At 48.7% G+C, this 115,343-nt stretch carries 109 protein-coding genes, 5 tRNA genes and 2 pseudogenes (2 of these 116 cut by a window edge); 65 read left to right on the top strand and 51 right to left on the bottom strand.

Annotation, left to right across the window (positions count from 1 at the left end; translation table 11 throughout):
• The 3 genes from metG to O3276_RS22980 all read left to right on the top strand — a co-directional run.
• Nucleotides 1-887: the 3' portion of a methionine--tRNA ligase gene (gene metG / locus O3276_RS22990; protein ID WP_442876548.1), read on the top strand. The gene continues 1,180 nt to the left of window position 1, outside the view; the window shows 887 of its 2,067 coding nt (coding positions 1,181-2,067); its start codon lies beyond the left edge, outside the window; its stop codon occupies nt 885-887.
• A gap of 560 nt (nt 888-1,447) precedes the next feature.
• Entirely contained in the window at nt 1,448-1,798 is a 351-nt protein-coding gene (locus tag O3276_RS22985) for a hypothetical protein (RefSeq protein WP_269673387.1), read from the top strand.
• A gap of 2 nt (nt 1,799-1,800) precedes the next feature.
• Nucleotides 1,801-3,897 (top strand): F-box/WD repeat-containing protein, encoded by a 2,097-nt coding sequence (locus tag O3276_RS22980; RefSeq protein ID WP_269673386.1) that lies wholly within the window; start codon nt 1,801-1,803, stop codon nt 3,895-3,897.
• Between the two features lie 78 nt (nt 3,898-3,975).
• On the opposite strand, the gene rsuA is transcribed toward O3276_RS22980, so the two are convergent.
• On the bottom strand, nt 3,976-4,677 hold the full coding sequence (rsuA, locus tag O3276_RS22975) for a 16S rRNA pseudouridine(516) synthase RsuA (protein ID WP_269673385.1): 702 nt from the start codon (nt 4,675-4,677) through the stop codon (nt 3,976-3,978).
• Nucleotides 4,678-4,860: 183 nt separating this feature from the next.
• Between rsuA and O3276_RS22970 the strand changes: the two genes are divergently transcribed.
• From O3276_RS22970 to O3276_RS22950, 5 genes are all read left to right on the top strand, one after another.
• Nucleotides 4,861-6,273 (top strand): hypothetical protein, encoded by a 1,413-nt coding sequence (locus tag O3276_RS22970; protein ID WP_269673384.1) that lies wholly within the window; start codon nt 4,861-4,863, stop codon nt 6,271-6,273.
• 163 nt (nt 6,274-6,436) lie between these two features.
• Nucleotides 6,437-7,789 (top strand): DEAD/DEAH box helicase, encoded by a 1,353-nt coding sequence (locus O3276_RS22965; protein WP_269673383.1) that lies wholly within the window; start codon nt 6,437-6,439, stop codon nt 7,787-7,789.
• Nucleotides 7,790-7,794: 5 nt separating this feature from the next.
• On the top strand, nt 7,795-9,123 hold the full coding sequence (locus tag O3276_RS22960; RefSeq protein WP_269673382.1) for a DEAD/DEAH box helicase: 1,329 nt from the start codon (nt 7,795-7,797) through the stop codon (nt 9,121-9,123).
• A gap of 103 nt (nt 9,124-9,226) precedes the next feature.
• Nucleotides 9,227-9,628, top strand: a complete 402-nt coding sequence (locus tag O3276_RS22955; RefSeq protein WP_163370593.1) for an SMI1/KNR4 family protein — start codon at nt 9,227-9,229, stop codon at nt 9,626-9,628.
• Nucleotides 9,628-10,335, top strand: a complete 708-nt coding sequence (locus O3276_RS22950) for a phosphorylase family protein (RefSeq protein ID WP_269673381.1) — start codon at nt 9,628-9,630, stop codon at nt 10,333-10,335. Before O3276_RS22955 ends, O3276_RS22950 begins: the two co-directional genes overlap by 1 nt.
• Before the next feature lie 91 nt (nt 10,336-10,426).
• On the opposite strand, the gene nfsA is transcribed toward O3276_RS22950, so the two are convergent.
• Nucleotides 10,427-11,164 (bottom strand): oxygen-insensitive NADPH nitroreductase, encoded by a 738-nt coding sequence (gene nfsA, locus O3276_RS22945; RefSeq protein WP_269673380.1) that lies wholly within the window; start codon nt 11,162-11,164, stop codon nt 10,427-10,429.
• Nucleotides 11,165-11,311: 147 nt separating this feature from the next.
• On the opposite strand from nfsA, the gene trhO reads away from it, so the two are divergent.
• On the top strand, nt 11,312-12,343 hold the full coding sequence (gene trhO / locus O3276_RS22940; RefSeq protein WP_269673379.1) for an oxygen-dependent tRNA uridine(34) hydroxylase TrhO: 1,032 nt from the start codon (nt 11,312-11,314) through the stop codon (nt 12,341-12,343).
• Between the two features lie 227 nt (nt 12,344-12,570).
• Nucleotides 12,571-12,765 carry a DUF4250 domain-containing protein gene (locus O3276_RS22935; RefSeq protein WP_269673378.1) on the top strand — a complete coding sequence of 65 codons (195 nt, stop codon included), beginning with the start codon at nt 12,571-12,573 and terminating at the stop codon, nt 12,763-12,765.
• Nucleotides 12,766-12,804: 39 nt separating this feature from the next.
• Here O3276_RS22935 and O3276_RS22930 read toward each other — a convergent pair whose 3' ends face one another.
• A complete protein-coding gene (locus O3276_RS22930; RefSeq protein ID WP_269673377.1) occupies nt 12,805-13,416 on the bottom strand; it encodes a hypothetical protein in 612 nt (203 codons plus the stop codon).
• A gap of 248 nt (nt 13,417-13,664) precedes the next feature.
• Between O3276_RS22930 and O3276_RS22925 the strand changes: the two genes are divergently transcribed.
• Complete coding sequence (locus O3276_RS22925; protein ID WP_269673376.1) at nt 13,665-14,057, top strand: DUF2750 domain-containing protein; 393 nt, start codon at nt 13,665-13,667, stop codon at nt 14,055-14,057.
• A 110-nt stretch (nt 14,058-14,167) separates the two neighbouring features.
• Here O3276_RS22925 and O3276_RS22920 read toward each other — a convergent pair whose 3' ends face one another.
• Together O3276_RS22920 and O3276_RS22915 are read right to left on the bottom strand one after the other, a co-directional pair.
• A complete protein-coding gene (locus O3276_RS22920; protein WP_269673375.1) occupies nt 14,168-14,707 on the bottom strand; it encodes a copper chaperone PCu(A)C in 540 nt (179 codons plus the stop codon).
• A 28-nt stretch (nt 14,708-14,735) separates the two neighbouring features.
• On the bottom strand, nt 14,736-15,170 hold the full coding sequence (locus O3276_RS22915) for a hypothetical protein (protein ID WP_269673374.1): 435 nt from the start codon (nt 15,168-15,170) through the stop codon (nt 14,736-14,738).
• 196 nt (nt 15,171-15,366) lie between these two features.
• Here O3276_RS22915 and O3276_RS22910 point away from each other — a divergent pair, with 196 nt between their 5' ends.
• On the top strand, nt 15,367-16,182 hold the full coding sequence (locus tag O3276_RS22910) for a TatD family hydrolase (protein WP_269673373.1): 816 nt from the start codon (nt 15,367-15,369) through the stop codon (nt 16,180-16,182).
• A gap of 3 nt (nt 16,183-16,185) precedes the next feature.
• Here the strand turns inward: O3276_RS22910 and O3276_RS22905 are convergent, their stop codons facing one another.
• Both O3276_RS22905 and O3276_RS22900 read right to left on the bottom strand, forming a co-directional pair.
• Nucleotides 16,186-16,659: an Hsp20 family protein gene (locus O3276_RS22905; protein ID WP_269673372.1), complete on the bottom strand. Its 474-nt coding sequence runs from the start codon at nt 16,657-16,659 to the stop codon at nt 16,186-16,188.
• Between the two features lie 143 nt (nt 16,660-16,802).
• Nucleotides 16,803-17,291, bottom strand: coding sequence for an 8-oxo-dGTP diphosphatase (locus O3276_RS22900; protein ID WP_269673371.1), 489 nt, complete (start codon nt 17,289-17,291; stop codon nt 16,803-16,805).
• Between the two features lie 231 nt (nt 17,292-17,522).
• On the opposite strand from O3276_RS22900, the gene O3276_RS22895 reads away from it, so the two are divergent.
• Together O3276_RS22895 and O3276_RS22890 are read left to right on the top strand one after the other, a co-directional pair.
• Entirely contained in the window at nt 17,523-19,202 is a 1,680-nt protein-coding gene (locus O3276_RS22895) for an ankyrin repeat domain-containing protein (protein WP_269673370.1), read from the top strand.
• 106 nt (nt 19,203-19,308) lie between these two features.
• The gene (locus O3276_RS22890; protein WP_269673369.1) at nt 19,309-19,977 is read left to right on the top strand and encodes an NAD(P)H-dependent oxidoreductase; all 669 of its coding nucleotides are present in this window, start codon (nt 19,309-19,311) and stop codon (nt 19,975-19,977) included.
• Between the two features lie 7 nt (nt 19,978-19,984).
• Here the strand turns inward: O3276_RS22890 and O3276_RS22885 are convergent, their stop codons facing one another.
• Both O3276_RS22885 and O3276_RS22880 read right to left on the bottom strand, forming a co-directional pair.
• Entirely contained in the window at nt 19,985-20,650 is a 666-nt protein-coding gene (locus O3276_RS22885) for a metallophosphoesterase (RefSeq protein WP_269673368.1), read from the bottom strand.
• Nucleotides 20,651-20,698: 48 nt separating this feature from the next.
• Nucleotides 20,699-22,072, bottom strand: a complete 1,374-nt coding sequence (locus O3276_RS22880; protein ID WP_269673367.1) for a hypothetical protein — start codon at nt 22,070-22,072, stop codon at nt 20,699-20,701.
• 361 nt (nt 22,073-22,433) lie between these two features.
• Here O3276_RS22880 and O3276_RS22875 point away from each other — a divergent pair, with 361 nt between their 5' ends.
• The 3 genes from O3276_RS22875 to O3276_RS22865 all read left to right on the top strand — a co-directional run bounded on the left by O3276_RS22875 (nt 22,434) and on the right by O3276_RS22865 (nt 25,226).
• Nucleotides 22,434-22,868 carry a YybH family protein gene (locus O3276_RS22875; RefSeq protein ID WP_269673366.1) on the top strand — a complete coding sequence of 145 codons (435 nt, stop codon included), beginning with the start codon at nt 22,434-22,436 and terminating at the stop codon, nt 22,866-22,868.
• Nucleotides 22,868-24,154 carry an MFS transporter gene (locus O3276_RS22870; protein ID WP_269673365.1) on the top strand — a complete coding sequence of 429 codons (1,287 nt, stop codon included), beginning with the start codon at nt 22,868-22,870 and terminating at the stop codon, nt 24,152-24,154. The genes O3276_RS22875 and O3276_RS22870 overlap by 1 nt, the downstream gene beginning before the upstream one ends.
• Nucleotides 24,155-24,221: 67 nt before the next feature.
• Entirely contained in the window at nt 24,222-25,226 is a 1,005-nt protein-coding gene (locus O3276_RS22865) for a phospholipase A (RefSeq protein ID WP_269673364.1), read from the top strand.
• A gap of 49 nt (nt 25,227-25,275) precedes the next feature.
• Here O3276_RS22865 and nhaC read toward each other — a convergent pair whose 3' ends face one another.
• The gene (gene nhaC, locus O3276_RS22860) at nt 25,276-26,703 is read right to left on the bottom strand and encodes a Na+/H+ antiporter NhaC (protein ID WP_269673363.1); all 1,428 of its coding nucleotides are present in this window, start codon (nt 26,701-26,703) and stop codon (nt 25,276-25,278) included.
• Between the two features lie 620 nt (nt 26,704-27,323).
• Between nhaC and O3276_RS22855 the strand changes: the two genes are divergently transcribed.
• The 4 genes from O3276_RS22855 to O3276_RS22840 all read left to right on the top strand — a co-directional run bounded on the left by O3276_RS22855 (nt 27,324) and on the right by O3276_RS22840 (nt 29,046).
• Nucleotides 27,324-27,689, top strand: a complete 366-nt coding sequence (locus tag O3276_RS22855) for a hypothetical protein (protein ID WP_269673362.1) — start codon at nt 27,324-27,326, stop codon at nt 27,687-27,689.
• Between the two features lie 7 nt (nt 27,690-27,696).
• Nucleotides 27,697-28,146, top strand: a complete 450-nt coding sequence (locus tag O3276_RS22850) for a hypothetical protein (RefSeq protein WP_269673361.1) — start codon at nt 27,697-27,699, stop codon at nt 28,144-28,146.
• Between the two features lie 9 nt (nt 28,147-28,155).
• Nucleotides 28,156-28,515 carry a hypothetical protein gene (locus tag O3276_RS22845; protein ID WP_269673360.1) on the top strand — a complete coding sequence of 120 codons (360 nt, stop codon included), beginning with the start codon at nt 28,156-28,158 and terminating at the stop codon, nt 28,513-28,515.
• A gap of 186 nt (nt 28,516-28,701) precedes the next feature.
• On the top strand, nt 28,702-29,046 hold the full coding sequence (locus tag O3276_RS22840) for an STAS domain-containing protein (RefSeq protein ID WP_269673359.1): 345 nt from the start codon (nt 28,702-28,704) through the stop codon (nt 29,044-29,046).
• Nucleotides 29,047-29,304: 258 nt separating this feature from the next.
• On the opposite strand, the gene O3276_RS22835 is transcribed toward O3276_RS22840, so the two are convergent.
• Together O3276_RS22835 and upp are read right to left on the bottom strand one after the other, a co-directional pair.
• Nucleotides 29,305-30,516 carry a uracil-xanthine permease family protein gene (locus O3276_RS22835; protein WP_332328153.1) on the bottom strand — a complete coding sequence of 404 codons (1,212 nt, stop codon included), beginning with the start codon at nt 30,514-30,516 and terminating at the stop codon, nt 29,305-29,307.
• A 102-nt stretch (nt 30,517-30,618) separates the two neighbouring features.
• On the bottom strand, nt 30,619-31,245 hold the full coding sequence (gene upp / locus O3276_RS22830) for a uracil phosphoribosyltransferase (RefSeq protein ID WP_101744823.1): 627 nt from the start codon (nt 31,243-31,245) through the stop codon (nt 30,619-30,621).
• Nucleotides 31,246-31,644: 399 nt separating this feature from the next.
• On the opposite strand from upp, the gene O3276_RS22825 reads away from it, so the two are divergent.
• The gene (locus tag O3276_RS22825; RefSeq protein ID WP_101744821.1) at nt 31,645-32,202 is read left to right on the top strand and encodes a hypoxanthine-guanine phosphoribosyltransferase; all 558 of its coding nucleotides are present in this window, start codon (nt 31,645-31,647) and stop codon (nt 32,200-32,202) included.
• Nucleotides 32,203-32,276: 74 nt separating this feature from the next.
• Here the strand turns inward: O3276_RS22825 and O3276_RS22820 are convergent, their stop codons facing one another.
• Nucleotides 32,277-33,755 (bottom strand): hypothetical protein, encoded by a 1,479-nt coding sequence (locus O3276_RS22820; RefSeq protein ID WP_269673358.1) that lies wholly within the window; start codon nt 33,753-33,755, stop codon nt 32,277-32,279.
• Nucleotides 33,756-33,806: 51 nt separating this feature from the next.
• The gene (locus O3276_RS22815; protein WP_269673357.1) at nt 33,807-35,162 is read right to left on the bottom strand and encodes a coiled-coil domain-containing protein; all 1,356 of its coding nucleotides are present in this window, start codon (nt 35,160-35,162) and stop codon (nt 33,807-33,809) included.
• A 354-nt stretch (nt 35,163-35,516) separates the two neighbouring features.
• On the opposite strand from O3276_RS22815, the gene O3276_RS22810 reads away from it, so the two are divergent.
• The 3 genes and pseudogenes from O3276_RS22810 to O3276_RS22800 all read left to right on the top strand — a co-directional run bounded on the left by O3276_RS22810 (nt 35,517) and on the right by O3276_RS22800 (nt 36,776).
• A complete protein-coding gene (locus O3276_RS22810) occupies nt 35,517-35,807 on the top strand; it encodes a PA4642 family protein (protein WP_269673356.1) in 291 nt (96 codons plus the stop codon).
• A gap of 154 nt (nt 35,808-35,961) precedes the next feature.
• Nucleotides 35,962-36,207 (top strand): annotated as a pseudogene (locus O3276_RS22805) (PA4642 family protein); the annotation flags it as partial.
• A 170-nt stretch (nt 36,208-36,377) separates the two neighbouring features.
• The gene (locus O3276_RS22800; protein ID WP_269673355.1) at nt 36,378-36,776 is read left to right on the top strand and encodes a hypothetical protein; all 399 of its coding nucleotides are present in this window, start codon (nt 36,378-36,380) and stop codon (nt 36,774-36,776) included.
• 87 nt (nt 36,777-36,863) lie between these two features.
• On the opposite strand, the gene O3276_RS22795 is transcribed toward O3276_RS22800, so the two are convergent.
• From O3276_RS22795 to O3276_RS22785, 3 genes are all read right to left on the bottom strand, one after another.
• Nucleotides 36,864-37,571 carry a branched-chain amino acid transport system II carrier protein gene (locus tag O3276_RS22795; RefSeq protein WP_269673354.1) on the bottom strand — a complete coding sequence of 236 codons (708 nt, stop codon included), beginning with the start codon at nt 37,569-37,571 and terminating at the stop codon, nt 36,864-36,866.
• A gap of 521 nt (nt 37,572-38,092) precedes the next feature.
• Complete coding sequence (gene cls / locus O3276_RS22790) at nt 38,093-39,559, bottom strand: cardiolipin synthase (protein ID WP_269673353.1); 1,467 nt, start codon at nt 39,557-39,559, stop codon at nt 38,093-38,095.
• A 239-nt stretch (nt 39,560-39,798) separates the two neighbouring features.
• Nucleotides 39,799-40,575, bottom strand: a complete 777-nt coding sequence (locus tag O3276_RS22785; RefSeq protein ID WP_269673352.1) for a TSUP family transporter — start codon at nt 40,573-40,575, stop codon at nt 39,799-39,801.
• Between the two features lie 470 nt (nt 40,576-41,045).
• Between O3276_RS22785 and O3276_RS22780 the strand changes: the two genes are divergently transcribed.
• Entirely contained in the window at nt 41,046-41,522 is a 477-nt protein-coding gene (locus O3276_RS22780) for an Lrp/AsnC family transcriptional regulator (protein ID WP_442876547.1), read from the top strand.
• A gap of 60 nt (nt 41,523-41,582) precedes the next feature.
• Here O3276_RS22780 and O3276_RS22775 read toward each other — a convergent pair.
• The 7 genes from O3276_RS22775 to trpR all read right to left on the bottom strand — a co-directional run bounded on the left by O3276_RS22775 (nt 41,583) and on the right by trpR (nt 45,218).
• Nucleotides 41,583-41,657: transfer RNA gene (locus tag O3276_RS22775), tRNA-Gln, on the bottom strand.
• Between the two features lie 31 nt (nt 41,658-41,688).
• Nucleotides 41,689-41,765: transfer RNA gene (locus O3276_RS22770), tRNA-Met, on the bottom strand.
• Nucleotides 41,766-41,882: 117 nt separating this feature from the next.
• Nucleotides 41,883-41,957 (bottom strand) — tRNA-Gln (locus O3276_RS22765).
• A 103-nt stretch (nt 41,958-42,060) separates the two neighbouring features.
• A tRNA-Met gene (locus tag O3276_RS22760) sits at nt 42,061-42,137 on the bottom strand.
• 168 nt (nt 42,138-42,305) lie between these two features.
• Complete coding sequence (gene ychF / locus O3276_RS22755; protein WP_269673351.1) at nt 42,306-43,397, bottom strand: redox-regulated ATPase YchF; 1,092 nt, start codon at nt 43,395-43,397, stop codon at nt 42,306-42,308.
• Between the two features lie 146 nt (nt 43,398-43,543).
• Nucleotides 43,544-44,806 carry an amino acid permease gene (locus O3276_RS22750; protein WP_269673350.1) on the bottom strand — a complete coding sequence of 421 codons (1,263 nt, stop codon included), beginning with the start codon at nt 44,804-44,806 and terminating at the stop codon, nt 43,544-43,546.
• Nucleotides 44,807-44,945: 139 nt separating this feature from the next.
• On the bottom strand, nt 44,946-45,218 hold the full coding sequence (gene trpR / locus O3276_RS22745; RefSeq protein WP_269673349.1) for a trp operon repressor: 273 nt from the start codon (nt 45,216-45,218) through the stop codon (nt 44,946-44,948).
• 132 nt (nt 45,219-45,350) lie between these two features.
• Here trpR and O3276_RS22740 point away from each other — a divergent pair, with 132 nt between their 5' ends.
• From O3276_RS22740 to O3276_RS22730, 3 genes are all read left to right on the top strand, one after another.
• A complete protein-coding gene (locus tag O3276_RS22740) occupies nt 45,351-45,827 on the top strand; it encodes a hypothetical protein (protein ID WP_269673348.1) in 477 nt (158 codons plus the stop codon).
• On the top strand, nt 45,718-46,713 hold the full coding sequence (locus tag O3276_RS22735; RefSeq protein ID WP_269673347.1) for a hypothetical protein: 996 nt from the start codon (nt 45,718-45,720) through the stop codon (nt 46,711-46,713). The genes O3276_RS22740 and O3276_RS22735 overlap by 110 nt, the downstream gene beginning before the upstream one ends.
• Nucleotides 46,714-46,783: 70 nt before the next feature.
• Nucleotides 46,784-47,785: a D-alanine--D-alanine ligase family protein gene (locus O3276_RS22730; RefSeq protein ID WP_269673346.1), complete on the top strand. Its 1,002-nt coding sequence runs from the start codon at nt 46,784-46,786 to the stop codon at nt 47,783-47,785.
• A gap of 20 nt (nt 47,786-47,805) precedes the next feature.
• Here O3276_RS22730 and pth read toward each other — a convergent pair whose 3' ends face one another.
• Together pth and O3276_RS22720 are read right to left on the bottom strand one after the other, a co-directional pair.
• Nucleotides 47,806-48,420 carry an aminoacyl-tRNA hydrolase gene (gene pth, locus O3276_RS22725; RefSeq protein ID WP_269673345.1) on the bottom strand — a complete coding sequence of 205 codons (615 nt, stop codon included), beginning with the start codon at nt 48,418-48,420 and terminating at the stop codon, nt 47,806-47,808.
• Nucleotides 48,421-48,435: 15 nt separating this feature from the next.
• Nucleotides 48,436-49,047 carry a 50S ribosomal protein L25/general stress protein Ctc gene (locus O3276_RS22720; RefSeq protein WP_269673344.1) on the bottom strand — a complete coding sequence of 204 codons (612 nt, stop codon included), beginning with the start codon at nt 49,045-49,047 and terminating at the stop codon, nt 48,436-48,438.
• A 389-nt stretch (nt 49,048-49,436) separates the two neighbouring features.
• On the opposite strand from O3276_RS22720, the gene O3276_RS22715 reads away from it, so the two are divergent.
• Complete coding sequence (locus tag O3276_RS22715) at nt 49,437-49,898, top strand: hypothetical protein (protein ID WP_269673343.1); 462 nt, start codon at nt 49,437-49,439, stop codon at nt 49,896-49,898.
• 112 nt (nt 49,899-50,010) lie between these two features.
• Here the strand turns inward: O3276_RS22715 and O3276_RS22710 are convergent, their stop codons facing one another.
• From O3276_RS22710 to O3276_RS22690, 5 genes are all read right to left on the bottom strand, one after another.
• The gene (locus tag O3276_RS22710; protein ID WP_101744808.1) at nt 50,011-50,952 is read right to left on the bottom strand and encodes a ribose-phosphate pyrophosphokinase; all 942 of its coding nucleotides are present in this window, start codon (nt 50,950-50,952) and stop codon (nt 50,011-50,013) included.
• 144 nt (nt 50,953-51,096) lie between these two features.
• Nucleotides 51,097-51,171: transfer RNA gene (locus O3276_RS22705), tRNA-Gln, on the bottom strand.
• Between the two features lie 85 nt (nt 51,172-51,256).
• Nucleotides 51,257-52,225: a 4-(cytidine 5'-diphospho)-2-C-methyl-D-erythritol kinase gene (gene ispE, locus O3276_RS22700; RefSeq protein WP_269673342.1), complete on the bottom strand. Its 969-nt coding sequence runs from the start codon at nt 52,223-52,225 to the stop codon at nt 51,257-51,259.
• Between the two features lie 92 nt (nt 52,226-52,317).
• Nucleotides 52,318-52,941: a lipoprotein insertase outer membrane protein LolB gene (gene lolB, locus O3276_RS22695; protein ID WP_269673341.1), complete on the bottom strand. Its 624-nt coding sequence runs from the start codon at nt 52,939-52,941 to the stop codon at nt 52,318-52,320.
• Between the two features lie 86 nt (nt 52,942-53,027).
• Nucleotides 53,028-54,857 carry a tetratricopeptide repeat protein gene (locus O3276_RS22690; protein ID WP_269673340.1) on the bottom strand — a complete coding sequence of 610 codons (1,830 nt, stop codon included), beginning with the start codon at nt 54,855-54,857 and terminating at the stop codon, nt 53,028-53,030.
• 414 nt (nt 54,858-55,271) lie between these two features.
• Here O3276_RS22690 and hemA point away from each other — a divergent pair, with 414 nt between their 5' ends.
• From hemA to rimI, 8 genes are all read left to right on the top strand, one after another.
• Nucleotides 55,272-56,576, top strand: coding sequence for a glutamyl-tRNA reductase (hemA, locus tag O3276_RS22685; protein ID WP_269673339.1), 1,305 nt, complete (start codon nt 55,272-55,274; stop codon nt 56,574-56,576).
• 45 nt (nt 56,577-56,621) lie between these two features.
• The gene (gene prfA / locus O3276_RS22680) at nt 56,622-57,707 is read left to right on the top strand and encodes a peptide chain release factor 1 (RefSeq protein ID WP_269673338.1); all 1,086 of its coding nucleotides are present in this window, start codon (nt 56,622-56,624) and stop codon (nt 57,705-57,707) included.
• A gap of 3 nt (nt 57,708-57,710) precedes the next feature.
• Nucleotides 57,711-58,574 carry a peptide chain release factor N(5)-glutamine methyltransferase gene (gene prmC / locus O3276_RS22675; RefSeq protein WP_269673337.1) on the top strand — a complete coding sequence of 288 codons (864 nt, stop codon included), beginning with the start codon at nt 57,711-57,713 and terminating at the stop codon, nt 58,572-58,574.
• 209 nt (nt 58,575-58,783) lie between these two features.
• Complete coding sequence (gene nhaA, locus O3276_RS22670) at nt 58,784-59,959, top strand: Na+/H+ antiporter NhaA (RefSeq protein ID WP_269673336.1); 1,176 nt, start codon at nt 58,784-58,786, stop codon at nt 59,957-59,959.
• 197 nt (nt 59,960-60,156) lie between these two features.
• Complete coding sequence (gene hemH / locus O3276_RS22665; protein WP_269673335.1) at nt 60,157-61,179, top strand: ferrochelatase; 1,023 nt, start codon at nt 60,157-60,159, stop codon at nt 61,177-61,179.
• Nucleotides 61,180-61,610: 431 nt separating this feature from the next.
• Complete coding sequence (locus tag O3276_RS22660; protein ID WP_269673334.1) at nt 61,611-63,164, top strand: 2-isopropylmalate synthase; 1,554 nt, start codon at nt 61,611-61,613, stop codon at nt 63,162-63,164.
• A gap of 123 nt (nt 63,165-63,287) precedes the next feature.
• Complete coding sequence (locus tag O3276_RS22655) at nt 63,288-64,220, top strand: uracil-DNA glycosylase family protein (RefSeq protein ID WP_269673333.1); 933 nt, start codon at nt 63,288-63,290, stop codon at nt 64,218-64,220.
• 60 nt (nt 64,221-64,280) lie between these two features.
• The gene (gene rimI / locus O3276_RS22650; protein ID WP_269673332.1) at nt 64,281-64,712 is read left to right on the top strand and encodes a ribosomal protein S18-alanine N-acetyltransferase; all 432 of its coding nucleotides are present in this window, start codon (nt 64,281-64,283) and stop codon (nt 64,710-64,712) included.
• A 9-nt stretch (nt 64,713-64,721) separates the two neighbouring features.
• Here the strand turns inward: rimI and O3276_RS22645 are convergent, their stop codons facing one another.
• From O3276_RS22645 to O3276_RS22630, 4 genes are read right to left on the bottom strand one after another with little or no spacing between them, the layout of a single operon-like run.
• Nucleotides 64,722-65,648: a hypothetical protein gene (locus O3276_RS22645; RefSeq protein ID WP_269673331.1), complete on the bottom strand. Its 927-nt coding sequence runs from the start codon at nt 65,646-65,648 to the stop codon at nt 64,722-64,724.
• A 36-nt stretch (nt 65,649-65,684) separates the two neighbouring features.
• Nucleotides 65,685-65,930 carry an acyl carrier protein gene (locus tag O3276_RS22640; RefSeq protein WP_269673330.1) on the bottom strand — a complete coding sequence of 82 codons (246 nt, stop codon included), beginning with the start codon at nt 65,928-65,930 and terminating at the stop codon, nt 65,685-65,687.
• Nucleotides 65,931-65,950: 20 nt separating this feature from the next.
• Nucleotides 65,951-67,756 (bottom strand): HAD-IIIC family phosphatase, encoded by a 1,806-nt coding sequence (locus O3276_RS22635; protein ID WP_269673329.1) that lies wholly within the window; start codon nt 67,754-67,756, stop codon nt 65,951-65,953.
• 20 nt (nt 67,757-67,776) lie between these two features.
• Nucleotides 67,777-68,787 (bottom strand): polysaccharide deacetylase family protein, encoded by a 1,011-nt coding sequence (locus tag O3276_RS22630; RefSeq protein WP_269673328.1) that lies wholly within the window; start codon nt 68,785-68,787, stop codon nt 67,777-67,779.
• A 391-nt stretch (nt 68,788-69,178) separates the two neighbouring features.
• Between O3276_RS22630 and O3276_RS22625 the strand changes: the two genes are divergently transcribed.
• The 7 genes from O3276_RS22625 to O3276_RS22595 all read left to right on the top strand — a co-directional run bounded on the left by O3276_RS22625 (nt 69,179) and on the right by O3276_RS22595 (nt 76,895).
• Nucleotides 69,179-70,597 carry an SDR family NAD(P)-dependent oxidoreductase gene (locus tag O3276_RS22625; protein WP_269673327.1) on the top strand — a complete coding sequence of 473 codons (1,419 nt, stop codon included), beginning with the start codon at nt 69,179-69,181 and terminating at the stop codon, nt 70,595-70,597.
• A gap of 165 nt (nt 70,598-70,762) precedes the next feature.
• Nucleotides 70,763-71,734, top strand: coding sequence for a GIY-YIG nuclease family protein (locus O3276_RS22620; protein ID WP_269673326.1), 972 nt, complete (start codon nt 70,763-70,765; stop codon nt 71,732-71,734).
• Between the two features lie 159 nt (nt 71,735-71,893).
• Nucleotides 71,894-72,094, top strand: a complete 201-nt coding sequence (locus tag O3276_RS22615) for a hypothetical protein (RefSeq protein ID WP_269673325.1) — start codon at nt 71,894-71,896, stop codon at nt 72,092-72,094.
• Between the two features lie 283 nt (nt 72,095-72,377).
• Entirely contained in the window at nt 72,378-73,685 is a 1,308-nt protein-coding gene (locus tag O3276_RS22610) for an NCS2 family permease (protein WP_269673324.1), read from the top strand.
• A 93-nt stretch (nt 73,686-73,778) separates the two neighbouring features.
• On the top strand, nt 73,779-74,876 hold the full coding sequence (gene trmA, locus O3276_RS22605; protein WP_269673323.1) for a tRNA (uridine(54)-C5)-methyltransferase TrmA: 1,098 nt from the start codon (nt 73,779-73,781) through the stop codon (nt 74,874-74,876).
• Nucleotides 74,877-74,959: 83 nt separating this feature from the next.
• Nucleotides 74,960-76,138 (top strand): glycosyltransferase family protein, encoded by a 1,179-nt coding sequence (locus O3276_RS22600; protein WP_269673322.1) that lies wholly within the window; start codon nt 74,960-74,962, stop codon nt 76,136-76,138.
• An 88-nt stretch (nt 76,139-76,226) separates the two neighbouring features.
• Nucleotides 76,227-76,895 (top strand): SanA/YdcF family protein, encoded by a 669-nt coding sequence (locus tag O3276_RS22595; RefSeq protein WP_269673321.1) that lies wholly within the window; start codon nt 76,227-76,229, stop codon nt 76,893-76,895.
• Between the two features lie 89 nt (nt 76,896-76,984).
• Here O3276_RS22595 and O3276_RS22590 read toward each other — a convergent pair whose 3' ends face one another.
• The 5 genes from O3276_RS22590 to O3276_RS22570 are packed head-to-tail and all read right to left on the bottom strand — an operon-like array spanning nt 76,985 to nt 81,406.
• Nucleotides 76,985-77,692, bottom strand: coding sequence for a CpsD/CapB family tyrosine-protein kinase (locus tag O3276_RS22590; protein WP_269673320.1), 708 nt, complete (start codon nt 77,690-77,692; stop codon nt 76,985-76,987).
• On the bottom strand, nt 77,689-78,573 hold the full coding sequence (locus O3276_RS22585) for a polysaccharide biosynthesis/export family protein (RefSeq protein WP_269673319.1): 885 nt from the start codon (nt 78,571-78,573) through the stop codon (nt 77,689-77,691). Before O3276_RS22585 ends, O3276_RS22590 begins: the two co-directional genes overlap by 4 nt.
• On the bottom strand, nt 78,557-80,539 hold the full coding sequence (locus tag O3276_RS22580) for an SLBB domain-containing protein (RefSeq protein ID WP_269673318.1): 1,983 nt from the start codon (nt 80,537-80,539) through the stop codon (nt 78,557-78,559). The genes O3276_RS22585 and O3276_RS22580 overlap by 17 nt, the downstream gene beginning before the upstream one ends.
• The gene (locus O3276_RS22575) at nt 80,536-81,108 is read right to left on the bottom strand and encodes a hypothetical protein (protein ID WP_269673317.1); all 573 of its coding nucleotides are present in this window, start codon (nt 81,106-81,108) and stop codon (nt 80,536-80,538) included. Before O3276_RS22575 ends, O3276_RS22580 begins: the two co-directional genes overlap by 4 nt.
• Nucleotides 81,074-81,406, bottom strand: coding sequence for an STAS domain-containing protein (locus O3276_RS22570; RefSeq protein WP_209199922.1), 333 nt, complete (start codon nt 81,404-81,406; stop codon nt 81,074-81,076). The genes O3276_RS22575 and O3276_RS22570 overlap by 35 nt, the downstream gene beginning before the upstream one ends.
• A gap of 338 nt (nt 81,407-81,744) precedes the next feature.
• Between O3276_RS22570 and O3276_RS25575 the strand changes: the two are divergent.
• The 11 genes and pseudogenes from O3276_RS25575 (at nt 81,745) to O3276_RS22515 (ending at nt 95,118) form a co-directional block, all read left to right on the top strand.
• Nucleotides 81,745-83,840, top strand: a pseudogene (locus O3276_RS25575) (putative bifunctional diguanylate cyclase/phosphodiesterase).
• Nucleotides 83,833-84,933 (top strand): glycosyltransferase family 4 protein, encoded by a 1,101-nt coding sequence (locus O3276_RS22560; protein WP_269673316.1) that lies wholly within the window; start codon nt 83,833-83,835, stop codon nt 84,931-84,933. Before O3276_RS25575 ends, O3276_RS22560 begins: the two are co-directional and overlap by 8 nt.
• Nucleotides 84,934-84,938: 5 nt before the next feature.
• Entirely contained in the window at nt 84,939-86,369 is a 1,431-nt protein-coding gene (locus tag O3276_RS22555; protein ID WP_269673315.1) for a lipopolysaccharide biosynthesis protein, read from the top strand.
• A gap of 11 nt (nt 86,370-86,380) precedes the next feature.
• Entirely contained in the window at nt 86,381-87,757 is a 1,377-nt protein-coding gene (locus O3276_RS22550; protein WP_269673314.1) for an O-antigen ligase family protein, read from the top strand.
• A 318-nt stretch (nt 87,758-88,075) separates the two neighbouring features.
• Nucleotides 88,076-88,801 (top strand): acyltransferase, encoded by a 726-nt coding sequence (locus O3276_RS22545; RefSeq protein WP_269673313.1) that lies wholly within the window; start codon nt 88,076-88,078, stop codon nt 88,799-88,801.
• On the top strand, nt 88,794-89,924 hold the full coding sequence (locus O3276_RS22540; protein ID WP_269673312.1) for a glycosyltransferase: 1,131 nt from the start codon (nt 88,794-88,796) through the stop codon (nt 89,922-89,924). The genes O3276_RS22545 and O3276_RS22540 overlap by 8 nt, the downstream gene beginning before the upstream one ends.
• Nucleotides 89,925-90,153: 229 nt before the next feature.
• Nucleotides 90,154-90,666, top strand: coding sequence for a hypothetical protein (locus O3276_RS22535; protein ID WP_269673311.1), 513 nt, complete (start codon nt 90,154-90,156; stop codon nt 90,664-90,666).
• Entirely contained in the window at nt 90,656-92,161 is a 1,506-nt protein-coding gene (locus O3276_RS22530; protein ID WP_269673310.1) for a GumC family protein, read from the top strand. Before O3276_RS22535 ends, O3276_RS22530 begins: the two co-directional genes overlap by 11 nt.
• Nucleotides 92,158-93,252 (top strand): glycosyltransferase, encoded by a 1,095-nt coding sequence (locus O3276_RS22525; RefSeq protein WP_269673309.1) that lies wholly within the window; start codon nt 92,158-92,160, stop codon nt 93,250-93,252. Before O3276_RS22530 ends, O3276_RS22525 begins: the two co-directional genes overlap by 4 nt.
• Nucleotides 93,249-94,445, top strand: a complete 1,197-nt coding sequence (locus O3276_RS22520) for a glycosyltransferase (protein WP_269673308.1) — start codon at nt 93,249-93,251, stop codon at nt 94,443-94,445. The genes O3276_RS22525 and O3276_RS22520 overlap by 4 nt, the downstream gene beginning before the upstream one ends.
• Nucleotides 94,446-94,476: 31 nt before the next feature.
• Nucleotides 94,477-95,118, top strand: coding sequence for a sugar transferase (locus O3276_RS22515; RefSeq protein ID WP_269673307.1), 642 nt, complete (start codon nt 94,477-94,479; stop codon nt 95,116-95,118).
• A 218-nt stretch (nt 95,119-95,336) separates the two neighbouring features.
• On the opposite strand, the gene yvcK is transcribed toward O3276_RS22515, so the two are convergent.
• Both yvcK and sctC read right to left on the bottom strand, forming a co-directional pair.
• Nucleotides 95,337-96,251: a uridine diphosphate-N-acetylglucosamine-binding protein YvcK gene (yvcK, locus tag O3276_RS22510; protein ID WP_269673306.1), complete on the bottom strand. Its 915-nt coding sequence runs from the start codon at nt 96,249-96,251 to the stop codon at nt 95,337-95,339.
• A gap of 92 nt (nt 96,252-96,343) precedes the next feature.
• The gene (gene sctC / locus O3276_RS22505; RefSeq protein ID WP_269673305.1) at nt 96,344-98,542 is read right to left on the bottom strand and encodes a type III secretion system outer membrane ring subunit SctC; all 2,199 of its coding nucleotides are present in this window, start codon (nt 98,540-98,542) and stop codon (nt 96,344-96,346) included.
• Nucleotides 98,543-98,777: 235 nt separating this feature from the next.
• On the opposite strand from sctC, the gene O3276_RS22500 reads away from it, so the two are divergent.
• From O3276_RS22500 to sctV, 3 genes are read left to right on the top strand one after another with little or no spacing between them, the layout of a single operon-like run.
• Entirely contained in the window at nt 98,778-99,176 is a 399-nt protein-coding gene (locus tag O3276_RS22500; RefSeq protein WP_269673304.1) for a hypothetical protein, read from the top strand.
• A 12-nt stretch (nt 99,177-99,188) separates the two neighbouring features.
• Nucleotides 99,189-99,482, top strand: coding sequence for a tetratricopeptide repeat protein (locus O3276_RS22495; RefSeq protein WP_269673303.1), 294 nt, complete (start codon nt 99,189-99,191; stop codon nt 99,480-99,482).
• Between the two features lie 43 nt (nt 99,483-99,525).
• The gene (gene sctV / locus O3276_RS22490; protein WP_269673302.1) at nt 99,526-101,607 is read left to right on the top strand and encodes a type III secretion system export apparatus subunit SctV; all 2,082 of its coding nucleotides are present in this window, start codon (nt 99,526-99,528) and stop codon (nt 101,605-101,607) included.
• 398 nt (nt 101,608-102,005) lie between these two features.
• On the opposite strand, the gene O3276_RS22485 is transcribed toward sctV, so the two are convergent.
• Nucleotides 102,006-102,521: a GNAT family N-acetyltransferase gene (locus tag O3276_RS22485; RefSeq protein WP_269673301.1), complete on the bottom strand. Its 516-nt coding sequence runs from the start codon at nt 102,519-102,521 to the stop codon at nt 102,006-102,008.
• Between the two features lie 723 nt (nt 102,522-103,244).
• Between O3276_RS22485 and O3276_RS22480 the strand changes: the two genes are divergently transcribed.
• Nucleotides 103,245-104,948, top strand: a complete 1,704-nt coding sequence (locus O3276_RS22480) for a serpin family protein (RefSeq protein ID WP_269673300.1) — start codon at nt 103,245-103,247, stop codon at nt 104,946-104,948.
• Between the two features lie 460 nt (nt 104,949-105,408).
• On the opposite strand, the gene O3276_RS22475 is transcribed toward O3276_RS22480, so the two are convergent.
• Both O3276_RS22475 and O3276_RS22470 read right to left on the bottom strand, forming a co-directional pair.
• Nucleotides 105,409-106,296, bottom strand: a complete 888-nt coding sequence (locus O3276_RS22475; protein ID WP_269673299.1) for a tRNA modification radical SAM protein MnmL/YtqA — start codon at nt 106,294-106,296, stop codon at nt 105,409-105,411.
• Between the two features lie 111 nt (nt 106,297-106,407).
• Nucleotides 106,408-106,713, bottom strand: coding sequence for a hypothetical protein (locus O3276_RS22470; protein ID WP_163369420.1), 306 nt, complete (start codon nt 106,711-106,713; stop codon nt 106,408-106,410).
• 261 nt (nt 106,714-106,974) lie between these two features.
• On the opposite strand from O3276_RS22470, the gene O3276_RS22465 reads away from it, so the two are divergent.
• The 3 genes from O3276_RS22465 (at nt 106,975) to O3276_RS22455 (ending at nt 109,841) form a co-directional block, all read left to right on the top strand.
• Nucleotides 106,975-107,259 (top strand): hypothetical protein, encoded by a 285-nt coding sequence (locus O3276_RS22465; RefSeq protein WP_101744768.1) that lies wholly within the window; start codon nt 106,975-106,977, stop codon nt 107,257-107,259.
• Between the two features lie 176 nt (nt 107,260-107,435).
• Nucleotides 107,436-109,352, top strand: a complete 1,917-nt coding sequence (locus O3276_RS22460) for a DUF1631 family protein (protein ID WP_269673298.1) — start codon at nt 107,436-107,438, stop codon at nt 109,350-109,352.
• Between the two features lie 165 nt (nt 109,353-109,517).
• Nucleotides 109,518-109,841: an Hpt domain-containing protein gene (locus tag O3276_RS22455; RefSeq protein ID WP_269673297.1), complete on the top strand. Its 324-nt coding sequence runs from the start codon at nt 109,518-109,520 to the stop codon at nt 109,839-109,841.
• On the opposite strand, the gene O3276_RS22450 is transcribed toward O3276_RS22455, so the two are convergent.
• Both O3276_RS22450 and O3276_RS22445 read right to left on the bottom strand, forming a co-directional pair.
• Nucleotides 109,836-110,495: a hypothetical protein gene (locus O3276_RS22450; protein WP_269673296.1), complete on the bottom strand. Its 660-nt coding sequence runs from the start codon at nt 110,493-110,495 to the stop codon at nt 109,836-109,838. The two genes, O3276_RS22455 and O3276_RS22450, sit on opposite strands and share 6 nt — an antisense overlap.
• 23 nt (nt 110,496-110,518) lie before the next feature.
• Nucleotides 110,519-111,214: an SDR family oxidoreductase gene (locus O3276_RS22445; protein ID WP_269673295.1), complete on the bottom strand. Its 696-nt coding sequence runs from the start codon at nt 111,212-111,214 to the stop codon at nt 110,519-110,521.
• A 130-nt stretch (nt 111,215-111,344) separates the two neighbouring features.
• On the opposite strand from O3276_RS22445, the gene O3276_RS22440 reads away from it, so the two are divergent.
• Complete coding sequence (locus tag O3276_RS22440; protein WP_269673294.1) at nt 111,345-111,764, top strand: hypothetical protein; 420 nt, start codon at nt 111,345-111,347, stop codon at nt 111,762-111,764.
• Entirely contained in the window at nt 111,761-112,081 is a 321-nt protein-coding gene (locus tag O3276_RS22435; RefSeq protein WP_269673293.1) for a hypothetical protein, read from the top strand. Before O3276_RS22440 ends, O3276_RS22435 begins: the two co-directional genes overlap by 4 nt.
• A gap of 48 nt (nt 112,082-112,129) precedes the next feature.
• Here the strand turns inward: O3276_RS22435 and frdD are convergent, their stop codons facing one another.
• The 4 genes in view from frdD to frdA are tightly spaced (at most 19 nt apart) and all read right to left on the bottom strand, a layout consistent with a single transcriptional unit that may run on beyond the window.
• Nucleotides 112,130-112,483, bottom strand: coding sequence for a fumarate reductase subunit FrdD (gene frdD, locus O3276_RS22430; protein ID WP_269673292.1), 354 nt, complete (start codon nt 112,481-112,483; stop codon nt 112,130-112,132).
• Nucleotides 112,484-112,502: 19 nt separating this feature from the next.
• Entirely contained in the window at nt 112,503-112,892 is a 390-nt protein-coding gene (locus tag O3276_RS22425; protein ID WP_269673291.1) for a fumarate reductase subunit C, read from the bottom strand.
• A complete protein-coding gene (locus tag O3276_RS22420; RefSeq protein ID WP_163369413.1) occupies nt 112,892-113,641 on the bottom strand; it encodes a succinate dehydrogenase/fumarate reductase iron-sulfur subunit in 750 nt (249 codons plus the stop codon). Before O3276_RS22420 ends, O3276_RS22425 begins: the two co-directional genes overlap by 1 nt.
• A 9-nt stretch (nt 113,642-113,650) precedes the next feature.
• Nucleotides 113,651-115,343, bottom strand: partial view of a fumarate reductase (quinol) flavoprotein subunit gene (gene frdA / locus O3276_RS22415; RefSeq protein ID WP_269673290.1) — the 3' portion only. It continues 83 nt past the right edge of the window; only the last 1,693 of its 1,776 coding nucleotides appear in the window; its start codon lies beyond the right edge, outside the window; its stop codon occupies nt 113,651-113,653.

Below are 115,343 nucleotides of genomic sequence, written 5' to 3'. Positions count from 1 at the left end.
ATGCCGGTTTTATCAATAAGCGTTTTGGCGGCAGGCTTTCTTCTGATAACAGTGCACCGGAACTCACCGCCGACTTCCAGGAAGCGGCACAGCGTATTGCCGGGCACTATGAAGGCCGCGAATTTGGCAAGGCGATGCGTGAGATCATGGCCCTGGCAGACAAAGCCAATGCCTGGATTGACGAAGTGAAGCCATGGGTAGTTGCCAAAGAACAGGGCAACTCTCTTGAGAAAAGACAGGTACTTCATGACATCTGCAGCACCGGCATCAACCTGTTCCGACTGCTGATGATCTACCTGAAGCCGGTACTGCCAGCCATGACGGTGAAAGCGGAGGCCTTCCTCAATGTTGCCCCTCTCACCTGGCAAGACAGCCAGACCCTGCTCCTGGATCACAACGTCAATAAATTTGAACCATTGATGACCCGTGTCGAAGCCGATAAAGTAGCGTCCATGATCGCAGCCAGTAAGGAGGTCCTGGCCCAGATGGAATCATCCAATAAGCCAGCTGAAACGTCTGCTGTTTCTTCTGAATGGTTAGAGAAAGACCCTGTTGCTGACGAAATCATCTTTGATGACTTCGCCAGGGTCGATCTTCGTATCGCCAGAATTATCAACGCCGAACTGGTGGAAGGGGCGGGCAAACTGCTGCGTCTGACCCTGGATATTGGCGAACCCGAACCTCGCAATGTCTTTGCCGGCATCAAGTCTGCCTATGCACCAGAAGCCCTGGTGGGCAAACATACGGTTATGGTGGCCAATCTGGCGCCACGTAAAATGAAGTTTGGTGTGAGTGAAGGCATGGTATTGGCCGCAGGCCCCGGCGGTAAGGATCTGTGGATTCTTGAGCCTCACGAAGGTGCCCAGCCTGGCATGCGGGTGATGTAATCGTCCTCAGCCATGGAAACAGAGCGTAGCCCGAGAGCTGCGCTCTTACGTCCATATCACCGGGCTGATTACCACGATATCCGCTTGATCTCCTTCTCTTATCCGCCCGGCGTCGATACCAAACCACTGAGCCTGATCCCCGGTAAAACTCCAGTCTTTTTGTCCAGCCAGCACGCTGACCGAAAACAGATCGGTTGGTTCTCAAACATCAGCGCATTGCAAGCCAGTCGTTTTCCCGGTTGCATCAGATAATACCAATTCCGCTTTCTAAATATGAGATCGAGCAAGTCATTTTGGACAGCTGGGCAAGGCGGAATGACGAGTAATAGCAGGGCTATTGCGAGGAATTCCAACGAAGATCCAGCTGTTCAAAATGGCTGCGCAGTTCATATTTAGAAAGTGGAATTGGTATAAGGCGATCTCAGCAAATGAAACTGAACCCGATCCTACCAACACGGTCACACTTCTTCCCATGAACTTTTTCTTCAGAAACCTGTCTTATAACGGTGGCTGTTTGACACTCAACAACATACCAATCACAAGCTTAAAGGAATAAGAGTATGCAGAGCCCCAAAATAACAGCGAACAATGTCGGTGCAGCTTTCCAATTGCAGACTTACGGTAGCAATTCCGGCAACACTTACCTCCTGTTACATGTCTTCCAGGTCCAGGAAGACCGTTACCGATTTTTTGCTGGCAAGTCAATCAACGATAAACTCCACAAAGTTCCGGTAACCTTTTCCAGGGCTGACACCTGTCATATTCCTTTACAAAACACCCTCACCCAGTTCCATGTACGTCCGATCGAAGATATTAAATCCCTGTTCCCTCAGGAAGACTCAAAGCCACCGCACGAGTTAAATCACGCCATTAACCAGGATCACCCATACGCCATACCCCGGAAGTTTTAAAGATGAATACCAATAATAAAGTTGGCCTGCCTAATGACTATAACGCTTTAGCTTTTGAGACCGTAACGCCTCAAAAAAGACAGGCAAATTCTACATGCGATCATCGACAGCCCAGTAAAATCGCTAAAATGACAACAGAAACTGAGGTTTCGCCCGTCAAAAATGAGCCGTTACCTGAGACCAATGATCCGACAGAAAATGGCACCAGCCACGATGTCACCATTGTTCCCGGCCAGAACTGCTTTCCATTACTGGCCATGCCAAGTGAACCTTTATTACGGATTTTGGGTTATCTTTCACACAGAGATATTGTGGCGATAGAAAAAACCTGTCTGGATTTAAGGAATTTAGCCGCCCGGCTGCTGACCGTCAGGAGCCAGGCATGGTACGCACAGTTCGAGACATCACAACAGCAGCAATTCACCCGGATCGCGAAAAACATCAGCCAACACAAACTGAAAGCCTGGCTTATGCAGTTTACCCGTGATGAAGTGCTGGTCAGCCGTCTTTGCAGCCAGCTGGCCGGGGAGGCAACAGACGACCTTGAGGCCTGCAACCCGCAAAAGATAACATCGTTCCCTCAACGCCTGTTTTACCGGGTGGCTAAACTCATGTTTGACTTTCCAGTCTTTAACCCGGGTTTAGTATCAGACATTCAGTGCAAGTCCTTTAAATCCGACCTGTGCCTACTCACTCCCAGTGATGTCAGCTACCTGGTAACCAACTGTGACGGTGCCGATTGCTGTGCAAAAATTCATGTCCTGTCAGCGAAGAACCTTGACCACAGGGAGATCTCCATTCATCGCTGGGGCTGCGTCAGGGCGGTCTCCCTCAGCGCTGATCAACGCCATATAATGAGCAGCTGTGGCTACCGGGCGGTAAAAATCTCCAGCCGTACTGCCACTGACTGCTGGGCAGGGCAACTCTTCGTTGCCCATGAAAAGGAGATCCGGTTCGCCACCTTCAGCCCCGATAGTCGCCATGCAGTGACGGCCAGTGATGATATGAGTGCATGCATCTGCTCAGTGGATCAAACTGGCTGCTGGGCATTAACAGCGAGGATTACCCATGAGGGGGTTGTTAATTCAGCTGAATTCAGCCCTGATAGCCGCCTGCTAGTGACTGCCAGTGATGATCACACCGTAAAAATCCATGAGTTTGCCAACGGCACATGGCTGACAAGAACCACCCTGAACCATAATGGCAGGGTGTTCTCAGCCAGGTTCAGCCCGGATGGCAACCATATCATCACCGTCAGCCGTAATCAGAATGGCGGCCAGGCAGCAACGATTTACAGCATTAATGCCGATGGCCGTTGGACAAAAAAAGCCGACATCACCCACTCAGAATGGATTTGGACAGCTTTCTTCAGCCCTGACAGCAGACATGTCGTGACGGCCAGTAGCGATCATACCTGCAAAATCTTCAGTTGTGACACCGGCAACAATTGGCAGTTTAAAGCGATTATTCACCATACCGGGCGGGTTAGCTCTGCCCGCTTTAGTCCCAATAGTCTCCTGATAATAACAGCCAGTGATGATTGCTCGGCGAAAATCTACGAGTTTGATGTAGACCACAGGAGTTGGTCACAGCAATATTCCATTACCCATAAACGTCAAATCACCTCCACCCAATTCAGCGCTGATAGCTGCCGAATTTTGACCTTGTCCGGAAACAACTCAACAAACCACAGCGTCAATCACCAAGCCAGAATCCACTCTCGTAATGCCAGTGGCCAGTGGTTGCAAATTGGCAATATTGTACCAGAAAGCGGGGTTCAATCAGGTCAGTTTAACCACGATGGCTCCCATGTTGCCATCTGTGACTGCAGCGGCAAAGCCCTGATCATTGGCATTGAGGCTGATCGCAAAGAGTTACCGGTAAAAGCCTCCCTGCACCACTCTTACCGGCTCGGCCTGGCAGAATTCAATGCCAACAGCAGCCATATCGTCACCATAAGCCTTGATACCACGCAATTTAAAGTCTGGTGCCTGTATGGGAAGGGTTTAGCGCCACCGTCGCCCTCGAAACTTACCTGTTTGCCGTTGCCGCCTCCATGCAAAAATAGTCCGCAAGCTGATCCACAGTTGAATGGTTAGAGACTGTCTGAGCATAGCGCCTGTTGCGAGGTGGCATTCATTAGCAGGGCTTATTTGCTATTCTTCCGGGTCTGTCGATTACACTGAGTCGATTTCATCCTGGGTCAGATAGCGCCACTCCCCCGGCCTCAGGGATAGATCAAGGGCAATATCCCCAACCTGTTCGCGATGCAGACTCATCACTTTATTGCCAATGGCCGCAAACATACGCTTAACCTGATGATATTTACCCTCAGTAATGGTCAACAATACCTCTGAGGGTGTCAGAACTTCCAGTAAGGCAGGCTTGGTCGGAGCTTTCTCACCTTTCAATTCAATACCGCTGGCGAACCGCTCAATCAGTTCTGCGGTCGTATCTTCTGGCAGAGGGTCGGCTAATTGCACGCGATAGCGCTTGCCACACACTTTTACCGGCGAGGTCAGGCGATGGGACCATTGCCCATCATCGGTAATCAGTACCAGCCCTGTCGTATCTGCATCCAGGCGGCCAGCGATATGGAGTGAATAAGCTTTGGGAATATCCAGCAACGAGAGAACCGATGGATAGACCTCATCCACATTGGAACAGAGGGTATCTTCGGGTTTGTTGAGCATGATATAGCGCAGCCCGCGAGCTTTAACCAGCTCACCCAGCAAACGGACTTCACAGGTATCCGGCACCTTGAAGGCACTGTTTTTTACCACAATGCCATCACAGGTCACTTCACCGCGGTGCAAACATTTTTTGGCATTGGCACGTGAGAGTTCGGTACTTTCGCAGAGGTATTTATCTAAACGCATTCGGGGAAGACTCTGCATGAAAAGCGGGATGTTAATATCAAAGGAGCGTTATAGCCAGTAACAATGCAAGGAGCTGGGGAACATTCGCGCCTATCAATAAGCCCGGCAGGCTCCCGGTGACCTGATCGCCATTTTTTTGCAAAGTTGTTATCATAACAATCATTCCAAAAATAGGGATATTTTATGGCTGTCATTGTCAAGGGAAATACTACTCAACTGACAGGTTATGACGCTTTTAAATATGAATATAAAGCTCATAAGGGAATCAAGGGGATAATCAAAGGAATCATTGGTTTTTTTCTCGGTCGAAAAGTCACCCTTGCAGAAGGACGATCACCGTTGAAGAGCCATGCCCCTGAGGACCGCCTCTCGACTGTACTACCGGAGCGAAGTGTACAGGAATTAGCACCAGCAGATGAAACTCAATTGACAAAAGGGATCAATCCCAGGGACAGATCATCGTCTGTATCCACCTCCCAACCTGCTCAACTTAACGCTGATAGCCTTTCCGGTAGTGGGTCAAATGTGTGGGAACGAAGCTTCAGCCCCGCCCGCCCGGAGTTCCAAAATTCTGGACCACAGCCCCCCGTATATGTGAACGAATACCTCTTTCCCGATGAGAGTCAAAATCCCCAGAGTGAGTTACCTGATGAGTTCGATCACATAGCTCAACGCTTTAAGAAACAAATACCTCTTCTGAGTGAAGGCTCAGATTCTCTTAGTATGAAGCCCGAGCCTATTGATCAGGAAATACTGGTTTCGTTGGGACTCAGTCTGGATTTCCCTGATCAGGAAGAAAAGGTCATTATGGACTGGCTGGACAGTAGCGATTTTATGGATAAATCAGCCCGTCCAGAAACGGCTACCCTGGTCAAATACCTCATTCACCGCTGTGTGTTCAAACAAAATAAAGACTTATTTATGGATATTTGTGCATCCCTCGGCTCAAGAGCAGGCAGTAAATATCATATTCCCTTCAGGCATGAGAATTTAAGCCTCGCTTTCGTTGCCTTTCACAAACAGCTATTGTCAAATGACAAACAGTGGTCAGGCAAAGCCTGTCGGGTCATAGGCATGTGGTTAATCAATGAACTGGATAGTTATCTTAAAGAAATTGAACCACCAAAGACTCAGGAGAAAACAGACAGTGATGACATGTATGAACGCTGGGTGGATAAGATATCCGAGACAGGCATGGTTTTTGACGAAAATCAGCTGATTGATATTTCCCATGGCGGTGGGCGGTATTACTTAAAGAAGTTTCTTAATGGACAAGCCAGCGGGTATTATCATGGAGAATGCGGTCCTATCGGGATACAAGTACACCCGCACTATACCTTGTTTGATGGATTAAACAACGATAAAGACATTAAAAGACGCGAATTAGAAGAATATTCGCAAACATCATTACAATTTCTGGATTTACCTGCCCAGTTGACAGCCAAAATACCGACAAAACACTTGATTACCGGTAAATTTGGTAACGAAGCTATTATTAAAGCGAGCTCCGTCAGCGAACTTGTCGAGCCAGAAATAACCGTTCTTAATCGCTCCCTGCCTCCAGAGGAATCTGACCATCAGGAACCGGAACCCTGAACGTACATGTTAAACATTCCACGAATTGCTTTAACCATCCCAAACCACTCACTATTTTATGAATTTTCACATATTGGCTTTTCACGTCATCAGTCATAAAATACATCACCATTTATCCCCCTTCTAGAAAACCGTATTTCCCCTATGGTCGAGGAACTCCCCATTGCTTTTTTCTGAGCTGGCTCTCCATGAACGGGTGCAAAAAGCACTCACTGAACTCGGGTTTGAACAGGCCACCCCGGTTCAGGAACAAACCCTGCCCTTGGCCATGACCGGCAAGGATCTGATGGTCAGCGCAGAAACCGGCAGTGGTAAGACCGCAGCGTTTCTGCTGCCCATGCTCAACCAGATGCACACCACCCCTTCACCGAAAACCAGTACCCGGGCACTGGTGCTCGTGCCTACCCGGGAGTTGGGTCTGCAGGTGTTAAAAGAGTGTGAAGCCCTGGCACGCTATACCTACATCAAGGCGGGGCTGATCGTTGGTGGTGAGGACTATCGCCATCAGGTGAACACTCTGCGCAAAAACCCGGAGATCCTTATTGCCACCCCCGGCCGCCTGATTGAGCATATAAAAAACGGCAACCACGATTTCAGTGACCTGGAATACCTGGTACTGGATGAAGCAGACCGTATGCTGGATATGGGTTTTGGTCCCGATGTTTTGAGCATCGTGGAAGAGTGCCATGGCGAACGCCAGACCTTCCTGTTCTCAGCGACCCTGGAAGCCCGGGGCCTGGGTGAAATGGCCTACCAGGTATTGAGCGATCCTACCCGTCTGCGGCTGAATTCTGTCCAGGAAAAGCACGCCAATATCCACCAGCAGATTATTCTCTCGGACGATACCGCCCATAAAGAAAAACAGCTGATCTGGCTGCTTCGGAATGAAACCTATGGCAAAGCCCTGGTGTTCACCAATACCAAAGCCAGGGCTGAGGAGTTTGTGGGCAAAATCCGGGTTAAAGGCCTGAAGGTCGGCGTACTCCACGGGGATATGGACCAGCGGGAGCGCAAGCACGTTATGCGCCTGCTGCTGGATGGCAAGATCAACATTCTGATTGCCACCGATGTCGCAGCCCGTGGCCTGGATATCAAAGGCGTGGAACTGGTTATCAACCTGGAAATGGCCCGTAACGGTGATGACTATGTCCACCGGATTGGCCGTACCGGACGTGCCGGAGAACAGGGGCTGGCCATCTCCCTGATTGGGCCGGACGAATGGAACCGGATGTCGGGTATTGAACGCTACCTCCGGCTGCGGTTTGAGAAACGCACCATCAAAGAACTGCCGGGCAGCTATAAAGGCCCCAAAAAGCTGAAAAGCTCCGGCAAAGCCGCCGGCAAGAAAAAACCGGCCGGTAAAAAAGGCGCTGGTAAAAAACAACCGGCGGATAAACAACGTCACCGGGAGCAGAAGAACGTGGGCAAACGTCGCACACCGGCGGCCGAAGCCAAACCCACCACTGCAACCACCTCAACCGATTCCGGTTTTGAACCACCCAAGCGCAGGAAATAATACACATGAGCAATAACCTCCCTTTTTCCGCTCTTGGGCTGGATGAGTTGCTGATTCAGGCAGTCAACGAAGCGGGCTACCAGAATCCCACCCCGGTTCAGGCCAAAGCGATTCCCATGGCTTTAACTGGCCGTGACCTGATGGCATCTGCCCAGACCGGCACCGGTAAAACCGCCAGTTTCACCTTGCCAATCCTGCACCGGCTGGCGCAGATGAGAGCCAGCAAAGCCATCCGCGCCCTGGTGCTGGTCCCTACCCGGGAACTGGCCATTCAGGTTGATAATAGTTTCCAGACCTATGGCAAGCACACGGCTATCAAGACAGCTGCCGTCTATGGTGGCGTAGATATTGACGATCAGTTGCAGGTTCTGAAAGAAGGCGTTGATGTCCTGGTGGCGACACCCGGTCGTCTGGTGGACATGATCAACCGGCAGCATATCCAGCTGGACAACTTGAGAATACTGGTGCTGGACGAAGCCGACCGGATGCTGGACCTGGGCTTCCGTGACGATATTCAACGCATTGTGCAAAACGCGCCGACAAAACGTCAGAACCTGTTGTTCTCCGCCACCTTTTCCAAAGACATTAAACAGCTGGCCCATGAATTCATGCGCCATCCGGTCACGATTGAACTGGAAAACCCCAACTCTGCCGCTAACACCGTGTCCCAGTCTTTCTACCCGGTGGACCAGCAGGATAAACCGGAGATTCTCAGTTATCTCATCCATGGTGGTCGCTGGCAGAAAGTGCTGGTGTTTGTCCGCACCAAAAAAGCCGCCAACAAGGTTGCCGAGTTGCTGGCAGAAGACGGCATCAATGCCCAGCCCATTCACAGCGATAAAAGTCAGTACCTGCGTATTCGCACACTGGAAGATTTTAAAGATAACTATTTTGATGTTCTGGTAGCAACGGATGTGGCCGCCAGAGGCCTGGATATCGAACAATTGCCGCTGGTCATCAATTATGACCTGCCCAAAATTCCCCAGGACTACGTGCACCGCATCGGCCGCACCGGCCGCGCCGGACAAAAAGGCAGGGCTATCTCCCTGGTTAACCCGGAAGAGAAAAAGTTATTGGCCGGTATCCAGCAGCTGATCAAAAAACCACTGGAAATAGAACCTCTGCCCTACTTTGAAGATGGCGAGGTGCGTCCTGCTGAGATTGATGAGCCCGCCGGTAAAACCCGCAACAAGCGCAGCAAACCTGACGCCCGAAAGCCTGGGATAAAACAACGTTCGGGTAATCAATCACGCAATGGCAGCACCAGAAAACCTTCAGGTAGTGCGCCAAAGAAAAGGCCTGCTGTTTTCTCCGGGAAAAAACGGAAGTCCTGATCTGGCTGATTCATTTCAACCGGATGAAAAGTAATAAACCGGGAATACCCTTTCTCTGTCGTGTATTCCCACCGTAGAAAGCGGGTGAAAAAGGTCGCATACAATGGAAGATATTATTGAAGAACTGCGGGAACGGGCTCTGGATGTGTCAGTCCCGCTGGAACTGCCGGATGAAGACCAGCTGGTGGAAGTGGAAGAACAGATTCTGATTCCCCTTCCCTACGAACTCCGGGAGTTTCTGCTGCACGTCAGTGATGTTATTTATGGCTCCATTGAACCGGTGACGGTCACTGATCCCCAATCCCATACTTATCTGCCGGAAGTCGCAGCCAATGCCTGGGCTGAAGGTCTGCCGAGAGAGCTGATCCCCATTTGTGAATGCAATGGTGAATACTATGGCATTTCCGAAGAAGGGGAAGTGGTTCGCTGGGCTGACGGTGAAGTGACTGACGACAGCTGGCCATCCATCTGGTTATGGGCCCGGGATATCTGGCTGGAGAGCTAATGTCGAAACGAATTCTGATCATTATGGCCATGGCAGCGGAAGCCCGGCCAATCATTGATCAATTGGGTCTCAAGGCACTGCCCGCCGATCCCCGGTTGCAAAGTCACTTCCCCCGCTTTCAGGGTGAGTTTGCTGGTAATACCATCATGATCTCCCTGAATGGCACATCCAGTGAGTACGGTGTCGACAGGATAGGCACTGAGTTTGCCGCGCTGAATACCCAGTCCGCCATTGTTGAGTTTGCTCCGGAGCTGATCATTAATGCGGGCACCTGCGGTGCTTTTTCAGCCGATGCGGACATTGCAGATATCATCACTTCCGACCAGCCGGTGGTTTACCATGACCACCGGGTTCCCCTGGAGAGCTTTGACCGTTTTGCCATGGGCGCTTATCCCACTGCCTATCGTCCCGAATACTTTCAGGGTATTGAGCATAAGCTTGGGGTGGTCACCACAGGCAACTCCCTGGATATGCCGGATATCGACAAGCAGTGGATCAGGCAAAACCAGGGAATGGCCAAAGAGATGGAGTGTGCCGCCGTTGCTGCCACCGCTCATCTTTACGGCATCGACTTCCTGCCGATCAAATCCGTGACCGATCATATCGATATCGAACTGGATAATGTTGAACAGTTTCTGAACAACCTGGGCAAGGCCAGCCAAAAGCTGAGCGAAACCTTGATCAGGGTATTAACCAATATCAAGTAAAACCGGGCTGCCGACGGCAGCCCTTTTCAATAACGCAGTTACAGATTGATCCACAAGCCTGTTGGCTGTTGATTCAGTGCAGTCAAAAACGTCAGCGCATCCTGAACCCTTTTTTCTCCAGAAACGCTTTCATATGAGAGCGGGATTCTTTACCCAGCAGGGCCGACATTTCCTGAGACCAGACCCGATCCAGCTTACCTCCGGTCCGTCGCTGGTAATAGGCTCTCATAGTTTCATCATATTCAGCCACCAGCGCCTTATTCACTGGCTGGTAATGCTCCTCCATCAGCACAGCTGCCAGCGGCAGTCTGGGTTTACACTCCGGATTCTGATCCGGGTACCCAAGGCAGAGGCCAAAAACGGGGTAGACATATTCCGGCAACGCCAGCAAATCACTGACCTGTTGCGGGTCATTGCGCAGGCCTCCGATATAGCAGATACCCAACCCTTCTGACTCAGCAGCGACCACCACGTTCTGGGCAAACAGGGCAACATCAACCGTGGCAATAATGAAATGCTCGGTCATTCCGTCTGCCATGGTGTTGCCCGACTGTTCACAGCACCAGCCAGAGCGATGCAGGTCAGCACAGAACACCAGAAACTCAGCCGCCAGCTGCACATAGGTCTGGCCACCGGCAAGCTCTGCCATGGCTTTGCGGGTTTCAGGGTTGCTGACCCGAATAACACTGACACCCTGCAAATTGCTGGATGTAGCGGCACTTTGGCCTGCGCTGATCAAGTCTCTCAACAAGGACTCTTCGATCGGCTGTTCCGTGAATTTGCGAATGGAGCGGTGCGATTGCAGCAGTTCAATTACCGGTTGGGTCATGGTGTTATTCTTAATCTGGCCATTATTATTCTGCACTATTGTAGCCTTGGCTGGATTTTTCAAGGCTGCCTGCCTCTGCTAGAATTGCCCTCCCGGATCTGGCTCCGGATTTACGTTCCGGACCGCTGACCAAGGACAATAAAGACAATGACACTCTCGCCTCCAGAAAACACTCAAACAGACGCTCATATCGTGGTCTGTGCCCTCTATAAATTCGTTACCCTGAAGAACTTCACCAGCCTGCGGGAACCCCTGCTCAGAACCATGGAAGCAAACCATATCAGAGGAACGCTGCTGCTGGCCCGGGAAGGCATTAACGGCACCGTGGCCAGCACCCGGGAAGGCATCAATGCGCTGCTGGCCTGGCTTAACCGGGATACCCGCCTGAACCCCATTGAATACAAAGAGTCCCTCAGTGAATCCATGCCGTTCAAAAGAACCAGGGTCAAACTCAAAAAAGAGATTGTCACCATGGGAGTGGCAGACATTGACCCACAAAAGGCCGTCGGGACCTATGTGGAACCGGCAGACTGGAATAGCCTGATCAGTGATCCAGAAGTCCTTGTGGTGGATACCCGTAACGATTACGAAATTCAGGTGGGCACCTTCAAGCACGCCATCAATCCAAAGACAGATTCCTTCCGGCAGTTTCCGCAATACGTCGATGCCAACCTGAATCCTGAAACTCATAAAAAGGTGGCCATGTTCTGCACTGGCGGCATACGCTGCGAGAAGTCCACAGCCCTGCTCAAGGAAAAAGGCTTTGACGAGGTTTACCATCTGAAAGGCGGCATCCTGAAATACCTGGAAGAAGTACCGAAAGCGCAGTCACTCTGGAAAGGTGAATGCTTTGTCTTTGATGAACGGGTGACGGTAAATCATGACCTTGAGCCGGGCTCCTACGACCAGTGCAACGCCTGTCGTTTACCCATTACGGAAGCCGATAAGCAAAGTGATATGTACCAACAGGGTGTCAGCTGCCCGCACTGTTTTGACCTGCTGAGCGAACAGCAAAAAGCACGGTTTTCCGAGCGTGAAAAACAGATGCAGCTGGCCAGGGCACGAGGTGAAGCCCACATGGGCGCAGAAGTTGCCAAGACCGTTGTCCATCGTCGGCAATTAAAGAAAGACGAACGCAGGCAACAGCAACTGAGAACCCGGGCAGGCAAAGTTAAATAGCTGAGCTATGTTTAATACCAATTCCACCTTCTAAATATGAACTGCGCAGCCATTTTGAACAGCTGGATCTTCGTTGGAATTCCTCGCAATAGCCGTGCTATTACTCGTCATTCCGCCTTGCCCAGCTGTCCAAAATGACTTGCTCGATCTCATATTTAGAAGGCGGAATTGGTATAAGTACAGCCAAGTGGTGTTTTTTCATCAGCTGACTTGAACGGAGTGTCGCCATGGAACTCGAAAACCCCGAGAACCTCAACCCTTTTATCCTTCTGGGCATTGTCAACGAAAAGCTAAGGCTTACCTGCAACTCACTGGATCAGCTGGCCGATGAGATGGACATGAGTAAACAGGAGATCGAAAGCCAGCTTCATAAAATCCGTTTTCATTATCAGTCGATCAATAATCAGTTCGTTCATGACTGACCGGCAATTGAGGGTCTGTAACAAAAACATCAACAGACCCTAAACAAAATATTGCCACACCTGCTTTACCGATAAAGCCCCTCCCCGTACCGCATGAACCAGCAAAATGGCAAACCCCAGGGTCATCAACGGTAACAGTGGGCGCTTTTCCTCCTGGAAAAAATACCAGCCAGCCCCCATTAAACAGAGTGCCATTATCATCAGCCGGGCATCCACAGGTTCACCGGAAACCACTTCCATAAAGATCGCCAGACAACCAATCACATTGGCAATTAACCAGATGGGCGACAGCATCCCGATACTGCCCAGCAACGGAAACTTGATCAGTGCGCCACCGGTCCAGGCTTTGGGTTGCAGATCAGACGACAGGTGAAAGGCAGTTCCCAGGGCCAGACCTGCGGCAACGGCTGAAAAACCGGACGCCCAAACCACCAGCGCAGGAATACAGGAATGGGTTATTGCTGAACGGTGGGACAGCCCCGGTATCACTAAATCCAGATCCGGCAATCGAATGCCGACAATCAGACCGGCCAGGAAAAACAGAACATCTTCCATGAAAGCCATAGTGGGCCAAAATGGGCAAAGCTCTCTGGCCGCCAGAATCAGCCCCACCAACAGAGAAGCTTTCAGCGGTGCACTATACAACTTCATAGATCACAAAACAGACTATAAAACAGGGGGCGGACTATACCGTTTTAGTAGTAGTAAGCCCAGAGCCAACGCCTTATTGACTATTTATAGTTGGCAAACCCATCGCCAAACAGAGCTTCCAGGGCTTTTTCTTCCGTTATTATTTTTTGTCCGGAATTCTGAACACCATTCTACCGCACCATTTGCTTTCAATCCTGCGCAGGTAATACACTCCCCTCCACTATTTTATGCATTAGCGTTGATGACTGATGACTTACAAACTCAACGACAAACAGTTCGAATCCATTCAGAAGCTGGCCGACCATGAGCGTTATGATTACTTTCTGAAAAAAGTGGCGGACTGGGAAGAGATCTGGAGCCTGCACAGCCCCGAGGGCTGGGTAGAGCTGTCATCCAGTGATGGTGAAGAGTGTCTGCCCGTCTGGCCACACCCTGATTTCGCCAAAGCCTGGGCAGTGGATGACTGGTCAGACTGCCAGCCAAAAGCCATCAACCTGGAAGTGTGGCTGGAACGCTGGACGCCCGGTCTGGAGCGGGATAACACCATGTTGGCCATATTCCCGGTTAATGAAGAAGAAGGGCTTGTTGTAACACCTTCTGAACTGCAGGAAGCCATTCTTGGCGAGTTGGAGCAGGGATAAGACCACCCTCTTTAACCATACTCTTTTAACCACAGAGGCACAGAGACATCAAGGGTTAAAGCCATTGATCTGTGCCGCTGCTGTGTATGACCAGGAATAGTTCCGCTTACTCAATGCGCCATATGCTGGCCTTTGATCTCGTCCGTGGCATGAGCAACCACTGTCTTCTGATCACCATTACTGAAAGTGATCGTCACCGGCACTTTACTGTTTTTGGCTATAGGCTTGTTAAGGCCCATCAACATAACATGATAGCCACCGGGCTTAAGCTCCAACCTGTCGCCCGGGTTGATGGCAAGGTTATCCACACGGCGCATTTTCATCATGCCATTGTTCATTTCTGTGGTATGAAGCTCTGTTTTCCCGGCAACAGGGCTGCTTAATGAGCGAATCTGTACGGCCTGATGAGTACCATTGTAGATGGTCATATAAGCAGCTGATGAGGACATACCCGGCTTGGTAGCGCGGGCACTGGCGTTCAGTAACTGCAACGCTGGTTCAGAGTGCTCTTTTGAGTGAGCATGACTGTGCCCGCCCTGTGCAGCCATTGCCGTGTGCGCAGTCAGTAGCATCATCAGAGCCATCATACTATGTACGATTGTTCCCATAACCCTGACTGCCCTGGCATACAAAATCGTTCCGCTTTTCATTAATCAACTCCACTATTCATTAGAAGTATTATGGGAGGATAGCAATCTGCTGTGAGTTTGCTTCTAAAGGGTCCAGTTCAAAAAGAACATGATATACCGCTTCTCTGGTTTCCATTTTCAGCCTGGCTATCCAGACCATGTTGTGGCCGGTGGTACAAAAAGCGATATTGCCGGTACCAGTATACAGGTCAGTGTCTGCAAAATGTCCAGATTGTTTCTGTAAATTGAATGGCATCAACCCCATGGGCATATCACGCCCGACGAACTCCATGCTGACCTTTTCAGCAGCAAGCCCTGAAACTTCTGCCCTGATAGCCAGTGGCTGCCCCGTCGGTATGGACGCCGGCAAAATATTAAGCTTGATCGAACCATTCCCTACCCTGCTCTGACACCCTTTGTACGTGTTGCAATAAGCAACCGTTTGAAACCTCTGTTTATCGACGGCATTTTCACTCTTGTTCAACAAGCGGGATCCGTAAAATACCAGCAGTAAGCCAAGTAATAATGCTATCGGAAGGAGCAGCCGGGATAAGTGCCTTGACAGGTTTTTCATCATTGTTTGAATCAAAATTGACTTGCAGGCGGGCATTATAGGCTTTTTACTAACGGAGAACAGAAGAACATTCTCCTGAAATTCATTTTTAGAGGTAAAATCAGCTGTGACAAAAGAGAACGATCCGCTGTCTCTGTTCGACAGCCATTGCCATCTTAATTTTTCAGTCTTTGATGAGGACCGTTTACAGGTGTTGAGTCAGGCAGAAAAGGCAGCCGTCAGTCACATCTGCATCCCTGCCACTCAACAGGTGGAATGGCCTTCCCTGATTAATGAGTCAGAATTACTGTCGCAAGTGAGTCCCGTAAGTATTGTAACGGCCCTTGGTCTGCATCCCTGGTTTATTGCTGAACATCATCCCGAACATCTGAATGTATTGGATACGCTATTACAACAACGTCCCGCCGGGGTCGTTGCCATAGGGGAAACCGGGCTGGATTTTTTTGACCGGAACATGACTCCCCAGATAAAGGCCAAACAACTCGAGCTGTTCACTGGCCAGGTTGAACTGGCCTGTCTGCACCAGATGCCACTGATTATTCATGGCCGGAAAAGTCATGATGATATTTTAAAAGTACTGCGACGATACAAACCGGAGCGGGCCGGGATTATTCACGGATTTTCCGGTAGTGAACAACAGGCCGGAGAATATCTGAAGTTAGGCTTTAAGCTGGGGTTTGGTGGCGGTATCACCTACCCGAGAGCCCGTAAAACACGACACTTGGCAGCCACTATGCCAATCGACAGCATTGTGCTTGAGACAGACGCTCCGGATATGCCATTGAATGGCTATCAGGGACAGAGAAATGAGCCGGGAAGAGTGAAACTGGTGGCTGAGTGCCTGGCGGAACTACGAGGAGTCTCTTTGCCGGAGGTGGCAGAAGCCACCTCTCATAACTGTCGTACGCTATTCAGAATATGATGGTTAAGCACCATCGGCGGCTTCAGCTTCCAGCAGCTTGTTCTTACCGATATTGATTTTTCTTGGCTTCATCGCCTCTGGAATTTCACGTTCCAGATCAATATGCAAAAGACCATTATCTATGGTCGCACCGGTGACACGGACGTAGTCAGCCAGCTGGAAACGGCGCTCAAAGTTACGCTCGGCAATGCCCTGGTAAAGGTATTTTCGCTCAGTATCGTCTGGCGTTTTCTTGCCCTGGACAATCAGTACACCCTCACGGCTTTCTATTTCCAGTTCATCTTCGGCAAAGCCGGCAACTGCCATGGTGATACGGTATTCGTTCTCATCCAGCAGTTCAATATTGTAAGGAGGGTAGCCATTATTCCGGGGTGTCTGGGAATGCCCGGCATTCATGGACTCCAGCAGGTGAGCCATCCGGTCAAAGCCAATAGCAGAACGGTACAGGGGAGTGAAATCAAAATCAAAGGTACGCATGGTCATATCCTCAATGGAGCAATATGTTGATCAAATCGGCTTTTCATTATGAACAAGCCTTGGTTGACAGTGCTGCTTTGAGCCACTGTTAACCCTAATATATGTACGTTTAATTCGATTCCAACCCCTGCGTGTTATTTTTTTTAAAAAATGTCCAGGTGGTAATCCAGCATCCGGTCACCATCGAACAGATAGCGTCCTTTGAACCTGTTCCCCTTCAGCATTTCAGGTAACCAGATAATGTCGTCTGCCCACATTTCTTCATAGGGTATCTGATCAAGGGAGAACCACAGCGGTATGGCCTCATCCGTCTCTGTCGGTGAGCCGGTGAAATCCCTTGCCACATAGGTATGCACGTGAATAGAGTAGCCATCGGTAAACTGGAAACAGCTCTCTCCACAGAACTCAGGATTCACCGGGGTGATGCACAGTTCCTCCTGCACTTCGCGGATGGCGCACTCCAGCAGGGATTCACCGGGCTCAAGTCGTCCTCCCGGCCCATTGATTTTTCCGGCCCCCAGGCCACGCTTTTTACGAATCAGCAGAATTTGCCCATCCTTGATAACAAATGTCAGCGTAGCGGGGTCTTTGGCCTGCCAGGAGCTCCAGTCAATATCCTGCAATGATTGCATCAATCAATTCCTGCTTAAAGATAATTAACATACCTCAGCTTCGCGTTGGGAGGCAGCATTATTGATAATGTTTTTGTTTATGGGGATTAACGCTTTTCTGCGCTAGTCTTGCATTGGTAAAGGAGCCAAAAGGTCATACAACAACGGTTATAACGCAGTGCCTGACAGTTGGAGTTCTTTCCCCGGCTCATGAGGCACTTAATTGTCTTCGTCTAATCCAGGAGTTTAACAATGAATCCAATTCATTCAGAGTTGTTGCCCGGTTCTTTGGCGGGCCCTCCGTTAGCAGCGAGTGCTCTGCCCGAGTCAGCTCCTGAAAAATGCATTGTATGCAGGGACCCATTGTTCAGTGGACGGTCTGTTGTGATATTGCCATGTCAGCACAGATTCCATAACGCCTGCAATGATATCTGGATTGATAGTCGCCAGCTGGGTGACTGGGCTTGCATCCTTTGCAATACAACGCCCAAAACTCTTGATATTGTTGCTTTGAATGATGACCGATACTCATCTCTGGCAAGCAGTTCTGAAAGCCTGAAACTGCAGCTGTTCAAGGCTTGTCAGGACGGAAGTGTCGCTACAGTGATCGGCGCTGTGGAGAAAGACCCATCGCTGATTTCCGGAAAAATTAAGCTTGAGGACCGCTTGGGACACTATAGGCCCATTCATGTTGCCTCCATCAACGGGCATGTACCGATTGTCAAGTTTCTACTTGACCAGGGGGCCGATATTAATTTGCCAGAGGCGTTCGGTAAACTTTCTCCCATTGAACTGGCCGCCACCGAAGGCTTCGTGGAGTTGGTCAGCTGTTTGATTGAGCGCGGTGCCAAAGATTTAAATTCATCACTCCTGTTCGCCACTCATCATGGCCACGTCAACGTGGTTCGGAAATTGATCGATAACGGAGCTGACATTAACCATACGCTAGAGATCATTTTGCGCAACAGGTTAATCCGGTATACCCCTCTTGTCAGTTCTGTTACTTCGGATTCTGCTGCACAGCTGGTTAAGTTGTTAATATCGAAAGATGCCAAAGTGACTGGTGAGGCACTGTGGGTTGCTATTGGATTTGGCAAGCTGGATATCGTTAAACTCTTGATCACCCATAAAGTCGATGTCAACGCCATGGATGGGTGGATAATCTGCAGTGCAGCCAGATATAATCAACTGGAGACCGTCAAGTTGTTACTTGCCAACGGTGCCGAGATTGATAAGCCTTACGATGTTCAGACCGCTCTTGGGTACGCAGCTGAATACGGCTGTGTTGAAATGATTCATTTACTGGCAGATGCTGGTGCCAGTCTGGAATCCACAGTATTGTCCAATGGCAAAAGAAGCCTCAGTCCTCTGTGCATTGCTACTCATGCCTGGCAGCAGGACTGCATCAAGGCACTTATCGAGCGGGGCTCCAGGATTGATAACGCCGATTTTCGAGGTCTTACACCGCTGACCCAGGCCATTATCGCCAATAATATCGACCATGTCAGAGAGCTGGTTGAGCATTTCCACGCGTCGGTGAATTGTTCTCCAAATTATTCTATACCCCGGGCAAATATAATACCCCATGAGTTATTCAGGCGCAGGGAGCAGTTTGTTATCTCTCCGCTGGCATTTGCCGTGCATTTGGGTAGGAGTCCAATCACTCAGTTTCTGATTGATTCCGGCGCAGAGGTTAATGCCCTTCACGGGTTGGCACTGCGACTGGCAATTGTACATAACAATGCCGGGATTTTATTGCAGCTGATTCATGGCGGTGCTGACCTTTGTGGTGTTTTTGATAACGGAGAGACGCCTCTGGCATTAGCAAATCGGCTGAAACGTTCGACTTTGGTTATGGAACTCTTGAGTCATGGGGCACCGGCTTCTGAAATCAGTCTGGCAGCGGATTTTCGAGATTTGAGCATTGTTTAAGTGCTGAAATGTGCACGTCAGGCCTGTCATTTCTGTGATTTCTTCCTATTTTAACCGGATGCCAATAGAATGCAGCTCTCGACCACTGTTGTATAGGGTCTGATCAATGAACACTGACCTGCGTAAACAAATTCTGGATGCCTTCAATTTCCGTCACGCCTGCAAAAGCTTTGATGTCAGCCGGAAAATACCCGATGAGGATTTTAACTTCATTCTGGATGCCGGGCGCCTTTCTCCCAGCTCATTTGGTTTTGAACCCTGGAAGTTTCTGGTCATCCAAAATCCTGAGTTAAGGGAAAAGATCAAAACCGTCAGCTGGGGAGCCCAGGGACAGTTACCCACCGCCAGTCACTTTGTCATCATTCTGGCCCGCAAAGAAAATAGCATGCATTATGAGTCCGAATACATCCTGGATCACATGCGCAATGTTAAACAGCTGCCTGAAGATGTCGTGGATATGATCAGCGAGTTCTACCGCGACTTTCAAAACAGTGACTTCCGGCTGACCGAGTCACCCAGGGCCATGTTTGACTGGGCCTGTAAACAGACCTATATCGCCCTTGGTAATATGATGAGCGTAGCCGCCCAGATTGGCATTGACTCCTGCCCGATTGAAGGTTTCAACCGTGACAGGCTGGAGCCACTGATGGCACAGGAGGGTCTGCTGGATAGCGGGGAGTTTGGCGTCAGTGTGATGGTCGCCTTTGGATACCGGGAAAACGAGCCTTACCCAAAAACCCGCCACCGGCAGGCGGCAGTTGTCGAGTGGCATTAATCTCCGGTCACTCAGCAAGCTCACTGAGGCATAACAGCGTCAGGCAGTTGCTCTCAAAGCCACCGGTATCGATAAAGTGGGTATTTCCAAGGGTAACCGGTTGATCAACAATGGTATGACCACAGAAGATGTGGTCAATACCGGCCACCACAGAATCATCCTCACTTTGAATCCGGGTCCTGGACCATTGCATCGCCCGGACGAGGTCCGGATCAGATGCTATTTTCTCCGGATTCCAGACCGGCAACGGGTACTCAGCATGACAAATGGCCACCTGCCTGTCGCCAGGAAGATCAACCGAGATCAGAACCGGCTGTTCAGAAGCCATATCCGCATACCTGTTCATTCTTTCTGATGAGACCTGCAGATGCCAGTCACCGCCACAAAGCACCCACTGGGCAATCTCATGGGCGGATGGCTGTCTGACCGTATCAATCATGCACTGCTCATGATTGCCACGAACACAGTGAAACCATGGTTCCTCCATCAGAGAGAGGCACTTCTCGGAAGCGGGTCCCCGGTCGATCAGGTCGCCACAACTGAAACAACGATCTTTTTCCCGGTCAAAACCGACATTGGCCAGTGAGGACATCAGGAGATCGTACATGCCATGCAAATCACCAATAACAAAATCACGGCCAACGATATTCTGACGAAAATGCTGGTAAAACATAAATCCTCCCTGGATTTCTGATTAGCGTTCAGGTGTGTACATCCATGTTTACGGTTTATCCTTCATTACCAGTTTAGCCACGCCATCATCGGGATTGATGACGGTGGTGAATTGCCGGTGACTGGTCAGAATGTTGTTAAGCATCGGCTCCCGGGCCAGCTCCCTGAACGACAAGGGCATATCAGCAGCTAACTTGCCCTCAGCCCTCATCTGTTCCGCCTGTTGATAAAACCTGAGCATCACTGGCAGCACTTTACGAACGGTTTCCGGTAACCCGGCCACAGCAATGGCATTGGCATAAACGGCAGGCCCATAGGTTGCGGGTGGTTCAGCCAAAGCCGTTAATTGCCGTCTGCTGTGCTGAACCCACTGCTTCTGCTGATCCTCTGGCAGACTTTTAAAGCTGGCGTATAACGCACTGCCTTCGGCCGGGGTAAACAACCTTGCAGTGGCCCCCAGAGAGGCAAGGGCAAGAAACTCATTGGGATTTCTGGTCAACGTATTCAGTTGCAGCCATTGCCCCCGCTTTTGCAGGTAGACCTGCATGGGGTTCAGCTTCGGCTCCCTGGACAGCCTATCCAGCAGTAACTTCAGTTGATTCATGGACCGCCAGGTATTCTGGGTGAGATAAACGGAGCCTTTTGCCTCCAAATGGCCACGGAATCCGGCAATATTTACCACCCAATGGTCGTACCATAGATTCATATCATCTTGACTGATGCTCTTGTTCTGTATCCCGGAGTTAAGCACGGTATACATGGACAAAGAGCCCTCGTTATACATCATATGGCGAAGGTGGCTATGGGGCAGATAGACAATTTCAAACAACCGGGCAGCTGAAGGGTGTTTGGTAATAATCGAGCGAGCCAGCGGGTAGATCTTCTCAGCATAGGGTGCTGTAACCGATAGGAAATCCACCGAATTTTCAGGAACAGGCTTAGCCAGAGCTTTAGCAGCGCGCTTACGTGCCTCCGGTGATAAAGTGACCGCATCGAGAATGGCTGTCGCCCGGAGAACTTCATAAGGGACAGCGTCCAGCCCCGCAATCTCCCTGGACAACTGCTGGAACGATGGCTCTGACAACCTGGGAGTATCAGGGTCAGTCTGAGGTGCCACAAATGCCTTATAGGCCTCGTGTGAGCCGTCTCTTAACAGCTGCAGGCAATATAATCGGGACAGTGCTCTTGACACCTCCCGATGGATGGCCGCCGATGACCACTGTGTAGATAACTCCGGTGTAACCACTGGATTAGCCAGCACCCATGAGAGTTGCTCTATTTGCTCCCGGGTAATCTCCAGCTGATCGGCAAAATGCTTGTGGATATACTTCTTTATGGGATCCAGCCGGTTTTCAGCCACAATCAACGGGCTAACCAACAGCAGAAGCACCAGCGAAACCCAGGACAAGGTCATTGTTTTCATAAAAAGCTTTCTTTTCTGGAATTGTTGCCATGACTGGAAACCGTTGTGAGCAGACTTCCCGGGGATGAACACCCCATTAGGCGGCAAACTATTATGTCAGCCTGGGTCAACACCAATATCCGTATCCAATGCTCGCAGCAACAGGTCTCAGGAATGCTAAGTAAGATAGATGCTGATGGTTTAGTCAGCCACATGAAAGGAGCATTATTTCTTAACGGTATATAAGACCTCGCCAAAGCCTGGCCCGGATATTTCATTATTAGTCATATTGTTTTATTCGGCTGCCAAAACCGGGGCTATTCTTAATCGATGTTCCAAACCCGATTGCCATTGAACTCCATTGACAGGGGAGAAAACAGCCATGGCTGACCTCGACCTGGCAACCAGACTGGTAGACCAGTTTTTCTCAGAGATCGCTGACAGCTATTGCCGTAAGGATCTCGACGCAATCATCGGTCACTACCAACCCGATCCGGGTCTGCTTTTCTGGAACGCTGAGGGTGACACCATTACCTCTGTTGACCAGTTAATCCTCTGGTATGAAGAACTGTTCCGGCGATTTGATATCAAATCGGTCAATTTTCGGCTTGAAGAGATTTATACAGATGAAAGCACCATTGTTTCCGGGAGCCTGTGGGTACTTTCCACGCAGCGAAAAATTGGGGAAGAAAATTCCGGGGAAGAAAAGCTTGAAGAAGAGCAGTCCCTGAGAGCCACTCACCTGCTTAAAAAACACGATGGCAGATGGCTTATCCATCACCTGCATGTTTCACCAACCCACTTTCTACCGGATTGATGACTCAAACAACGCCCAAACGATGCATTACCGCATCTTCCAGTCAATACAAGCTGGCATCTTCCGTATCACTGGGAGGCATGCTGGAGATCTACGATTTCCTGATATATGGCTTGATGGCCAGCTATATTGCCGAGAACTTTTTTCCAGCTGAAGACCATATCACCTCATTAATCAACACATTTGCTACCTTTGCCATTGGTTACCTGACCCGTCCCCTGGGTGGTGCTGTCTTTGGTCACTTCGGGGACCGCTATGGGCGTAAAAAGACCTTTACCTTTTCCATCTTTCTGATGGCGGTAACCACTGCATTGATGGGCTGCCTACCCGGCTGGAACAGTATAGGTGCAGCAGCCCCCATCACGCTGATCCTGTTACGACTACTGCAGGGGTTCTCCCTGGGGGGAGAAATTCCGGGAGCCATCACCTATCTCAGTGAGACAACACCTGAAAGACGCGGGTTGGTGATCGGCATTCTGTTTCTGGCCATTATGATTGGTGTATCGTTCGGGACATTTGTACACGGCATGCTTGAAATGTACCTTCCGGCAGAAGATATGAAGGAGTGGGGCTGGCGTGTCCCTTTCTGGATCGGTGGATCCCTGGGAATCATCAGCTATCACATTCGCAAACACTTCTCTGAATCCGGATTTTTCGAAGCACTGGACCAGACCAGAGCACAGGCTTCCATACCGATTGTTCTCCTTTTCACACAACATACCCGGGGGATTATCTGCGGGTTCATGACCATTGGCCTGTGTGGAGCAACCGTGACTATCTACAGCATTTACATGCCGGGTTTCCTCTCGTCGCTACTGGGCTTTCCCAGGGAAGCCGTTGCCTGGCAAACCACCCTGGCGTTTTTGATGCTATCGCCACTCTGTCTGATATTCGGGCTGCTGTCCGACCTGATGAATCACAAACTGATTCTGGGCATTATGGCCATTGTTGTCGCCACCACTTCCTGGCCAGCGTTTCAGTACTTCTCTTCCCCAGACGCCGAACTGAATAAGATTCTGTTGATCTGTGGCCTGCTGGCAGCAACTGCATCGGGTGCACTGCCGCCATTGTTGATCAGTTTTTTTCCAACGGAGATTCGCTATACCGGCATTGCCACCTGCTACAATATCGGGTTTGCAATTTTTGGCGGCATTGCCCCTGTTACCTCAACATTACTGGCTAAATACTCCAGTAATACCACGGGGCCGGCAATCTACCTTTCTCTTGTTGCTGTGATCAGCCTGATCGCCCTGTTTATTCCCTGGCCATCCAATGATTTATGGTAATCATCAATAGCCAACCGGATAATTTCCTGTATAAATTAGCTTTAGATAACAAATGCAAGGCTAAATAATGAATGCATTGACTTGGTATAAAAGTTCGTTTTTTCCAGCGCTAACCCTGTGCCTGTTGCCAATAGCGGCTTATTCTGATGCTTATGACGACTGTTTATACAAACAACTCAAAGAAGGTGGTGATTCACTGACACTGGCTGAAATCCGCCAGCAATGCCAGACAGTTGTCGCTGAAAGTACGGAAGACGTTGATAACATCGTTGAACAGCGGTTACAGGAAGAAGAAGAAACTCTGGACAACCGGTTTGCCATCACACCTCACCGCCCCAACTACCTGCTGCCCATTTCCTACAATAAAAGCCCTAACCCAAGCCCCTTTGAAATCCGGAATATTGATGATTTCTCCAGCACCGAGATCAAGTTTCAACTGAGTATGAAAGCGCCCCTGGCCCAGGGAGTATTCAATGGTTACGGGGATATCTTCGTTGCCTACACCAACACCTCCTGGTGGCAGGCTTATAACAGCAACTCGGCACCCTTTCGGGAAACCAATCATGAACCGGAAATGTATATGGTTTTCCCCACCAACTATCAGTTCGGGGGATTTGAGTTGAATGCGGTTTTTGCCGGGCTGACTCACCAGTCCAATGGCCGCAGCGGAGAACTTTCCAGAAGCTGGAACAGAATCTACGCACAGTTGGTTTTTTCCAGAGACAATGTTGTTGTGAGCATCAAACCCTGGTGGCGGATTCCGGAGCCGGAAAAAAAGCCCGGCCAGCAAAACAGTTCCGAAGGGGATGATAACCCTGATATTGAAAAGTATATGGGCCATGGTGAGTTGCATCTGGGTTACCAGGTCCGGGAGCACAATCTTGGCATGACGTTAAGAAATAATTTGCGAAGTGATAACAAAGGTGCCGTTCAACTGGACTGGTCATTTCCAATTAACAAAAGATTCCGGGGCTATATTCAATACTTCAACGGCTATGGTGAAAGCCTGATTGATTACAACGATAGCGCTAATCGACTAAGCGTTGGCGTTATGTTGACCGACTGGTTATAAGTAGTTAGCCCGGAAACAAGGGAAACCATGAACGCTTCCCGTTAAATGTTTAAACTGCCGGACTGGTTTGATGAAGATCCTGGCCTTTGCGGAACAGGCCAAAACCCACCATGGCAAATACCACAGCAAGAACCGGACTGAGCCAGTTTAAAAGAGCCCAGGGAGCATACTCAATCACGGCAACACCCAGGGTCGAGGCAAAAAATGCACCTCCGGTAGTCCAGGGTATAAGCGCTGTGGTGAGTGTCGCCCCTTCTTCCAGAGAGCGCGAAAGCACACGGCGATCCACGCCCTTTTGATCATAGGCTTCACTGAACAGCTGACCACCCAATATGATCGATATGTAAGCTTCCCCCATGGTCAGATTTCCCGTGAAGCAGGCAATAACAGTGGTCGCAACCAGAGTGGATGCCCTGGTTATTTTTATCACAATCGTTTGGATAAGCACCCGCAAAAAACGGCAACGCTCCAGAATGCCACCCAGTGCCAGGGCCATAAGAGATAATGACAGTGTCCACATCATCGAGGTGATCCCCCCTCGTCCAAGCAATGCATCCAGGCTCTCCAGGCCTGTCGCAACCGTGCCGCCGCCATAAAGGCTGTTAAGCACCGTGGGCAGACTCTGGTCCTGCAGGACGATAGCCAGCACCACCGCAACAGAAGATGCCACCATCATGCTGGGTTCGGCGGCAACACGAGCCATACTGAGCAGCAACATAACGATCAGCGGTAATAACGTCAGAGCATTGATCGTGAAGGTATCCTTTAAAGCCACCTGCATGGCGGACAACTGTTCAGCGGGCAACGGGTTCTCAGTGTAACCGAGCCCCATCAGCGAGAATATCACCAGGGCCAGCAGATAGGCCGGTCCTGTAGTAAACAGCATGCTCTGAATATGGGAGTAGAGATCAACTCTTGAGGTCATGGCAGCCAGGTTAGTGGTATCGGAAACCGGTGACATCTTGTCCCCAAAGCAGGCACCGGAGATAACCATTCCGGCAACCAGGGGAGCGGGTATCCCCATGGTGGTCCCGATCCCCATCAGGACAACCCCCATGGTGCCAACCGTGCCCCAGCTGGTACCGGTGGCCAGGGACATCAGGCTACAGAGAAGCAACCCGGCAGGCAGGAAAAGTGCCGGACTGACAAATTCAATGCCGTAGTAAATCAATGTTGCCAGCGTACCGCTTTGAATAAACGCGGCAATCAGTACCCCGATCAGAATAAAAATATAAATCGCCGTCAGCGCTCCGCTAATCCCGGCATTCATGGCACCCCGAATGGCACGAAAGTCATAGCCAAGGGCAAAGGCACTGATGGAAGCGATCATCAGGGACAACAGAATCAAGCTGTGCAGGCTGGTTTCCAGAACAAAAAGCCCAACACTGATGACGCCAATGATGGCAGCAAGAGTGATAAAAGCATGGAGAAAACCGGGCTCTTTCCATGACGCTTCTGCCGAAGTCGATACAGCCAAACCAGAACTCCTTTGGATACTGGGCAAATAGCCAGATATAAATATCTATTTCCCAGTATGAAATACGTTATTTTTAAGAATTTGATCGTGTTATATCCCAATCAATCTATTTAGCAAGTGTAATGACAAAAATATTACTCTGCTGGACTATAATCGGGATCTCTTCCACAACCGTCAGGCGTGATCACATATCAACTGAGGCAGACACCATCCATGCCAGCCTGGTTTCCCTGCGCTGGCGGCAGAGAGAGGGCTCCAGTGGATTTCCCGGCAACATCGGTTAACCGCTCTCCAGCCACCACCATTGCAGTACGATACAGGGCCTGAGCTGGATTTTGCCCGGGTCAATACCCGAACAACATCCATTGTTATTGACCTGAAGGATCTCGCGTAGTCGTGACTGATAAGACTTATAAGTAATCTAAATATTGTTTTATTAATCAAGATGATAAAATCAACGTTCAAATTTAGTGAACTTATTACTTTTGGAATTGTATATGTAATTTAAGAAAAACAACTTTACATCGCTTTTGTTGCCACCATACTGGTCACTGCTTTCGATCCAGTTGATTCTGGAATGGCTCTTGATTCCATGAAAGGGAAAGCCCCCTCGATTAATAATGGAAAAATTATTTTTAGCATTGATGTTCTCGTCTTCTGTTTTTGCCCAGACACAAAGTCCCATTCACATTGGTGGCAAAGACAATATCGAAGAAGCGATTCGAATGACACGAGTCACAACAGTCGAGATCAAAGTGTCATCGATGTCGAAATCGTCTGATTATGAAATCACTGTAGATGGTGAAGTGATTGATACAACTGGAGTGATCCAGGCTCATTCCACCAGGAAGATTGATGTACCTCTTGTATTCAAAACATCAAATAAGCCACAGAGGTTTCAAATCTGTTCTGTTTCGATCCCCGGTGAGGGTGATCTATTCAGGACTCGTGTTTGTACCAACGCTGATCTCGTATTCATTATTTGAGGAAATCATGAAAATCAAATCTATTTTCGCTGCGACACTTTTCGTTTCTGCTTCTGCAATGGCTCTCGATGATAATCAAATGCAGTTCTCTACTGACGTTGATCCAATGTATGGAATCGAAATTACCGATGCACAAGGTGCTCTTCGCTTCAAAGGAGAAGCTGCTTCCAATCCAACGGCATTCAAAGTTATTTCCAATACCGGAGAGACATTGACTGTCCATGTCGAATTGGAATCCCTGAATACTCCATCGGGTCAACCTGTTGATAATCTTGAAGATGATCTCTATATGGGTATTGGCTCAGATGCCCACAAGATAGGCGACGGTGCTGATTTCAGCAATCTGAAATCAGACAAAGTGTATCTTGCTACAGCTCAGTTCGTGCATATCGAACGGACAGATGTCAAAGCAGGAACGTATGATGCGATCATCACTCTGACAGTGCAGCACAAGTAAGAGAGACAAATGAAGAAACTTATTGCTATTGCCGCTATGACGCTTTCCATGCATGTATTTGCTGACTCGATTCGTACTGCTGATGGAATCTCCTGCTCTTTCGATGCTGATGATTCTCCATGGAGTGTGGAGACCTATGCTGAAATGGGCAATGATGATTACGAAAATCAGTATGAAAGAGGGCACAACAATAGCGTAAGAGATAATAATAAGTTTGGTGTGAAGCTCGTGTATAAATTTGGCGGACCGGGGAGACTACAGTGTAATGATCTTTATCAACTGGAGCTTCGAGATAAAGAAGCTCGTGTAAAACAATTGGAAGCCAAGCTCAAGATGTACGAAAAAGCTTCGAAACTGGCATGGAACTGATTTGTCAAACTAAAAAATAATTTATATTTCAACCAATTACCGAAAAACATTCCCCGCAAAAAAAACCTCCTGAAATGAACTATGGCCTGGCAATATTGTCAGACCCTGTAACCAGAGTGTTATGCAAAAACAAAGCCCCAGCCCTTACTATTTCGATCAGTAAGGGATCACACCGGGAGAAGGCGTATGGAATTAACCATTAATCTCGAAAGCTATCAAAATTACACATTGATTATTCTGGATGGCGATCTTAATGCCAGTAACATCCACATTCTGGAGAATGCTGTAGAGAATGCCACCAGAATAGACACCAGCCATATTGTGCTGGATTGCACCCTGCTCAAAAGCATCAGTAGCGATGGGTTGCAATTACTCCTTCATTGCCAGGTACAACTGGCAGGACATTTCTATCTCTCGCTTTATAACGTACCTGACAATGTTGCCTCACTGATGGAGTTATGCGGTATTACGTATTTCATCCAGATGAACACGCAGGCACAGAATCAAAAAAAACAATCGGCATCAGCCTGATCCATAATAACGGCGGCACTTAAGTAGTTGGCCAAATGGAATCGTATATTTCTGGCTAAGTGGGCAGTTGCTATGCAAGGCGCAACGTAGGGAGCATAGCCGTAGCTATGTGACCGGAGTTGCAACGCCGCACGACTGCATGGATGCAGGAGATAGAGCAACGCAGGAGCAGTTGCCGGGAGTGACTGACAACTTAGTCAGAAATATATGATTTCATTTGGTTAACTACTTAACAACAGTACCGCCTGTTTCCGCTTCTCAGGCAACGTCTTCTTTGCCAATTTCAGCAGACTGGTATCGATCTTCCCCGGCACGATGGGGTAGCAGCAAATTCAGAATGACTGCCGTCAGTGCACAAAGACTGACACCCTTCAGTGAAAATTCACCCAGTGAAATGCCCATATTACCGATACCAAATACCAGCACGATAGAGACAATCACCAGGTTGCGGGGCTGTCCCAGGTCAACCCTTGCCTTAATCAGCGTGTTAAGGCCAACAACAGCAATGGAGCCAAATAGCAGCATCATAATACCGCCCATCACCGGCACCGGAATGGTTGACAGGAATCCACCAATTTTACCGATAAACGCCACACCAATGGCAATGACTGCGGCCCAGGTCATAATAGCGGGGCTGTAGGCTTTGGTGAGCATCACCGCACCGGTGACTTCTGAATAGGTGGTATTAGGCGGCCCACCCAACATACCCGCAGCCGTCGTCGCCAGACCATCACCGAGCAGTGTATTTTTCAGCCCCGGTTTTTCCAGATACTTTTTCCCGGTCACTGAACTGATCGCCAGCATATCACCAATGTGCTCAATGGCGGGGGCAATGGCCACCGGAATCATATAAAGCACCGCATTCCAATTAAGTTCCGGGGTAGTGAAATTCGGAATAGCAAACCAGGGGCGGTCAAACAAAGGCTGAAAGTCCACAACCCCCATGATCACCGCAGCAATATAGCCTGCACCAATACCACAGATGATGGGAATCAGTCGCAGAATTCCACCGGCCATGGTCGCCACCAGCAGGGTCGCCAGCAGCGAGATCGCGGCCAGGAACAGAGCCTGATCCGCAGAGATTAACCCTTCAACAGGGGATGTTGCCATCCCAACGGCAACCGGTGCCAGGCCAAGGCCGATCACCATAATCACCGGCCCGACCACCACAGGTGGAAACAACCGGTACAGTATGCCGGATCCACGCAACCTGACCAGTACACTCAAGGCGGCATACAGCACACCGGCGGCCATAATGCCACCCATGGTGGCCGCCAGGCCCCAGGATTGAATACTGAACGTCATCGGCGCAATAAAGGCAAAAGAAGATGCCAGGAAGACAGGCACCTGCCGACGGGTGATCAGCTGGAAAATCAGGGTACCGATACCCGCGGTAAAGAACGCTACATTGGCGTCCAACCCGGTCAGCAACGGCACCAGAACGAGAGCACCAAAGGCAACAAACAGCATCTGCCCCCCCCATCAGCGCCTGCCGCCAGAGCGACATCTCTGAGTGCAGGCTGTCCCCCGACTGTGCTGAATGATTCATTGCTGGATATCCTTATTCGTTACTTATCGTGTACCAAAAATCTTGTCACCGGCATCACCCAGGCCCGGAATGATGTAACCGTTGTCATTAAGCCCCTGATCAACAGATGCGGTAAAAATCTTCACGTCAGGATGCGCTGAGCAGATCTTCTCAATACCTTCCGGCGCAGCCACCAGCACCAGACAGCGGATCTCTTTGCAACCTGCCTTCTTCAGCATATCTATAGTCGCCAGCATGGAACCACCGGTAGCCAGCATTGGATCCAGGATCAGGGCAATACGCTCATCGATATTACTGACCAGTTTTTCAAAGTAAGGCACCGGTTCCAGGGTTTCTTCGTCGCGGTACAGACCTACCACACTGACCTTGGCATTGGGGATCATATCCAGAACGCCATCCATCATACCAATGCCGGCACGCAGGATCGGCACAATGGTGATTTTCTTACCCTTGATCTGCTGAACGGTCACCGGACCATTCCAGCCTTCAATCACCGTATCTTCCAGCTCGAGGTCTTTGGTTGCTTCGTAGGTCAGCAGGCTGCCAACCTCACTGGCCAGGGTACGGAAGCCCTTGGTACTGATATCGTGGGATCGCATCAGTCCCAGCTTGTGTTGTACCAGCGGATGCCTGATTTCCTGTACGCTCATGCATGACCTCAACTGTCTGATTGGAGGTGGATGGGTAATGAAGTAAAAAATGAATGGCTGAGATAGAAAACGTTTCTGAGTAAGCACTCATTGAGAGAATGATCGTGCAAAAGCTTTCAACGCCTAAACCTTCTTATTCTCCCACAGGATGTCCGCACTGCCCATAGGTTTTTACAACCGCAACAATCATGTAGTTTTCTCTTGCCCATTGACGACAACAACGGTATTTTTTCCTGCTTTACTTTTCGTGAAAACTGTTTCCAGCTCTCCACAGGAGAGTAAAAATGGTTTTTTAATCAAAAATGGACTGCCGCTCGCCAGGGTGTCCGACACCTGTACTGCATGAGTTGACTCACTGGCGTGACCGGCCGCCAATCAAACGATCAGGGTTTGCACAACATGTCTGTTGATCTCGACCATATCCGGCAAGTGATGGATGAAGCCGACTGTCTCTATAACGAGCAGCAGATTGAAGATGCCATCGCCACCATGGGACGCAACATTACCCACCAGCTGGCGGATAGCAACCCGCTGGTATTCTGCGTAATGAATGGCGGCCTGGTGATTACCGGCAAACTGCTGACGCACATGCAGTTCCCCCTGGAAGCCTCCTACGTGCATGCAACCCGTTACCGGGACCAGTTGACCGGTGGCGGCCTGGAGTGGAAAGTTCGCCCAACCCAGACCATCAAAAATCGTACCGTCCTGATCATCGACGATATTCTGGATGAAGGGCATACTCTCGACGCAATTATCGATTTTTGTAAGGAAGAAGGTGCTGCCAGCGTTCTGACTGCGGTTCTGGTGGATAAAAAGCATGACCGTAAAGCCCGCCCCGGCCTGAAGGCTGACTTTACCGGCCTGGAAATCGAAGATCGCTATATTTTTGGCTACGGTCTGGACTATCAGGGTTACTGGCGTAATGCCAATGGCATTTATGCCCTGAAAGGTCACTGAAATCCTGTGATGTCTTAAGAAAAAAGCCTCCGGTCCGGAGGCTTTTTGATTTGGGTTAATCCATGTCGCCAGTGTTATGCTTCAGGATTATTTTCCTGGTCATTTTGTGGTTGGGCAGTTTGTGGTTGGGCAGTGTCTTTCTTTTTAAATCCAGAGCCACTGAGCATTTTAGTTACCGCTTTTTGTTCATTCTTGACCTCACGGTCATATTCTTTGCTTATCTTCAAAGCAACATCATCATAATCCTTTTGGATTTTCTTACGATGGTTATCTAATGCTTTCAGCTGTTTATTTTTATCAGCATTCAGTTTTTGTAAATCTTCCATAGCCAGCATGTAATTGCCTTCAACTTCTTTCAGTTTTCCTTCTGCTTCTTCAATTTCAATCCGCTTAGCATTAATTTCCTCAAGAAGACTATCTCGTTCTTCATTGAATGCTTTAAATTGCTCTCCATCTAAGTTCATAATTTTGACTGCTTCCCCAGTCAGATTAGCTTCAGCATTGCTAGCGGACACCAACGCTTCTTCGACAATATTTAACCTGGCCTCTATTTCGGGAATCACACCGTGGGTTTCACCAATGACTTGTTGATATTTTTTTATTTCTTTATTCAGTTCATCAACCTCAGCGATTTTAGCTTCAATTTGGGGATCTATTTTTTTAAGATATTTAGTTTCAATGTCATCCACTAATGTTTTAATTGTTAGAGCTTGCTCCTCCTTTTGCTGAGTGGCCAACACAGCTTTGGATTCCGCAGCTCTCTCACTAATAAGATCCTTATGTTCTTTTTTTAAATTTTTTGCTTGATCAGCCAAAAGTGACTTTAATTTACTACGCTCTCCTTCAACTTGGTAAACTCTATTAACATTCCTGACAAAGTCTGTATAAGCTTTACTTTCCATGAAAATGTCTGCAAGTTTTTTCACATCACTTTTGCGTACTCTCTCTGATTTACTATTCAAGACCACCAACTGAGGCTCCCCACCCTTAGTGACCGGCGGTAAAACAATCACTGATCCTTTACGTAAGGAGCTCACATCCCCGTCAACAACAGCCAATATAGTTTTGTACTTTTCACGAAATTCATCGTTTTGCCCTTTAAACTCATTAATATCCTTTTTCTTCTGACTAAGCGTCTCCAAACTTGAATTAAATTCATTAATTTTTTCTGCCAGTATCTGCTTTTTGGCTTCACTGTCAGTAGCTTTTAAAGCCTTTTCAGCCTGAGGTTCAGAAATTTTTCCCCAGTTCTGTTTTTTCACCATCCTCTTGCCTTTGCCCATCACCAAATGCTTTAATCCTTTTACAGGGCGGCATTTACTGAACCACTGACGAAAATCTTTAAAAGCAATCTTTACAGGCCTGATACTTTTAGGAAGTGTTTCATACTTGTCCGCAGATATCTGGATACCGATAAAATCCTTTGGATCAATTTCCTGAATAGTGACCTCTTTTCCATTCAAAAATCCTTTTTCTGGGTTAACCATTTCTGCGTCTATAGCAAAAGGTAGTTTTTGAGTTTGATCAACTCGGTTGGTACTTATAGCGGTCATATCTATGACTCCTTCCTTTCCATGGTTTTAGAATATTTTTTGGATAAAAGATTATTTTTTTCGAAGTTTCTTACCTAATTGCTGTTTAAGCATATTCTGTTCAGCTTCAATATCTCTCTTGTCAGCTTTCTCCTGTTGTTTTAATTCTTTGCCTTTTTGCAAGCTTTCCACTTCTTTCATCTTAGTATCAAGCTCTGCTTTTTTCTCCTTCATCTCACCGGGTATTGCTTTCAACCTGGCACTACCAATTTCAATACTCTCTTGCGCTTTCTGAATTCTATTCACCGTACCACTGTATGCTTCCGGTATTCCCTCACGCTCTTTTGGGATCTTACTGAGCAGACTCAGTTCTTTTTTCAAGTCTGACAGAAGCTTCTTTTGCTCAGCAACGGATTCCTGTGCTTGTTGTTTTTCTGTTTTCAGTGCTCTGATTTCAGCCTGCAACTGGTCAACCCTATCATCCAGCTTGATACGCTGCTGAGTCAACGTATCCTGTAATTCAGATAACCTGGTATTTCTACCCTTGCCCTGTTCCAGAGTATGCTGTTGCTCCTTAAAATGTTTGAGAATTTCTTTACCACTATCTTTTATTGAAGATTTCAACTGCTTCTGCTCAGATTTCAGCTGTTTTATTTCTGAACCAAGCTGCTCCATTCGACTAAACAAACCTGAATTTCCAACCTGCTTAATCACCATATTGACCAGATCATTCCGAGCAACAGGATCCGTTGATGCAATTATCACAGGATCAGCGTCTTCAATAGGAATTTGGAGAGTTATTCTCTTTTTGCTATGGATCGCTTCATCAGGATTTTCACAAACCTTAATGGTATCTTTGTAGAGCTCCTTGAGCTTATCCAGTTCTGTTTGCTTATTAACCTCCTGTTTCTCAGCACTCTCAAGTTTAACAATTCTGTCATTGTGTGCTTGAGCTTCAAGTTTCAACTGCTCAGAGCCGCCCATCATTGATTCTTCTGGAATTTTTTCCCAGTTTTCATGCTTGATGGCTTTTTTCATTTCATTGAATGAATTTTTTACTTTTGCGCTAACGCTTGTATCAGACTGCTTCAGATCATCTGTAGCTTTATGAAATTTGCTCTTAAACTTACCTAGCAGGGAATTCTTGGCAGACTTCAGTTTCTTAAATACTTTTTCCCGAACGGTTACCGTGTCTTTTTCAGCGGCTATCTCAGCTTTTCTCAGCTCGAGAGGTATCTTTCTGGGTCCGGATACACCTGGCTCCTGGTCTGATAACTTAAGACCCGGTGTTGATAAAACCTTTACTGCCGTAATGGTCGTACCCTTAGAATTAAATGTAATGGTAACTTCATTCCCTTCTTGAAGAAGACTGTTGATCGTGTCCAGTTGCTGTAAACTAATCGAACCTGTATTAGATGCCCTTTCCATAATGGCCCTCAAACATTCCTTTGATCACTCAACCAATTGTAGCCGTGCAAGAAAACTTTAATAACAAAGCCAGCAATGATTTCAGAAAACAGGCAACCGGACAGTGATTCCCGGTAAAATAAACTCTTTGTCAAAATCATGTCGCCTGACAGACCACTTTTTCGGCCATGGATTATCTGAGCCTGTATAAATCCCACGGCAAACATTTACTTTTATTCTTTTTATGCTTAACGTAATCTCAAAATATCCTATTGAGGTTATTTATCTTTGTTTTCGACTCAGTAAAATATCCATCTGCTTATAGATTTCGCCCAGACAAACCCCACCCATAAAACACTGGACAGTAAGTCAGCAATGAAGAAAGACAAACAGAAAGTCATTGGAGAGGAATTAAGTGATGAGCGCCTGAAAGCGCTGCTGACACTGCAGCCAGCCGCTGGCAGCAGTCGAGACTATCACATTCTGTTAAGAGCCTACCGCTACCTTCGAGCGGATGATTTTGCCCGTTTTATCCCATTTTATCTGAAAGCCGGCCTGAATCTGGACGCCCGGGACAGCGCAGGGAAAACTCTGGCTGAAACCATCACACAACATCACCACGGTCAACCGTATCTCAAAGCTCTTACTGACCCGGTCAGGCATTAAACATCAGAGGCTGCCCGATACAATGGACAGCCTGATACCTGTTACCCCTGAACAGGCCTGGCGTCCCAATCGCAGTGGTCAAACAGGCCAGCCCCCCCCATAAAACACTTGACAGTGAGTCAGCCATGAAGAAAGACAAACAGAATTTAGTGATGAGCGCCTGAAAGCGCTATTGACACTGCAGCCAGCCGTTGGCAGCAGTCGAGACTATCACATTCTGTTAAGAGCCTACCGCTACCTGCGAGCAGACGATTTTGCCCGTTTTATTCCCTTTTATCTGGAAGCCGACCTGAATCTGGATGCCCAGGATAGCGAAGGGAAAACACTGGCTGAAACCATCACACAACAGCACCACGGTGAACCGTATCTGAAAGCCCTCACTGACGCAGTCAGACATTAAAACAGTAAAGGGTAGATAATCAGCAACACCGGTATGCTGCAATCGCGTATTCAATCCAACGCGGGCAATCAGTGCGCTGACCAGGCCGCAGAGTAGCGCGTCCGGAAGAACCTGAGGAACTTTTAATGCAGGCAAACAGTCAAAGAGACTTAATGATATGAGAGAATATTATGAATAACTTTCTGCACAGACTGGAATGGGCGGCTAGAAACGACCACCTCGAAGTCGTCAACTGCCTGCTGGCCAATGATGCCATTATTGACGAGCGGACCTTTGCTCTGCAATTGATGGCTGAAATCAGCCACCTTGATGTCGTCAAAACCCTGCTCGCAAATGACGCCGTCCTGAGATGCGGGCATCTGGAGCTCCACCCTGAAGTCGCCGAGACCATTGAAAAACATATCCCCTCAGCGCAGCAACCCTGCTCTTTGATGCACGGCTGCCGGGCCACCATTCGTGACCGGTTGATCAAACACCTCGTTGACGGCAAGCCGCTGGAGCCGGCGATTGATTCACTGCCACTGCCCCCCGGGATGCGTGAGTATCTGTACAACCCACTGCAGTGGTAGGTCGCTGCCAACCCTGAGCGATACACAGCATCACGTCATGGCATAACCAGAGTAAGATTTGTTCCCACCCGGGCAGCCTGATGCCTGTTATCCCTGAACAGGCCTGGTGTCCTGCGAGGAACTAACTGACGTGATCATCGCAAAAACACCACCCAGAATACCCGGCAACAGCCAGACCAGGCCTTCTGTCTGCAGAGAAAAATACGCAAGCACTGTGTAGGCTGGCTCAATGAAAGTCAGATCAGCAGCGTGCAGACCTTCTACAAGACTGATCAGACCCACTGGAATAAGCACAAACGCCATTACCCGCTCAGGTTTCGCCAGCCACGATTTCAACAGTGTCACAACAATCAAAGCAATCGCTACAGGATAGATAATCAGCAACGCTGGAATGGTAACCTGCAATAGCGTATTCAATCCAACATTGGCAATCAGTGCACTGGCCAGGGCACAGAGAATCACCCAACTGCGATAATTCAACGCAGGAAATACCCGGGAGAAATACTCACCACAGGCACTGAGCAAACCAGTGGCTGTGGTCAAACAGGCCAGAATAACTGTGATAGCCACTACCACCTTACCCCGGGAACCAAATACAGCATTGACGAACAGGTTGATAATCTTTGCACCATGTTGCGGAGCACCCACCAGCTCATGACTGTTAGCACCAATGTAACCCAGAACCAGATACACCAGTGACAAACCAACAGAAGCGATCAAGCCTGCAATCAAGGTATAGCGTGCAACCTGTCGTGTATTAGTAACCCCTTTATTGTGAATGGCATTGATGATCACGACACCAAATACCAGCGCCTTCCAGGGTATCCATGGTCTGGTAACCGTTACTAAAAACCTACGATAATCAGGATTATCTGGGTTTATCTACATCGTCAACGCCACCGCTTACCGGAGTGAGTCTTACGCAGCTCTTCTGTAGGGATTAATGTCGGGCTGTAACGTGTCCCGACGGGGTCGCCTAGACGGGGTCGCCTAGACGGGGTCGCCTAGACGGGGTCGCCTAGACGGGGTCGCCTAGACGGGGTCGCCTAGACGGGGTCGCCTAGTCTTTTTACAACCAATTTGCCACAAACTTGGTTTTCGTTAGTGGCAGAAACAAGGTAGTAGCAACCGTTGAACAAGGCAATAAAAAAGCAGATTAACCAAAATAATCATAGATTACTCGACACTGTTATTAGCCCTCGCGAAAACCATTAAAGAAGCCCTGACTCATCATGGACTCCGTAGCAGCGCCAGCTTCTACCCGGGGAAAAAGGAAAGCACCAACGGCAAAGGATAACGTTATACGCAGTAACCAATCACAGCAGCGGGCTTAATAGCTGCAGCGTATTTTCCAGCAGTTTCCGTCGAAAAGGTCTTTTTGACCAACGGTTGATATCCACCTCACCCGCCTGATTCATATACGACTGGAGCACATGAAATATCTGCTGGCCAAAGCCATCATCATAGACAATCAACGTCACTTCATAATTCAGCCAGACACTGCGCATATCCAGGTTTACGGTACCAAACAGCGCTGTTTCACGGTCCACCAGAACACACTTGGTGTGCAGCAACCCCCCTCTGAACTGCTGAATAGTCACGCCAGCCTGCAGCAACTCCTGATAATAGGAGCGACTGGCATGGTGAACCATTCTCGAGTCATTTTTCTCTGGCACCAGCAACTGGACATCCACACCACGCATTGCTGCTGACTTCAAGGCCGTTAGCAAAGACTCATCGGGCACAAAATACGGTGTACTGATCAGGAGCTCCTGACGACTTTCATAAATAGCCGTCAGCAGAACCTGCTGCAGCATTTCCCGGTCCACATCAGGTCCCGACGGCAGAACGTGTACAAATGCACCTTCCCGGCCTCGATGCTCAGCCGAAGGGTACTCATACTGCCGGTTGAACGAGGGGTGCCCCTGCCCGGTTTCCAGTGCCTTATCCCACTGCACGATGGCTCCGAGCACATGGGCAGCAACACCATCAATCCTGACCATGGCATCCACCCACTGTCCGACCTGAGCATCCTGCTTAAACAGGGATGGATCTACCAGGTTAAAACTGCCGGTCCAGGCCACCTGATCATCAACCACCAGAATCTTCCGATGGTTACGAATATCCATACGCTCCACCAACATGCGCAGAGGGCCGACTGACATGGATGCAGTAACACTGATCCCTTCAAGGCGAAAACGACGCGCCCATACTCCATTCAAAAAATCCCGACTGCCGACATTATCCAGCACAACCAGACAATCAACCCCTCGCCTGGAAGCGCGGATAACCGCTTCCGCCACCTCTTCAGCCCGACCGACCGGCTCCCATATATAGAACTCAATCAAGAGACTTTGCCGGGCATTTTCTATATCACGCAGCAGGTGTTCGATAATGTTTTCAAATTCTGAGAAGAGCTGCAGATGGTTACCCGGCAGCAAAGGAATACTCATGCTTTTTTCTGCCAATGAGAAAATGCCATGATGACTGGTCACCGGACAGCGGGATGGCTCACCACCTGAGATAATCCGGGCCAGGTGCTGATACCACTGGGCATAATCCGGATAAAGTGTGCGCATGCGCTTTAACCGGCCAATGCCCAGGCGGGGAGAACCCAATAACAGATACAGCACAAACCCTGCCACCGGCAACGCGAACAGCAACACCAGCCAGGCCAGAGAAACCCCCACAGGCCTTCGGGTCATAATCACTACAACCGCAAAAGCAATAATGGCACTTAAATAGGCAGCGCCAAACAGCCAGCTATACCAGGTTGTTTCCATGCACTAAAGTTCCGAAATTAAACCAGCTGAATTACCCAACTGTCCGGTTGACCTGCTAGGAGGCTGTTGAGGTGTTCGCCATTGCTCCGGTATAAACCAGCCGCCAAGACTATTGTCTTTCTAACCAGTCACCGGGAATAACGGGGTTTGCAAACTCAGCTGGCATTACCCACAAAGCTGCCCGGTAGCGGCCAGCCTTGACAGGTAAAAAGGGACAATGGTTTCAAACAAGATGCCTTTCACTGGAGCAAATGTCCATAATTACTCCAAAGAAGTTTGGCCGTCATAGCCAGAGACACGCAGACAATCATGGGACGGATCAATGCCTCACCGCGACTAAGTACCACATAGGAGCCAAGTCTGGCACCAATAACCTGACCTACTATCATGACCAGACCAACTGCCCAAACTGCATGCCCACCAATAATGAAAAACAGCAGAGAGGCCAGATTACTGGTGCAATTCAAAACTTTGGTATGAGCGGTGGCACTGGTGATGGAATACCCCAGCAAGCCTGCAAACGCCATGGTAAAAAACGAACCGGTACCCGGGCCAAAGAAGCCATCATAAAAACCGATCAGCAACGCCACGGTAAACGCAAACACCGGCAGAGAGATCAACTGCCTTGACTGGTCACAGCTCAGTCGTGGAGAAAACAGAAAGTAAAGGACAATACCGATCAGCAGGAAGGGAATGGCCTGTTCCAACACCCCGGCATCAATCCTCTGCACCAGCAGCGTCCCCATCATGCTGCCAATAAAGGTCATCACTATTGGCAGACGTATCTCCCGCAGGTTAACCGCACCTTTGGAAATAAAGTAGACACTGGCGGACAGCGTACCAGCGGCCCCCTGAAGCTTATTGGTTGCCAGCGCCTGAACCGGTGAAAGCCCGGCAGCCAGAAGCGCGGGCATTGATATCAACCCACCACCACCCGCAATGGAATCAACAAATCCAGCCACCGAGGCAACAGCAAAAAGGAAAAGCACAAGATCCAGAGTAATGGTTGCGTCCAAGGTCAATCCTTGCAGATAAAGGTTGATAGTTTATGGAAGCGTAATAATAGAACGTCCAGCAAAAAATATTCAGATAAAGTTCACCCCGCAGTAAACGGAATCTACTTACTTTCCGATTACCGGGTTATTGAAAACCCGTAAAAAAATATTCGTACCAATAGCAAAAACCGCTGATTATCTCCCCAGATAATCAGCGGTTGGTAATCTTGCTTGAGCTCATAACACCTGGCCTGCTAATACGCTCTCCGTCATTGAACCTTGTGAGTTCCTCTGACCAGCATTCCTGATTGGGAATACTTTTTCATCTCAGGCTTGTGGCCGGGATGGCTGAAGGTCACTTTTGGCGACACTCTTTATTACGGGATAATTATAGAAAAATCGGCGTGGCAAAAGATTGCGAATTGATGGATAAAACCCAAAAACAGCGCAATAATATTCCAAATACTTAATAATTATTAAAAGAAAATATCATGAAAGTCGATCGTTACGATATCCGGATACTTCAAGCGCTGCAACAGAATGCCCACATCAGCAATCAGGATCTGGCTGATCTGATTGGACTGACGCCATCCCCATGCCTGCGCAGGGTCAGGCAGCTGGAGGAGTCAGGATTAATAACCGCCAGGGTAACGCTGCTCAACCCACAGAAGCTGGGACTAAGCCTTACCGTCCTGATTCATATCAGCATGGATAGACACACCCCGGAGCGATTTGAACACTTTGAAGAAACCATCAACAGTTATGACGAAGTGATTGAATGCCTGTTGATTACCGGGCAATCGGCAGACTATATGGTCAAGGTGATGGTGCCGGACATGAATTACTATCAGGATTTTCTGCTAAACAAGATCACAAAAATTACTGGCGTCACCGGCGTACATTCCAGCTTTGTACTCCGCCAGCCGGTTCATAAGACCGCTTTACCCCTGAACCATCTCAAGCCTTAACGGCCTGATTAAAAACAGAGGCACAAAAAAACCTTCCTGATTTCTCAGGAAGGTTCTGTATGGCTGGGGTGGAGGGATTCGAACCCCCGCATGTCAGGATCAAAACCTGATGCCTTACCGCTTGGCGACACCCCAATAGATTATGCAGGATGCATATCTGAATTAGTGGTAGCTAGGGGCAGATTCGAACTGCCGACCCCAGCATTATGAGTGCTGTGCTCTAACCAACTGAGCTACCTAGCCACTGAATCGGGTCGCTATTGTCGTGATTAAGAATGATCATGTCAAGAAACATGCCACTCTTTATCTCTACAACTGTCACAACGACTGTTACAACAACTGCCACAACAACAGGATAAATGGCTGGGGTGGAGGGATTCGAACCCCCGCATGTCAGGATCAAAACCTGATGCCTTACCGCTTGGCGACACCCCAGCAAATAAGCGAATTGATATCTCTTCGCTCACAAAGGCCTTTCGATGCTACTATACGAAAACTCGTTTTAGCAACCACCATAAATCTTGCAGAAAAGATTAGATGGTAGCTAGGGGCAGATTCGAACTGCCGACCCCAGCATTATGAGTGCTGTGCTCTAACCAACTGAGCTACCTAGCCGCCGAAAGATGGTGCGCACTTTAGTGATTTCACCTGAGTCTGTCAAGCAAAAAGCCTATAAGCAACGCAGATTCATAACACGACGACAGGCAAATACTCGATGCACTGGCGCAACGAAAAAAGGCACGCTTTCGCATGCCTTCTTCTGTCGTTTTTTTTCAGCCAGGTTCAAACATTAAACAGGAAGTGCATAACATCACCATCCTGAACAATATACGCTTTGCCTTCTACGCGCAGACGGCCAGCTTCCTTGGCACCCTGCTCACCATTGTATTTAATGAAATCATCATAGCCGGTGACTTCCGCACGAATAAAACCACGCTCAAAGTCAGTATGAATAACACCGGCAGCCTGCGGCGCAGTGGCACCCACCTTCACCGTCCAGGCCCTGACCTCTTTCACCCCTGCGGTAAAGTAGGTTTGCAGACCCAGCAGTTCATAACCGGCGCGGATAACACGATCCAGGCCCGGCTCTTCCATGCCAAGATCCGCAAGAAACTCTGCTCGCTCATCATCATCCAGTTCGGCGATTTCCGATTCCAGCTTGTTGCAGATTGGCACCACCACAGCCTCTTCCTGGGCAGCAATTTCCCGAACGGTGTCCAGGTAGTCGTTATCCTCAAAACCATCCTCATCCACATTGGCAATATACATGGTGGGCTTGATGGTCAGCAGGTGGAATAAACGAACAAGCTTCCGCTCATCATCATTCATATCCAGAGAGCGAACCGGATTACCAGCTTCCAGGTGTGGAATGATTTTTTCCAGCAGCCCCTTCTGGGCTACGGAATCCTTATCACCACCTTTGGCAGAACGGGCAACACGCTGCAGCTGTTTTTCGCAGCTTTCCAGATCCGCCAGCACCAGTTCCATATTGATGATTTCAATATCCGCACGGGGATCAATCTTGTTGGCCACGTGAATAACATTGTCATTGGCAAAGCAGCGAACCACATGGGCAATTGCATCCGTCTCACGGATATTCGCCAGAAACTTGTTACCCAGGCCTTCCCCTTTGGAAGCGCCTTCAACAAGACCCGCGATGTCCACGAACTCCATGGTGGCCGGCAACACTCGCTGAGGTTTAACGATTGCCGCCAGCTTATCCAGACGGGGGTCTGGCATGGCGACAACACCGGCATTGGGCTCAATGGTGCAGAACGGGAAGTTTTCTGCATCAATACCCGCCTTGGTTAAGGCATTAAATAGCGTTGATTTACCAACGTTTGGCAATCCAACGATGCCACATTTGAAACCCATAGCGCTTCTGCTCGCTCCTGAAGATAGTTAATGGGGGCGAATTATAAAGACTGGGGGAAAAAATTTCAGAAATTTTATGTCGGCGGATAAAAAAACGCCCGGAGCGATACTCTCCGGGCGTTCAATCCAATCACGTCAAACAGGCATCAGCCAAACTTTGGCAGAGCCCCCACCAAATCAAGCCCCGCCAGCACCATGGCCACAATACCAAAAAGGAAGATCAGTGCCATTCTCACGGTCCCGCCCGGAACCTGATAGCCACCCTCACCCCGTTGACGGCCAACCCAGGCCATCACTACCGGAGAGAGAATACAGAAAACCACCAGCACCAGCCCGGCGAAGCCAATGGCAGTAATAAAACCATTGGGCAGGAATACCCCCAACAGGGTTGGCGGTATAAACGTGATGGCTGCTGTTTTTAAGCGACCCACAAAGCTGCTGTCGAAACCGAACAGGTCTGCGATGTAATCAAACAGACACAGGGCAACACCCAGGAATGAACTGGCCACTGCCATATTGGCAAACCACTGCAACACATTGGATATATTTACATTCAGCCCGGACTCGGAAAGTGCGCCCAGCATATCCCCAATATTGCCTCCGGCAGCAATAATGGCCGGGAACGCCTCACGGGGCAAATTGCCAAAGAAACTGAACTGCCACAGGGCATAAAACGCCAGGGCCAGCAACGAGCCGGTCAAAAGGGCAAACCTTACCTGCTTGCCATCCTTATTGAGATAGCGGGTGATACTGGGCACAGCGGTCTGCATACCGAAACTGACGGTCAGAAAGCCCAACGCTCCGAAGGAGAACGGGGACACCTCGGCAAACGACAGGCCCGGCATCAGATTGTCAGAGGACGCATTGCCCAGCAAGCCACTGATGCTCCACAGAAAGGTGATCACCATTCCACCAATCAGCACCGTACTGACCCGGTCAACGGCACGGGTTCCGGTCATTACGATAGCAGAAAGTACCAGGGCAAAAACAAAGCTGGCCATCGGTGGAGAAAGCGAAACACCATCCACAGCTTCCAGAGAGTAAGTAATGATGGAACTGCCGCCCGAAATGTAAGCGTAAGTCAGGATGTAACAGAGAAAGGCAACAGAAGCACCGTTAACAATACGACCAAAAGAACCAATGGTGCCCTCGGCAATAGAGTCAAAACTCGCCCCCAAAGGAAAGCGCAGATTGGCTTCCAGCAGGTAGAGTGATGCGCTGTACATGCAATACCAGGTAAAGACCATCAGCAGCATTGAGTAACCAAACCAGAGACCGCTGGTGGCTACTGGCAGTGAAAACATCCCCGCACCAATCGCGGTTCCGGCAACGATCACCGTTCCTCCAAGAACCGAACCCTGCTTCCCGGCAGAGCCCGCAGAACTTTCCGTTATAACTGCTTCAGACATTCATATTCCTACTGCTGTGGGTCTATTTGCTTATTCAGCTCAGGGCTGTTTCGGGCTCAGGGCTGTTTCCGGCTCAGGGCTGTTTCCGGCTCAGGGCTGTTTCCAGCTCAAGGCTGTTTTCTAATAAGACACTGACTATTTAAATCTGTTCAATCATGGCTATTTCAGTAGCAGACAGCGTTTTCAGATAATTCGAACCGCGGGTTACTTTGGCGATACTCACCCCGATCCGTGCAGCAATCTCCCGTTGAGACTCTTTTCCCAAAATCAGGGCCCGCATAATGGCCAGCCTTGAACCAATCGCTTCCCGCTCTTCACGAGTCAGTAACACCGCCATAATTTCATGGAGCGCTGCCACATCCTGCTGGCTCTTCAGCAGTTTGATTACCTGAAACCAGGACTCAGTCTTCATGCCTTGTTCAATTTATCTCAGCCGCCTGTACTGATGTAACAGTACAAAAGTACACTCATTGCCGATATTGCGGAAAACACTAAAAATCACAATCAAAATAATCAGAAATTCAGACCCCGGCCAAAAGAATTTATGGTCGTTTCGCAAAAAATAGAATTATTTGCACAAAAAAATGTCCAAGCGCTCAACATTAAAACGAATTACCCAAAAGCGCTTGTGACCACCACGGAGGCAAGCCGTTTCAACTGTAACAAGGTGTATTACCTGAATAACCAAGGCGACAATCCTGTGAAACAATTGATCAAAACCGTTATTTGTAAACTGATACTTGCCCTGCCAGCTTTGCCACTCACAGCCATTGCAGCAGAAAGCACTCAACCAATGGCAACCGGTGACGCTGTCGATTCATATCTCACAACCACCGGCTATACCCTTGAAAAGCATTCCAACGCCGCACCCGTCATTACCGTTCACTTTGACCACTGCAAGGGCAACCCCCTTGCCAGGGAAAAAAGAGTGGCAAAAGGTATTCTCATTGGCAACGATCGAGTGCTTGCCCCGGCGGATTACTTTATCGACCCATGCTCCCCCCCCCATTGTTTTACCTGAAAGCCCTCCTCAACTTTCAAACAACTTTTATTGCCACGACCAGCGAATCAAAAAAATCTCCCACCTTTCTCTTATTACACCGAGCCACACAGAAAACGAAACCGATGAAACCTGGCAACCGGCCAGAGCGGCCACACCAAAAATCATCAGAGTGTTAAATGAATTACATTTTGACGGAACTTCAACAGTCGACGCCCTTCTATGCCACAGGGTCGAAAATGGCACTATCAACGTGGCACCAGCGGTAGCTGTTCTTTCTCTCAGCAAACGAGGCGTTAGTGCAATACCAACAGAAATAGCAACGGCTCAGCTATACGATAGAAGTGACAACAACGGGAGCGAGCTTCCTGTAACCTACAGCTCTTTACTCCTTAGAAACCATATGCACTTTCTAAACAGTGAAACTGCCAGACCAGAATCACAAGAGATCAATCAGCTTATAGAAGCCGCCAGGCAATTACAGCTTGCCGAAGAAAGCAAAGGCAACACCCGTTTTGATACTCAACCAGCTGCACTGATAACTTCCACCGATGACAGGCATTATCTGACTGCGCTGGTTAATGACTGGGAAATAATCGAGGAATTTCCCTCCCTATACGATCTCCCCGATTATGCCCAAAGACACCCCTATATCAGCAAACTCTGGAAAGGCTCCAGCCCATTGACAGGAACTATTAGCCATACTTTAGGCATGCAAAGCATTCCCAGCCTGACGGGTGCCGCAGGAGGCATTCTGGCCACCGTAGAAATCGCAAGTACGGCCATGCTTTTTTATATTATTGCCAGCTACCTCTCATCATCCCCTCACATACATACCGTTATGAAAGCCGGACTGGGCATCATTCTGGCCTCAGGCTTTTATCGCTGGGCAACCTCGGAATATTAATTAACAACATGCGGAACAACAAAAACAACTACATTTGATGAACTGTACCCTTAATCTTGTGGATCACTAGATGCCAGACAGAAGTATTACGGTGGGAATCATTTGTGGCGGTCCTTCCCCTGAAGCCAGTGTTTCAAGACTCTCTGCGGGTCGCATCAGCCCGCCTCTGGAGAAAAACTATCAGAAAGTAGTCACTCTTGAGCTGGACAAGATGCTGCCTGCCAACCTGACCCTACACCAGGTCGATGTCGTTTTTCCCGTCGCCCACGGCCCCATGGGAGAGGACGGCTGCCTGCAGGGGCTTCTTGAGATTATGGGCATCCCTTACGTTGGCTCAACGGTCCTGGGTAGTGCCTGCGCCCTGGACAAAGTCGCTACCAAGCGTATTTTACAGGCTGCGGGCATCCCCATGGCAAAAGACTGTATCGTTTCCCGGGCAGACCCGCTAAACCGGTCCGTCAGCCAATGCATGGAAGCCCTTGGGGAGAAGGTGATTATCAAGCCCTTCGCCCAGGGCTCCGGTATCGGCATTCAGTTTGCCCGGGGCGAGCAAGAGCTGGAAGAACGACTTGGAAGCAGCTTTGAGAAAGACGAACAACTATTGGTGGAGACATTTATTCATGGCAGAGAAGTCACCGCCGGGGTACTTGAGCTGGATAGCCCACAGGTGCTGCCAACCACAGAAATCATCACGCCTGATAATGCCTGGTATGACTATACCCATCGCTACACACCGGGCTTGAGTGAACATGTTATTCCCGCCCGTATTACGGATTATCAGCGAAAAAGAGTTCAGGAGATCGCTCTGCAGGCACACCAACTGCTTCGCTGTAGGGATATCAGCCGCTCCGATTTTATGGTTCCCGAAAACGGAGAGCCAATCTTTGCTGAAATCAATAATCTTCCCGGAATGACGCCCACCAGCCTGTTTCCCGATGGAGCAAGGCATGCCGGAATAGAGTTTGAAGAACTGATCTGCCGATTGGTCGACAACGCCATGCTGAGAAAGGAGAAACCGTTTAATGGCAATGATTACTGGCCAATTCCCGAATTGAATGTGTCAAGTCAGTAAGCAGGCAATAGTGGAAACTCTCAGGCAGAGAACGTATGCAACTCCTGCACCGCTTTGGATCGTTTGCCATTCAAGGCTTCAGGTGTGACCCGGATCGATTCATCAATAACCGCATCAATCTTTTGCCGCTCTGCAACCGATGGTTTGGTCAACACATAGTTCACCACATCTTTGCTGTTGCCGGGATGGCCGATGCCAAGCCGAAGCCGTAAAAACTCACGACTGTTGCCAAGGGAAGAGATAATATCCCTGAGACCGTTATGACCACCATGGCCACCACCCTGCTTCAAGCGGCCAACGCCAGCGGGCAGGTCAAGCTCATCGTGAACCACAAGGATAGATTCAGGAGGGATTTTAAAGAAAGTCGCCATGGCAGCAACAGCCTGACCACTTCGATTCATAAAGGTGCCAGGATTGAGCAGGCGAACTTCCTGTCCGCCTATCAGCACCCTGGCAGTCAGGCCAAAAAACTTCTTTTCTGGCTGCAAGATAGCACCATGGCTTCTTGCTAACTGCTCAACGTACCAGAAGCCGGCATTATGGCGGGTATCTTCGTACTGTGCCCCGGGATTTCCCAGACCCACAACCAGTCGAATCGACTCATTTGAGGGTGAAAGCTCCGAAGATTTTGCCATAACGCCTCCTTCTGCTTACTCTTCGCCAGCTTCTTCAGCGGATGCTTCTTCGTCAGAACCACCGCGAGTAGCCTGAACACTGGCAATATCCAGATCCTGACCGTGAGCAATAACTTCAACGCCCGCAGGAATGGTCAGGTCGCTCAGGTGAACGTGGCCGCCCACTTCAACCTTGGCCATGTCAACTTCGATGAACTCTGGCAGATCACCTGGCAGACACTTGATTTCCAGATCCACACGGTTGTGTACGATCGCACCACCCGCCTTCACACCAACACACTCTTCTTCATTGATGAAGTGCAGAGGAACGTTGGTAGTGATCTCATGGTCCGCATCAACACGCAGGAAGTCCATGTGCATGGCGAACTCTTTAGCCGGATGACGCTGCAGGTCCTTCAGGATAGCCTGCTGCTTGGTGCCATCGACTGTCAGGGTCAGAACCTGAGAGTAGAAAGCTTCAACTTCCAGAACCTTACGGATGGCCTTACCTTCCAGAGTGATCTGTACCGGCTCAGCTTCGCCACCGTAGATGATACCAGGCACCAGGTCAGCACGACGGAGGCGGCGGCTCGCACCTTTCCCGATATCCTTACGCGCTGTTGCGTTTAAAACGATTGCTTCAGACATGATAATCTCCAATAGACCTGCCGCCACCTTGCGACCAGGCAGCGTCAGGCTGTTCAAACAGAACCCCCCAAAGGGATTCAAAGGTGCGATATCATACCGGCATGGCGTAAAAAAGCAAAATATGTTTCCCGCACCGGACTGGGTATTTACTGAAAAACATGATGCACTGCAGCGCAATCAGACAGCTGTGGGCAGGGACTATTCAGATCAAAAAGCTGTTTTTTTAAAGAGTTTATGGAACTTAACAGCCCCACACTCTCTCCAAATGAAAATTGGTAACCCAGTTATCCAAAATTTCAGAAGAGCCCCAAAGAATTCTGCCCATGACTGTCATCAATATCCAAAAGTCCATCTGATAATTAAGTTAATTAAAAAGGAGCAAAAAAGCCATGCCCTACAGTATCAGTACTTGCCCTTGCGGAATCAGTCCGAATTTTAATACCACATATATGTCAGAAACAGGCCAGGATGAAACATTTTCATTAATTTCCTTTGGTTCACACCTGGTTTCTCACTTTAAAGGACCCAACGAATTTGAGAGATTCAAGACTCTCGTTTCGGAAAACATCGAAAAAATCAAAAAAAACAGACATAAGGCAAAGCAAGATGAATCACCAAAATCACTACTGAGGAGCATTTCGATTCTTCAACGTACCTGTGAATCAATTAAATTTCAAGATAATAAAACTTTCTATCACACGCTCTTCAATATAAGCAATTTCAATAAAGAAGAGTTAGATCCGCATCATGCTGACAAGGTACATGAGACAATGGAGCAGGCTGGAATTTTTCTGAGTCAAAAAAAAGCATCCTTACAAGATGATGCCAGCTGGGTATGCTCAACTCAGTAACATAACATCCAACCCTGCCTACCAACAATACCTCCAGAAATTTCAGGTGATACACTGAGGTTCAGTGGTTGGAAATACAATTTCCAACCACCATTTGCCATCCCAACGAGTATCACTGAAACATTGCACTGATCGATTCAGCATTACTGATACGACGAACAGACTCAGCCAGCAGAGTCGACATATCCAGCTGACGGATCTTATCCAGCGCCTGGGCCGCCGGACTCAGAGGAATGGTGTTGGTCACCACCAGCTCATCCAGCTGGGAGTTGGCAACATTTTCCAGGGCACGGCCAGAGAGGATCGGGTGAGTACAGTAAGCATAAACGGCTTTTGCTCCCTTCTCTTTCAGGGCCGCAGCGGCCTGACACAGGGTACCGGCAGTATCCACCATATCGTCAACAAGAATACAGGTGCGCCCGGACACATCACCGATGATATTCATGACTTCACTCTTGTTGGCCTCTGGGCGGCGCTTATCGATAATAGCCAGGTCAGAGTTCAATCGCTTGGCCACGGCACGGGCACGAACGACACCCCCATGGTCTGGTGAAACCACCATCACATCACTGTAATTACGACGCTCAATATCGTCCAGAAGAATGGGTGAACCGTAGACGTTATCCACAGGGATATCGAAGAAGCCCTGAATCTGGTCCGCATGCAGGTCAACCGTCAGCACACGATCCACACCCACACCGGCAATCATATCCGCCACCACTTTGGCACTGATCGGTACACGACTGGAACGGGGGCGACGATCCTGGCGGGCATAACCAAAATAAGGCAGAACGGCTGTTACACGAACCGCCGAAGAGCGACGCATGGCATCCGCCATTACCAGCAGCTCCATCAGGTTATCATTGGTCGGCGCACAGGTTGACTGGATGATGAATACATCCCGGCCACGGACATTTTCCTGAATTTCTACGGCGCACTCGCCATCACTGAAACGGCCAACGTAAGCCTTGCCAAGTGGGATATGCAGGTGATTGACAACTTTGTGAACCAAATCCGGATTTGAGCTGCCGGCAAACACCATCATTTTCGACACGGGAAATTACCTTGCTTGGGTACTGGGCGTAGGTGGAAAATTCGAGTAACGAGAGAGGGTTCAGGCAGGGCACTGCCTGAAGAATCAGCATCAATAGATGACAGGAGACGACTTTCGCTGTGACGGAGAACACGGACAGAATATTGGCTGGGGTGGAGGGATTCGAACCCCCGCATGTCAGGATCAAAACCTGATGCCTTACCGCTTGGCGACACCCCAGTAAATCTCTTTATCAATCCGCGCACAATCCAGGCCGATTTATCGTAGTTAACACCAAAACAGTCTTGAGCGATAAACAAACAGATTACGCAGTAAGCGTAAAACCTGCCTGCTGCAAAGCCGTATGCAGGGGCGAACGATTAATCCCGCGCGCCACGAAGCTGTGTAGCTTTGATGTATCCTCTGCAACCTCAGGACGAGTGACGCTGTGAGTCAGTTCAGCCTGTGCCGTTAACGCCTGTTCACGACTGACAAACCGGGCAAATACTGATGCCCCGGAACCACTCATCATGGCCCGCCCGATGCTTGAATCTGCGAGATTATCCAACAGAGAGAGCGTTTTATCAACCTCGGGATACAGTGAACGAACCAGAGGCTCGAAATCGTTTCGCCGCTGTTGCCTGTGACGCTGCTCCTGATAGTTACCCGGAGCCTGATCAAGGGCCGCACCCTCTCGTTCTAGGACGTCGCGCACTGTAATCGGCAATGAATCTCTTGTCAATTCACTGTGGCCATACATCGCGGCGGTATTCACCCGGGCATTGGGAACCAGAACCAGAAACCATGCCTCCTGAAGCTCGATTGACGTGAGAATTTCACCCACCCCTTCGGCAAAAGCGCTGTGCCCGCGCACAAACACCGGAACATCGGCCCCCAGTTTTAACCCAAGTGCCGCCAGCTGATCAATCGAAAGGCTCAGCCCCCATAAAGCATTAAGCCCCAACAGAACGGTCGCGGCATTGGAACTACCACCACCAAGCCCGCCCCCCATGGGCAGCTGTTTATCAAGATGAATCCTGGCACCAAGACGACAACCGGTCTCCTGTTGCAGAAGACGGGCGGCCTTAACAATCAGATTATCCTCATGCTCCACTCCTTCAAGGTCAGTAACCAGCTCAATACCCGAATCACTGCTGGTGATAGTCAGCTGATCACCAAAATCCAGAAACTGAAAAAGCGTTTGCAAATTATGATAGCCATCAGGCCTGCGACCAGTGATATGCAGAAACAGGTTCAATTTGGCCGGGGCTGGCAATACTAATTCTGTCAGCATCAGGAAGACTCCAAAAAAACATCCTGCATAATGGCTCAAAACACCTAATAAAGCATCACGACAGAAACATCAGCAATAACTGACCGGCAGTTTTAAAGCTGCCAGCGACTTACCATCAGAGTCAATCGAATATCCCCACGGCTCACAACAAAACGAACAGGTAACCGCTGACTGCCACTCAATCCGTATTGCTGGTAAGCAACCACCCAGCCCTGCTGTTCAATTTTGTCCGGATAGCCAAGGTTATTCAGCCGGATTCTGGCATCATTGCCAGGAGCTGGCAGTCCTCTGACCCAATACCTTAAATTACTGACTGGAAACTGCCACCCGGTCAGCGAGTACAGCAGCATCTCCGGTGACGGACCATAACGGGTTTCATCCGAGGCAGTGACCGACACACCCTGACGCCCCCCTGAGATACGGGCAATGGATGCACCCAAGGGGCCATCCAGAACCAACCTGTATTGATCACCTTGTTGTTGCCAGTCAAGCGACATCGTACCGGATTGCCCCGGAACCTTAATATTAAGACGTCCGGTCATATCCCAGGCCTGAATCAACCCCAAACGCTCCTGGTGCCTCTGCCAGCGCTGCTCTTTCTCTTCGTCACTGACCTGCCTGCCCGAATCAACCGCTCGGGAAGCACACCCGGCAAGGATGAAAACACTCAGAACCAGTAAAATTCTCAAACCAGAAAAGCACTTATCAACACCCATTCCCATATACACCAAGCTATTTTATGCGCACGCACCGCAAAATCTTCTTCAAACCACTGACGGCGAGGCATTTACTGTTAAAAAAATCACGGCGCAGTACTGACTGTTTCTGCCTGACTCTTGGGACCATCCCCTGTGAGCCGCCCCATAGTATCCTTTAAAATCTGACTGTCAGGGCTTTTCCGCAGTGCTTCTGCCCATAGCGACCTGGCAGAATCCTGCTCACCTTTCTCCCAGAGCACCTCACCCAGGTGAGCAGCGATCTCCGCATCAGGAAACTGGCTGTATGCCATTCTCAAATACTTCTCTGCCTGATCCAGGTTCCCGAGGCGAAACTGCACCCACCCCATGCTGTCCAGGATAGCCGGATCCTCGCTGTTCAAATCATAAGCCTGCAAGATCAGCGCTTCCGCTTCTTTAACCCGGTCGGTTCGATCAGCCAGGGTATAGCCCAGAGCATTCAATGCCGCAGCATTGTCAGGGTCAAACGCCAGAATAGAACGCAGATCCTTCTCTAACCCCTCCAAATCATCCAGCTTTTCATAAACCATCGCTCTTGAATAGAGAAGATTGACTGATTCAGGGCTTGTTTTCAGCGCCCGCTCAAATAATATCAGCGCCTTGCCCAGCTGACGATCATTAACCAGAAGCTCTCCCTCCAACAGGAAAAGCGACTCCATCCGGGCAGGATGACGGCTTCTTGCCTCCCCCACATGGGTCAGCGCCTCCTCCAGTTTGTTCTGCCCGACCAACATCTGAGTCAGGGCCACCTGAGCCGCCATAAACTCCTTTCCGGAACCTACAGAAAGATAATGTTCTTTGGCAGCAGAATATTTTTCTTGCTTCTCACTCAAACGTCCAAGATAGTAATGGGCTGTATTGTTCCGCTCACCAAGGGCCAACAGCTGTTCAAAGTACTGGACAGCTTCCTGCTCCAGACCATTTTCTGAGGTGATAAGCGCCAGAGACAAGACAATATCACTCTCTCCGGGAGCCCTCTCAAGCAGAATTTCAAACTGCTTCCTTGCCAGGTCGAGCTTACCGGCATGAACAAGAACTCTGCCATATAACAAGCGCAGGCGGTTTTTCTCCGGGTGACGCCGAATCGCGTCAGCAAGCATAATTTCGGCTTCAGCATCCCGCTTCAATTTGTGTAAGGCCCGCCCTTTCACCATCATGGCAGGGACAAACCCGCGATCCTGCCGCAGAAGCTCATTAGCCAGAGTCAGTGCCGATTCAAACGCACCGGTCTGCTGACGCAAAATAGCCCTACCCAACTTCAGCACAGGGTAATCCGGGTAAGCCTGAGACAATTGGTCAAACTGTTGGATAAGTTCAAGCTGGCTATCTTTAGGCAGCCGCCCCTGCTCGTTGCCAGCGGCACTGGCAAGCACATCAAAGGCCGGGCTGCCCCCCAAAGAAAGTTGTTGACTCATCCGGGCAAAGGCCCGGTCATACTGACCGGCATACACCAGCTCAAGAGCAGCCCCATGCAGTGCATCCGGGTTTTCCGGTTCCAGTTCGACCCAGAGTAATGAAGCATCCAGCGCAGCCTGTCTTGCCCCTACATAAACGGCAACCTGGTAGGCTCTCCGGGCTACGCCAATATCTCTGGTTTTGTGTGCCTGTTTCAAATAATTGCCCAGCGCCAGATCATAACGCTGACGCTGGCCGCCAATCTCTGCCACCAGCAAATCATAAAGCGTCTCCGCGGCAAAAGGAGCAACAGGCTCATCAGCCTCGACCTGTGATTGATCGTTCGTTGCAGTTACAGCGCTATGATCCACTTGCTGAACATTCTTACTGGCACAACCCGCCAGGAAAACAGCAAAAACAAGCATCAACTTTTTACAATATTTTCTGAAAACCTCAGCCCCGTTGATGAATAATTCAGCCCCGGCAATCGTTCTAATCATGGATGGTATGCCCTTTCCCCTGATTTCCATTAAAAAACGTGAAGAGAGTTTGCAGTTACACGCTTTCCATTGCAGAATTGATCGGCCGAAACACCCATCAATCCAGCAGCCCCGCTCCTGAGTGTGAACCTGATAACTGCGATTGAAGTATCGGACATGGTCATAAGCCAGAAAAAACATAAGCAGGATTTGCACAACACTCCAGCAATCAAGAGCTTTCCTGAAAGAAAGCCTTAAGCAGAAAATGACAGGCCACGCCCCCTTCAACAGGGAGTGCGCCTCTGAAAGCATTTTCAAATGAACAATTGAGCGACATAACTCCCTGCCCAGATGGCAATGAACGCCTCATAATCCGGGTACGGATATGTCAGCCAATCTATAGTAGCAGTGAACCTGGACAGCAACAGAGGTCTGATGGGGTATATTACCGCCGGTATCAATCACAGGACAGCACCAATCACATTGAGGGAACAGGTCGCCTTTTCTGCTGAGCAGCTGTCCGATGCGCTGCAAAGCGCCAGAATCCAAACTGGTATTGAAGAAATTGCCATACTGTCTACCTGCAACCGTACCGAAATCTACTGTGCTATTCACAGCTCCGGGGCCGAAACAATCAGACAGTGCTACGACAAACTGATTGACTGGCTGAGCGGTTACCATCAGACCAACGGCAAATTACTATCAGAGCACAGCTACCTCTTCCATGATGAACAGGCGGTCCGCCACCTGATGCGGGTTGCCTGTGGGCTTGACTCCATGGTGCTTGGCGAACCCCAGATTCTGGGACAACTAAAATCCGCATACGCCAGCGCACAGGAAGCCGACACCACCGGCCCTGGCCTGAATCGATTGTTTCAGCACAGCTTCACCACGGCCAAACAGATTCGCACAGAAACCGCTATCAACGCGCAGCCGGTATCCGTTGCCTATGCCGCTACCGGACTGGCCAGGCAGATTTTTTCTGACCTCAGCGAAAATACAGCATTACTGATCGGAGCCGGCGAGACCATTGAACTTACCGCACGACACCTGTGCCAGCAGGGCGTTGCCAATATCATCGTGGCCAACCGTACTTTGGAGCGAGCCCGGCGCTTGACCGACATGTTTGGCGGAAAATCCGTCCTGCTGTCGGACCTGCCGCACATACTCCATGAAAGCGATATTGTTATCAGCTCCACCGCCAGCCCGGTACCGGTGCTCGGCAAAGGAACGGTTGAAAAGGCGCTGAAGCAGAGAAAACACAAACCCATGTTTATGGTGGATATTGCGGTTCCCCGGGACATTGAACCCGAGGTCAGTGATCTGGCTGATGTTTTTCTCTACACAGTGGATGACTTGCAGGATGCAATTGAAGACAATCTGCAACAGCGCAAAAATGCGGCCCAACAGGCTGAACGCATGATTGAGGCCGATACCTTTGAATTCATGACCCGCCTGCGTGCGCTGGATGCCGTTAGCCTGTTACGCAACTATCGCCAGAGCACCGAAGCGATCAGAGACCTGGAGCTTGAGAAAGCACTGCAATGGCTGGCCAGGGGCGTCAATCCGGAAGAAGTACTGCAGCAATTTGCCCGCTCGCTGACCAACAAACTGATGCACCACCCCAGCGTCCAGCTGAAAAACGCTGCCGCAAAAGGGCAGCATGAAAAGCTGGAGTGGGCCGAGAAACTGCTGGGCCTGAGCCCCAGTCGTCAATCCGATTCAACTCAGGATGCCTGATGGCATTCTGAATCCACCCTTATATAGATACCTTTTACAGACATCATGAAAGAGTCCATTCTCGTCAAACTGGAAAACCTCGGTGAGCGCTTCGAAGAGCTTTCCGCACTGTTGAGTGACCCCGGGGTTATTGGTAACCAGGATCAGTTCCGCAAGCTCTCCCAGGAATACGCTGAACTGGAACCGGTGGTTAAAGCCTACAGAGAGTATGACCAGTTACTCAGCGACAAAGCCGAAGCCGAAGCCATGATGGCAGAAGGTGACCCGGACATGACGGAACTGGCCCGCGAGGAACTGGCCAGTTGCGAACAACAACTGCCAGCAATGGAACAGAATCTTGAAGTGCTGCTGTTACCCAAAGACCCAAGGGACGGCCTGAACACCTTCCTGGAAATCCGTGCCGGCACAGGCGGCGATGAAGCGGCCATTTTCGCCGGCGACCTGTTCAGAATGTACTCAAGGTACGCGGAAAAACGCGGCTGGCGAATTGAGGTAATCAGTGCCAGCGACGGTGAACACGGCGGCTACAAAGAGATAATCACCCGTGTTATTGGCAGCGACGTCTACGGTCGAATGAAGTTTGAGTCGGGAGCCCATCGCGTACAGCGGGTTCCTGAGACTGAATCCCAGGGCAGAATCCATACCTCTGCCTGCACCGTTGCCGTGATGCCGGAGCCCGATGAACAACAGGCGATTGAGATCCGTAAGGAAGACCTGCGCATCGATACCTACCGCTCATCAGGTGCCGGTGGTCAGCACGTCAACACCACCGACTCAGCCATTCGTATCACCCACCTGCCAAGCGGCATTGTGGTTGAATGCCAGGATGAGCGCTCACAGCACAAAAACAAGGCCAAAGCCATGACCTGGCTGGCGGCCAAACTCCAGGATGCCCAGGATGCCGCTGCCGCGAAAGAGATCAGTGACACCCGGAAAAGCCTGGTGGGCAGCGGTGACCGTTCTGAGCGTATTCGTACCTATAACTATCCCCAGGGGCGGGTTACCGACCATCGTATCAACCTTACTCTCTATAAATTGCCGGAAATCGTGGAAGGTGAACTGGACCCGGTTATTGACCCTCTGCTGCAGGAGCATCAGGCTGAGCTATTGGCCAGTCTGGCTGGCGAATAAGTCATGAGCAGCGTCCGAATTGACACCGCTCTGGCAGAAGCATCCCGCATGCTTTCTGCCAGCCCTACTCCCCGGCTTGATGCAGAACTGCTGCTGGCACATGTTCTCCACAAGCCACGCAGTTATTTTTTCACCTGGCCTGAAGCGCTTCTGACCAGTGAACAGATGGCTCAGTTGGTAAAGCTTATCGATCAACGAAAAGCAGGACATCCCATAGCCTATCTGACCGGGCAACGGGAGTTTTGGAGCTTGCAGTTAAAAGTTACCGAAGCCACCCTGATCCCAAGGCCAGACACCGAACTACTGGTTGAGCTGGCACTTGGCTTAGATAGCACGCCGGATCAAAACACCGAATCAACAATGAAAGTGGCCGACCTGGGAACCGGTACCGGCGCAATAGCCCTTGCCCTGGCCAGGGAACGACCGGACTGGGAAGTCACCGCTATCGACAAAAGCCCGGACGCCCTGGCTGTTGCGGCAGAAAATGCAGTGATCAACGATATCCGGAATACCGTATTTATTGAGGGCTCATGGTGTTCACCACTGGCTGAAGGCTCAATGGATATGATCGTCAGCAACCCCCCCTACATTTGCAGCAATGACCCGCACCTGAAACAGGGAGACGTTCGCTATGAACCCCTGTCAGCGCTGGTCTCTGGAGTGGATGGACTGGACGATATTCGTGTTATTGCCGAACACTCACTGCAAAGCCTGAAGCCCGGGGGATGGCTCCTGTTAGAACACGGCTATGACCAGGGCAGCCCCGTCCAGACAATCCTTTCCCGGGCAGGCTTCACACAAATTCGCACAGAAACCGACCTGGCCGGTCATGACCGCGTAACCCTTGCCCGCAAACCTGCGGCCTGAACTACCAATAACCCTACAGGCTTACTCCGTACTGCCGCCATAAGTAATAGCCCGTAATACCAAGCGGCATTCAGTGCAAATAAACTGAGTGCCATTTTTTGCCCGCTACGCCAATGTGAAGTTTTCAGACAAAAGCAGGCACGAAATTCTTGCAGACAGACTGGTATAATAGATGGGCCACAGGCGATTAGCGGGCTCCCGGAGAAAACATGTTTGCCAGACGATTTCATAGCTTCTTACAGCAGGATTACGCCATTGGCGTACTGCTTTTTATCGCCTCAGCACTGGCGATGCTCGCTGCAAATACGTTTTTTGCAGAGTATTATGACTTACTGCTATCAACCCCCATCCGTTTTACTGCAGGCCCCCTGGACATCCACAAACCACTGCTGCTGTGGATTAATGATGGCCTGATGGCCGTTTTCTTCCTTTTGATCGGCCTCGAAGTCAAACGGGAAGTGCTTGCAGGGGAGCTCAGTACTCCGGCCCAGGTTATGCTACCAGGCATTGGTGCCATCGGCGGAATGCTGGTACCAGCACTCTTCTATGTTGCCTTTAACCACTCAGACCCTATTGCCATTAAAGGCTGGGCAATCCCCGCCGCCACTGACATTGCTTTTGCCGTAGGCATTCTTGCCTTACTCGGTAAACGCGCACCCGCATCACTGATGACATTCCTTCTGGCCCTGGCCATCATTGACGATCTTGGTGCCATCATTATCATTGCCATTTTCTACACAGAAGAGCTATCCCTGATGTCCATGGGCATTGCCTCTGCCTTACTGGCAATCCTGGCTTTCTTCAACCACAGGGATGTTACCAGGATCGGACCTTACATGGTTGTCGGCGTACTGCTCTGGATCTGCGTGCTTAAGTCAGGCGTTCACGCTACGCTGGCTGGCGTACTGCTGGCATTTACCATTCCATTGAAAACCGTTGACCGCAGAGGTCGATCACCGCTGAAAGCCCTGCAACACAACCTGCACAGCAGTGTTCATTATGTCATTTTGCCTATTTTTGCCTTTGCCAACGCCGGACTTGAACTGAATGCCGAACAGATCAAAAGCCTGTTCACCCCAATTCCCCTGGGGATTGTGGCTGGCCTCTTCCTGGGCAAACAGATTGGCGTATTCAGCTTCTGTTGGCTGGCGGTTAAATCCGGACTGGCCAAACTGCCCACCGGAACCAGCTGGCTCCAGATGTACGGCCTCTCTATACTCTGCGGTATTGGTTTTACCATGAGTCTGTTTATTGGCTCACTGGCCTTTGAAAACGTGAATACCGACTACCTGGTATCAGATCGCATCGGCGTACTGGCTGGCTCCATACTCTCCGCTGTCTTTGGCTTTATCACTCTTTACTGGGCCGGACGCAAACAGGCCTGAGCCTGTTTCCGGCCTCTGAACAGAGGCCGGAACTCTCAACCAACAAGAAATGACACCATTCTCACCAAAGTCTCTGCAAAGCTGTTAAACTCGCTGTCAATTAATCAATCCGGAAGTACTCCACCCATACGGCTCGGCCTGAACAATGAAAAGGAATTGGCGGTACTTCTGACAAATCATAGAGAGCTCTTTAGCCCATGGAAAACAGAGGCGTTTTGCTGGTTAATCTGGGGTCACCGGACAGCACATCTGTTGAAGATGTTCGAAACTATCTCAATGAGTTTTTGATGGACAAGCATGTGATTGACCTGCCATGGGTGATTCGCAGGCTTATCCTCAGCCTTTTTATCTTACCTTCACGTCCGGCAAAATCCGCTGAAGCTTACAGCGCCATCTGGACTGAGCAGGGCTCACCACTCATTGTCAACAGTGAAAAGTGCGCGGAACAGCTCAGAGAGCGCACCAGCATCCCGATTGAGCTGGCCATGCGCTACGGCAAACCGGATATGGCAGAGGCTCTGCGCAATCTGGCAAAGCAACCGGACATTGAAGAGATCCTGCTGTTCCCACTCTACCCACACTACGCCATGTCATCGGTAAAAACCGTGATTGAACGGGCCAAAAGCCTGATGCAGGAAATGGGCATCACCCTGCCACTTCGCGTCCACCCGGTGTTCTATGATCACGATGGCTACATTGAGGCGCTGGTCGAAAGTGCAAAGCCCTGGCTGGAAAAAGAGTTTGATCACCTGGTGTTCAGCTACCATGGCGTACCAGAGCGCCACATTACAAAAGATGACCCAACCGGCAACCACTGCCTGAAAGATAAAAGCTGCTGCCAGAAAACCTCCATTGCTCACAAAACCTGCTATCGACATCAGGTATATCAGACAACAGAGGCCTTTGTTGAAAAAGCAGGCGTCCCGATCGATAAATACAGCGTTGGCTTCCAGTCCCGACTGGGAAAAGCCAAGTGGCTGGAGCCAAATACTCTGGATGTTCTTAAGCAACTGGCGGATCAAGGAGCCAGAAAAGTACTGGTTATCTGCCCTTCTTTTGTTTCTGACTGCCTGGAGACACTGGAAGAAATCGGCATAGGGGCCAAAGAGGAGTTTATTAAAGCCGGGGGTGAATCATTGGAACTCATTCCCTGCCTGAATGATCATCCAGCCTGGATTGACCTGTTGAAGCAATGGTCAGAACACCCTCTGACTCATTGATGATAAAAATGAGTGGGCATGAAACATGCCCACCACCCCATATCCATCTTGTATCCTGCAAACTCTGCCTTTATAGTACAACTACCTGGCCGATCTACGTATTTCCCTCAAGAGAAGGGCGCAATGAGTAGCGTGATAAACTGGCAAAGACTGTACGTTGATTTAAAAAGTAATAATAAGACTTCTTACCAAGAGGGAGTTCTTCTCCTGCCTGAAACTTTCTTCGCTCCTGCTCGCCTGCTACTTCTACTGCTGCCTTAGGGCATATTAATTACTATCTCCCCAACTACCCGGCCTTGATGGCCAAACCGCAAGACCACTGATAAAGCGGACTTGCCAGATAAGTTTGCTGCGCACACAAAACAAGTAACAGCAGCATAGCCAATAAGAAATTGACCAGCCTTTCGGACAGCAAAGGCAAGGGATACACCATGAACAACAATCAAATTGTGATTTTTGATACCACCCTGCGCGATGGCGAGCAAAGCCCCGGCGCAGCCATGACCCGTGATGAAAAATTACGCATAGCCAGAACCCTGGAAAAATTGCGGGTAGATGTTATTGAAGCCGGTTTCGCCATGGCCAGCCCCGGTGACTTTGAAGCCGTCAAAGCCATTGCCGCTAATATCACGGAAAGCACGGTATGCAGCCTCTCCAGGGCACTGGAAAAAGATATTGACCGGGCCGCCGGAGCCCTGAAACCAGCCAGACGGGGGCGGATTCATACCTTTATTGCCACCTCTCCCATCCACATGCAGCACAAATTGTGCATGAACCCGGACGATGTGATCAAACAGGCCATATTTGCCATCAAGCGGGCCAGAAACCACATTGACGATGTTGAGTTTTCCTGCGAAGACGCCGGCCGTTCCGAAATAGATTTTTTGTGCCGTATCATTGAAGCAGCCATTGATGCCGGTGCCAGAACCATCAATATTCCGGATACCGTTGGCTACGCCCTGCCACACCAGTTTGGAGAAACCATCAAAACCCTGATGGAACGTATCCCAAACGCTGATAAAGCCATCTTCTCCGTTCACTGCCACAATGACCTTGGCCTGGCTGTAGCCAACTCACTGTCTGCCGTTGTGAACGGGGCACGTCAGGTTGAATGCACCATCAATGGATTAGGGGAAAGAGCGGGCAATGCCTCGCTTGAAGAGATTGTCATGGCCCTGAAAACCCGGTCGGATTGTCTGGGAGTAACCACCGGTATTAACACCACTCAGATTGTACCGGCTTCACGACTGGTTTCCTCCATCACCGGCTTCCCGGTTCAACCCAACAAAGCCATCGTGGGAGCCAATGCCTTTGCCCACGAGTCTGGCATCCATCAGGATGGTGTACTGAAGCACCGGGAAACCTATGAAATCATGTCTGCCGAAGATGTCGGCTGGAACACTAACCGGCTGGTGCTTGGTAAACTGTCTGGTCGCAATGCCTTCAAAACCCGAATGGAAGAACTGGGCATATCGTTCAGCAGCCAGGACGATCTGAATGATGCCTTTCAGCGTTTTAAGGTTCTGGCGGATAAAAAATCGGAAATCTACGACGATGACCTTCAGGCACTGGTGAGTGATGCCCGCAGCAGCAGTGAGCTGGTGGAGAAATATAAACTGATCGATCTGAATGCCAGCTCAAAAATTGGCAAAACACCGGAAGCAACACTCACCCTGGCAATCAACGGAAAACAACAGGCGGTTTCCAGCAGCGGCGATGGTCCTGTTGACGCCATATTCAAAGCCATTGAAAAGCTGGCCAACTCCCGGGCCAGGCTGGCACTGTATAACGTCAGCGCCATTACAACAGGTACTGACTCTCAGGGTAAAGTCTCTGTTCGGCTTGAGAAAAACGGGCAGATTGTCAATGGCTCCGGGGCTGACACCGATATCGTCATTGCTTCCGCCAAAGCCTACATCCATGCCCTCAACCTGCTGGAAGCCGATATCACCAAAGCCAATCCACAAACCGGGGGAACGGTTTAATCAATTTGGTTTGATTAAAATGCCAACAGAATCTTTCAGTGATACTATTGGCTTTTTAATCTTCCTTCTGCTCTTACCCTTGAGAGCAGCGACCGTAAATAGCGGCAACCATTGAGAACCGACATGCAGGGCGAAACCGTTGACCCCACTTCACCATCCAACAGTGATCAGGCTGTCGACAGTTCAGCAGCAAACATTCAGATTGCCCACCGGGAAAAACTCAGACAGAACTATTTGGGAGCCATGGGCATACAGACCTGGTTTCCCAGATATCAACTGACCAATGCTCAACCAGCCAGACCTTTTGACTGGATAGCAGAGGACGCCCGGGCACTTGCCGAAGCAGAGTCAACTCAGGCTGTTTCTGGCACTGAAATCAGCTCAGCATTTAACCAGCAGGTTGCCAGAGAGCAGCCCCAGACAGGATACTCGCCGACCAAGCCAGCAGATATCCTTGGGCAATTTATTACCCCGTCCAAACCTGTTGAGGACATCAAACAGGACGTTCAACCTTCACCAGAGCCTGTAAAACAGCTGTCAGGCTCCGTCAGCAAATTCCGTCTGGTGATAAAACCCGTCAGCGATGACTGCCTTGTGGTGGCCGAAATGCCACACTCCGGGCTCAACCAATTCAGCCGCTACCATCAACGCCTTTTAGATGACATTCTCAGAGCACTCAAGCTCAACCCGGAGGGCTCACAGACCATTCGTGAATTTGTCTGGCCCATGAACGAAAGCCGGGGCCTGCTGAGCCAACTAAGCCAGGATGACTACGCCGCTGCCGATGCCGTATGCGCTTATCTGAGCAACCAATACGGCTTTTCCCGCAGAAAGGTGATTCTGTTATTTGGCCAGTCAGCAGCCAGGTTTGTTATGGACCCGGAAAAAGATTTTGAGCAGTTACGCGGCATCCAGCAGGGCACTCATACAGGCCAGTGGTTTGCTGTAACCCATGGACTGAATGAACTGATGAAACAGTCCATCCTCAAAAGGGAAGCATGGCAGGATCTGGCTCCGCTACTCACCAAAACACCAGACACACAGGGCAATGCCTGAAGATCAAATGATTCAGATAAATCATCAACCATGACACAACCCTCACTCACGTTTCGCCCCATGCTGAAAAGCGACCTGGAACAGGTCACTGCCGTGGAGCAACAGTCAGCAGAACACCCCTGGCGAAAAGCACACTTTTCCGACAGCCTGACCTCCGGCTATACCTGCGAACTGGCAGTGCTTGATGGCAGAATTGTGGGACACTGCGTCATGATGACGGTAGCCGGCGAAGCCAGCATTCTGATTCTGACGGTGGACCAATCTTTTCAACGGCGAGGTATTGGTCGGCAGCTATTGCAACACATGCTCCAGAAAGCAGGACAGTCTGGCTGCAACACCATTCTGCTTGAAGTCCGTCGCTCCAATATCAAAGCTTTCAACCTTTATCTTCATGAAGGCTTCAGCGAGATCGGCATCAGGAAAAACTACTACCCCATGGGCAACCATCGGGAAGATGCCATTGTTATGGCCATGGAAATCCACAGGCTTTAATACCCGCGTTCATCCATTTTTTGCCCGCTCACGACGGGCCCAATCCAGAAGCTTCTCTCTGGTCCAGATCATGATGCTTTCCGTGGGTATGTATTGCCCTGCTTCGTATAACCGTCGACGCCGGGGGTTGTCCAGGGCAATATGATCGCCATCAAGAACGCCACGTGCCGGGAAAAACAGCGCCCCTCCAGCCTCCGGCAGGTCCCGCAGATAGCTCATCCGGGGTGAATGTTCTTTCATGCTGGCATCCCAGAACCAGGCCTTCCCGAAAATACCACCAACTCCGGATTCCAGCTCTATTCGTTCGGCAAGCTCCAGATAAAAGTCTCTCCAGCCATCCTGCAGAAAATGAGGCGTCAGACGTCGGTCTTCCACGTGAACTTCATACATATTCCGGGAGCTATTCCCCAGACGGATAAGCAGTTGAGCAGCGCTGACTATATGACTGACACCACAGGAGAAAATAGACCGTCGCGGCAGCGGACGAGGCTCATAATGGCAAATGAAGTTGCTGGGCCACATATTCAGCGCAGCGATGGCCAGGTCTTTATGAAAAAGATCATTATTAACAAAATCAGGATCGCCAGCTTCCTGAATACGGCGGCACAAATCCTGAAACCAGTTTTTGACGGCTTCTATCGTAGATTTTGGGAGGTGTTGACCCATGCCGTGTTGCTGAACAACGCCCACACTAATGGTCATCAGTTCTAAAAGCGTGAGCTTGCGTAACAACTTCAGGGTAGGAATATCGTATCGGGTTTCAACCTCTTCCAGCCAGAATGTCATTTCCGGCGGACATACATTATAAGAACGCCCTTTCATCACTTGCCGGACAAATTTCACATAATCCTGAACGATATGCTCAAGATCAGCTGCCTGGGCATATTGCCCGTAAATATCCGTTTTTATGGATTTAAGAAGTTCCACAAGTGCCATAAGAGATTGTTACTACTAATAGGTTCTTGATTGTTGCTATGCAGAGGTTTTACCGGAAACCAGAGAAATCATATCCCCAACACTCTCCATTTGATTCAGCTGCTCCAGTTCATCCATGGTAAATTTTATCGAGAGGTCTTTTTCAATGGCGCAGACGATCTGAATCTGGGCCATGGAATCCCAACCTTCAAGGGCATTGCGCTGTGTTTGCTCTGTTATCTCCAGGCTCTCTTCGTCCAGAATATCACGGATGATTTCACTGATGGTTGCCAAAATAGCCACACTAAGCTCCTTCTACGATCCTATTCTGTCGCCGGGTTTATCGTGATGGGAATATCACGTTCAGGCACTTCACTGTCGATGCTGTACGTCCATTGACTACTGTTATCGTCGGAGCCATGCAAAAGTTGAAAACCTGAGCCCTGGTAGAAGTCCTTTACCAGGCCATTTTTTTCTTTGGGGACATAGTGACCGATGACATCTTCTATCCCATTGTCTTTAGCCAATAACAGCAGCTCTGACAGCATCGCTGCCTCCATCTCCCGCTTAAACACACGACAACTCATTACCCAGCAGCGAACATGCAGTTCACTACCCTGACGTTCGCCGATAATGACGGAAACAATGCCATTGTCACCAAAGCGATCCGTGAGTCGGCCATAAAGTGTCAGGTAATCGGGAGAGTCCATAAAGCCGGCCACTTCCTGTTCGGTAAATCGCAAACCGGTAAGGTTAAACTGATTAGTTTTGTTGATCAGCTGTGCGGCCCTTGGCAATGCCATTGGATTTACCGGCTCAATAATCGCGGTCATTTGCAACGATTTCAGGTAATCATCATAGCTCTGACAAGAGTTCTCCAGTTCGATGCGCTGCCGGTTCTGGGCATACATGCTGGCTCGCTGAAAATCATCATGGTTTAATGACGCTTGTTCAAACAGACCACTCTTGTCCAGAAAATGAATGTAGCGGGTGCTGTCAGCCCCAATATCCGGTACCGCTACTGCGGGCAGGCTTTGCGCCACTATCGCCCGTTCAGCCGGGTTGTCATCCAGAAATACCATCGCACCGAGGCCAAGATTCAGGTCCTTGGCGATTTGCTCAATATTCCCGGGTTTGTGATTCCAGTTAGCCTGAAAGGCACTGAAATCATCAAGTTTCAAAACACTGTCCGGATGGGCAAAACCATCCTCCGCATTTTGTCGCTCATTTTTACTGCAGACTGCCAATAGTATGCCGCGCTCCCTGAGCGCCTTCAGGTAGCTTTGCAGATCACTGAATCCTTCCGCTCTCGCATTTCCCGCACCGACCTGTATACCATCAAGACCATCATCACCGATCACCCCGCCCCACATGGTGTTGTCCAGATCACAGATAACCACTTTTTTAACCAGACCGACAGCAGCCTTGATCTGAGCGGCAACACTGTACCCTACTTCGATAAATGCCTCTCTGCTCATGGCAAATTTATAGGAATACCATTGCGCCGGATCGTACCACCGATCCAGGCCAAACCTGGCCGACAGATAATTCAGGTCATGAAGGATAAATCCCGACGCATTTTGCGCATGCTCGGCAAATCTCTGATTGATCTGCCGGGTAATGTAACTCCGACCCGCTGCCTGTATGGCATCCTGGTTACCCAATGGCCGGGTGCCGGGCAGCTCAAAGTTATTTTGAATAATCGAGGCATTAAATTTCTGTGTCAGTGCACTCCAGACACTCTGAAAACGGTGAACAAACTGTTCGATAAAGGCATCAATGGACTCTTGTGTACTGGCAATAGCGGGCCACTCGGTAATATTTACACTACTGGTGTGAAGGTAAATAATCTGGGGATCAAACGTTTTTAGCTCTCCATCGTCAAATAAAGCGCTTTCGTAGAACCGATTGTAATCCGACTCAAAGATTTCCACATTGACGCCAGCCTGCAAAAGAAACAGCTCAATATAGCCACTAACCTCCTGCGTGGTAGAACCGCCCAGCACCGCCACCCGCAGTACCGGCTGGGATAATCCGGCCCTGAGTTCCCGACGCAATTTCTTCTGGTGACGCTGAATAAATGGATAGTCCAGTGGATACGACAGTCGCTGATCAGTGTTGTCATCCATGTTGCCTTCCTGTGCGCGGATCATAATTTTTGTTTGAGACGCCGGGCCATATCCATAATACCGGACATGGTGACTTTAAGCTGGTCGAGACTCCGGTTATCCATCACCAGGTTCCTTTTCAGTTTCAGCAAATGCTCACCACGATGGTTAAGCCCCTCATCCAGAGTGGTCGCAGTGCGCACCCCCAGCGCCTCCAGCTCAGGAATGTGCCCCGGTTGCCAGATACCACTGGGATAGCAAAGGTGATCCACTCCATAGGATGGATTCAACGATACCGTCAGTTTTTCCCGGTTAATCTCTATTTCCCGCTGGATACCTGCCGTATCTTCCGGAAGTCGGTGGCTATGAGTATGTAATTGAATTGAGTGCAGTGGATTTGGCACGACCCGGGCCAGCTCATCGTAGCTGGCGTTATGGAAACGCCGATCAGTGAGATCGGTCTTATCCTGACCGAGAAAATCAGCAATTACTGCCAGAAATGCCATTTTGGTCTGGTCATCAAAGTCACGGATACAGGACTCGATCTTCTTAACCAGTTCGCTGTTACTGCCGGTAAACTGATAACCCTTACCATTAAAAGACACACTTATGGTATCCACCGGCTTTTTCCAGAGCCAGTATTGCAACAATACATTGACGACCGCTATTTGATGATCACAGTAATAGGTGGTTACGTAGGTAGTTGAAGGGAATTGGTAGCCCTCAAGCACAGGCAGTAACTCAGCGACACTTGCCCACCAGCCATCGTCAATGGTAATGACCACGGGGTACTCATAAGTCACTTCTCCCTGTAAATGCCGCTGTGCCTCTGCAAGACTTATGACGTTGTATCGTGAGTGCTTCAGAAACTCCAGAATAGGGATCAGCCTATCCCGTGAAATAAAGACGCCCGGCCAGAATAAGTGTTCGTCTTTCAGTGAAAGGGAGTGCAGGCAGAGAATCACCAGCTTATGACGGTTAAAGTAAGCGGTGAGATGAGTCAAACCGGATTTAACCAGCAATTTATAAAGACTGTTTTTCCATCCCGACATAAATCACTTCCTTCTGCCCTCTACTTTAACCGCTGTTGCCTTAAAAAGCTTTAAAAACATTACGTGTAATGATCGCCAGAATGGAAAGAAACTTAATCGGCTTATATTTAAAGAATCGATGTGACAAGGCGATGATATAGGCCAAAGAACGGCAGAAATTTTTATTGACCAGTACTTTATTGATTGAGCACTTACATCAGTTTGTAAGTAGTTGGCCAAATGGAATCGTATATTTCTGGCTAAGTGGGCAGTTACTATGCAAGGCACAACGTAGGGAGCATAGCCGTAGCTATGTGACCGTAGTTGTAACGCCGCAGGGTGACTGCCCACTTAGTCAGAAAATACGATTTCATTTGGTTAACTACTTATGATGATGCTTTGGAATCATCCTATGATAACTCGCCTGTTTACCCTGAGTGATCAGCTGGCATTTGCAAAATTGTCCGGTGATTACAATCCGCTTCATATTGATGAAATAGCCTCACGAAGATATATGTTTGGCGAACCATTAGTGCATGGCATTCATACACTGCTCTGGGCCCTTGACTGCTTTCTTGCCGCCACCCCGAAACCAACGACAATTCTTTCCCTGGAAGCTGATTTCAAAAAGCCGGTTATTCTGAGTGAGAATGTATTGGTTAAGTTCAGTGAAAAATCCGGCCATCAACTGATCGAAATCAGCTCACAATCCAGCCTGCTGTCCAAAGTTAAACTGCAATGCAAGCCTATATCCCGAGAAGATTGGGATCTACAACAAAGACAGTGCATGTCAGGCCTCGCTCCCGAAGCCCAACCCAGGGAACTCACAGCAGCCGAGGTAGCAAAGGCGAAAGGCCAACTGGAACTATTTTACGACAATGTCCATTTGTCGCAATTACTGCCAAATGTTGCCGCTTATCTTGACCCGGTCTGTACGGCAGCCATGCTTGCCAGCACCCGGTTGGTTGGCGGTCATTGCCCCGGGCTGAATTCTCTCTATTCTTTTTTCTCTTTATATGCCTCTGATAAAGGTAAAAACACAACAACATTTGCTTACCAGACCGCAGAGTATGATGAGCGCTTCTCAATGGCCTTTATTGACCTGACAACCCCCGGATTCATCGGCAATATCCGGGCATTTTTACGCCCTCCCCCTGTCGTTCAGGCTTCCTGTGAACAGATCAAAGACACGGTGAAACGGGACGAATTTGTCGGCCAGAAAGCCATCATCATAGGTGGCTCAAGGGGGTTAGGGGAAATTGTCGCAAAGTTACTGGCTGCCGGTGGAGCCGAGGTCTTCATCAGTTTTTACCGTGGCAGAGATGAAGCAGAACAGCTGGTTAATGAGATCCGCAGCAATGGCGGTAAGGCAAGCACTTTCCGTTTCAACGTCCTGTCTCCAAACTGGGAAGCGGTGTTGGCGGATCATACAGATCTGCATCCCAGCCATCTTTATTATTTTGCGACACCTTTTATCGCAGCCTCACCGGGGCAGTTTTCTTCTGAACAGCACCAGTGTTTTTCTGATTACTACGTCAAGGGTTTTGTTGAAACAGTTACCCCACTGCTGTCGAAGGGTCTTGCCCACATTTTTTATCCTTCCACCGTTATGATTGATGCTATGCCATTGGACATGGCTGAGTATTCAGTAGCCAAGGCTGCCGGGGAAACGGTGTGCCGCTTTTTGTCAAAAAATAACAAGGGCTTGAGAGTCTCTATGCCAAGACTGCCAAAAATGACGACAGACCAGACCGCAAGCCTTATGAAAAAAGATCAACTGGATCCTGTTCCTGTGATGTTGGATGAACTTCGCGCACACCACATGCCATAAGAAGAAACAAACCAATAATCAAACGCTTTCTCAGGACTGACCATTTCCAAAACCATAAACGCTACTGGTAGAAAAAGCAGAAAAATACGAGCATTTCCCCCTGCACACCAAGGGATTGACAGGTATAATCGCGCCCCTGTTTCAGTCACAGCAAGGTCTTAAGCGTTGATTATCTTCACCGTCACCAATAAAACCACCTCTCAAGTCTATGTTGGGTCAACCCGCAATGACCTGGTTGACCAATGGGAAAAAATGGTGGCTGCAGCCGAGCAGAATCTTGACTACCCGCTATACCAGGAGATCCGTGTACACGGCAGGGATAGCTTTGTTGTTGAAGAGTGGGATTTCGTAGATGACCGCAATGAGCTGAACGCGCTTGAACAGGAAGCCATTGAAACGCTGAATGCCCGCAGCCTCCGCGGCTATAGAACCAGCACCGTCAAGATCCAGCCTAAAAAGAAAACACGAACCCGCAAATCCAGCCTGGAAAAAGAGCTTGCCAGCATCTTTGACGAGTTCGACGGCGACATGGATGACTTTGATGAGATTTCTCCAGAGCCGAAAAAGCAGACGGAAGAGAAAACCGCAACACCACAACAGCCCGCTATTGCACAACCAGTGACGCCTGTTTCTGTTGAACGCGTCAGATCACCGGACATCAAACTGGATGTTGCTACCGCACAGGAAAACGCAGCAGAAGCCCGAAAAGAAAAGCCAGTGGCAAAACCGGAAAATGGCTCTCAGGTGAATGCCGTTGTGCAAATGAACAACATCTGTCTCAGCGATGACATTTCGGCCCAGCTTGAAGCCATTCAGGCAGCAGCCAACGCCGTCCTGTCAGGAGACAGCAATGCGGTTGAACTCCTCAACAGCAAACCAGCCGCTCCCGCACCGGTTAAGATCGAAGTGGTTGAGCTGCTGCCTGAGCCAGTGAAAGCGGCTGAACCAGAGATCATTATTGAGCTTGACCCAAGGGAACAACGCATCCGCGAAGCCATTGAGCGGCACCGCAAAGCCAGGGCCCAGAAGACGTCGGATAGCCAGGCATCCGATCGCCAGCAAATTGAACAACTGCTGGCAGAACTCACCACAAGAGCCATGGGCATGAATAGCCAGAGCGTGGCTGTCGCTGCCTGATTCCTTATACCGGCATTTTCTTCCCCTGAACGTGCCGGCCACCCTGCGAGGCTGTCCGAGAATAGCGCCCGCAGCGAGGATGGCAGAAATTTCCAGGAGCCACCGCAGTAGGGCAGTCTATTCTCGGACAGCCTCCAAGCTCACATCTATACTTGGGCTATGAACAAGCCCAACGATCTCTCACTTGAACACCCCCAACGAACACTTCCTGACAAACTCCGGAAAGCCTGCCGTGTTCTGCAACGATTCGAGCAGAGAATGATCCTGATCAGCCATCGCAGTGATCAAATTGCCTTAAAAATGCAGCAGATACGAAAAGACATCGAGCATTCAATGCCTGGCCACACACCCTCTCAATAGGTAGCAGCATCAAGTTAACCACAACATCTGTGGATAACTCTGTTAATCCCCGCAGGAAAACACCCCGCAGACTGCAAAACATGTCCACAACAATAAACTGATCATTTATTGACCAGTCGCTTCATTTAAATCACTGACTACTAAAGAGAATAAATACTTATTAATAACTAGTAATAAAAGATATAAGCTGATTTGATTTTCAAAACGCCCGAACAAGCAATTATTCAGAACGCCTTTTCTGATGAAAAGAATGCAACACTGATGTAAACACTGAAGGTAACTTATGTCCGGCAGGGATTTTCTAGAGAATTATTTTGACCTGAAAGCTCATGGCACGAATACCAAAACCGAGGTAATTGCAGGCTTCACCACATTCATGACCATGGCCTATATTCTCGTGGTCAACCCCCTGATTCTTAAAGATGCCGGCATGGATTTTGGTGCTGTATTCACCGCCACCACCCTCTCTGCGATTATCGGTACTCTGGTCATGGCGGTATGGGCAAAGCTGCCCTTTGCCCTGGCTCCGGGCATGGGGCTGAATGCTTTTTTTGCTTACGGTGTCGTGCTCGGCATGGGGTACTCCTGGCAAATGGCCCTGACTGCGGTTTTTCTTGAAGGCATCATCTTCCTGCTTCTGACCGCTTTCAATATCCGTGAGGCCATTGTGAACAGTGTTCCCCTGAGCCTGAAAAAAGCGGTTTCCTGCGGTATCGGCTTGTTCATTGCCTTTATCGGCCTTCAGAATGCCGGTATTGTCGAAGCAAACCCAGCGACCCTGGTATCGGTGGGCTCGTTGACTGATGCAAAGCCACTGCTGGCCCTGATCGGTATCCTGATTACCGGCACCCTGCTGGTTAAAAATGTCCGTGGTGCATTGCTGATGGGTATCGTAGCCACCACCCTGATCGGCCTTCCCCTGGGCGTCACCTCGACGCCAGACTTCAGCAACGGCCTGACACCTCCAGATCTGTCCCCCATTCTGTTCCAGTTTCAGTGGGACCAGGTGTTTACTTCGGACATGGCCATTGTCCTGTTTACCTTTCTCTTTGTTGATATGTTCGACACAGTAGGCACCCTGGTGGGTGTAGCCACTAAAGCCAACATGCTGAACGACAAAGGTGAAGTACCGAACTGCAAGCAGGCTTTGTTTGCTGATGCGGTGGCCACGACAGCGGGTGCATGTCTGGGTACCAGCACCGTAACCACCTTCGTGGAAAGCGCTACCGGAGTGTCTGCCGGAGGTCGCTCCGGCCTGACCGCCCTGGTCGTAGCAGGCCTGTTCCTGGCTGCCCTGTTCCTGTCGCCACTGTTCCTGATGGTACCCGGTGCAGCAACCACTCCGGCACTGGTGCTGGTTGGCCTGTTTATGATGTCGCCGATCAAGGATATCGATCTTGATGATTTCAGCGAGTCTATCCCGGCATTCCTGACCCTGCTGTTTATGCCAATGACATACAGTATTGCCGAAGGCATTATTATCGGCATGCTCTCTTACATCATTCTGAAGCTGTTGAGCGGCAACTATCGTCAGGTACCGGTTACCTCCTACATTGTTGGTGTAGTGTGTCTGGCCAAAATCGTGATGTAAACATTACCATTAAGCATCCAGTCATAAACCACGCTTCACGCCCATGCTATTACGGCCCATAATATGGGCCGTTTTTATTTGATCACTAGCGCTATGTCCCTACCAACAGTCCAACCCGAAAGGTATGAAGAGCAACTGGCCCAAAAGGCCAGCAGCATTTGCAGCGAGTTTGCCGAATTTGATATGCCTGAACTGGAACTTTTCCGCTCCAGGCCGGACCATTACCGGATGAGAGCAGAGTTTCATGTCTGGCATGAGGGCGATCACTGCTACTACCGGATGTTCGATCCACAAACCAGACAGCCCTTTGAAGTCACCTCCTTTCCCAGCGGCTCCGAAACCATTAACCGGTTAATGATGCCCTTGATGGAGGCGATCATCGCCAGCAGCCATCTGAAAAAACGGCTTTTTCAGGTTGAATTTCTCACCACCCAGACCAAGGAAGCCCTGGTGTCACTGATCTATCACCGCCAGTTGGATGATCAGTGGCAACAGGAAGCAACAGCACTGCAGGAACAGTTTGGCATTGCCATTATTGGACGTGCCCGCAAACAGAAACTGGTGCTGGATAAAGACTATGTCACTGAAACATTGACCGTGGAGGGCAAACCATTCCATTACACCCAGGTAGAAAACAGCTTTACCCAGCCTAATGCCAGTGTTAATGAACATATGCTTGCCTGGGCCAGTGGAGCCGCACAGGCAATTACGTCCGACAGTAGCAGTGATCTGTTAGAACTCTATTGCGGGAATGGGAATTTCACCTGCGTGCTTGCCAGGCATTTTACCAGGGTACTGGCCACTGAAATTGCCAAAACCTCAGTCCATTCGGCCCGAGATAACTTTACGCTGAATAATGTAGAAAACGTGGAAATCGCCCGTCTATCCAGTGAGGAGTTGACCCAGGCCATGAACAGGGAACGGGCATTTCGCCGCCTGAGCGAGATCAACCTGGACAGCTATGATTTCTCAACCATTCTGGTGGATCCTCCCAGGGCAGGTCTCGATGAAGGAACAGAAAAGCTGGTGCAGAATTTCGACAATATCCTGTACATTTCCTGCAACCCTGAAACGCTCAGGCAAAATCTGTCAACCATTTGCCAGACCCATAGAATCGAAAAAATCGCCCTTTTTGACCAGTTCCCATACACTCATCACGCTGAAATGGGCGTTCATCTGATTCGGAAATAGTCAGATTTACACTCCCCGGCGAGACTCCTACTTTGATTCTTAGGAAGAAAAAGTTTTACTGAAGTTCTCCGGGGTAGCCTCACGTGAAAAATAACAAGCTGAAATATCTGCCAGCATCCATCATTTTCTCTGTTTTCTGGCTTTTCTTTGCACCGACTTCTTACAGCAGCGATGCGGACTATATCAAAACTGCGGTATTGTTCGTGGCCTATGACCAGGGTGAGAGCAACGCTTTCCTGCGTATTCAGGAAAAACTGAAAAACGCCAATATTCCCTACCGGATATTGGCAATGGGCCGTGCTGCTGAAGTCTTCAAAAATGACCCGGCCCTGATTCCATTCGATAGATTGACCCACAACGAAGCGCTGTATGAAAATCGCAACCATCTGCTGAACCAGAAGCTGGTTTACCAACTCGCTGAAAGCATCTCGGCCAAAATTGTCTATACCGGTATGGCAAGTCGGGCACAGGCTCAGATTGCCAATATCTGGGAGAGAAGAGGTGCCAGGGTCATCGCATTTTATGATAATTTTGAGCCAATTGACTCCATCAGCTATGTACAGCCTTTTTTAGAAGAGCTGAGTTACCTGGATGAGTTCCATGTCCCGAGTAAAACCACCGCGCTTAGCTTTCAGAGTATCGCTGCTTCCCTGGGAGCAACAGTGACCGTTACCGGACAGCCCGTACTGGAAGACTGGGACAAAGTCTATGATGAGACCGATATTTTCCTATTACGCGACACCCTCAATATACACCCGGAGCAGCCTGTAGTGTTGTTTGCCGGTGACTACAGCAGCAGCTATCCCAAGGCTTTTCAAACCTTTATTGCAGCAACAAGGAAGCTGCCAAACATTCTTTTTCTGGTTTCATATCACCCCAAGTTTGATGGTGAGCTTGAGCGCAGGATCATTGAGGCCCAATCGGACGGCAATGTCCATCTGTTACACCACGGCACTTATTCCACCGCATCACTGAGCACCATTGCCTCTGCGGTTATTGTCCATAAATCATCCGTCGCCCAGCAGGCCATCTACCGGGGCAAGCCGGTCATCTATGTGGCTGATGAAGACTATCAGAACCTGATGCTGACCGAACAGCTGGCCATTCGCGCATCCAGTGCGGGTCCTTTGGCCGTCATGATTTATGCTCACATCAGGGGCTTCAGACCACCGGCGGTTGCCGAAAGCCTGGGCATACCGGATGCTCCCAGCAAAACCATAACCAAGCTGATGATTGATGAGCTAAGACGAATGTCTGATTAAAAATAGAGAGTTTTTTGATTCACTGCCTTTATAGAATGTACGCAATGTGATCTACTCAGGATGGTGTGACTCACGTTGAAGGTTTACGATGGGTGTCCGAATACCCCATGTACTGATTTTTGTCAGGCTGGCCATTCTCTCCACCATTGTCTTGCTGGCGTTGACTGCACTTTGCAATTTGATGGTAGCCAGGGCCACCAATGACGCCCTGTATTCTAACCTGAGCAAGCTCCCCTATAATCAGGTTGGTGTGTTGCTGGGTACCAGCAAATACTCTCGCCTGGGCGGGTTCAATGACCACTACCGGCTCCGGCTGGAAGCAGCCTTCCAACTCTACCAAGCGGGTAAGATTGATTACATTCTCATCAGCGGCGATAACAGCACCCGTTTTTACGATGAACCAAGCACTATAAGGCGTGACCTGCTAAAGAAAGGCGTCCCTGCAGAACGCATCTATCGCGACTATGCCGGTTTCAGAACGCTTGATTCCGTTCTCAGGGCACATCATGTTTTTGATTTGGATAGCTTTACTATTATTTCCCAGGCTCCACACAATAAGCGGGCACTTTATATCGCCATGAATCATGATATTGACGCCATTGCCTTTAATGCGGGCGAGGGCTATGACATTGATATCAGCAATAGAGCCAGAGAGATGCTTGCCAGGGTACTGGCTGTGCTGGAGGTACATTTTCTCAATACTGGCCCTAAATTCCTTGGCCCGACCATTGAGATAGGTGTTACGCCCCCTACCTGATCAAACAATACCGTTTTCATCTATTTACGGGCAAGAACATTATTTGCATAAAAAACATTATGAAAATATTCAAAAGGAGGACACAACCCCTAAAGGTTAATATTAAAGAACGAAGATTTTTTAACGTAACTTCTGATTTTCTGCATGGCATTAGGAAACCAGTTGTCCAGCCGACGGGTTTCCCGACAAATTTCATCAGCCAGGCGAGGATTTAGAAAATCATTAAAAACAACGCCAATCAATGACACATCATTTTGAGTCAGCCTGTCCAGTGCCGTTTTGAATTGTGTTTGCCGAGTCACTCCAGCCATTACGATCATGATTGTCCCATCAACCATGGCACAAATGGACTCAGCGGGAATGTTATTACGATTCCTGGCATTTACCGGGGAGGTATCAAAAATCACTGCGTCATAATTTTCCAGCCAATGTTCCATTAACTTACTCATGTTAGCAATGCTGCGGAATCCAAGTACATCTGTGTCACAAGGAGCTGGCAGTATATCCAGGTTCACATCGTCCGAACGCATAATACAGCCATCAGCAGACTGGGGATTTGGCAACCAGTCGGTATGAATATGTCCGGAAATATCACCCAGCTCAGGGTGCAGCATGTTCACTTCCACCAGCAACGTCCGCTTACCATCGACTTCACTGCGCTGACTTAACGCATAAGCCAGGGTACTGCAGCCTTCCTCCGGGTTGGCGGATGTAATAGCAACCGAACGCAGCCCCTTACCAATACTATTGCCGTATATCTCTTCAATCTCCAGATAGTTTATGGGTAGCTTGATCATGGCGTAATCCATCCCAAATTCCAGAGGAATTGAATGACCGTCAAAATAGTGGCCGCATCAGCAACCCGCTCCATGATGATATGCCAGTACGACTGCGTTAGCTCTGGCACAAAAACCGTATCACCAGCCCTCAACACCGGTAACCGTGAAGCATCTGGATCTTTCATAAAATCCATCAGATCAAATGTCGTCGATCGGTTTTCACAACAGGAGCTATTTACAATGAGTATTTTCTCAATATAAGCAGTCTCTTTTGGCCCCTGCGCCTCTGCCAGTAAATCCAGAATGGTCATATTATTGGTAAAGTCATAGCGGCCTGCTACATAAACGGCCCCCATAATCCTGACCGTATCCTCAGGATCTTTCTCAACCCACCTCCGTTCGCTGGATGGGAAGAAGATAGTGTCGCCGGGCTTCACTTCTGGCAGCAAAGTATCATCACCCGTTTGAAAGTATCGAACCAGGTCCAGTTTACTGACCTTCGGGGCTCCCTCATTTCGATGAATCAACCGTATCTGGGACAGATCAGCTTCTGCAGATGGTCCTTCGGCTGCAGAGATTATATCCAGGAACCCCATTTCCTTATTAAAGGCAAATCGCCCTGGCTTGGAAACAGCCCCCAGCAGATAGATAGCATTTTCTTTTGGTAATTTAAGCCAGGTTGATTTATTGGATGTCGGGTTTTCAGGCAGCTCAGGAATAACTATCGTTGCGCCACCCGTCAGTTCCGGCATATCCGACCACGCCCCACCAATTTCTATAAACTCCTGCAAATTGAACTCAATGACATTCCGTTCGCCATTGGGGCCTGGCTTGATAATTTTTACATGGGCAAGGTCTGCATTATTCGTAGGGCCTCCCGCGTTACTGAGGTAATCCATAAAATCTACCGATGGAGCCCACTCGTAGCGCCCCCGGTTTTTTGACAGCCCCCAGAAGTTTCAGTGAGCCTGATGTTTTCAGCTTGATCCAGGACTGATCACTCTCGGGACCTTTTTCCGGGAAAAACACCGCATCTCCCGAGTCAATGGGAGGAAAACCCTTGATTCGACCTTCAGTAAAAGCCTGGAAGTTAAAAGGAATCACAGTACCATCACTTTTAAGAACCCTGACCGACCGAATATCGGCATACTGGGTAGGCCCCCCTGAATTTGCAATAACATCGAGAAAGCCAACGCCTTCGGATGTTTCGAATGCACCAGGCTTCTGAACTTGCCCCATCACATAAACTTTACGCGCCCCACCAGAAACAGAATCAACCTGCTGGGCAACAAAGATGGTTGACCCTGGATCCAATATTGGCAGGTCTTCATCTTTACCACTTTCAAGAAACTGCTTCAGGTTAAACATCTTGGGTTCTACACCGGAAAGCACCCGAATCTGCTCAACATTGGCATACCGTGTCACACCCCCAGCTTTCAAAAGGGCATCCACAACATTGATGCCTTCCTCGAAAGGGAAGCTAACAGGCCTGATCACTTCACCAAATACCTTGATTACGGTTCTGTCAGAAACAGAATCAACCGCTTTATCATCTACGACCCTTGGCTCTCCGTGAACGCTGCTCAGGCCGGGCGAGGTGGGCACAAAAACTTCATCCAGAGACTTGATCTTGGGAAGCACGCTGGGATCACCGGTATCCAGGTAACGCTTAAAGTTAAAAATAATCTTTTTACCATCTCTTCTCAGCTGCAGCTTATCCAGCTGAGCACCATCAACGAAGCCCCCTGCCTCGGTAATCGCCATTTGAATATTACCGGTACTGGGCAGCTCTACTTCGCCAGGTTCGTTGACAAAGCCCAGTACATTGATCAATAACCGTTTTTCCTTCAAATGGATGGTCAGTTTATCAAGGCCGAGAAAAACATCGGAAAGCGCCGTATAAATGGCTTTATCTGCTGCCCTTAATGTAAGGTCGGCTACTTTCAACTGACCTATTTCAGGAAGATGAATAGTCCCATCTCTACCAATAAGAAAGTTCGTATTGAACCCCTCTTCTCCCGGCAGCCCAATGACCAGAATATCCCCTGACTGTAATTGATAATGCAAAGGATCTCTCTTCCGGACTGCCGACATATCAACACCAACGTCTGATGCCTCAGCTACTTCCGGATCAGCTACTTCCGAATCAGCCAATTCTGGTTCAGTCACCTCCGGAACAGTCTCTTCTCCGTTTTCCGGGGTAACCGAAGCGGGGGCTTCTATGCCAGTGCTTTGATTATTTGCCAAATCAGATTGTTGTGAAATTCCTTTATCACTGCCCTGCTGATTCTGCGGATCAACTGCTTTTTCAGAGACTTTCTCCCGTAAAGAAATCAGAACAGCATCATCGGCTTCCAGCTGCCATTGTGTGGACTTTTCAGCCGACACTTTAATGTGTTGGCTGCTCCTTATCAGGGTAAAGTCTGCATCAACGTTCGTATCATCAAAGAAAGAGTGATATGAATTGAGGCTGGTTAACGAAGAGTCAATGGGAAATGGGTACTTACCAGGATTTTGGATATCGCCAAGGATGGCAATGTTTATCAAATCTTTTGGGGCAATATAGTTTATGCTCTCTATATTGTAGGATTCTTGGGTTTCCCTGTGTATTTCAGCAGAAGCAGCCTCTTCATCCATTCCCATTAAATTGAGAGTCATTCCATCGGGAAAAGCAATTGCCATCGCCTCATTAACCTGCAGCAGAGGAAAAGTCCCACCATCATCATTCAGTTTTATGAGAAACACCCCACCTTTTTCGATGGGTGCATTTGCAGATACTCCGCCAGAATACACGGCAAGTAACAAGAGGGTTGCCAGAATTTGCAACAGCTTGCCGCATATACTTGGGTAATAGAGCGTTTTCATTGAGGCTCCCGCATAAACAGCCTTAAGTTTACGGGTCTAGGCCAGTCTGAAAGCCCCAGCGCAGAATCATCCGATCGTAATGGTTTGTAGCCTTTTTGATCCTGTCCTGCTGCATACTGTAGAGGACATCCTCCATCTTCAGCCATCGCTTCCATCAGTAAACGAACCCTTTCCAGGGTAGAAAATGATTCACTTAATCGATTACTGGCATCACCGAGAAGGTCACCATCAATTTCATAAATAGCAAGCTGATGCAGATCATGAATTATGCTCATTTGCCCGGGAATGCAATATTCACCTCCCGCTTTTTGGAGCTCAAGGTATCTGGATTGACTCATCTCTAATAAGTTAATCACATAGGATCGATCAATATCCCTGACACTGCGTTTTTCATCAACTGAAAGGCTATAATCACGGTCAGCATGAAGTGGCCACAGGATCACACAAGAGGGAAGCAAAGGAAAAATAAGACAAATAAACAGACACCCGGCAGAATTCCCACCCGGTATTAAGTTAGAAAAAAATAAAGATATCTTATTTTTTCGACAGATACTCTTCAATACTCTCATATTGCTTGATCGTCTGGTTAATCCTGAGCATTGTCAATAACTCGTCAGGCTTTCCATTAACACCAAGCAATCCAAGATTTCTACTCTCTGTCTTTAGACGCTTATAAAGAAAAACCAGCGCACCGATACCTGAAGAATCAAGTTCATTAACAGAACTCATATCAACAAGGACATCTCCTGCACACTCTTTAATTAAATGATCAAAGTGACCTCTAACCTCATTCACTGTCTCTGCATTGAATTTGTTATGCAGCTCAATAATATCACAGCTGCTGGCTTGATAAGTCGCGTAATCCATTACCTGTTACTCCCAACTCCAATACTTCTTGTTGTTTACCTGATAAAAGTAAAACATAATTTTACACAACACACATTTAATTAGATTAGACAAAAGAACAGAAATGCATTCTGTAAAAGTCACATTTTAAAGAAAAGAACAAAAGATCATGAAATATTCTCAGAAATTAAAAAATAATTAAAATTTCCTTTTTTTATAAAACAGAAATCTGAGCAAACCCTATAGTTAATTCATAAGGCTGTAAGAAACACCAATCAGACAACGCGCCTTAAAGCATTCAGACATGAAGCTGTATCCAAATAACTCTGAATCAATGGCTAACAATCAAAGTTATTTTTATGGCTACCCAGAAGGGCATGCATTCCGCAGAACACTTCTCCATCAAACTGCTTAAGGCGGTCCTTCTCTGTGCCTGTACATTAGGCATTTTACTGAGCCTTGTGCAGGTGTTTCTGGATGCTCACCTGTCCAGCGCTGATATTGATCGAAAAGCCAGGGAATTGCTGGCAATGATCCATGATCCCGCCAGCAAGGCGGCTGATCGTCTTGATACTGACATGGGACAAGAAGTGCTCAATGGTCTGTTGGAGATGAAATCTGTGCAGGTGGCAGCAATACGACTGGATGATACGTCAAATCTGGCCATGGTAGAGAGGCCCATTTTCGCTTCCCGGTATCGCCTCCTTTCTGACTATATTTTTGACTCCATCCGTATCTACCGCCAGCCACTTGAACCAGGGAAAGAACACTTTGGGGAATTGATTCTCTCCATTGATACGGCCTATGAAGGTAAGGCGTTTATTCAAAGATCCGTCGTTGTGGTATTCGCCGGGATAATCAGGGCCATAGCAATGGCCCTGTTAATGTACCTGATCTGCTCAACGTTGCTGACTCGTCCCATGAATCGTTTGATTCGCCATTTATCAAGCATTGACCCTGAAGCACCGGGACAACAGCAACTGCCGGTGCCTGAAGGTAATGAAAATAATGAGTTAGGTCTCTGGGTCAGAACGGCCAATAAACTGTTAACGTCCATTAACTACCATCAAAGTCTGCGTCAAAAAGCAGAAGCCCGTATCATGCGGCTGTCCCAGTATGACTACCTGACCAGACTGCCAAATCGCCGCACCCTGCAGAACCAGATCAATACATTTATTCAAAAGGCCACCAACAAGCATGAGAACATCGCTATTCTCTGCCTCGGACTGGATGACTTTAAATCCCTCAATGCTCAGGTCAACTTCAATGCCGCCGAACATATTCTGGTAAAAGTCTCGGATCGCCTTAGAAACTGCATCGGCAATAAAGCCTATATTGGCCGATTAGGTGAAGATCAGTTTGCCATTATCCAATCAAAGATCGAACAGCCCTATGAGGCTGCTGAGATGGCCCAGTCTCTGATCAGGCAGCTTGACAGACCGTTCGAGATTAACAATGAGCAGCTGACCATCAGTGCTACCGTCGGCATAACGCTCTTTCCTGATGATGGTGAGGATGTCGACACCCTCCTGCAGCAGGCTGAATTTGCCATGATCATGGCCAAGTCCAGAAGCCACAATCGCTACCAGTTCTATGTAGCCACTATTGATTCCGAAATCCGCCAGCGCAAACGGTTGGAAATGGACCTTCACCAGGCCCTTGACAACCACGAGCTCAGTCTGGCCTTTCAGCCACAGTTTAACTATCAAAAAGGTGAGCTGGTGGGTGCCGAGGCCTTGCTGCGCTGGAATCACCCGGAGAAAGGGGTGATCTCACCAGATATATTTATTCCCATGGCAGAACACAGTCTTGATATTATTCCTATTGGTAACTGGGTTCTGGAAATGCCTGCCAACAGTTAAACAAATGGCACCTTGACGGTCATCAAAACCTGCGTCTGGCGGTCAACCTCTCGGCCATTCAACTGCAGGATCAGAATATTGCTGATCGAATCACTTTGTTACTGAATAAATACCAGATTCCCCCTGAAACCCTGGAGCTTGAGGTGACCGAAACTTCCATTATTGATGACCTGGAAGCATCGAAAGCCCAGCTCCAGAATATGAAAAACATTGGGGTAACACTGGCGCTTGATGACTTTGGAACAGGTTACTCCTCGCTGGGTTACCTTAAACAGTTTCCCTTCGACAAAATCAAAATTGATAAATCCTTTGTCGAAGATCTTCCTGATAACCGCGAAAACTGTGGCATCGTTGAAGCGATTGTTCAGATTGGCAAGAGCTTCGGCCTGAAAGTTCTGGCTGAGGGTGTAGAGACTGTTGAACAGGAAACCTACCTGGCTAACAAAGGCTGTCAGGAAGGACAGGGCTATTACTACGGAAAGCCACTATCTGCCCACGACTTTATCAGTCTCATATCAAGTCAGCGTGCCTTGTCGGGTAATACGCAGGTAGAGGGTGGAGAACATGAAACGCCGGGAGACAATAATGACTGATCATCCCATTGTCATACTCCTGGACTCCCGACAGGCAGGTGGTATCGAGACCCATGTTTACCAACTTGGCAAAGCGCTGAAAAACAGTGGCTGGCCTGCAGAAATCTGGTTTTACCAGCAATATCAGGCTGAACACCCTCTTGAACAGGCCTTAACAGACTCGGCCATCCGTTTTCGCTATCTCAGCGGCAAGTTACCCGGGCTGATCTCAGCGCTCAAAGACTCACAGCCTCTGTTACTTCACACCCATGGGTACAAAGCCGGTATTGTTGGCCGCCTGGCTGCGGTAGTCACAAGAACGCCGATTGTTTGCACCTTTCACAATGGTGATCCGGGTGAAGGTATGGTCCGGTTATATTCACTGCTTGATCAGCTAAGCAGCCCCATTTCTGAAAATATTGCCGTCAGTGATGAGATTGCCAGAAGATGGATCAGTGCTCCCCATCGGATTGATAACTTTGTGGATCTTCCGGAACATTATCCATCCTCGGGGACAGCCATCGCCTTTGTTGGCCGGTTGAGTCACGAGAAAGGTCCTGACCTGTTTCTGCAACTGGCCAAGCACCAGCCACACCTCCCCTTCCGGCTCTATGGCAGTGGCCCAATGGAAAAAATGCTGCAAAAGCAGCAGGTCAATAACGTCATGTTCATGGGACAGGTTCAGTCCATGGAAGCCCATTGGCGCGATATTGGCCTGTTGTGTATCACATCCCGTTTTGAAGGGTTGCCCCTGGTGGCGCTTGAAGCCATGGCTCATGGCGTGCCTGTCCTCAGTTTTCCTTTGGGAGGTCTACCGGACCTTATTGTCCAGGGCTTCAATGGCTGGACGTCTCCGGTTGGCGACCTTAATGCAATGAGCAATTTACTGCGGTTCTGGGACTCACTGCCAGAAGCCGTGAAATGGCAACTCAGGGAAGCCTGTGTTGCAACGGTGATCAATAACTATTCAAGTCAGGCGATCCTGCCAAAGATTCTTGATGTCTACCAGCAAACCGTGCAGACAAAAGGCTACGATTGGCCAGACACACTCAAACAGTCGCCAGTTCACGGCCTTGCCAATAACAAACACGATCGATCTCACACAATCGGATAAACCAAATGGAACTCAGCCAGAATGTTATCAAAGGATTGAAAGTCGGAGCTATGCTGCGCCTGGTGGCGCAGATCTTCACCTGGCTCAATACACTGATTCTGATCCGCCTCCTGACACCTGATGATTACGGCCTTATGGCTATGACCATGGCTTTTATCGGTATATTTGCTCTGATGGGAGACTTTGGTATTGGCAAAGCGATCATTCAGGCAGAAGAACTCACCACCAGACGGCTCAGACAGGCATTCACCATTAACATTGTTTCCTGTCTGGTATTTTTCAGCATTTTCTTTTCAATCGCTCCGGTTATTGCCAGTTTCTTTGATGAACCAAGAGTGACAATTCTTGTCCAGGCAGTCGCCTGCCAGCATCTTATTATGATATTCCATACCCTGCCTTACGCCATGGCAAGCCGCAAGATGCTGTTCAAGGAGCGGGAAAAGGTCCAGTTTTATACAACCCTGATGACCAGTATCGTCACCATCACCATGGCTGCGTCAGGTCTTGGCGTATGGTCACTGATTCTGGGGCATCTGTTTATGCGTCTGGCACTAACCGTCGGCTATAACCTTATTGCTCCCTGCTGGATCAGGCCTGCATTGAGCTTCGAGGGTTTTTCTAAAATGGCAGGATTCAGTGGCGTAGCCACCATTAATGATGTGTTGCGTTTTTTCATTAATATCTTTGGCAGCATCAGCATCGGCCGCCTGCTCACCAAAGCTGAGCTGGGGGTGTTCTCTGTAACCATAAATCTGGCCAATCTTCCCAGTGAAAAGATTGGCGAGCTTCTTAATCACTTGGGGCTTTCCTCCTTTGCCAAACTTCAGAACGAACGTGCTGTTGCTGGGCAGTATCTGCATAAATCGGTCCAGCTTGCCAGTCTGGTACTTTTTCCCATGTATCTCGGTATCTGTGCCATATCCCCTGAACTGATCATCCTGGTACTCTCTGATAAATGGGCTGCTGCCATTATCCCGTTTCAAATTCTCTGCCTGACCAGCCCATTCCGGATGCTGTCGGAAATGATGGCGACTGGCATAACCGCCATTGGTGAACCCGGTAAAAACAGCAAAACTCTGCTGTTAACTATCTTGACTCTTCCTGCTTTTTTCTACGGTATCCAATATGGTGTTGCCGGGGCATGCTGGGCCTGGTTGGGTATTAACCTGATCAGTTTCGCTTTCCACCTGAAACTCATCCTGCCAGTATTTGAGCTGAAAGCATCATCGTTACTGGGCGCTATTTTTCCCAGCCTCTGCAGCTCCATTATTATGCTGGTGGGTTTACTGCTACTTCGGGAACAGTTGACCGGTCAGGTGCATGAGGCCACTCAAATGTTCCTGATGATTCTGGCAGGAGTACTGCTGTTTTGTGCCACACAGTTACTACTTTTTCGTCGTCAGCTTTTTACCACCATTAAGTACTTAAGGCACTAGGGTAGTTAAGGATGCAGCTACCCAACCTTGAGCGGCTGTTTATTAATCGCTACCAGACCGTAACTGTCACCGCCTACTGCGTACTTGCGGCACTGCCAAGTCTGATATTCCCACACCCGATAGCCTTGCTGCCGCTGGCAGTGATCCCATTGGGGCTGTTGTTTATCCTGCGCAAACCCTTTGTGGTTTGTCTGATTTTTATTCTCTTCTCTTTTTTCAGGCTTCATGAAGTATTTCCACAGCTGGACCCCATAAAGATTCCGCTATTAACAGCGCTGGCCTCATACTTTGTTCTGGCCTGGCATATTTTTCTGACCGAAAAGGTTAAGGTTTACTGGCGACACGAACATACCATTTTTGCTCGTTTTTTCGGCTGGGTTGTGCTTGGTATTGCATTTTCCAGCTATCCCCCTGCGGCTTTCGGTGCTTTTACCAGTGTGTATATGAAAATAGGTATCATGGTTTTGGCCATCTCGTGGATGATGACCGAGCACTGGCACTTCAAACTGGCGCACTTTATGATCATTTGTTCCGGCCTGGCAGTTGGCGCTGTCACCCTTTATAACAATGCCAATGGTATTGGCATGGTTGAGGAAACCCGTGTCACCATTCCAGGTACCAGCCTGGGTGATCCCAATGACCTGTCGCTGGTTCTCAGCTTTCCGATGAGTTATGCCGTTGCATACGCTTCCACCAAAGGTACCGGCAAGTTCAGAACGCTCCTTGGCCTGACCGGTATTATCGTCTTTGTTTCATCAATCATTGCTACTCAAAGCCGTGGAGGCTTACTGGCGACTGTTGCCGTATTTGGTATCTTTGGTCTTAGAATCATTAAATCGAAGCTACTGCTCATTAGCATTGGCAGTTTTGCTTTGATGATTCTGGTAGCTGCTGCCGGCATCAGTGATCGTAAATCCGGGGGGGCTGCTGAGGATGGCATTGATGAGTCAGCTATGGGACGCATCCATGCCTGGGAAGCAGCTTTCAACATGGCCCTGAGAAACCCGATGACGGGTGTTGGACTCGATCTCTTTCTGGATAATTACTGGGATTATGCAACCCACAGCCGGGCGGAGGGTAAGGCCCATGTTACTCACAGCACCTGGTTTCAGGTTATGTCAGAGTCTGGTTTTGTCGGTTTTGGCCTGTTCGGTTTTATGATTTTCACCATTTTTATGTCCATAATGGGCTCATTGAAAAGGCTGGACCGAAGTAAAGGTACACCAGAGTATGATCCCCATATCTCAGCCATTGCAGCAGGAACCTACGCTGGGCTGGTCGGCTTCTGTGTATCGGGAACCTTCTTAAGTCAGGGTTTTCTGTGGCCGGTCTACATCATCACCGCCATAAGTATTGCTATTGCTAATTACACAGATAACCATTATTAAAAATTTATAACATTTGACAGTTTTCTTAAGGCTTTTCGTCACCCTTACCTTTGACTCAATTTTCTGGCTCCTCTGGCTTTATCAAACAACGTATCAAGGTCATTATATAAACCCCATTTTTATTTTCTTGTGAATTCTGACCAACTTACAGTATATGGCTGTTTCAATATTGTTTTTTGCCGTTATTAACAGGTAAGCCATTCCGGGCTGGCTTGCGACGATACAATACATGTTGAGTTCACCCCATATAAGATGAACTGCTTGCTTGATTGAGCTTACTCCAGTTCAGATAAACCAGACAAGGCAGGGAGTTATCAGATGCTAGAACACCTAAAGGCAAAAATAAAAAAAAGGGACTCTTTGGCAGGAAAGGTTCTTTTTCCTCTATTAAAATCTATTCAAAATATTGAAGTGCCGGTAATCAGACCGATTCACGGCTTACTGTATCACCTGCATAAAGTGATTACAGGTGCTTCCGGTAATTTGACTCGTATTTTCTATTGGACTCCGATGTTGAAATCCCAACTCGCCAACAACCCAGGAAAGCTCTATCTCTACGACGGTATGCCTCTTCTACTGGGACCATTAATAATGACTATGGGTGATCAATGCCGACTGTCTGGCCATACGACCATTAGTGGAAGAGCCTCTTCGCAGAAGAGCCCCGAATTGAAAGTTGGCAATAATGTAGACATTAGCTGGCAAAATGAAATTTTTGTCGGTGATCGTATTGAGATTGGTAATAACGTTCGGTTAGCCGTTAAAGTCAGGCTGGTTGGTTACCCCGGGCATCCTGTTGACCCGGTAGCCAGAGCCCGGGGAGAACCGGATACGGATGATCAGATTGGCAGCATTATCATCGAAGATGATGCATGGCTGGCAGCTGGAGTTACCGTTATGGGTGGCGTAACCATTGGAGCGGGAACCATTGTTGCTGCAGGCAGTGTTGTTACCAAAGATTTGCCTTCCGGTGTTCTTGCCGGGGGAATTCCAGCCAGAGTGATCAAATCACTGGATTTACCTTCGGAGAATAGCAATGGCTGATCTCATTGTATTTGGAGAAGACTGGGGAGGCTTGCCCTCCAGCACCCAGCACCTGATCAGTCATTTAATGAAAAGACATCGGGTAATCTGGGTAAACTCCATTGGCATGAGGTCTCCACGGCTTTCTTTAAGGGATATAAAAAGAGTCTGGCAAAAGATGCTGGCCATGCTTAAGCGTACTGGTCAACCTGCACCAACGCCCTCAAAGCAAATACCCGCCATTATCATCAACCCTAAAGTTCTTCCTTTTCACCGGTTCAAACAGGTTCGTCGACTGAACAGACGACTTTTAATGAATGACGTTAACAAAGCAATAGAGAAGGAAGGATTTGACAAGGTTATTCTCTGGCTCTCACTGCCCACTGCCGTAGACATGGTGGGCAGCTTGAATGAACAGGCCTCTATCTACTACTGTGGTGATGATTTTGAAGGTCTTGATGGCGTGGATCATAAAATGGTCAAGCCATTAGAACAGGAACTGGCTGAAAAGGTTGACCTGATTCTTGTCGTCAGCAAAACGCTGGCCAGGAAGTTTACTCATCCCAACACCATTATTCTGCCGCACGGCGTTGATTACCCGCTGTTTTCATCACCGGTAGCCAGACCCCGTGATCTTCCGGAAAATGGTCCCATTGCCGGTTTCTACGGCAGTATTTCTGCCTGGCTGGATACAGATATACTGGTTCAATCCGCCATTGCCCTACCCAGCTGGCAATTTGTTTTTATTGGCGATATTAAAACCGACGTATCATCCCTTCAGGCTCTGCCAAATGTACACTTTCTGGGAGCCAGGCCCCATGATCAACTGCCCTCCTATATTCAGCACTGGAATGTAGCCATGCTGCCCTTTCGTAACAACAAGCAGATAGCGGCCTGCAATCCCCTGAAGTTGAGAGAATACCTTGCATCAGGTGCTCCCATCGCGTCCACTTCTTTTCCAGCAGCGAGAGAATATGAAAATCTCGTTGCCATTCAGTCACCTAAAGAGCCATTTTCCAGAGTAATTTTGAGGGCAAATGAACTGAGAGGAGAGAAAGCCAAGAGGCAGAACAAGGTCTCAACCGAATCATGGCAACACAGAGCCACTCAGTTAGAAGCACTGATCAACCACTTATCACGTTAAAAACACACTGCCCATTTAATGAATTTCCTGTTAAAACAGCAGCTACAATTAATAATAATGAAGCCTAAATAACTGTATTTGTTATTAGAAAGTGTCATGAAAGCTAACACTATTACCAATCAGGAAAATCAACTGCTCACGGAAGGACAGAAAACTGTCAATCAATGACAATTTCCCCCTGAGCTGATTGACTGAATAGTAATATGAGACTGATAACAGGGAAGTTACCGTGATTAAGCGATATGGATCCCCCATCTTTGCCGCACTGATGTTTTTCAGCATTCCACTCCTTTACGGATGCAAGTCACAACTGCATCTTCAGACCATGATGGAAAAGGAGAAAGCAAGATCAACACAACAGATTGCGGATACCATCGCAAAAATAAATGAAAAAGAAAATGCATTACCCATTTCAAAAAACATGTATCGTCGTCAATTGTCGATCAATTTCACCCAAGAGGAATTAGCAGTTAACAGTCAGCATAAACAGGTTATTAATCTCTTTTTCAATTCATTACCCAAGAGTCAGCAACTCAACATTATTATTTCTGTAGCTCCCTCTTCTGCCGAACACCCCTTTAAAACATTGAATGACTCCTGGTCAAGGCTACAGAGTCTGAAAAATATACTGGAGCAATATAGTGAAAAAATAGAGTTGGTTTACCAACCTGAACTGGGCTTTGACTCAGCCACCATTCATGTAGTGGGAAATGATATTTCCGGAGGTTCAGGTGTCCAGTGAAATACTGAGAAACCTCTTTCGTCTTCTCAGCGCAGCGTGGCGACGTCGCTACACTATTTGTGTGCCTATTCTCATCATGCCGGTGGTTGGTTTGATTGCCAGTTTTATGGTCCCAAAATATTATGAAGCTCACACCACCATACTCCTTCAGAATACCACTGAGCTAAACCCGATTCTGGAAGACTTCACCATATCCACAAATCTGGAAGAACGGCAATTAGCGCTGCAAATACTCCTTAAGAGCCGCAAGGTATTAAAGGGTGTAGCCAGAGCCGTTGGGTTTATCGATTATAAGTCGTCTGAAGAGCAAATAGATGAAGCCATTGACGAACTCTCAAGTGCACTGTCCATCGTCTTCGGCGGTGAACTGGTCAAAATCTATTATCGGAGCCAGAACAAAACCGATATTAAAGAGCTGCTAACCAAAGTGACTCAACACTTCCTTACTCTGGTTCAGGCACCACAAAAATCGTGGCAGGTTGCCTCAACCCAGTTTCTCAAGGATCAGGTAGATAGCCGACATAAGGAGCTTTCTGACGCTGAGTTGAAACTATCTGAATACAAGGCAAGGTTCGCATTGGAACTTCCGGAACTCCATAAAGCGAACGTAACCAGACTAGCAGAGCTCCGCCAGCTGTTAATGGAAAAAGAGACAGAACTGGTCGGTGCCAAAGCGGCAATGGAAGAGTTCAATGGTAATCTGGCGCAAACCAACCCCGTTATCGGTAAACTTGAAGAACGAATTATTAACACCCGCACCACACTGAGTATGCTTCGCTCCCGCTATACAGAGAAGCACAGTAAGGTTCAGACACTGGTACGAGAGCTCGATAGGCTGCAAGCTGAACGCCAGCGAATGATTGCTGAAAGCAGTCAGTTAAAAACGGAAGATGTCCAACGTCTCTGGAACCTGGCGTCATCAACACCCTCTGTTTCAATGGATAACCCTCAGGGAGGTCAGACCACCATACTGGCCTCTCAGCTCCAGGCGGTTCAGGAGGCTAAAGCCAAAGTGAACAGCCTGCAAAATGAAGTAAAAAATATCAAAGATCAAACCGACCAGCTCCAGAATAAAGTGCAACAGTTTGCTGAAGTAGAGCGGACTCTCGTTGAACTGCAACGTGACTTTACTATTAAACAAAAACTTTATGATGATTTTCTTAATCGTTATGTCATGGCAAAAGTGGCGGAAGACCTGAGCTCTTATCAGGAATCAGAACAGGTTAAAATCATCGATGAACCTTTCACACCCAGCAGCCCTAATGCCCTTCCGGCTTCGTTATTTATTGTGGCAGGCGTCTTTGCCGGTCTGGGTATCGGTACAGGCCTGGCAGCAATTTCAGAAATATCTGATAGCACCTTACGGCTTCAAGACAGTATTGAACGAATTGCAGGCGTCCCCGTTCTGGCCAGGATACCGTCCATGCCCACAGCGCCACCTGTGGTTTACGACCCGAAAAAAGACTGGTTCGATGAGGGGGAGGTATCATCATGACAGCGCCTCTCGTTATAGCACAGATAGTCCAGCACCTTGCCCCGGGCGGTATCGAGACAATGGCTTTGGACATACAGCGAAAAGCCAGAAACCCGGAAAATGTTCACATTATCAGTCTCGAAGGAACACAGTCTGAAGCGATTGAGCAATGGCCACGACTTCAGGGTATGGAAAGGGTTCACTTTCTGACCAAGCCTCCCGGATTGAGTCTCACGACAGTTACCAGGCTCGCAAAACTCTTACGACAACTTAACATTGATGTGGTTCATACCCACCATGTAGGCCCGCTTATCTATGGTGGCATCGCCGCGAAACTGGCCGGATGTGGCCATGTGCATACTGAGCACGACGCCTGGCATCTTAACCAGCAAAAACGACGCTGGCTGGTAGCGGCCTGCTTCCACCTGCTCAAACCGACCGTTGCCGCAGATGCAGGACTGGTTGCCGCCAACATTCGACAGCATATTCCGCTCTTTACACCAGCCGTGGTTCTTAATGGAATTGATACGGATAAATTCCAACCTGCAGACCAAAAAGCAGCCAGAAATAAACTGAACCTTCCCCAGGATGCCGCCATTATTGGTTGTGCGGCACGCTTTACCGAGGTTAAAAGCCATGACCTGTTGATTCATGCCTTTTCCAGACTACCCGACAGTGCACACCTCGCCCTTGCCGGTGGTGGCGAACTTGAACATGTGCTCAGAGAGCTAACCAGGCGGCTTAACCTGGAGCAACGGGTACACTTTCTGGGGGTCATTGATGATATGCCCGGTTTTTACCACGCTATTGATATTTTCTGTCTTGCCTCAAAAAAGAGAGGCCTGCCACTCTCACCGCTGGAAGCTCAGGCTTGCCAGAGAGTGGTTGTCATGACCGATGTAGGTGGCTGTCGTGAAGCGGTTGATCCACAGAGCGGTATCCTGATCAAGGCTGGAAGTGCACAGGCATTGGAAAACGCTCTCAAAACACAGCTCTGTTCAGGCATCAATAAAGAAAAACAGGCGTCGGCACGCAACTTTGTGGTTAACCATTGCAACCTGGAGAGAATGATCAGTCAATACGACGACCTGTACTGCGGGAGGCCACAATGATCGAGTGGCTGGCCTTGATTATCTTCTTCATGGCAGGCGTGGTGGTTGTATATCACCATGTTGGTTATCCCGTCGCTCTGAAATTGATGACACAGGGACTGGAAAACACACGGCCCAACTTTTATCAACGACACCACCGCATTACGCCTCTTGATCACATGCTGCCAAGCATCAGTCTGATCATGCCCGCCTACAATGAAGCAGGCACTATTCAGGAAAAAATCAGAAACCTCGCTACCCTTGATTACCCGGACTATAAACTGAAAGTGATTCTGGTTTGCGATGGCTGTACGGATGGTACAGCCCAGCTGGCAAAGAAGACAATGGCCGAGCCTGAATGCAACCATCTGAACTTATCCGTAGTAGAGAAGCCTGAAAACGGTGGAAAAGTCGCTGTTTTGAATGAAGCCATCAGCCTCTCCCGTTGCAGCGTAGTTGCCCTCTCCGATGTGTCATCACTGTTATCAAGCGATAGTCTTTTAATCGTTGCGGCTCACTTAAGCAATGAAAACACCGGGGTCATTTGCGGTAGCTACCACTTTTTAAAATCACTCAGTGTTGGTGAACAGGCTTACTGGCAGTACCAGCGAAGCATTAAAACAAGAGAAAGCTCTCTGGGTGCAACCCTGGGGGTGCATGGTGCATTTTATGCCTTTCGCCGTGAGCTGTTTGACCTGATCCCCGCAGACACGATCAATGATGATTTCACCCTTCCGGTACAAATAACCATGAAGGGCTACCAATGTCTTTATGACCCGAGAATCATCGCCATGGAGCTGGAGCAGGCATGTAATGAAATGGATTTCCAACGAAGAAAACGAATTGCCGCCGGCAATATTCAACAGGCCATTCGTCACGCTGGCTTATTACACCCCAAGTTTGGAAAGATCGCTTTCAACTTTTTTTCCGGTAAGTTTCTACGTCCATTCATGCCGCTGTTCCTGTTTATGGTACTGGCATCTTCAGCATTACTGTCTCTGTCCTACCCTGTTTTTCAGATTATTCTGGCCATTCAGCTGGGCATTTACAGCATCACTGTCTTTTATATTTTCCGTCGCTCACAACCAGATCATAAGAAATTGAGAGTGCTTTTTTACCTGGTATCCGGGCACCTGGCCATGGCTATCGGTTTGATTAACTATCTTTCAGGCCAAACCAAAGGCCAATGGAAAAGAATAACGACTGAAACATAAGGATTTAACCACGTACTTAAGGAGTGTACCCATGAAAGAGTCAACCTACGTCCATCCTCTCGCCTCAATGTGCAAACGATTAATGGATATTCTTATCGCCCTGGCCGGGCTAGCAATCACCCTGCCACTGTTTCCCTTTATCGCACTGGCCATTCGTCTTGATAGCCCCGGACCGATTATTTATCAACAGATGCGTATTGGCTATCAGAAGGAAAACTATATTCGCTTATTTATGATGAAAAAATTCAGGACCATGCGCAATGATGCCGAGTCAGGAACAGGCCCTGTCTGGGCTCAAAAAAATGACCCGAGAATTACCAAAGTGGGTAACTTCCTGAGAAAAACCCGTCTTGATGAATTGCCACAACTCTGGAATGTGCTGGTCGGTGATATGGCCATTGTTGGTCCCAGACCTGAACGACCAGGGATGTACAATAAGCTGGAAACGAACATTCCATTTTACAGCGAAAGAACGTTTGATGTTGTTCCCGGTATTACCGGCCTTGCCCAGGTCAACATGGGTTATGATGAAACATTGAATGATGTGAGAAATAAAGTTGCCTATGACCACGCCTACGCCCTGGCTCTGAGCAGCCCATGGGAATGGCTGAAAATGGATATTTACGTCATGTTCAAAACCATTTTTGTCATGGTAACCGGCAGGGGGCAGTAGAGCGTTAAGTAGTTGGCCAAATGGAATCGTATATTTCTGGCTAAGTGGGCAGTTGCTATGCAAGGCGCAACGTAGGGAGCATAGCCGTAGCTATGTGACCGGAGTTGCAACGCCGCACGACTGCATGGATGCAGGAGCTAGAGCAACGCAGGAGCAGTTGCCGGGAGTGACTGACAACTTAGTCAGAAATATATGATTTCATTTGGTTAACTACTTAATCAGCTCTGCTGAAACAAAACACCGGCAATCTCATCCAGGCCTTGCCTTAAGGCCTCCCGACTATGCACGCCCGGCTGGTGGGTATCAGCCAACGGCATGGTGTGTATATCACATCGCAGGTGTTCCGGTGGTTCATTCTCCGCAGGCCACAACAGCACGTCTGGATATACGCCCGTCATGTCACTCATCCATGACAGTTTATCGCTGATGGACATTTTCCCAACAGCCGACACTTCCTGATTAATGTTACCCACAAAGACTTTCAGGGCCTTGCTGTTACCAATACTTTCTGCAACCTCTGGCATCAAGATCGCCGGTAAGATGCTGGTCATAAAACTACCGGGCCCTAGAATAATCATATCGGACTCTTTTATTCTGGCGACTGCTTCATCCGTCGGCTGTATCGCAGGCAGAATCATCAACTTCTCCGGGCACTTCTCCAAAGCATCAATGGTCGTTTCACCGACCACTTCCTGACCATCCACAATAGCACCAAGGCGGGCAGGCTCTTCTGACATGGGTATCAACTCTGCACCGACCTGTAACATCTGGCGAATCAGGTTTATGGCATCCAGTGGGCGAACACACATTTGATCCATGGCCAGTAAAATCAGGTTACCGAGGTTGTGCCCACTGATATCACCGCTATTTTTAAAGCGGTACTCAAAGAGAATCCGAGCAAGGTTTGGGGTATCCGAACACAGCTGGTTAAGGCAATTCCTGAGATCTCCCCAGGCAATACAGCCACTGCCATCCCTGAGTCGTCCCGTTGACCCGCCATCATCCGTAGTTGCAACAACGCCTGACAGGTGCCCACCGAGAAAACCCAGGCTTGCCATGACCCGACCAAGGCCATGCCCACCACCGATGGCAACAATCCGGCGACACTGATAAAGCGTTTTGACAGAATACATGACAAGTTCTTTTAGACGTATAAAATACGATCTGGAAGATCATTGTCTGCTAACTGCTCAGCCATTACGACAATGATCTCCATTAACCGATATCAGGTTTGTGTTGAACCTATGATGCGTGGTGTTATCAGAAATAAACGTACCTGTTTGATCTTTGACTTTGACTCTGCACGGAACAAATGGCCAAGAACCGGAATATCGCCCAGCAACGGAACTTTGGTAAGCTTTGCTTCATCCTGCTCTTTATAGAAGCCACCGATTAACAGGCTCTCCTGTTCACTGATGATTGCCTGAGTATTAATTGAGCTGTTAGTCACTTCCGGTAGTTTACTCCCGATGTCTTCTGTGCCCTGGCTTCCTGAACCATCCTGAATATTGACGGTCATATGGATACGTCGGCCCTGCTCCTCACGAACAATTCTTGGGGTAACCTGAACAACTGTGCCTGAGGTCACCGGGAATAGTTCAGAGTCCTCATTACTGGCAACCGACACATAGAAAGTACTGCTGTTATCGAGAATGGCTTCTATGTTGTCGAGTGTCAGAATAGACGGCCTTGATACAATCTTGACCCTCCCTTCGTCAGCCAGTAGCTGTAAATTTGCATTAAAGGAGCCAAGTGCACTGGAGACAATGGTTGTATAGTTTGGCGTCGGGGCATTTGGGTAGGGCGTAAAAGATATCTTGGTATCATTTGAGCTGGCGGAATTACTCCAGTCAACGCCAAGCGCTCTCAAGTCCTGTGTATTGATATCAATAATTGAAACACTGATCTCTATCTGCGATGTTGGTTTATCAAGAGAAGCCACCAGTTCTTCATACATTGGCATCTTGGATTCAAGATCATGCACAATGATCGCATTCAGTCGCGGATCAGCATTGATATAGACTTCATCGGCTTCCGCACCGGCATTCAGCGAGTCTCCTGCTGATTCAGAGCCATCTTTCATGCCGGGTTCACCGGATCTGCTGACACTCTCTGCCGGAGTCACGGATGGGTTAGGCAGTCCCTGTTTGGTCACCTGGGCTACACCGCCACCTTTAATAATTCTGGTCAGAATCGTGGCGACTCCAGGGACTGTCAGTTGCTGACCTCTGAAACTGAATGACTTATCGGTTGCCCAGGCATATTTGAGCGGAAAAGTGCGAACCGTCAGTTTACTCTTCTGACGCTCCCCCTCTTTCGCATCAAGCAGCAGCGCTGTCTGAGACACCAGCTCGATATAACGGGGAGGCCCGGAAATAAAGACAAGCCCCTCTTTCGGCTGTTCCTTCCAGAAAAAGCGACCGTCCCAGATACCAATCTTTTTCAGGGTTTTCTTCAGCTGCTTTATTGGTAAATAGTTTAAGCTGATAATCTGCTGGCTGGAGGAGCTGCCATCATAAACAAACAGGGTATGCCCATCAAAATACCAGATAAAACCATAGATATTGGCCAGATGATCCAGGAAATCAACGGGGGTCATAGGACCAATCTTGCCATTAACCTCTCCAACCACCGTATCCGCTATGATGGATGGCATATAATAACTACCTGCAAAATTCTGCAATACTTCCTTCAAGCTGTCGCCATTACCAAAATATGCATATGGGCGCGCACCAAACGCTGCCAGGGCAGGTGATTCGTCATCACCAATGGTACCTTCAAAATCATCAATCGCATCCTGAATGGCATCCTCGGCAGAAAGAACCATACCACTTCCGGATGGTGAATTGTTTTGCATCATGTAGAGGTTGTTTGAAGCTTGATTTACCTGTTGACGGTCGTCTTTCTGGGCAAAGTTATAATCAAAATCAGATGTGGCTGCATAATGAGTTTGACTACCATACTGGGAAAAACTCGCCCCTTTCCCGGACAGTTGCCCATCGTTAATATATGGCATTAGTCGTGCTCTTTCGGCATCAACAGGTGAGCCATCTGGCCTGGGATATGCCCTGGCATCCAGCGGTCTCCCCCAGGAAACAGCTTCCCCGGCTGAATCGGGAAAAACTCTGGCATCCAAGGCTCTCCCCGGCTCAGCTGAAGGACGGTCAGGCTGTTCCGATACGATGTCGGATGGAAAATAGATAATCTGACCTACCCGTAAGGCCTGGGTAGTATCCAGTTTGTTATAGCGGGCAAGCTCATTTACCTCAAACCCGTAGCTTCCGGCAATCACTTCCAGAGTCTCATTGGGACGCACTAAATGTTTTCTGGTTTGCGGCTCTTCAGATGACCAGTTCGCCAGCGCCTGGAAGGTAATCGCCAGTAAAAGGGACAGGATTATCAGGGTATTTCTTATAAAGCCCATCAGACGCGTGCCTCCATGCTCATGTCTGCTCCAGCTTATTCAACAGCCCTTAATGAATAGATGCCTTGTAAAGTCGAGAGTGTCAATAAATGTTCGTTACACACCAGTTTATCGGAAAACAAACTGGATTCACCAGTATTTCGTCAAAAAAATAATTAACATGAGAAAAATCCATTTATCACTGTGTACACCCGCCGATAGAACGAAAGGATTAAATTATCAGGCGGACTTTATCATGGCAGCACCAGTTTCTTTCGGTAACGGTATTTCAGGCATTTCACGGATCGACAGTGCTTTAGCGCACTCAGACTATCCTAAATCAAAATCAAATTTCAGAACCTCCGGTAAAAATGTTGTTTGTCACACTTGGAAGACTCTGGAAATGAACCAAAATTACGAGCACCGTGAATTTCAGTTTGCGACTAAGGTTTCCGGTCAGAATATCTCTTCAAGTCCGGAGGAGCATTACCGCTTCACACAGGATGCCATGGACTCTTTTTCCGACTTTTTAAAGCAACTGCCTGAAAACAGCGGTCACGCTAAAAGAATGAAAGAAGCTTTGTCAGTCATCGAAAAAGCCAAAGCCGACAGTGAATATTTAATGATGTGCCGTAATGTATTGATTGCCAGCTAAAGGATGAGTGAAATGGATAAGTCATTAAAAACCTGGATGCTGTCACAGGCGTCCTACTATCTTGAATACCAGCAGCCCAGAAAATCCATTGCGCTGCTAGAAGCACTGATGTCAATAGACAAGAAAAACCCAGATATTTATCGCATGCTCAGCTACGCCTACTTACAGGCAGAACGGCCTGAAGAATCCATTCGCGCAGCCGATAATTTTCTAAAATACGCAAAGCCCGGTGGTGATATTCGGGCTATTAAATGGATCAAGGGGCGAGCCCTGCTCAAGAAGAGAAAAGCTGCACTGAGCCGCTGATCTTCAAGACCATAGCCAGCCCCATAGCAGCGGCGCACCTCTCATGGCACAACTGTTACCCGGGCTGAATTTTGGCGGCAGAAATGATCTGGTACTGGCAGGCCTGCTGGTATCCATCATCGGGCTTATTATTCTGCCCATGCCGACCCCCCTGGTGGATTTCCTTATTGCATTGAACATGGGGATTTCCACCATACTTCTGATGACCTCCATCTACCTGAAGTCACCCCTGGAATTCTCATCCTTTCCGGGGGTGCTGCTGATAACGACCCTCTTCCGTCTGGCTCTGTCCATTACCACTACCCGTCTGATCCTTCTTCAGGCAGATGCCGGTGAGATTGTCTATACCTTCGGTAACTTTGTGGTAGGGGGTAACCTGGTCGTTGGTGTCGTTATCTTCCTTATCATCACCATTGTCCAATTCCTGGTCATCACCAAGGGTTCGGAACGTGTGGCAGAAGTCAGCGCCCGTTTCTCTCTGGACGGTATGCCTGGCAAGCAGATGAGTATCGATGCTGACCTTCGGGCCGGGGCCATCGAAATGGAAGAAGCCCAGCGCCGTCGTGAGCTGGTGACCAAAGAAAGCCAGCTGTTTGGTTCGATGGATGGAGCCATGAAGTTCGTAAAAGGTGATGCCATTGCCGGTTTGATCATCATCTTTGTCAACATTACTGCTGGTGTCGCTATCGGTACCGGTAATGGCATGAGTGGCGGTGAAGCTCTCCAGCTCTACGCCATCTTAACCGTAGGGGATGGACTCATCTCCCAGATACCGGCCCTGCTGATATCCATTACCGCCGGTATTATAGTCACCCGTGTATCCAACGAAGATGCCAAGGACCTTGGTAATGAGATAGGCACTCAGCTTACCGATAAACCAAAGGCCCTTATGGTTGGTGGAGCACTGTTACTCGGCTTTGCCCTTATCCCCGGCTTCCCGACACTGACTTTCATGGCTCTTGCTGCTGCCATTGGCGGCGGAGGCTACTTTCTGATGAGGAAAGTGGAAAAAGCCCGGACAGCTGAGGAAGATGGCGGCATTCCGGCCATGGCCGCAGCAACAGAATCACCCAGTGAGGCCAAATCCAGATTGGACCAGCAGGAAGAGTTCACCCAGACTCTGCCCTTGATTATTGATGTCCCTACCTCTGTACAGAAAAGCCTGAACACATCCTCCCTGAATGAGGAGCTGCTTAAAGTCCGGAAATCACTGTACATGGATCTCGGGGTTCCTTTTCCCGGTATACACCTGCGGTTTAATGACGCCATGGATGAGAATACCTACAGCATACTGCTGCAGGAAGTTCCCGTCGCATCGGGCTATTTCAAACCAGGCTCTCTGTTCGTGAGAGAGAGTAATGAACATCTGGACATGCTGAAGATCCCTTATGAAGTTGGCGATCCGTTTCTGCCCAGCCTGGACTCTCTCTGGGTCATTGAAGGCCAGCAGGACAAACTTGAGCGCAACAACGTCAACTTTATGGATTCCTCAAAAATCCTGACGTACCACCTGGCACATGTCCTGAAAAAATATGCTGAAGATTTTGTGGGCATTCAGGAGACACGCTACCTGCTGGAAAAAATGGAAAGCACTTTTGGTGAACTGATTAAGGAAGTCCAGAGGCTGTTACCTGTCAACAAGATCACCGAGATATTCCAGCGCCTGGTATCCGAAGATATTTCCATCAGGAACCTCCGCTCCATTCTGCAATCCCTGGTTGTCTGGGGACACAAGGAGAAAGAGGTTGTTCAGTTAACCGAGTATGTCCGCTCATCATTAAAGCGCTACATCAGCTACAAATACTCTAACGGTAAAAATATGCTGCCTGTATACCTGCTTGACCAGGATGTCGAAGATACCATCCGCTCCGGTATCCGCCAGACTTCAGCAGGCAGCTACCTGGCGCTTGACCCATCGACCTCTGCCCAGTTTGTGGAAAATGTTAAGCACTCTGTTGGCAAAATCGGTCATCTTGAACATAAGCCCGTCCTGATTACTTCGATGGATATTCGCCGCTATGTCCGGAAACTTCTGGAGCTGGAAGTGTATGACCTGGCAGTGCTTTCACACCAGGAATTAACGGAAGAGATTACCGTTCAACCACTGGGCCGTATCTCCCTGTAAGCAAGGTCATACCCGTACCGGAGGTGCTTCTCAATCTGCTGGCAGTTGGTATCAGCCAGTAGATGAGGACGGATGTTTCTGACAACCGCACCTCTAATCAACATCCCCACTAAAATGAATCAGCGGCTTATCACCACCGCAAAAGTTAATTAGCCGATATTTACTTTGAATTTCATTGATTAAATCACTGCTTCGAGTTAGAAAACAGGCGTTATGGACGGATGATGAGTGCAGTGCTCAGTAAGAATTGGCAGGTAGGCTTTCTGTGCAAAATCTCCGAGACCAATCAAATCAGCTCTTACTATTTTATCTCCTACTTTCGTACAGCATAACTTCTAACCCAGAACGGGGTAGAAGTTATGCTGTACGAAAGTAGGAGAAGCAGAGAAAAAGAACGATTAACGAACTAACGCAAAAACCAGTTGGTCAATAAACTGCTCTTCTTTATAGACATGCTTTTTCATCACACCTTCAAGCTCAAAGCCACACTTCTCCAGCACACGGCGAGAGCCATCATTCCCGGCCTGCACATCAGCGAAAATACGAACCAGCCCCATCTCATCAAATGCATACTGGCACACATAAGAGAGTGCTTCGGTCATAATGCCTTTACCCCAGTGTTCCTCTGACACCCAAAAGCCAATCTCTGCGCCAAAACGATGAACATCCAGCTGAACGACAAACCCGATCTCACCAATAGCCTCACCACCACAGTCAATTGCAAAGCGGGTTCTGGTCTCATGTTCCTTGACATGCTGAACCCAGGCTCTCGCATGCTCTATGGTATAAGGGTGTGGAAAAGTATCCCGAAGGTTTCTGGCTATCTTGGCGTTGTTACCATGCTTGGCCAGAGAGATCGCATCGCCATAAAGGAACCTTCTGAGGCAGTAACCATTACCCAAATCTATATGCATATCATTATCCTGATAGTCAGCTATCAGGTAAAACATCGGCAAAAGTACCATGGGCTTTATTAATATACCTGTAACCCATTGATAGGACTTGATGTGCCGAGGATTATCCAACCAAGCTGAAGTTTAAGTTTATCTAATCCATTTAGCAGGCTTGATTTTGTAAATGGGACTTCAAGATGAAAGCCCCGAACATCTTTGCAGATGAATTATAATATCAAATATAACTTTTCCTTCAAAACCCGGAGGATTTTATTATTCTTATTTCTTATTAAAGACATTTATATGATTTCATAACAAGAACACTCCAAACCATCTTTAAAACTCAATGACTCTTACTAACCCAACACAAACTATTCTAAAGCATTGATAATAATAGGGGAATTAACAGCTCTGTAATCCTGTATTTTTAGAGGATATCACTCAGCAAGAAATTAAAACAACCGCATGAATATCTTTCTGCCAAAAGAGATTCAGACTCATTCATAGATTTACTGCTTGTTTTTTCTCTTACGTAGGTGCAAGACGTATTAACCGAACAAACACACCAATTTTTCCAAATCAACAGAACATCAACAATTGCTGCCAGCAAAATCAAGGTTAGCATAATCAACAAACCTGTTAGTGACTTACATGAAAGCAAATGATTAACTGTGGTCAGTTTTTGGAACCTGAAACCTCGGAAAGCTGTCCAATATAATAAATCTTAAATAAGGAAATATTATAATGATCAATTTAGCCAGTACTTTCCCCGTTAATCCTTACGGAGTCCAGGAAGTTATCATCAACGAAACTCAACCTGACGACCTCAGTGATTGTGCTAAAACTATTGTTCAGAACCGCATTCGGCAATTATCCTTTGCACTAATAGATCCTGCTGGCAATCGCAGCACTGCGTTATCCACCGAAAGCCTGGCTTCAGCACTGGGCATGTTGTTGGCTGCCATTGATGATGCTGGCGTGAAGGAAAAAATTTTGGGCATGACAAACCAATCCCTTCGATTAACAGCGGCACTGGAAAAAGAAATCCACAAACAACTGGGTCAATTCTGCCTGAATTACACTGTCGATAAGAACTCGCAGAGTTTTATTGTGAACTATTTTGCTTCAGAGGATCATTGTCATGATATTAACCTTACTAAAATTTTGTCCAAATACTACAGCACAATGAAATTGGAAATTACGGCACATGACAAAGTAGCCGATGTGACTGATACATTTATCAAATCTATAACCAACGGTCGCATATCCAGCTTGTTCGCCCCTGATGAACGTGATGATGTCAACGTCTCTATGGGTAATGTTGTTTGTTTAGAAGCGATTTGGGCTGATGCTTTTGATGAATTTAAAACTGCACCCTCCAGATTTCAGTGTTCAGATGGCAAGATAGCCGAAGTCGAAATGATGGAATCTGAACCCATGAATTTAAAATGTGCCTTTACAAAGGATTATGCGGCGATTGCAAAACCATTTCAACACGCTACTGAAAAGCTTTATTTTGTTGCAATAACACCTGTCAATAGTTCATCAACTGGTATTAATCATCTTGATACTGAAACACTTCACCAACTGATTGACCAATCACTGGAAGCGAGAGAGCAAAAAATCACCTTGAAACTGCCTAAAATGAAAATAGACAGTACTGACACTTCATTACTTAACGAAATTGGCAAGCTCAGTGATATTAAAATAACGGCAGACATGTTATCGAAACTGGGTAAAACAAGGCATGATCATCTGGACATGCGTCAGAAAATTCATGCCATCATTGATGAAGAGGGTGCCGAGGTTGTTTCAACAACAGCCGTTAACAGGAAATACCGGGGGGGTAATTTCGAGCCACCGGAACCATTCAATTTTGATTGCCCCGGCTATATTGCTATTATTGTTAAGGACGATAATGGTAAACATCTGTTGCTTGAATCGATAATCAAGGATGCAAGCTATCTTGTCCCTGCAAAAAGCAAAGAAGTTCAGCCCCCCTCCCTGAGTGCCAGATCGGTGCAAGCTCATCAGGGGAGTACTGTGGATACTGATTCACTTTTCAGACCTTCAAAAAATGACAATCGAGATGAATCTTTAAAAAAATATGACAAATTATTTCAGGGCATTCCGAAACATCTCGTTCAGAACTTTTTAATATCTAAAGTAATACAAATGATACTGAACGGCGATAATAAATTGAACATTCTTGGAGCCTATTACTACCAAAACAATCAAAAGCTGCTCATTCAGGTCCAAGATTTTAATCAAGCCCAAACACTCATGCAAAGAATAATTGATTTCACCAAAGCAGGTCATTCAGTCAATTGTATCAGTGCTGTTGATTTTAATGTTTTGGAAAAAAAGAATTTTGGAATCTGCACAGTGGTAAATGAGCCGATCACTACCCAACTGTTAGAAAAATTATTTTACTATAAACGCTCATAGCATTAAAATGATCAATCACATCCTCATCGATGCGAATGGTCATCTGCTTTTTTCAGCTGCTTGGCGTAAGTTTTTTTTCACCCTGACTAAAATCATACTTTGCTCTTATCACGTCAATCTCGCTGTGCTTATGGTCTGGGCTTAAAAGAAAGCAAAGCAGGTAGATAGGGTGCTTGGTCAGGAGCTGGCTATGAAACCACTGACTCGTGGCAAAAAACTGGCAAGCAATGCAGTCAACTATCACAGTGTTTTCAGGGAGCCAGAGAACGAATGAAGGGGCAGCTCCCTCCTTAGCGGGAACCAACCCATAAAATGAGCAGGCTTAGGCTGACAGAGTAACAGAGCTGGACAAATGTTTTAATCAGCTATCACAACCAGAACAATCATGCTGATCACTTACCTGGTGGCGTAGTTGATTGTTTTGCTGCCGTTCACCAACTAACTGCCCTGATTCACTGACTCAATTGGATGTCTGACAATTTGCTTCTAACTTTTTATACAGCATGGCAAGAACGTCCCACTTATACATTACCCATTCTGGTGAAAGCAGGTATTGCCTTTCCCCGGAACCGGTCAGTCGATGGAACAGTAATCCCTCTGGAGCCCGAAGGATCATCTTTGTCAGCACATCCGTGTAGGATTCCATGGATAATTCCCGGACCAGCTCTTTACGCCATTGTCGGGCCAGTTGAGTGCCTTTAACGATGTGAAGTGGATGAATCTTGATGGCATCAACACCTAAAGCAATAACCCGGTCAAAACTTACCAGACTGTCTTCAGGTTCTTCCCCCGGAAGGCCAACGATCAGATGAGTGCACAACTTTAGACCATAGCGTTTGGCTCGGATCACTGCATCTTCATAATCGCTAAAGTTATGGCCACGGTTAATGGCTTCAAGCGTAGGATCAAAGCTGGATTGAAGGCCCAGTTCCAGCCAGACCTCATACCCCTGCGCCTGATAATCCGACAACAGTTGTAAAACCGGATCGGGTACACAGTCAGGCCGGGTTCCCACGGCAAGCCCTATCACACCGGGCTGAGCCAGAGCCTCATCATAATAGCGCCTGAGATCTTCCGGAGCACCGTAGGTATTACTGTAGGACTGAAAATAAGCGATAAACTTTCTGGCACCCGTTCGGGCACTCACCTTTTCCTGAGCCTGTCGGATCTGCTCAGAAATTTCTCCCGCTTTAGTGCTGCCAGGGCTGAAAGACGCATTATTACAAAACGTACAACCACCAATACCTTTAGTACCATCACGGTTTGGGCAGGTAAACGACGCATTCACCGAAACTTTGTGTACTTTTTCTCCGTACTTCTGCCGAAGGTAACGGCCAAAAGTATTCACGAAGCAGGTCATGTCCATAGCGAGTTATTTCGTTATCAAAAACGCTACAAAATACCGACAGCCCCCTGTTTAGCCTATAGGGAGTTTAACGCATGACTTAATGGCCAATGCTTAGCCTGAATTTTTTTTCATTTTTTCCAAAGCTTCCTGAACGACGGCACGAGCCTCATTTTGACAGGCATCCATTGCATCAGGGTCATCGGGAGCTACACGCCATTCAATTATTCTTTTTGCCAGCTTTCTTGCCATCACACCGACAAGATCATCCAGATACGCCTCATCGAACATAGCCAATGGCATAAACCTTAAATGAACTAACAACTGCTCAGGTTTATCAGGTTCTTTCATATGTATGGCAAAATCGCCGGCATCAGACGTGCTTTGACTGATCGTTAACGTAAAATGCTCACCGCTCATAGTATTCTCCCGGCTGTACTAGTTTCAGTTGTCGGCGGTGATAGAGGCGGCTTTACGATCTTCAGACCAGCTGTCAGCTCATTCAGTCAGGAGGCACTATCAAACAAAAAAACCGGGTCTTCTGTCTTTTTATAATCTCTGTTCATAATCTAAACTGAGCTTTATAGGGATTAAAGCATTAGCGGACAATGCCGCCAGATATGGCGATATTCTCATCAATTATCAGCAGCCAGCTTGCACTGGGCAACGGAGAGCCAGACCATGTCACTTATTACCAATAAGGATGTCGAAAACCTACCCTCTGATAACTCGGGCCAGGTAGGTAATGTCAAACCGGTAGATCGTATTGATCCGATGCAGTCACAGGAGTTTTCAAACCTGGTAAAAAACAAGGAGGACAATAAGCTTGCTGAAACAGCGGTGGAAGATGGAGAGATTACGCCGGAAGAACTTCAGCGACAGATTCGTGAAAACCTGTTTAAAAACGGCTTCAACAAAGCCCTTGATAAAGCCAGGGAAATAGCCAAAGAACTCAGACAGGGATAGCACTCTGAACCGATGTCATTTTTTTTGGCCGAAGGTAGTTAAAACGCCCCATTAATAGCTACTTAATATAATAAAAAGCTCTCAATATAATTATATTTAGTAAAGTGATATGGGTGGTCTCTGCGGGTATTTCATACCCTGCAGATGACATTGTGCAGTACAGGGATGTGACCAGCATGTCAATTCAGCCTTCCAGCATTTTTCCGCTCAGCCCAGGTGGTGATAACAAGCCACTGCAAAGTGTTTTTTTTTCTGAATTAAATCAGCTGGTTCAAGAAATTATTTACCCCGAGTCCGACACGCTGTTTCCTGTTCTACTTACCAAATTAAATACTAATCTGGAGAATATCAAAAACGATCAGGATATGATGCGCTGGATCGATATCAAAAACCGTTTGACGAAGTCTGAATCTTTCATCAAGAAAAGCTTCCTCGATCATTTGACCAACGCAGACAGTGAACAGCCCGCACCACAAGAAGGTGCCTTAACCCTTGAATTACTCGATAATTCTGAACTTGACCACCAACTCCTCTGGCTTTCTGCAACCAATAATTTTGAGAGCAGTAACAACTCTGAACGTATTTGCCGAATCAAAAGCAGTCTTGAGAGCACCTATCCCCGGCATTACGGTACTTATCCTGCCACCCCGGAGCGCATCTGCGAAAGCTTTGCCTTGGCTCTGGAAAGTCTCCATCCAGACCGTGATATTGAACAACAATTATTTTGCTGGTTTGCCAGTCATCTTAATAATGCGGCTGATGAGCTCTGGCTTAAAGTCGACCAGTTAATGATCCATAACGGGCTGGGACCCAAACATTCATCTCCGGTTGAGCGATTGAAAGCAAACCCGGCCTCCGACCCACCCCATCATCCACTATCTACATCCCGCCCCACAGATCAAACACAACCAGCGCCTCAGCAGAGTTACTATTCAGATATGGGAAACCCTCAGTTTCTGGATAGTTTTGCTGAGAAGCTGGTATCCCGGCTGGAAGACATGCTGGCAGAAGATGAACTCATCCCTGAGGCCAAGGCTAACCGGATCAAGGCTATTGATCTGGCCAATGTCCTCAGCTCACTGCAACTGGATGTTCTTGAGCAGCACGTGTCAATACGGAACCTGCATAACTCGGTCGTAGATGCCCTGGAAATACAAGGCGTTAATTCAAAACTCTCACGCCATCATGAAAACCTTATCAATATGGTCGGCTGGTTGTTTGAGTTCATTCTGGATGATCACAACCTGCCTGATGACGTAAAAAAAACCATAGCCCTATTGCAAATCCCGATTTTAAAACAGGCGATTCTGAACGATGCTTTTTTAACCGATAAAAAGCACCCGGCCCGTCTCTTATTAAATGACTTAACGTCTGCAGGCATGCTGTATTGCCGGGATTCTAAACTGAGCAAACATGTGCTGCTACTGATTGAGCATACTGTACGCACCATCATCTCTGACCACAGTGAAAACCCGGATGTATTTCAGGATTGTCTTGATGGATTTCAAACCAATCTGGATATCATTCTGGAACCAGAGCCAGAGAGTTCAAAAAGTCACCCTGCTGCACTCAACGAACCACCAGAAGAGGTTCAGGCAACAGACTCCGACGATGACCATGCCATTGACTTTAAGACAGAAAGTCCCTCGGACGAAGACTCAGAGGAGATCATCCTTTCCTGCGAGCAGTCCGGGCTCAGTTTGAAAGATTCGCTCAAGTCTGAGCCCGCCCCAGAGGCAACCGATCCCCCCCAGGAGCTTGAGCTGCTTCCGGATGAACAGACCGAAGTGGCTGATGCTCAGGAGCATTTACCCGCATTTACCCCGGTCATTATTGATGGACTTTACCCGGGCCAGTGGGTTGAGTTTATTGGCGAAGGTGACTCACACCGCCTCAGCTGCAAACTTGCCCGGCTCAGTAAAGACCGTCATCGCTATATTTTTGTCAACAGCTCGGGGATGCGTGTTGCGGAGCGCTCTGGAAGCGAACTAAAAAAGGAAATTAAAGACGGTTCTGTCCGTATTATGGAAGAGAACCCCGTGTTCGACCGGGCGATCCAGGCTGTTCTTGAGCGATTCAAAAGACATTTGTAATGCTGCCACGGATGAATAGAGCACACAGTGAAAAAGGTGAGAACTTTTCAGCCCTGTTTATCGCCACACCGGTAAAGACATCCATTATGAAACAGGCTGTTGACTAAAGCACTGGCGTTTAATGGCGAAAAACTAATTTATCTTTAATTTGTACAGGAAGTTTCTATGATCAATCTGGAAAATTTACATCAAATCACCGACGGTGATGAAGTCCTGCTGGAAGAGTTGTTATCAACATTTTTTCAGAGCACCCGGGAAGACATCCTGAATTTGAAAGCAGCGGTCAACAATCAGCAAACGCCCCTTATTGTCAACTTTGCCCACCGGATTAAAGGTGGTGCTGCAATCGTCGGGGCGGAGCAACTGGCAATACTTGCCGGAGACCTTGAGCAGTCAGGGCAACAAGTGGAACCGGAACGTTATGACCCTCTTTTTCTTGAACTGCAGCATACGTTTAACAGTATCGAAGCCCTGTATCCCAAACTATAAAGGCCGCTGACTGGTCAAGCTGAACAGCCGAAAGCCAACCACAACGGCAAACGCCATAAAGGGCGCTTCCAGAACACCACCAATAACCTGTAACCACAGTACATTCTCAGGGCTCATCAATAGATAGCTAATAAGGGATTGTGAGAACAGCAGAGTGAACAGCAATACAGTAAAAGGCAGTAATAACAGGGACCACTGCTGCTTCGTCTGATTAAAGCTTGCCTGAATAGCCTCCACTGGAGGCTCACCCTTAAGGACAACCCGAAACTCCACAAACATTAGTTTGTACAGCAGATAAAATCCCGGTATCAGGTAGAGGCTAAACCCAAGCATGGCTAATACAAACACGAGCAGGTAACTGGTCGCCAACGGAAAATAGATACCCGCCGACTTTATTAAACTGTCATAAAGGCTTAGCTTCTCGCCCTGATCACGACTCTCAATAAAGAAAATCGCTGCCCCCGTGGCCAGCGGTTCTATCAACACTGATGCAAACAGATCTGCAAACCCACCACTTATCTCGCTATTGCCAGCAAAAGACTGTTGGAGGTAAAAGCCTGCGATTTCAGAGGGGATAGCAGACAATAGAAACAAGACCGTCAGGCTCAAGCCATAACGGGCAAAAAAGTGTAGCGATTGAACAATAGATTGCATGCAAATTTCACCGGTTAATCAACTTACCAGGGAATCACGGATCCATCATAATTGATGAACTGGCCACTGTTTTTCAAAGAAAGTTGATCAATAACCTTGCGCACGCCCCTGATTGAAGTTTCCGTATCAATCGGAGCATTTACGCCCCCCATATCCGTCTGGACCCAGCCCGGATGCAATACACCGACACTGATACCCTTCCCGGCAAGGTCAATAGCCAGACTTTTAGCCACCGCATTCAATGCGGCTTTGGCAGAGCGATAGATATAACTCCCGCCTTTCTGATTGTCCCCCATACTGCCCATTTTGCTGGACATCATGATGATTTTTTTCTCATGACTCTGGGCTACTTTTTCCACCAGTGCCTGCGTAACCATCATCGGGGCCACCGAATTAACCCGCAAAACCTCCATCCATGGATCAACGGTCACCTCATCATAAGACAGACCAAAAGGGCCATAAATTCCGGCATTATTGATCAGGATATCAATGGGCTCTTCAATCACATATTGCAGGTTATGGATCATTCCGGGCTGGGTAATATCCAGGGGAACCAGCTCAAACTGGTAACCAGCACTGCGTTTCAGCTCCAGCAGTTTCTGCGACTGTTCCGGAGAGCGGCAACAACCATAAACCTTGGCACCCTGCGCAAGATATTGACGGCACAGTTCCAGACCCAGCCCCCGGCTAACGCCGGTCACAACCACTATTTTCTGCATGCAGACTCTCCCGGATAAACTGGCAGCTTCCGGTAGAAATAAAGCTAAAGCCGCCGATAAATTATCTTACTCGTAAACAAGGCAAAAAACTTACAAAACATTCTATGATGGCAAACCGGGGATGGAAAAGATGCCTCCAAAAATAACGGGCGACAACCAGACGTCTTATATACCTGCACAAGAGGGTCCCTCCCTTGCTAATAACAAAGCCAGTCATAGAGGACGCCAGGTCAGTGAAACCAGGGCAACTCCCCAATCGGACAGAACCGCTAATGCAACCAGCAATCTGGCCGTTGGCCAACGTCAGGTTGAGTCTTTATCACCTGATCATCTGGAAATGATCAAAGCACTGACAGAACAGGGCCAATGGGGTGGTGTTTTGCCCGCCATTCTTGCTTGTAAAACAACGGATCAACTGGATAAAGTTCTGGCTGAAATAAAAACAGTCAGTCCTCTGCCCAAAGAGATTCATCAGCAAATAGGCATTCACTTTGCGGACCTCTATACAATTAGAGCCGCTGGTGCCCTGACCGGAGGACTCAAATCATGACACTCGAAAACCTGGGCAGTCTCGATCTTATTTTGCAAAAGTCCGATGAACATGACAGCCCGCTGGGTTCCATGATCAGAATGGCGGTGGACAGCTTTATCCAGACACACTCGCTAACCGCGGCGAATCGTAATCAAATGGTCAATAGCATCACCCAGAAAATTCACGAGCAGATCCATCAAGTGATGTTCGAGCAGGAAGAGCTACTGACAAAAGACCCGGCATTAGCGGAAAAAATAGCTCAGGCACGCAATCAACGGCGCATCGAGCAAAATTATCTTCAGGAAAAAAGCCAACGCTCTGAACAAGCTTCCTAGTTTTTTATGCAAAAAAAGGGGCTTACTCAGCCCCCTCATAAAACCTGATCAGACCAGCAATAAAGCAATGGTTGCCAGGCTGAGAATCAACGTACCACCATAACAGGCCACTTTTACCCCACCCCCCGGGTGGAAACCCAGATCGTGAGCACCGTGGTAAATACGGTGAATACAGGCCCAGTAAGAAGGCACCAAAGCCACCATCAGCGCCAGCTTGCCAATCCAGCTCTCCAGAAAGAACGCTGACATTCGCTCATAAGAGAGCGCTTCTGCCGGAATAATTTCCAGAGGCACACCCAGACCAACCACAAAAATAATAGCCGGAAAGAAAAAGGCGATAGTGGTGCCACCAGCCCCAAACAGACTCCACAACAGAGGTTCAATATGGCGTTTATTACTCATGTTCCCTCTCCTATCCCCGTCAAAGTCCCATGGTGGCCGCAGCCAGAATGATGGCAGAAACCACTGCCAGGCCAACGTACATCAATTTGTTAACCACACTGTCTTTTACCATTTTACGAATCTGCTGTGGCAGAACGCGGGGCGTCATATCAAAATAGGTGACGGCGTGGTAAATAGTCAGACCCAGGGTAACCACGGTAAACAGAATCATTAACGGGTTAGCCTGGAAGGCAAGCCAGCTATTCCAGGCGGCTTGACCCTTGACCAGCTGCATCAGACCGACAAACAGGTTGATGGCATAGAGGCCATCAAATACACAGGAGGATTCCCGGATCATGTACTGGCGGTAGAAGGGATGATCCATATACCAGGTGCGCTTCATGGGACGCACATAGGGGCGACGACTCATCACTTGTCTCCTTTACGTGGCATCAGGAAAGAGAGCGCCCAATCCTGAGAACCCTGCAGTTTGTTCTGGTTGATGGCAGCGGCCGGGTCAACATTCTTTGGACAAACCTCAGAACAGTAACCCACAAAGGTACAGGACCAGACACCATTCTTGCCCTGAATCACTTCGGTACGCTGTTCATAGCCATCATCACGGCTGTCCAGGTTATAACGGTGGCCCAGGGCGATCACCGCAGGACCGGTAAACAGTGGGTTCAAGCCCATCTGTGGACACGCGGAGTAGCAGAGCATGCAGTTAATGCACATGGAAAACTGCTTATAAAGGCCCAGCTGCTGAGGCGTCTGTTTATTCACTCCCTCCTCAACCGGCTTCTCCATCGCATTGATGATGTACGGTTTCACTGACTCCAGTTTCTTGATGAAGTCTTCTGAGTCAATCACCAGATCCTTTTCAATCGGGAAGTTAGCCAGTGGCTCAACCCGAATGGGGTTCGGATAATAATCCCGCAGGAAGGTTTCACAGCCCAGCTTTGGTGTACCGTTAATCACCATGCCACAGCTGCCACACACTGCCATACGGCAGGACCAGCGGTAAGCCAGGCTGGAATCCAGTTCATCCTTGATATGTTCAAGAGCATCCAGCATGGACCAGGCTTCCACATAAGGAATAGTGAAAGTGCCAAATGTCGGCTTGTCATCGGTTTCCGGGTTATAACGCAGAATCTCGATGGTTATGGTTTTATCACTCATGGGGCCTCCTTACTTCCCTTCGCCGTTTTTCTCAGCCGCCGCGCCATAGACGCGCTCTTCTGGCTGGAAGCGGGTTACATTCACGTCTTCATATTCCAGACGAAGCTTGGCATCACCGTTATAGAAGGTGACGGAGTGTTTCAGGAAGTTGACATCGTCACGGGCTTCGAAGCCATCAATACGCTGGTGCGCACCACGGGACTCCTTACGTTCAACACCACCAATGGCCATACACTCAGCAACCATCAGGGAGCTTTGCAGCTCAAAGGCCTGCAGCAGTTCGGTATTGAAGACCTTGCTCTTGTCTTCCACTTTGACGTTTTTGAAGCGCTCACGCAGTTCAGAGATCTTATCCAGACCGGCCTGCATCTCTTCACCCACCCGGTAAATACCGAAACTGTCTTCCATGGTTTTCACCATTTCGTGACGCAGGTGCGATGCTTTTTCAGTACCATTGGCATTGCGCAGGCTTTCAATAGCCGCCAGGTGTGCTTTTGCCTGATCCAGCAATTTGCGTTCATCAGACATCACGTTCTGGCTGGCAAAATCCGCCGCACTTTCACCGGCAACCTTACCGAAGACCACCGTCTCTGCCAGAGAGTTGGAACCGAGACGGTTGGCACCGTGCATACCGACGCTGGCACATTCACCGGCAGCGAACAGACCGGCCAGATCGGTGGCACAGTTGATGTCCGCTCTGACACCACCCATGGTGTAATGAACCGCAGGACGTACCGGAATTGGCTGATGCACCGGATCAACCCCCAGGTAGTTTTTCGCCAGGGAACAGATCAGTGGCAGACGCTCCATCAGCTTCTGTTCACCCAGGTGACGCAGGTCCAGGTGCACCGCATCGCCCAGTGGCGTTTCAATGGTGCGGCCCTTGCGCTGCTCCTGCCAGAAGGCCTGGGACAGCTTGTCACGTGGGCCCAGTTCCATGTATTTGTTCTTTGGTTGACCGACCGGAGTCTCTGGTCCCAGACCATAATCCTGCAGGTAACGGTAACCATCCTTGTTCAGCAGGATACCGCCTTCACCACGACAACCTTCCGTCATCAATACACCGGAGCCTGGCAGACCAGTCGGGTGGTACTGAACAAACTCCATATCACGCAGCGGTGCGCCAGCACGTAGGGCCATGGCATGGCCGTCACCGGTCACAATGGCACCATTGGTGTTAAAACGGAAAATACGACCAGAGCCACCTGTTGCCAGCACCACTGACTTCGCCAGGAAGACTTTTGGTTCGCCGGTTTTCACTTCGATGGCAACAACGCCCTGGGCACGGCCATCTTCCATGATCAGGTCAGTGGCAAAATACTCATCGTATCGTTCAATGGAGGGGTACTTGGTGGACGTCTGGAACAATGTGTGCAGCATGTGGAAGCCAGATTTGTCCGCAGCAAACCAGGTGCGCTCAATCTTCATACCACCAAACGCACGAACGTTTACGTCACCGTCATCCTTACGATTCCAGGGGCAGCCCCAGTGCTCCAGGCGGATCATCTCTTCAGTGGCGTGGGAAACAAAGTAATCCACCACATCCTGATCGCAGAGCCAGTCACCTCCGGCCACCGTGTCAACAAAGTGGTTTTCCAGAGAGTCATGATCCTGAATGACACCGGCTGAACCGCCTTCTGCAGCCACCGTATGACTCCGCATAGGGTAGACTTTGGAAATCAATGCCACTTTAAGCTCAGGA

Source organism: Endozoicomonas sp. GU-1, assembly GCF_027366395.1.
Taxonomy (GTDB): domain Bacteria; phylum Pseudomonadota; class Gammaproteobacteria; order Pseudomonadales; family Endozoicomonadaceae; genus Endozoicomonas.
This window is presented reverse-complemented; position numbering and strand designations above follow the sequence as displayed.

Coding starts and splice junctions, on each gene's coding strand:
- O3276_RS22985 (WP_269673387.1), top strand. CDS start 1,448: ATGCAGAGCCCCAAAATAACAGCGAACAATGTCGGTGCAGCTTTCCAA.
- O3276_RS22980 (WP_269673386.1), top strand. CDS start 1,801: ATGAATACCAATAATAAAGTTGGCCTGCCTAATGACTATAACGCTTTA.
- rsuA (WP_269673385.1), bottom strand. CDS start 4,677: ATGCGTTTAGATAAATACCTCTGCGAAAGTACCGAACTCTCACGTGCC.
- O3276_RS22970 (WP_269673384.1), top strand. CDS start 4,861: ATGGCTGTCATTGTCAAGGGAAATACTACTCAACTGACAGGTTATGAC.
- O3276_RS22960 (WP_269673382.1), top strand. CDS start 7,795: ATGAGCAATAACCTCCCTTTTTCCGCTCTTGGGCTGGATGAGTTGCTG.
- O3276_RS22955 (WP_163370593.1), top strand. CDS start 9,227: ATGGAAGATATTATTGAAGAACTGCGGGAACGGGCTCTGGATGTGTCA.
- O3276_RS22950 (WP_269673381.1), top strand. CDS start 9,628: ATGTCGAAACGAATTCTGATCATTATGGCCATGGCAGCGGAAGCCCGG.
- nfsA (WP_269673380.1), bottom strand. CDS start 11,164: ATGACCCAACCGGTAATTGAACTGCTGCAATCGCACCGCTCCATTCGC.
- trhO (WP_269673379.1), top strand. CDS start 11,312: ATGACACTCTCGCCTCCAGAAAACACTCAAACAGACGCTCATATCGTG.
- O3276_RS22935 (WP_269673378.1), top strand. CDS start 12,571: ATGGAACTCGAAAACCCCGAGAACCTCAACCCTTTTATCCTTCTGGGC.
- O3276_RS22930 (WP_269673377.1), bottom strand. CDS start 13,416: ATGAAGTTGTATAGTGCACCGCTGAAAGCTTCTCTGTTGGTGGGGCTG.
- O3276_RS22925 (WP_269673376.1), top strand. CDS start 13,665: ATGACTTACAAACTCAACGACAAACAGTTCGAATCCATTCAGAAGCTG.
- O3276_RS22920 (WP_269673375.1), bottom strand. CDS start 14,707: ATGAAAAGCGGAACGATTTTGTATGCCAGGGCAGTCAGGGTTATGGGA.
- O3276_RS22905 (WP_269673372.1), bottom strand. CDS start 16,659: ATGCGTACCTTTGATTTTGATTTCACTCCCCTGTACCGTTCTGCTATT.
- O3276_RS22900 (WP_269673371.1), bottom strand. CDS start 17,291: ATGCAATCATTGCAGGATATTGACTGGAGCTCCTGGCAGGCCAAAGAC.
- O3276_RS22895 (WP_269673370.1), top strand. CDS start 17,523: ATGAATCCAATTCATTCAGAGTTGTTGCCCGGTTCTTTGGCGGGCCCT.
- O3276_RS22890 (WP_269673369.1), top strand. CDS start 19,309: ATGAACACTGACCTGCGTAAACAAATTCTGGATGCCTTCAATTTCCGT.
- O3276_RS22885 (WP_269673368.1), bottom strand. CDS start 20,650: ATGTTTTACCAGCATTTTCGTCAGAATATCGTTGGCCGTGATTTTGTT.
- O3276_RS22880 (WP_269673367.1), bottom strand. CDS start 22,072: ATGAAAACAATGACCTTGTCCTGGGTTTCGCTGGTGCTTCTGCTGTTG.
- O3276_RS22875 (WP_269673366.1), top strand. CDS start 22,434: ATGGCTGACCTCGACCTGGCAACCAGACTGGTAGACCAGTTTTTCTCA.
- O3276_RS22870 (WP_269673365.1), top strand. CDS start 22,868: ATGACTCAAACAACGCCCAAACGATGCATTACCGCATCTTCCAGTCAA.
- O3276_RS22865 (WP_269673364.1), top strand. CDS start 24,222: ATGAATGCATTGACTTGGTATAAAAGTTCGTTTTTTCCAGCGCTAACC.
- O3276_RS22855 (WP_269673362.1), top strand. CDS start 27,324: ATGGAAAAATTATTTTTAGCATTGATGTTCTCGTCTTCTGTTTTTGCC.
- O3276_RS22850 (WP_269673361.1), top strand. CDS start 27,697: ATGAAAATCAAATCTATTTTCGCTGCGACACTTTTCGTTTCTGCTTCT.
- O3276_RS22845 (WP_269673360.1), top strand. CDS start 28,156: ATGAAGAAACTTATTGCTATTGCCGCTATGACGCTTTCCATGCATGTA.
- O3276_RS22840 (WP_269673359.1), top strand. CDS start 28,702: ATGGAATTAACCATTAATCTCGAAAGCTATCAAAATTACACATTGATT.
- O3276_RS22835 (WP_332328153.1), bottom strand. CDS start 30,516: ATGCTGTTTGTTGCCTTTGGTGCTCTCGTTCTGGTGCCGTTGCTGACC.
- upp (WP_101744823.1), bottom strand. CDS start 31,245: ATGAGCGTACAGGAAATCAGGCATCCGCTGGTACAACACAAGCTGGGA.
- O3276_RS22825 (WP_101744821.1), top strand. CDS start 31,645: ATGTCTGTTGATCTCGACCATATCCGGCAAGTGATGGATGAAGCCGAC.
- O3276_RS22820 (WP_269673358.1), bottom strand. CDS start 33,755: ATGACCGCTATAAGTACCAACCGAGTTGATCAAACTCAAAAACTACCT.
- O3276_RS22815 (WP_269673357.1), bottom strand. CDS start 35,162: ATGGAAAGGGCATCTAATACAGGTTCGATTAGTTTACAGCAACTGGAC.
- O3276_RS22810 (WP_269673356.1), top strand. CDS start 35,517: ATGAAGAAAGACAAACAGAAAGTCATTGGAGAGGAATTAAGTGATGAG.
- O3276_RS22800 (WP_269673355.1), top strand. CDS start 36,378: ATGAATAACTTTCTGCACAGACTGGAATGGGCGGCTAGAAACGACCAC.
- cls (WP_269673353.1), bottom strand. CDS start 39,559: ATGGAAACAACCTGGTATAGCTGGCTGTTTGGCGCTGCCTATTTAAGT.
- O3276_RS22780 (WP_442876547.1), top strand. CDS start 41,046: ATGAAAGTCGATCGTTACGATATCCGGATACTTCAAGCGCTGCAACAG.
- ychF (WP_269673351.1), bottom strand. CDS start 43,397: ATGGGTTTCAAATGTGGCATCGTTGGATTGCCAAACGTTGGTAAATCA.
- O3276_RS22750 (WP_269673350.1), bottom strand. CDS start 44,806: ATGTCTGAAGCAGTTATAACGGAAAGTTCTGCGGGCTCTGCCGGGAAG.
- trpR (WP_269673349.1), bottom strand. CDS start 45,218: ATGAAGACTGAGTCCTGGTTTCAGGTAATCAAACTGCTGAAGAGCCAG.
- O3276_RS22740 (WP_269673348.1), top strand. CDS start 45,351: ATGGTCGTTTCGCAAAAAATAGAATTATTTGCACAAAAAAATGTCCAA.
- O3276_RS22730 (WP_269673346.1), top strand. CDS start 46,784: ATGCCAGACAGAAGTATTACGGTGGGAATCATTTGTGGCGGTCCTTCC.
- pth (WP_269673345.1), bottom strand. CDS start 48,420: ATGGCAAAATCTTCGGAGCTTTCACCCTCAAATGAGTCGATTCGACTG.
- O3276_RS22720 (WP_269673344.1), bottom strand. CDS start 49,047: ATGTCTGAAGCAATCGTTTTAAACGCAACAGCGCGTAAGGATATCGGG.
- O3276_RS22715 (WP_269673343.1), top strand. CDS start 49,437: ATGCCCTACAGTATCAGTACTTGCCCTTGCGGAATCAGTCCGAATTTT.
- ispE (WP_269673342.1), bottom strand. CDS start 52,225: ATGCTGACAGAATTAGTATTGCCAGCCCCGGCCAAATTGAACCTGTTT.
- lolB (WP_269673341.1), bottom strand. CDS start 52,941: ATGGGTGTTGATAAGTGCTTTTCTGGTTTGAGAATTTTACTGGTTCTG.
- O3276_RS22690 (WP_269673340.1), bottom strand. CDS start 54,857: ATGATTAGAACGATTGCCGGGGCTGAATTATTCATCAACGGGGCTGAG.
- hemA (WP_269673339.1), top strand. CDS start 55,272: ATGGGGTATATTACCGCCGGTATCAATCACAGGACAGCACCAATCACA.
- prfA (WP_269673338.1), top strand. CDS start 56,622: ATGAAAGAGTCCATTCTCGTCAAACTGGAAAACCTCGGTGAGCGCTTC.
- prmC (WP_269673337.1), top strand. CDS start 57,711: ATGAGCAGCGTCCGAATTGACACCGCTCTGGCAGAAGCATCCCGCATG.
- nhaA (WP_269673336.1), top strand. CDS start 58,784: ATGTTTGCCAGACGATTTCATAGCTTCTTACAGCAGGATTACGCCATT.
- hemH (WP_269673335.1), top strand. CDS start 60,157: ATGGAAAACAGAGGCGTTTTGCTGGTTAATCTGGGGTCACCGGACAGC.
- O3276_RS22660 (WP_269673334.1), top strand. CDS start 61,611: ATGAACAACAATCAAATTGTGATTTTTGATACCACCCTGCGCGATGGC.
- O3276_RS22655 (WP_269673333.1), top strand. CDS start 63,288: ATGCAGGGCGAAACCGTTGACCCCACTTCACCATCCAACAGTGATCAG.
- rimI (WP_269673332.1), top strand. CDS start 64,281: ATGCTGAAAAGCGACCTGGAACAGGTCACTGCCGTGGAGCAACAGTCA.
- O3276_RS22645 (WP_269673331.1), bottom strand. CDS start 65,648: ATGGCACTTGTGGAACTTCTTAAATCCATAAAAACGGATATTTACGGG.
- O3276_RS22635 (WP_269673329.1), bottom strand. CDS start 67,756: ATGGATGACAACACTGATCAGCGACTGTCGTATCCACTGGACTATCCA.
- O3276_RS22630 (WP_269673328.1), bottom strand. CDS start 68,787: ATGTCGGGATGGAAAAACAGTCTTTATAAATTGCTGGTTAAATCCGGT.
- O3276_RS22625 (WP_269673327.1), top strand. CDS start 69,179: ATGATAACTCGCCTGTTTACCCTGAGTGATCAGCTGGCATTTGCAAAA.
- O3276_RS22615 (WP_269673325.1), top strand. CDS start 71,894: ATGAACAAGCCCAACGATCTCTCACTTGAACACCCCCAACGAACACTT.
- O3276_RS22610 (WP_269673324.1), top strand. CDS start 72,378: ATGTCCGGCAGGGATTTTCTAGAGAATTATTTTGACCTGAAAGCTCAT.
- trmA (WP_269673323.1), top strand. CDS start 73,779: ATGTCCCTACCAACAGTCCAACCCGAAAGGTATGAAGAGCAACTGGCC.
- O3276_RS22595 (WP_269673321.1), top strand. CDS start 76,227: ATGGGTGTCCGAATACCCCATGTACTGATTTTTGTCAGGCTGGCCATT.
- O3276_RS22590 (WP_269673320.1), bottom strand. CDS start 77,692: ATGATCAAGCTACCCATAAACTATCTGGAGATTGAAGAGATATACGGC.
- O3276_RS22585 (WP_269673319.1), bottom strand. CDS start 78,573: ATGGATTACCTCAGTAACGCGGGAGGCCCTACGAATAATGCAGACCTT.
- O3276_RS22580 (WP_269673318.1), bottom strand. CDS start 80,539: ATGAAAACGCTCTATTACCCAAGTATATGCGGCAAGCTGTTGCAAATT.
- O3276_RS22575 (WP_269673317.1), bottom strand. CDS start 81,108: ATGAGAGTATTGAAGAGTATCTGTCGAAAAAATAAGATATCTTTATTT.
- O3276_RS22570 (WP_209199922.1), bottom strand. CDS start 81,406: ATGGATTACGCGACTTATCAAGCCAGCAGCTGTGATATTATTGAGCTG.
- O3276_RS22560 (WP_269673316.1), top strand. CDS start 83,833: ATGACTGATCATCCCATTGTCATACTCCTGGACTCCCGACAGGCAGGT.
- O3276_RS22555 (WP_269673315.1), top strand. CDS start 84,939: ATGGAACTCAGCCAGAATGTTATCAAAGGATTGAAAGTCGGAGCTATG.
- O3276_RS22550 (WP_269673314.1), top strand. CDS start 86,381: ATGCAGCTACCCAACCTTGAGCGGCTGTTTATTAATCGCTACCAGACC.
- O3276_RS22545 (WP_269673313.1), top strand. CDS start 88,076: ATGCTAGAACACCTAAAGGCAAAAATAAAAAAAAGGGACTCTTTGGCA.
- O3276_RS22540 (WP_269673312.1), top strand. CDS start 88,794: ATGGCTGATCTCATTGTATTTGGAGAAGACTGGGGAGGCTTGCCCTCC.
- O3276_RS22525 (WP_269673309.1), top strand. CDS start 92,158: ATGACAGCGCCTCTCGTTATAGCACAGATAGTCCAGCACCTTGCCCCG.
- O3276_RS22520 (WP_269673308.1), top strand. CDS start 93,249: ATGATCGAGTGGCTGGCCTTGATTATCTTCTTCATGGCAGGCGTGGTG.
- O3276_RS22515 (WP_269673307.1), top strand. CDS start 94,477: ATGAAAGAGTCAACCTACGTCCATCCTCTCGCCTCAATGTGCAAACGA.
- yvcK (WP_269673306.1), bottom strand. CDS start 96,251: ATGTATTCTGTCAAAACGCTTTATCAGTGTCGCCGGATTGTTGCCATC.
- sctC (WP_269673305.1), bottom strand. CDS start 98,542: ATGGGCTTTATAAGAAATACCCTGATAATCCTGTCCCTTTTACTGGCG.
- O3276_RS22500 (WP_269673304.1), top strand. CDS start 98,778: ATGGCAGCACCAGTTTCTTTCGGTAACGGTATTTCAGGCATTTCACGG.
- O3276_RS22495 (WP_269673303.1), top strand. CDS start 99,189: ATGGATAAGTCATTAAAAACCTGGATGCTGTCACAGGCGTCCTACTAT.
- sctV (WP_269673302.1), top strand. CDS start 99,526: ATGGCACAACTGTTACCCGGGCTGAATTTTGGCGGCAGAAATGATCTG.
- O3276_RS22485 (WP_269673301.1), bottom strand. CDS start 102,521: ATGCATATAGATTTGGGTAATGGTTACTGCCTCAGAAGGTTCCTTTAT.
- O3276_RS22480 (WP_269673300.1), top strand. CDS start 103,245: ATGATCAATTTAGCCAGTACTTTCCCCGTTAATCCTTACGGAGTCCAG.
- O3276_RS22470 (WP_163369420.1), bottom strand. CDS start 106,713: ATGAGCGGTGAGCATTTTACGTTAACGATCAGTCAAAGCACGTCTGAT.
- O3276_RS22465 (WP_101744768.1), top strand. CDS start 106,975: ATGTCACTTATTACCAATAAGGATGTCGAAAACCTACCCTCTGATAAC.
- O3276_RS22460 (WP_269673298.1), top strand. CDS start 107,436: ATGTCAATTCAGCCTTCCAGCATTTTTCCGCTCAGCCCAGGTGGTGAT.
- O3276_RS22455 (WP_269673297.1), top strand. CDS start 109,518: ATGATCAATCTGGAAAATTTACATCAAATCACCGACGGTGATGAAGTC.
- O3276_RS22450 (WP_269673296.1), bottom strand. CDS start 110,495: ATGCAATCTATTGTTCAATCGCTACACTTTTTTGCCCGTTATGGCTTG.
- O3276_RS22445 (WP_269673295.1), bottom strand. CDS start 111,214: ATGCAGAAAATAGTGGTTGTGACCGGCGTTAGCCGGGGGCTGGGTCTG.
- O3276_RS22440 (WP_269673294.1), top strand. CDS start 111,345: ATGCCTCCAAAAATAACGGGCGACAACCAGACGTCTTATATACCTGCA.
- O3276_RS22435 (WP_269673293.1), top strand. CDS start 111,761: ATGACACTCGAAAACCTGGGCAGTCTCGATCTTATTTTGCAAAAGTCC.
- frdD (WP_269673292.1), bottom strand. CDS start 112,483: ATGAGTAATAAACGCCATATTGAACCTCTGTTGTGGAGTCTGTTTGGG.
- O3276_RS22425 (WP_269673291.1), bottom strand. CDS start 112,892: ATGAGTCGTCGCCCCTATGTGCGTCCCATGAAGCGCACCTGGTATATG.
- O3276_RS22420 (WP_163369413.1), bottom strand. CDS start 113,641: ATGAGTGATAAAACCATAACCATCGAGATTCTGCGTTATAACCCGGAA.